Genomic DNA, 115,343 nt, shown 5'->3' on the forward strand with positions numbered 1-115,343 from the left:
CGGCGCGATAATCCGGCCTTCACTTGGAATGGTACGAACTAGATGATGGAACTGCTTTTGAATTGCGGCTAGATCATCGAAGATATCGGCATGGTCAAATTCCAGGTTATTTAAAATTGCGGTTTTTGGATGGTAATGCACGAACTTGGAACGCTTGTCGAAGAAAGCAGAATCGTATTCATCGGCTTCGACACAGAAATATTTCCCACCACCGAGACGCGCACTTTCCGAAAAGCCCAATGGCACACCGCCAATCAGAAAACCTGGCTCCAGACCGGCTTGATCCAGTACCCAAGCCAGCATCGTGGTGGTCGTGGTTTTACCATGTGTTCCGGCGACACCCAGCACGTGTTTACCTTGCAGAACATGATCAGCCAGGAACTGCGGACCTGAAATATAAGGCAGACCTGCATTCAGCATATATTCGACTGCATCAATACCACGCTTCATGGCATTGCCGACGATCACCAGATCCGGATGAGGCTGTAAATGACTGCGGTCATAACCCTGCATTAAAGTGATGCCCGCATTTTCAAGTTGGGTCGACATGGGTGGATACACATTCAGGTCTGAACCTGTTACCTGGTGGCCCAGATCGCGTGCAAGTAGCGCTAACGAGCCCATAAAGGTGCCACAAATACCCAAAATATGCAGATGCATCTACTTTACTCCGTTCCTGTCTGACCCATCACTTTATATTGGTGCTGTTGTCATGATTTATTCAATTTGCAAGCAACGATAGCAAGGCTTTAGCTGAAAAGATAGTGAAAATTCTGGCCTTGTTGTGGGATTTTTTAAATCCTGTTTCACGGATAAATTCAAAGAAAATTTCAAAGCGATGCAATATCTTTTCGCCAAATAAACCGTAAAATAAGTTCGACTTTTTTGCAGAGTGCATGCAAATGCTGCCGGCTTTATTTCTTCTGGTAATTGCCAACTGTTTTATGACCCTGGCCTGGTATGGGCATTTAAAATTTTTGCCGCATGATGCACCGCTCTGGCAAGCGATTTTGTTCAGCTGGGCCATTGCCCTGTTTGAATATAGTCTGATGATTCCAGCGACCAAATTACTGGCGCAGCAAGGCCTGGCAGTCGGTCAAATGAAAATCACCCAGGAAGTCGTGACCTTACTAGTCTTTGTTCCTTTTATGATTTTTATGTTTAAACAGCCCTTTAAACTGGATTATCTCTGGGCTGCTTTATGTCTGTGTGGATGTGTCTATTTTGTATTCCGCAGTTCTTAAATAGTTGTAACTGCAGATACTCCCCTATTTTTATTACAGTTTTTGAAAATTCGATAAAAAAACAAGAAAAATCGAGCCTTGCTTTGACCGTTAAATTTTATGAAGCTGAATTTTCAGTCTATAATACGCACTCCTATTCAAGCTTGGCTCTCTCGTCGAGATTTATCTTTATCTCACTTTAATCTCTGGAAAATTTGCAATGAATGCGGCTGCTGCACAAGATACTCCTCTCGTAGGTATTATCATGGGTTCTCAATCAGATTGGGCAACTCTCGAACACACTGCCAATATGCTCAAGCAGCTTGGTGTCCCATTTGAAGCCGAAGTTGTTTCTGCACACCGTACCCCAGACCGCCTGTTTGAATATGCCGAGCAAGCGCGTGATCGTGGTATTCATGTAATTATTGCCGGTGCAGGTGGCGCAGCGCATTTACCGGGTATGTGTGCAGCGAAAACTGATCTTCCAGTTTTGGGTGTACCGGTGAAATCTTCGATTTTAAACGGTGTTGATTCATTGCTGTCTATTGTGCAAATGCCAGCCGGTATTGCGGTGGGTACCTTGGCCATCGGTCCTGCCGGTGCCACCAATGCTGCCATTATGGCCGCGCAAATTCTGGGTTTGACCCGTCCAGAAATCGCAAAAAATGTTGCAGATTTCCGTGCAGCGCAAACAGATAAAGTGGCAAGTAACAATATTCCAGGCCAAGCTTAAGTCGAGACACAGATTATGGATAAAACCATCGGTATTTTTGGTGGCGGTCAGCTGGGTCGTATGATGGCGCAAGCGGCACTTCCATTAAATATTCAATGTACATTTTTTGAAGCCAGCACAGACTGTCCTTCTGCTGCTTTGGGTCCGGTGATTTCGAGCCAGGCTGAAAATGGTCTGCAAGACTTTATTAATAGTGCAGATGTATTTAGCCTTGAGTTTGAAAATACGCCACTTACAGATGTTGATGTACTGACGCAAAGCAAGCAACTGCATCCGCCGCGTCAGGCTTTGGCGATTGCCCAGCATCGTCTGTCTGAAAAAGCCTTGTTTGATGAACTGGCTATTCCGGTTGCACCGTACAAAGCGGTCACTTCACTGGAAAGCTTAGAGGCTGCTGTAGCTGAACTGGGCTTGCCGATCGTACTGAAAACCTCGCGTGGCGGTTATGATGGTAAAGGCCAATTCGTTTTACGTTCGACCGATCAGATGGATCAGGCCTGGGCAGAATTGGGCCCTGCAGGTGAGCTGATTGCAGAAAGCTTTGTCACCTTCTCGCGTGAAGTTTCAATCATTGCAGTACGCGGCCAAGATGGTGATGTTAAAACCTGGCCATTGGCGGAAAATCATCATCATGACGGCATTCTGTCGCACTCGATTGTGCCAGCACCGGACAGTACTGACTTGCAGCCGGTAGCACAAGAATACATCACTCGCCTGCTGAATCATCTGAACTATGTCGGTGTGCTGACCCTTGAGTTGTTTGTGACAGACAATGGCCTATATGCCAACGAGATGGCACCACGTGTGCATAACTCGGGTCACTGGTCGATTGAAGGTGCAGTATGTTCGCAGTTTGAAAACCATGTGCGTGCCGTGGCAGGTTTACCTTTAGGTTCAACTGAAGTGATCCGCCCAACTGTCTTGGTGAACATCATTGGTCAGCATCCGAAATCTGCAGATGTACTTGCTCTGGAAGGTGCACATTTGCATCTTTACAATAAGTCAGAGCGCGAAGGCCGCAAGATTGGTCACATTACCCTGATGCCAAATGACAGCGCGCAATTGTCTGTACTTTGCCGCCAACTGGCGAAAATTTTACCGAATCCATTGGCATTGAGCGAAGATATGACCATCTAGGCTTTAACTTGCTGATAAAAAAAGCGATCACTTCGGTGATCGCTTTTTTATTTGTCTGCTTTCAGGCATGATTGCGCCTCTTCAAAAATACCTGCCATTGGTCGGATCAGTTTTTAAATCAATTGCTTATAAACTGATCAATTGAGTATAAATATACCAATTCAATAAAATCTTATTTACCGCTGAATTTTGTCATATTCATTTGTGGATAAGCCTAAAATCAAAGTTTGAATTTAAAACTGGAAAGTGGTTTTGAATTTAAATTCATAAAAACAAATTCGAATTTAAATCGGACTTTGAATTTAAACTTGCGCTTTTAAATTCAAAAAAATATGAATTCAAATTTAAAACTGGATAAATAAATTCAAAGTTTTGAATTTAAAAATATTAGCCCATTATTTAAATGAATTTAAAAGAAAAACTAGTGTAATTAGAGCATGTTGATGATCGAGAGTCGCTTTTCCTGAAACAAGTTATCCCCAGTAATTTTTAAATTTAAAACTGATTGCAAGTGTTTTGAATTTGAATTTAAAAATCCCGCTGATTTGAATTTAAATCAGGCTTGTGGATAACTCATGTTTAAATTTAAAGATTACAAAATGAATTTAAAAGTGTAGGAATTATGGATTTAAATTTACGCATTGGCGCTTTAATTTTCATCATGAGCTGCTAAGGTAGAAACATAATTCAAAATCTAAATACTCAAGGGTCTTATGCAACGGCTTGCACTTTTTATTGGTTCTGTGGTCTTGGCTGCTTCACAGGCACAGGCTGAACTTATTATTAATGGTCAACGTGTCACGCCGACTGATTTGACCTCTAGTTCAAATATCCCGAATTATGCCTCCCAAAATAATTTTCAAAACTGTCTCGCCAATTTGCGCAGTCAAGCTGTTGCTAGAGGTGTAAGCGGCAGTACCTATGATCGTTATACCCAAAACTTAAGCCCTGATTATTCAGTGATTGAACGCCTGAATTACCAGCCTGAATTTTCTACCCCAATTTGGGATTATCTGTCTGGTTTGGTGGATGAAGAACGGGTTCAGCTCGGCCGGCAAAAATTACAGCAACATCGTGAGGTGCTCAATCGTGTTGCTGCCACCTATGGTATACCTGCAGAAACGGTAGTTGCGGTATGGGGTGTCGAAAGTAATTTTGGTGATATTTCGGGGAAATATCCTTTATTACAGGCTTTAGGAACTTTGAGCTGTGAAGGTCGTCGCCAGAGTTATTTCCGTGGTGAGTTTTTTACCACTATGAAACTGTTACAGCGTGGCGATGTGCGTGAAGAACAATTAAAGGGTTCCTGGGCAGGCGCATTTGGTCATACCCAGTTTATGCCATCGACTTATGATGAGCTTGCAGTTGATTTTGATGGTGATGGCCGACGTGATCTAGTTTCGAGCATTCCGGATGCACTCGCATCAACTGCCAACTTTTTAAGCAAGCGCGGCTGGCAGAGCGGACAACCTTGGGGTTTTGAAGTCAAGATCCCTCAAGGCATGTCGGTTTCCGATGAAGGCCGAAGAAATAAAAAATCCTTGAGGAGTTGGATTAATCAAGGTGTAGTTCGTGCCGATGGTTCGGCATTGGTTCAAGGAAATTTATCGCAATCTTCTCAGGCCGGATTGCTTGCACCTGCAGGCCCGAGTGGTCCAGTATTTTTGGTATTTAAAAACTTTGATGCCATTTATAGCTATAACGCGGCAGAAAGTTATGCCTTGGCGATTGCGCATTTATCCGATCGCCTGCAAGGTAAAGGTAGCTTTACGGCCACATGGCCTACTGATGATCCGGGAACTTCTCGTGCAGAACGTCGTGAGATCCAGCAATTTTTATTGAATCGAGGTTATGACATTGGTGCGGTGGATGGCCTGATTGGAGATAAAACCCGGCAGGCGATTCGTCAGGAACAGCAGCGTTTAGGCTTAAGTCCGACAGGTCGTGCCGGTCAGCAGATTTTGCGGGCCTTTAGAAATGAAAATGCCAAACGCATGATGCAATAAAGAATATTGAAAACGGAAAAAGGTCTGCATGAATGCAAACCTTTTTTTGATGACTGTTTTTGAGTAGCTATATAGTTATGCAAGATAATAGTAATTCGCTGAACTTAAACAGCAGTAATGGTGCCGAGGACGCGATAGCCAGCAGCACCAGTGACTGCAGGTAGGTTGCCATTCAGTTGATTCATAAAACGCATGGCCAGCCAGGCAAAGGCGGTGGCTTCTACCCAGGTTGGACTGAGGCCCAGATCGGCGGTAGTCTGTACACTCCATTCATGTTTACGTAAACGCCAGCGCAACTGCTCCAGTAAATGTGAGTTATAGGCACCACCACCGCAAACAAAAACCTGTCCGGTATCCATGCCAGAACGGTAAATGGCTTTTTTAATGGCACGGGTGGTGAGCTTTAATAAAGTCGCCTGTACATTTTCCGGAGTATCTTCCAGTTCATCGTATTGCAAGTCATTGCGCCAGTCGGCAATCTGTTCATCCAGCCACTCTAGGTTGAAATCTTCACGACCGGTACTTTTGGGAGGCTCTTTGGAGAAGAATTCGTGTGACTGCAAGCGATCAAGCAAACTGCGAATCGGGGTGCCATAGGCTGCCCAGTTACCATTTTCATCAAAAGGCTGACCGGTATAACGGGAACACCAAGCATCCATCAAGATATTGGCCGGTCCGGTATCAAAACCATATACCTCTTCAGGCTTGCCGGCAGGCAGCAGGCTGACATTGGCAATGCCACCTAGGTTTAAAATTACCCGGTGAATGCTGTCATGCTGGAAAATATCCTGATGAAATGCCGGAACTAAAGGTGCTCCCTGACCACCTGCCGCCAGATCACGACGACGGAAATCTGAAATCACCGGAATCTGGGTAATTTCAGTAATGATGTTCGGGTCACCAATTTGCAGGGTGAAGCCATGTTCAGGACGATGCCGGATAGTCTGGCCATGCGAGCCAATCGCCTTAATTCTGGATTTATCCAGGTTATTTTTTTCAATCAACGTATTAATACCATGACCAATCATTTGTGCCAGTGCAACATCAGCCTTGCCCATGCGGTCAATTTCATTGTCATCCGGCAAGGTCAGTGCCATCAGCTCATCCCGAAGGTCAGGATCAAATGCCAAAGTGAGTGTGGCATGAAGCTGGAGTGGATCAAAAGAAGCAGCAACAATATCGACACCATCCATGCTCGTGCCGGTCATTACCCCAATATAGATCGCTGTCATGGTTATTCTTAAGCCTGCAATATGCTGAAAAAGTGTTAGTATATCGCACAAATTGAGTAACTGATGTATTGGATTTTGTGATGTCAAATTTCCTGCCGGCTGAAGAACAACTTGCCCTCATTCAACGAGGCACCCACGAAATTATTTCTGAAGAAGACCTTCTCAAGAAATTAAAATTGAATCGTCCATTAAAAATTAAAGCGGGTTTTGACCCGACTGCACCTGATTTGCACTTGGGCCACACGGTTCTCATTAATAAGTTAAAAGTATTCCAGGATTTGGGTCATGAAGTATTGTTTCTGATCGGTGATTATACTGCGATGATCGGTGACCCGACCGGCAAGAGCGCAACACGTCCACCATTGTCACGTGAACAGGTTTTAGAGAACGCTAAAACATATCAAGAACAAGTATTTAAAATTCTTGATCCCAACAAAACCAAAGTGGTGTTTAACTCGGAGTGGTTTGCGCAAAAAACTGCGGCTGATTTAATTCAATTGGCATCACAGCAAACGGTTGCGCGTATGTTGGAGCGTGATGATTTCACCAAGCGTTATAACAATCAACAACCGATCGCGATTCATGAATTTTTGTACCCATTGGTACAAGGCTATGACTCTGTTGCGCTGGAAGCAGATGTTGAATTGGGTGGTACAGACCAAACCTTTAACCTGTTGATGGGTCGTACCTTACAAGGTCGTTATAACCAAGAAGCACAAGTCTGTATCACAGTGCCAATCCTTGAGGGTTTAGATGGCGTCAACAAGATGTCTAAATCTTTAGGTAACTATATTGGTGTATTTGATGCACCGGGCGCGATATACCAGAAAGTGCTTTCAATGCCGGATGCATTGATTGAGCGTTATTTTGATCTGCTCAGCTTTAAAACCATTGAAGAAATTCAACAGTTATTAAAAGAAGTGGCAGAAGGCCGTAATCCTCAAGAAGTGAAAAAGATTCTTGCACTGGAGCTGGTTGAGCGTTTCCATGGTGCAGAGGCGGCTGCCAATGCGCATAAAGGCGCGGGCAATATCATTACTGAAGGTGAATTACCCGAAGGTACGCCAGAAGTAACTATTTCACGTGGCGAGTTTGGTGGGGAAATCTTTATTACCTCGATTTTACGTGAAGCCGGCTTAACCAAAAATGCAGCCCAGGCTAAGGATGCATTAGGCCGTGGTGCAGTGAAAGTGGATTGGCAGACTGTAGATACGACCTATTCTGTGAAAGAGAACGTAACTTTGATTGTTCAGGCCAGTAAAAAAGCAATCGCTAAAGTCACTTTTGTTGACTAAAAAACGGATAAGTTATTGAAATAAAAGCAGGCTTCGGTCTGCTTTTTTTGTTGATGTTCTATATTTAAAAATCAAATAAGTAAAGTCAAAAAAAACCCTATGAAAACAAGAGTTAATTTTTCCCAAATCACTTGCTTTTCATCTTTATTATGTATAGGATTTATTCATCTAGAGAATTCGTTTAGAGCATCTAGAGGGTAGTAAAAATAATAGTACTCCACAACTGAGAAGTCTCTTTTCCAAGAGGCTCTTTTTAAAAGCTTTAAAGCGAATAACTATAATAATGACATAATGGATCGGGTAAAGATTCAATTCTAAGGAGGAGATTTTGGGAGAGATCTCTTCCTTTTTTATTTATTCTGATTGCGTAATCAAAATATAAATCTGCATGCCTACTCTTCTTGTTGAACAACTAAACTTAAAATTAATCAGCAAATCGAACTTAGGTGAATGACCTCTAAGGGTGAGTTCATTTCAATTGACTCCAAAAGAAAAGTGCAAAACATAAAAAATTAAAGCAGAGGTGATTGAATGTATCGCTTTCCAACAGAAGATATTTTTGATGAACAGATCGATTGCATATTACGGTTCTTATTTGAATACCAGCCGGTCGAACAAAAACAGCAACTCTATGGATCTGTCTATACTTTATTTATGCAGCTTGATCTGGCCGCGCATTACTTTTTATTTTCCCTGATTGAAGAGCAGTTACCGCGACGCGCGAAATTATTCTTTATTGCCGAGGATTATCAGGGTAAGAAAGACATGACTGTAGAGGTCATGCAACATTGGCGTGGACAGCAACAGCAGGAAAAAGTCGCTTAATGCAAAATAACAGACTTTATCTTCTATATATAAGTGATCTACGCATGGTCTTGGGATTCGAAAAACTAAAAATGAATACCTCTGCTATATAGCAGCCTAAAAATAGGCTTTTATAAAAGCCTTGTACGTAAAAAATAACTCATCAATTGAGGAGTCTAGGATTTAGATCAGTTTATTGGACGAGATAGAATAATTTTGGTTTTCTTTTGATGAGCTAATTTAAATAAAAGATAAGATTTGAATGTCAAAAGGCTAAAAATACTGTTTTAAATATTATTGTGATAGTTTTTAGGTCTAAATGAATTTTCAGTTATAAAAATAAAATGACGTGTTTAGTGGGTTTATTGCATAAAAACGCTTAAAAATTAGATAAAAAAGCGATTTTTCAGTAATTTTTGTAGAAAAAAAAGACATACGTGAAAAATATAGTGAATTGGGGGTTGCAATGATTCTGAAATCCTCTAGAATGCACCCATACCGACGAGATAGACGGAAACGAACGAAGCAGAATGGCGGAGTTGTTGAGTTTATCGAAGTCCAGCTTCTGGCACTGACGAGGTGTTAGAAAGATCATTAAGAGATTATGAAGAACAACTTGTGTGGATTTTTACTGGTTGATTGATCGAAATTATTTTCATTGATTGATGGTAGAAATTACTCGAAGTTTATTTGAGAAATATTTGTCAGAAAATTGATGAGCCAAGATTGGTGTCCTTTAAGGCACTACATAGTATTAAACTGAAGAGTTTGATCATGGCTCAGATTGAACGCTGGCGGCAGGCTTAACACATGCAAGTCGAGCGGGGAAAGGTAGCTTGCTACCTGACCTAGCGGCGGACGGGTGAGTAATGCTTAGGAATCTGCCTATTAGTGGGGGACAACATCTCGAAAGGGATGCTAATACCGCATACGTCCTACGGGAGAAAGCAGGGGACCTTCGGGCCTTGCGCTAATAGATGAGCCTAAGTCGGATTAGCTAGTTGGTGGGGTAAAGGCCTACCAAGGCGACGATCTGTAGCGGGTCTGAGAGGATGATCCGCCACACTGGGACTGAGACACGGCCCAGACTCCTACGGGAGGCAGCAGTGGGGAATATTGGACAATGGGGGGAACCCTGATCCAGCCATGCCGCGTGTGTGAAGAAGGCCTTTTGGTTGTAAAGCACTTTAAGCGAGGAGGAGGCTACCGAGATTAATACTCTTGGATAGTGGACGTTACTCGCAGAATAAGCACCGGCTAACTCTGTGCCAGCAGCCGCGGTAATACAGAGGGTGCAAGCGTTAATCGGATTTACTGGGCGTAAAGCGCGCGTAGGTGGCCAATTAAGTCAAATGTGAAATCCCCGAGCTTAACTTGGGAATTGCATTCGATACTGGTTGGCTAGAGTATGGGAGAGGATGGTAGAATTCCAGGTGTAGCGGTGAAATGCGTAGAGATCTGGAGGAATACCGATGGCGAAGGCAGCCATCTGGCCTAATACTGACACTGAGGTGCGAAAGCATGGGGAGCAAACAGGATTAGATACCCTGGTAGTCCATGCCGTAAACGATGTCTACTAGCCGTTGGGGCCTTTGAGGCTTTAGTGGCGCAGCTAACGCGATAAGTAGACCGCCTGGGGAGTACGGTCGCAAGACTAAAACTCAAATGAATTGACGGGGGCCCGCACAAGCGGTGGAGCATGTGGTTTAATTCGATGCAACGCGAAGAACCTTACCTGGTCTTGACATAGTAAGAACTTTCCAGAGATGGATTGGTGCCTTCGGGAACTTACATACAGGTGCTGCATGGCTGTCGTCAGCTCGTGTCGTGAGATGTTGGGTTAAGTCCCGCAACGAGCGCAACCCTTTTCCTTATTTGCCAGCGGGTTAAGCCGGGAACTTTAAGGATACTGCCAGTGACAAACTGGAGGAAGGCGGGGACGACGTCAAGTCATCATGGCCCTTACGACCAGGGCTACACACGTGCTACAATGGTCGGTACAAAGGGTTGCTACCTCGCGAGAGGATGCTAATCTCAAAAAGCCGATCGTAGTCCGGATTGGAGTCTGCAACTCGACTCCATGAAGTCGGAATCGCTAGTAATCGCGGATCAGAATGCCGCGGTGAATACGTTCCCGGGCCTTGTACACACCGCCCGTCACACCATGGGAGTTTGTTGCACCAGAAGTAGGTAGTCTAACCTTAGGGGGGACGCTTACCACGGTGTGGCAGATGACTGGGGTGAAGTCGTAACAAGGTAGCCGTAGGGGAACCTGCGGCTGGATCACCTCCTTAACGAAAGATTGACGATTGGTAAGAATCCACAACAAGTTGTTCTTCATACGATGTATCTGAGGGTCTGTAGCTCAGTTGGTTAGAGCACACGCTTGATAAGCGTGGGGTCACAAGTTCAAGTCTTGTCAGACCCACCACTATCTGACTACAGAAGAAAAGATACATTGACTTATTGATAAGCTGGGGACTTAGCTTAGTTGGTAGAGCGCCTGCTTTGCACGCAGGAGGTCAGGAGTTCGACTCTCCTAGTCTCCACCATACATTCCTACGGAATGTATAAAGACAAAAGCTAATAAATAGACAATCAGTTGATTGTTAGTTTAGTCCTTAAGCGATCAAGTGATGAGATCCTAGAGATTAACAAGTACAAGCGTTATGATACGCGCACTTGATAATCTCTGTGATTTATCACAGTTTCCTGACCTGACGAAGGCTGGAAAAATCATTAACAGAATATATTTGAGTTGAAATAATTTGTTCAAACTCGTTTTTAAGATCAACACTAACAGTGATTTATTACTGTGATGTGAAGATTAAGGAAATGAGTTCTAGCGAAATTAACTGAATCAAGCGTTTTGGTATATGAATCTAATTGAAGCTGTACGGTGCTTAAGTGCACAAACGCCAACTGTATGAGCGTGATGAGAAATCATCACAATCTGTTGCTTATCCCACTTGTAAGGATAAACGACTGTTTGGGGTTGTATAGTCAAGTAATTAAGTGCATGTGGTGGATGCCTTGGCAGTCAGAGGCGAAGAAAGACGTGATAGCCTGCGAAAAGCTCCGGGGAGGCGGCAAATATCCTGTGATCCGGAGATGTCTGAATGGGGAAACCCACTTACCATAAGGTAGGTATTGCAACATGAATACATAGTGTTGCAAGGCGAACGAGGGGAAGTGAAACATCTCAGTACCCTTAGGAAAAGAAATCAATTGAGATTCCCTCAGTAGCGGCGAGCGAAAGGGGAAGAGCCCATTAAGTCATATAAGTTCTAGTGGAACGCTCTGGGAAGTGCGACCGTAGACGGTGATAGTCCTGTACACGAAAGGGCTTATATGATGATGTCGAGTAGGGCGAGGCACGTGAAACCTTGTCTGAATATGGGGGGACCATCCTCCAAGGCTAAATACTCCTGACTGACCGATAGTGAACCAGTACCGTGAGGGAAAGGCGAAAAGAACCCCTGTGAGGGGAGTGAAATAGATCCTGAAACCGCATGCATACAAGCAGTGGGAGCCGACTTGTTCGGTGACTGCGTACCTTTTGTATAATGGGTCAGCGACTTATATTCAGTAGCAAGGTTAACCGCATAGGGGAGCCGTAGGGAAACCGAGTCTTAATAGGGCGCATTAGTTGCTGGGTATAGACCCGAAACCAGGTGATCTATCCATGAGCAGGTTGAAGGTTGGGTAACACTAACTGGAGGACCGAACCCACTGTCGTTGAAAAGCCAGGGGATGACTTGTGGATAGGGGTGAAAGGCTAATCAAACTTGGTGATAGCTGGTTCTCCCCGAAAGCTATTTAGGTAGCGCCTCGGACGAATACCATTGGGGGTAGAGCACTGTTTCGGCTAGGGGGTCATCCCGACTTACCAAACCGATGCAAACTCCGAATACCAATGAGTACTATCCGGGAGACAGACTGCGGGTGCTAACGTCCGTAGTCAAGAGGAAAACAATCCAGACCGCCAGCTAAGGCCCCAAAATTATAGTTAAGTGGGAAACGATGTGGGAAGGCATAGACAGCTAGGAGGTTGGCTTAGAAGCAGCCACCCTTTAAAGAAAGCGTAATAGCTCACTAGTCGAGTCGGCCTGCGCGGAAGATGTAACGGGGCTAAAACTATATGCCGAAGCTGCGGATGCATAATTTATTATGCGTGGTAGGGGAGCGTTCTGTAAGCCGATGAAGGTGGATTGAGAAGTCTGCTGGAGGTATCAGAAGTGCGAATGCTGACGTGAGTAACGACAATGCGAGTGAAAAACTCGCACGCTGAAAGACCAAGGGTTCCAGTCCAACGTTAATCGGGGCTGGGTGAGTCGACCCCTAAGGCGAGGCCGAGAGGCGTAGTCGATGGGAAATTGGTTAATATTCCAATACTTCTGTGTAATGCGATGAGAGGACGGAGAAGGTTAAGTCAGCCTGGCGTTGGTTGTCCAGGTGGAAGGTTGTAGGCATGTATCTTAGGCAAATCCGGGGTACTCTATGCTGAGAACTGATAGCAAGCTGTACTTGTACAGTGAAGTGGCTGATACCATGCTTCCAGGAAAAGTCTCTAAGCTTCAGTTACACAGGAATCGTACCCGAAACCGACACAGGTGGTCAGGTCGAGTAGACCAAAGCGCTTGAGAGAACTCTGCTGAAGGAACTAGGCAAAATGGTACCGTAACTTCGGGAGAAGGTACGCTGTTGTCTGTGATAGGACTTGCTCCTTGAGCGGCCGACAGCCTCAGAAACCAGGCCCCTGCAACTGTTTATTAAAAACATAGCACTCTGCAAACACGAAAGTGGACGTATAGGGTGTGATGCCTGCCCGGTGCTGGAAGGTTAATTGATGGGGTTAGCGTAAGCGAAGCTCTTGATCGAAGCCCCAGTAAACGGCGGCCGTAACTATAACGGTCCTAAGGTAGCGAAATTCCTTGTCGGGTAAGTTCCGACCTGCACGAATGGCATAATGATGGGGGCGCTGTCTCCAGCAGAGACTCAGTGAAATCGAATTCGCCGTGAAGATGCGGTGTACCCGCGGCTAGACGGAAAGACCCCGTGAACCTTTACTGCAGCTTGACATTGAACTTTGATCTTACTTGTGTAGGATAGGTGGGAGGCTTTGAAGTCGCGACGCTAGTTGCGATGGAGCCGTCCTTGAAATACCACCCTGGTAATATTGAGGTTCTAACTCTGTCCCGTTATCCGGGACGAGGACCATGTCTGGTGGGTAGTTTGACTGGGGCGGTCTCCTCCTAAAGAGTAACGGAGGAGTACGAAGGTGCGCTCAGCGTGGTCGGAAATCACGCGTAGAGTATAAAGGCAAAAGCGCGCTTAACTGCGAGACCCACAAGTCGAGCAGGTACGAAAGTAGGTCTTAGTGATCCGGTGGTTCTGTATGGAAGGGCCATCGCTCAACGGATAAAAGGTACTCTGGGGATAACAGGCTGATACCGCCCAAGAGTTCATATCGACGGCGGTGTTTGGCACCTCGATGTCGGCTCATCTCATCCTGGGGCTGAAGCAGGTCCCAAGGGTATGGCTGTTCGCCATTTAAAGAGGTACGCGAGCTGGGTTTAGAACGTCGTGAGACAGTTCGGTCCCTATCTACCGTGGGCGTTGGAAATTTGAGAGGATCTGCTCCTAGTACGAGAGGACCAGAGTGGACGAACCTCTGGTGTACCGGTTGTCACGCCAGTGGCATCGCCGGGTAGCTATGTTCGGAAGGGATAACCGCTGAAAGCATCTAAGCGGGAAGCCTACCTCAAGATAAGATTTCCCCGAGACTTTATGTCTCCTAAAGAGCCGTTGAAGACTACGACGTTGATAGGTTGGATGTGGAAGCATAGTGATATGTGAAGCTGACCAATACTAATTGCTCGTGAGGCTTGACTATACAACACCCAAACAGTTGTTGTACGAAGCTCGATTGATTCGATATTAAGCAAAGTGACTTGATTTAGTTACGCTAAACGAACAAACTACTGCAACTCAGATATACCTGTTAATAACTCATTTGACGAAAGCTAGGCTAGCGAAGTGAAAACAACGCCCATAAGACCCAAGCAAATAGTCATAAACAGTTGTGCTGGCGACCATAGCAAGAGTGAACCACCTGATCCCTTCCCGAACTCAGAAGTGAAACCTCTTAGCGCTGATGGTAGTGTGGGGTTACCCATGTGAGAGTAAGTCATCGCCAGCTCATTATTCGAAAATCCTCCTCCGCATACGCAGAGGGGGATTTTTTTATGTGCAAAAATTATAAATAAAACTTCAAAATTAACTTGTTTTATAGTTGGCGGATTCAAGCGGCAAGTGCAACAGTATAAAAACCAGCCATAACTTCACTCGGTGTATACCAACCTAGTGTTTTTCTAGGACGATGGTTGAGTGCAAATTCTATCTGCTCTATTTGTTCGTTTGACACGCCATCAAACGATGATGATTTTGGCAGATATTGACGGATTAAACCATTCGTATTTTCATTTCTAGCTCGCTGAATAGACTTGTAAGGATCAGCAAAATACGTCTCTATGCCAGCATCAGTAATTCTTTTGTGTTCGGAAAATTCTTTGCCATTATCAAATGTCACACTATAAGCATGGCTCATTTGTAAACGATCTAATGCACAAGTAATCGTTTGAGAGGATGCTCTTGTTGGCCCTAAATGAACAATATGTACATACAGGCTCTTTCGATCAACGAGAGTCAATAAAGCACCTTTATGATGTTTACCAATCACCGTGTCACCTTCGAAATCTCCTAAACGTTGTCGTTGATCAATGACCTGGTGTCGGCAGTGAATACTTGTTTTATCAATGATTTGACCCCTACGATCCGTGTTTTTGTAACCGCGTTTTCGATATTTCTTCTGATGCCTTAAATGTAGATGAAGTTTACCGCCTTTTGATTTATCTTGATAAATGTACTGGTAAATCCACTCATGTGAAGGTACATCCAGCCAACCGCGTTGTGTTAAAGCACCTGAAATTTGTTCGGGTGACCAGTCCAAACCAATCAAATAATCAATATAAGCGAAGGCAAATGCTGTCATTGATGATGAAGGACGGTAGCGTCTTTGACTTGCAAATTTAGCTGCCTGTTGAGCTCTATATCCACGTTGCCCAGTATTTCTTTTTAATTCACGGTAGATGGTTGATCGTGAACGTCCTAATTCCCGAGCAAGGGTAGCGATTGAACTTTTACTTTTCAAAGTAGCATAAATTTCGTATCTTTCATCTTGAGAAAGTTGGGTGTATTTCTTCATTGTGTGCTTTCCAATTGCGAGTTGAAAAAGTCTAATGATTCTATGAATACACCTAACTTTTTCAACTAACTACAAATGTGTTGCACTTGGGATTTGAATCTGCGGTTTTTAAAATGTATCTATTTACCTTTCTCTGCTGAATTTACATTATAAATTCTGTATCTTGATGTTAATTTGAACAATAAATCAGTATGGAGAAGATAATGTTGTCGCAATTTAAAATAAAAATTCTACTCAGTTGTTGTGCTTTAGCATTTACTGCCTGTCATGCAGAGAATTCATCTTCTAGAAGTAGTCAAGAGGTATCTACATCAACTGCCAAATCGGATGCAGTCTCTTCTAACTTGCAAAAATATAAGGTTGAACAGGTTGCTCAATTTAATGAGCCGTGGGCGATTACTACTTTAAAGGATGGCCGACTATTAATTACTGAGCGCAAAGGAAAATTGCAGCTCTTTGATCCAAAAACCAAGAAAAAAATTGAAGTTAAAGGCATACCTCAAGTCGCATATGGAGGCCAGGGTGGCTTAGGGGAAGTAGCCTTGCATCCAGATTTTGCAAAGAATCGGTGGGTATATCTGAGCTATGCCGAACAAGGCCAAGGCGGATATGGTGCAGTGGTGATTCGTGGCAAACTGGACCTAAATCAAGCCACTCCTCAACTCACACAAATTGAACGGATCTGGACGCAAGTTCCGAAATTTTCAGGCCAGGGACATTATGCCCATCGGATTATATTCGGGTCGGATGGTAAGTTATGGATCAGTTCAGGAGAGCGTCAGCAATTTGATCCTGCACAGGACATGCAATCTAATGCCGGTAAAATTATTCGCCTGAATGATGATGGCTCAATCCCTGCCGATAATCCGTTTATGACTCAGGGTAAAATTTCCCAGCAGGTCTGGAGTCTCGGACATCGTAATCCTCTAGGCATGGCTTTTGATCCGAAAGGGCAGCTTTGGATGATCGAAATGGGACCGAAAGGCGGCGATGAACTGAACAAGATTGTCAAAGCTAAAAATTATGGTTATCCGTTAGTGTCTAATGGCAATCATTATGATGGCAAGCCGATTCCTGATCACAGTACCCGACCTGAATTTGAAGCCCCGGCACTGGATTGGACTCCGGTAATTTCTCCTTCAGATTTAATATTTTATACGGCTAATGTCTTCCCGCAATGGAAAAATAAGGCGATTGCGACCGGTCTGTCTTCCAAGGCGATTGTGATTGTGGATACGAACCAGACCCCAGTGAAAGAAGTTCAGCGTCTGGATATGAAAGAGCGGATTCGCGGGGTTGCTCAGGCACAGGATGGTTCACTGTGGGTGATTCAAGATGGTCCGCAAGCAGCTCTGTTAAAAATGACAGCACCTTAATCCTCTGCTTTTAGGATGCTTATCTAAATATGAAATATTGAATAAGCTGACCATCTGAATAAAAATCTTTTTAAGCTGATGCTGGCATGAAAGAAAAAGGCCTCTACATCCTGTGAAGGCCTTTTCATATTCTGTTAAAGGTATAATGTCTGCTATACCGATCAGCATCCTGCTACGTGAATTTTTTTATTTTTCTTACAAGACTTCCTGTCTTGGTATGATCTGAATATAGCCTGAAGCGATACAACGCAATAGGGCAGTTTAACTGCATGGATTGTAGGTCAAAGCCGACAGCCGAATTTTAAAAGATAATTTTAAAAATACTGTTTCAAAATGATCATCTGACCAAATCATAAACTGCGGTGATGATTTTGCTGTATGTTAGCGAGAGAATACTCTTTTGATATGCATCAACTGATATAAATAAAAATGTCGATAAAATAATAAAAAGGAAACTCCTATGCCTACGATTTAAATTGAAGTTCGCCAACAATATCCTCAAGCAGTTGAGGAACAATTGCTTAACAGCGTATTTCATTGTGTGAAAACTGCCTTTCAGCTACCTGAATATGATCGTAATATTCGTCTGGTCGTGCATGAAGCGCATCGTTTTCAGTATATGAGTCATTTAGCTCAGCCTGAATATTTTACCTTGATCAGTATTGACTGTTTTGCTGGACGCTGTCTGGAGACCAAGCGCAATTTGTATCAGCAGATGGTCAAAAGTCTCGGGGAAATCGGTATTCCTGCAGATCATATTTTGATTCATCTGAGAGAAAGTGCATTGGAAAATTGGGGGATTCGAGGAGGACAAGCCGCCTGTGATGTTGATCTCGGGTTTAAGGTTGATGTCTGATGCATCCAGATCAGTAGTCACGTTAAATCTAAAGTTTAAACAGAAAAGCCTCAACATCCTGTAGAGGCTTTTCTGGATTTGCTTCTCAGATCTGACTCCTGTCTAATCTGTCAACGTCCTGTTGATTAGCGCTTTTTATTGTTGTCGTATCGCTGAGCAGACTTCCTGTCTGTCTATGTACTGACTATAGCCTCGCATAAAACGACCGCATAGCGGCCAAACTCTGCGCTGCATGTAGGCTAAAACGTACAGGACTGTCGTCCAGTCATTAAGCACTGACATATTGAATCAGTCTATCCACCACAGCTTTTAAGTTTTTATTATCAAATTCATTGCCTTGGAAGGAATAATCTTTGTTGCGTGCAAAGATGTCACGGATTTCGATCACGGCATTGGTATCCACCAGTCCAAGTTGAGTGCCGACTTGACGAATCTGGTCAATCGAACGTGAGCCATTGGTCGCGCCATAACCAATATAAGCTGCCGGCTTGCCTTGCCATTCCTTGCCGAGATAATCCAGGGCATTTTTCAGGGCAGGGCTATAGCCATGATTGTATTCAGGCGTGACAAAAATAAAGGCATCGCCGAGCGCAATTTTATCTGCCCAGTCTTGTTGTTTGGGCTGATCATAAATCCCGGTCAATGGCGGATGGGCACCAGAAAATAGCGGAAGATCCCATTCTTTTAGATCGACAATTTCAGTTTCTAAAGTGCTAAAGGCATAACTTTTAATTTCCTGCAGTACCCAGTGCGCCACTTTAATCGCGGTACGTCCCTCACGCACACTCCCAACCACAATATAAATTTTCATGTTTCATCCTTTCTTCGGGTCTGATCATCAAATTAAATTAATCAGATTTCAGGAAGGTGACTAGAGATGATTTGTATCCGGAATATAAAAAAGCTCCCGAAGGAGCTTTTTTAAAATCAGTTAATTAGCTGATGTCTTACATCAGTTTAATGCCTTGCTGACCCGCAGGTGTCACTTTAAAGATTTCCACTTCAAAAGTGATGTTTTTGCCTGCCAATGGATGGTTAAAGTCTACTTCAGTGATGTCATCATTCACCGATCTCACCACACCATACAAGGTGGCTTTGGCTTTATCTTCAAACTCGATCATGTGACCTTCGATCGGACGTTCTCCGAACTTCACCGTATCAAATTTCTGGATGTTTTCTGGATTCCATGGACCAAAAGCATCTTCTGGCGGCAGGCTCACCGTACGACGGTCACCGGCACGTAAACCAAACAGTGCTTTTTCAAAACCAGGCAGTAAATTGCCATCACCAATCACCAGGCTGACCGGTTCTTCACGGCTACGGGTATTGTCAATTTCCACGCCATTTTCGATTGCGACAGAAAAGTGCAGCTCGACTTTAGAACCGTCTGCAACCCGGGTTTCTTCGTTAGGATGAATAAAATCAGTCATGTTGTGCTTGCGCCCGTTGAATTCGATGTTTTTCTAAGAAAAAGGTATCAATCAGCATCAGAATAGTGCCTACAGTAATAGCACTATCTGCGATATTGAACGCAGGGAAGTGGCTGTTCTGGTAATACACATGAATAAAATCGACTACATAGCCGAGGCTGACCCGGTCGATTAAATTACCGATGGCACCACCCAGAATCAGGGCAATCGCCAATGGTAAAATTTTCATGTCTTTTGGCATGCGCATCAGCCAAAACACAAAGATTACAGACACTAAACCTGCCAGTGAAGTAAAGAAATAGCGTTGCCAACCACCGGCATCGGACAGGAAACTAAAGGCAGCGCCATAGTTATGTAGCAGTGTCCAATTTAAAAAGGGCAGCACAGGAACAGGCTCTGCATAGTTCAGATTTGTCACTGCAATCCATTTGGTCCATTGATCCAGAATGATCGCCAGAATGGCCAGTCCAACCCACCATAAATTATGTGGATAGAACTGGAATAAGCCCTTTTTGGTGTGGGTATTAGGCATATTTTCTCTCTTCGCCTTGGCCTGTAGGAAGGTTGATGATACAACGACCGCATAGACCAGGATGTGCAGAATGTGTATTTACATCTGGTAATACATGCCAGCAACGTACGCATTTTTCGCCATCAGCTGCTGAAACTTTCACATTCAAGCCTTCAAGATCAGATGCTTCACCTTGTGCTGCATCAAACTCATTGACGATCACTTGTGATGTGATCAGTACGAAACGAAGCTCATCACTTAACTTATCTAGCACTGCTTTTAATTCGGCATTTGCCCAAAGTTCAACTTTGGCAGACAAGTTAGAACCGACAGTTTTCGCGGTACGTGCAGTTTCAATGAATTTGTTTACTGCAGATTTCACGGCAATGAGCGTTTGCCATTCAGCTTCAGATACTACATTTGCAGTTGAAGCCACAGGAATATCATACCATTCAGCCGTGAACACGTATTTCTCTGATTGCTCAGGAATTAACGGCCAAGCTTCTTGTGCAGTGAAGCTCAGGATTGGTGACATCCAACGCACGAATGCTTGTACCAAGTGATACAACGCAGTTTGTGCAGAATGACGTGCTTGCGAATCCGCTTTCGTGGTGTATTGACGGTCTTTGATGATGTCTAAGTAGAAACCACCCAAGTCATTGATACAGAAATTAGTCAGAGCAGTCGTTACGATATGGAAGTTCATATCTTCGTATGCTTTCTTAATGGTTTCTTGCACTTCAGATGCACGTTGCAGAATGTATTGATCCAGCGCGATCAATTGATCTACAGGAAGCGCATCTGTTGATGGTTTGAAGCCATTCAGGTTAGCAAGCAAGAAACGAAGCGTGTTACGGATACGACGATAACCGTCAGAGGCACGGCTAAAGATTTCTTTACCAGCGGTCATTTCATAACGGTAATCCGCAGAGGCGATCCAGAAACGTAAACCATCCGCACCCATATCTTTAATGATGTCTTGCGGCGTGATCACGTTACCGATCGACTTGGACATCTTGCGGCCTTTTTCATCCACGACGAAACCGTGAGTCAATAGACCTTTATATGGCGCACGTTCGTTAATCGCAATCGAGGTCAATAACGACGACTGGAACCAGCCACGGTGCTGGTCTGAACCTTCAAGGTACAAATCAGCAGGATCAGTCAGTTCTTCACGTTCACGCAGTACCGCATAGTGCGTTGTACCAGAGTCAAACCAGACATCTAAGGTGTCACGAACTGCATTATATTGCTCAGCATCCGCACCGATAAACTCAGATGCATCACGGTTGTACCAGCCATCAATGCCTTCTTGTTCAATCAGTTTGGCAACTTCTTCGATCAGTTCAGGCGTACGCGGATGCAATTCATTGGTGTCTTTGTGTACGAAGAACGGAATTGGCACACCCCAAGTACGTTGACGTGAAATACACCAGTCCGGACGACCTTCAATCATCGCCTGGATACGGTTTTTACCCCAGTCCGGTACAAAGCTGATCTCGTTTTCAATCGCATTCAGTGCATTTTGACGCAGACCTTTGGCATCCATGCTGATGAACCATTGTGGGGTCGCACGGAAGATAATCGGGGTTTTATGGCGCCAGCAATGCGGGTAGCTATGCTTGATCACCACGTGTGCCCAAAGCTTGGTCGCTTCAGTCAATGCTGCAATGATTTTTGGATTGGCTTTGTAGATGTGCTCGCCCGGGAAGATTGGCGAAGTCGGTAAATACACACCATTACCGCCGACTGGGTTTTCTACTTTTAAGTTGTACTGTAAACCAACTTTATAGTCGTCCACACCGTGGCCCGGTGCGGTATGTACTGCACCTGTACCGCTAGCATCGGTGACGTGTTCACCCAAGATCACTGGCACTTGGCGTTCAGCAATTAAAGGATGTTGAAGAACTAAATTCTCAAGTTTTGCACCTGTGAATTCAGCAAGCACTTCAAATGCAGTAAAGCCATAACGCTGAGTCGCAGACTCAACCAATGATTTCGCCAAGATAAAGTTTTGTGCAGCTTTATCTTCCGCTGTTGCTTTAACCAATTGGTATTCAAGTTCAGCGTGTAATGCAACCGCTTGGTTGGCAGGCATGGTCCAAGGCGTTGTTGTCCAAATCACGATATCCGTACGATCAGCGATTTCTACGCCGACACGTGCAGATAAATCAGCAAGGTCTACAACCGTGAAACCGACGTCAATTGCGTCAGATTTTTTATCTTCGTATTCAACTTCAGCTTCAGCGAGTGATGAACCACAGTCTAAACACCAGTTGACTGGTTTAAGACCTGGCTCGATATGACCTGCTTTCGCGATTGCACCCAATGAACGTACGACGTCAGCTTCTTGTTTGAAGTTCATCGTTAAGTAAGGATTGTCCCAATCCCCGAATACGCCCATACGTACGAAGTCTTTCTTTTGAAGCTCAACTTGGGTGTAGGCATATTCACGGCAGGCTTTACGGAAGGTAGATGCATCCACTTTTACGCCGACTTTACCGACTTTTTCTTCGACTTTGAGTTCGATTGGCAAACCGTGACAGTCCCAGCCCGGTACATACGGTGCATCAAAGCCATCCATGACACGGCTTTTGATAATGATGTCTTTGAGTACTTTGTTGACCGCATGACCCAAATGAATTTGACCATTGGCATAAGGAGGGCCGTCATGAAGCACGTATTTTTTCTTGCCAATACGCGATTCACGAATCTGCTGATAAATGTTGTCGGCATACCACTCTTCTAACCATTTCGCTTCACGTACTGCCAAATTTGCTTTCATTGCAAAGTCAGTACCTGGGAGGTTTAGCGTGGCTTTATAGTCCACTGCATTTTCAGGAGTTTGCTTATCGCTCATGCAAGTCGTCTTCCAATCTAATCAGTTATGTCACTGACACGTTTTACAATAAAAATATGGGATATTAAAAGGGAAATGTGGGGTGATTTCGACGAAACTCAAGCAGTTTCTCGACATCATCATCAATTCCGGCTTTTAGCGCTTCAAGCGAAGGATAGTCCTTTTCGCCATGTAAATAGTTTAAGAACGTCACCCGCATCAACAGGCCATACAGATTAGCAGAAACATCTGGAAAATGTACTTCTAATCGCCACTCTGGATGTGCTTGTTTGATGGCTGGACGTGTGCCGACATGACCTGCCCCAAACAGAGCAGTGGGGTCATAACCTGCAATGCCTGTTTGCGCTGCAGAATCGGCTTTTACCTTGTCTTTTAAGGATAGGGTTTCGCAAATGACTTCAACCCCATAAATTCCCTTGAGGCAGGGCTTATGACGGTTAAGCCGTACATTAATGGTCGGGAAATCAATAGTTCGACCAATCTGATCACCATATTGCACTCGTCCGGTAATGCTATAAGGACGACCCAGCAATTGCGCGGCCAAGGCTAAATCACCGGCTTGCAAGGTCTGGCGAATCCGGGTGGAACTGACCCGTTCACCATCCAGAGCAATAGTATTTAAATTGGTCACTTCAAAGCCGTAATTGCGCAGGAATTCGCTGTTGCCCTGACGGTTTTTACCAAAGTGAAAATCATCGCCTAAGACCAGATGTTGTGCATTGAGTTTTTCTTTTAAAATGTCGGCAAAGGCTTCTGCAGTCAGGCTGCGAAAAGTATGGTCAAATTTCGCCACCGCGATATAGTCCACACCCAATTCAGTTAGATATTCAACTTTTTCACGCAACGATGAAATACGGGGTGGGGCATCATAACCCTGAAAGTATTCAAGTGGTTGCGGTTCGAAAATCATCACCACAGATTTTAAACCCTGTGCTTCAGCCACGTGTTGCAGCTGACGGATCATCGCCTGATGACCTAAATGCACGCCGTCAAAATTACCGATGGTCACGGCAGTTTTGGGTAATTCAGAATGAGAGGCTAAAGCATTTAGACGGAGCAGCTGCATGGGCAAATCAAGTGCTTAGAAATATCGAGAGGCTATATATTGCCATAATCTCGCGCTTTCGTCTTGCTGTTGTGTTTTTATGCAATATTTTTCTTGAAAATTCATCTTCCTTAGAATTGAGCAGTTTTGTTTTTGTACACATTGATCATGTCTGATCAGAGCACTGGTGCTTTTCATTCAGCCGGTTTTGTTTTCTAATGTCAGGGTTTTTCTTGATATCAGGTGTTTCGAATGTCCGATCTGGCGCTCATCATGGCTCTATCCAATGAATCCAAAGGCTTGTTTGAAGCAGAAGGCGTTCAGGTGCATTACAGCGGGATTGGCAAAGTCAACGCGGCCTTTAAAGCCTTTGAGGTAATTCAGAACACCGGTTGCAGCACCTTGCTGAATTTGGGTAGCGCGGGGAGTTCGCATTTCAATGCGCATGAACTGGTCGAAGTCACGCAATTTGTACAGCGTGATATGGATGTGTCGCCCCTCGGCTTTGAGGTCGGCATGACTCCGATGGATCAACATTTCCCGGGTGCGATTGAGTTGGATTCTTTCTTTGACCATTTACCGAAAGGGATTTGTGGCACAGGCGACAGCTTTGAAACCGGTATTTCAAAAGTGACGTGTAATTTGGTCGATATGGAAGGCTATGCCTTGGCCAAAGTCTGTAAAAAGCTGGGCGTTCGGCTGATTTCAGTGAAATACATTAGTGATGGAGCCAATGAGACTGCGCATCTGGATTGGGAAGAAAATCTGTTATTGGGTGCGAAAAAATTATTAGATTTATATCAAATGGTAAAATAAATAGGAAAGTTAAGTTTGCTCGGCGACCATAGCAGCTATGGTCGTGTGCCAATCAGAAGCGCTTGCTTATTTATCCGTGCGTGGAATCACGCCGTATAACATCATATGTACCGTATGCTGGATAATGCGTTGCTGCATGCTGCGGTTACGCAAGGTTTTACCCGTGACCATTTCCATTTGGGTCGCAAAGTCTGCATAGTTCTGGGTAATCGCCCAAATATTCAGAATCAGTAACTCAGGATCAATATCTGCAGAAATCTTGCCTTGCTCCTGCCAGTTGGAAATCACTTTGGCTTTACGCTTGACCAGTTTTTTTAGCGGACCTTTTAAAATTTCCAGAATATGCGGTGCACCTTGAATCACCTCCAAAGCAAATAAACGGGATGCTTTAGGCTGGGTACGCGACACTTCAATTTTTTGCATCAAATAATTGGTGATCGCTTCTTCAGGCTCAAGTTCAGCTTCAAGGGTTTGTAAAGGCGCCAACCATTTTTGTAGAACGGTGGTTAATACCTCGACATACAGGGCTTCTTTATTTTCATAATAATAGAAAATATTCGACTTATGCATTTCTGCAATTTGTGCGATTTCATCCAGACTTGCCCCATTAAAACCATATAGGGAAAATACGTCTAGTGCAGCATTTAGCAGCTGATTGCGTTTTTGAGTACTCTTTTTTTGTTCCATTAGCAAATATAAAAAACAATGAAAAAGGGAATCCTCAATTGTACGGCAAATCATCAGATTTGTGCACACAGTCACAGGCTAATTTTTTGAATAATGATGATTTATTCTCTAGATCAATATTTAAAACAGGCTAAATGCATCTACACCGGGAGAAAAATTCAAGTTTCTGAAAATACTTCATTTATTCATCTTTTTTCTTCATCAATGGAGGAGAAGAATAATGTTGAAATGAAAGTGATGAAAATGTCTTCTCATTGAGATAAAAGTATTTTTTATAAGAATAAGACCCAAAACCATGTGCGATTTTGGGTGGGAGTGGGTATTCAGGTCGCTAAAACTGCCTGCAAGACCTGCTGTTCCAGTTCTGCAAATGTCACACTTTTTTGCCGGGGACGTGGCAAATTGACTCTAAACTCTTTGGCAATATGGCCTTTGTCCAGCAAGATAATCCGGTCTGCCAGTTGCACGGCTTCACTGACATCATGCGTGACCAGAATGGCGGTAAAGCCTTGTTCGGTCCAGAGGTGCTCAATCAGGTTTTGCATTTCCAGACGTGTTAGGGCATCCAGAGCACCGAGCGGTTCGTCCAGCAGTAGAATACGCGGTTGATGCGACAATGCCCGCGCCAAGGCAGTACGTTGCCTTTGACCCCCGGAAAGTTGTGAAGGCCAGAGTCCAGCTTTTTCTTTGAGCCCGACCTTTTCCAGCATTTGCGAAGCTTTGGCATGCTGCTCCTTCGGTAAACCGAGTTGCACATTCTGTTCGATGCTGCGCCAGGGCAACAGGCGAGGGTCCTGAAACATCACCCGGATATCATCTGCAGTAATGCCTTCACGGATATGCCGGGCAGACTTAAATTTGATTTCGCCGTAGCTTTGCTGTTCCAGATCGGCAATCAGGCGCAATAAGGTACTTTTACCACAACCGCTGCGACCAACAATTGCCAGAAATTCACCCGGCTGGATATGCAGGTCCAGATCTTCCAGAACCTTGACCGAACCGTAAAACTTGTGCAGCTGTTCAATGATAATTTCGGCACCGATCACTGCAGCAGGATTGATCTCTGCCGCAGGTTGGTCCAGTGGCACAATCGGGTCATTGGCATGACGCCCTAAACTGAGATCAGTCATCACATGCTCCTCATTTATTCTTTATTTTTGATAGCCGGCATGCCAGCGCAGCAGGAATCGCTCTAAGGCCACGGCCAGAACATCGGCCAGTTTGCCGAGCAGGGCATACAATAAAATACCTACCAGAACCACGTCAGTTTGCAAAAATTCACGTGCATTCATGGTCATATAACCGATGCCGGACTGGGCAGAAATCGTTTCCGCCACAATCAGCAGTACCCACACCAGACCGAGTGAAAAACGCAGACCGACCAGAATTGAAGGCATTGCCCCTGGCAGGATAATTTCTTTATAAAGCTGCCAGCGGGTCAGGCCATAGCTTTTTCCCATCTCGATTAGCTGGGGATCGACTGAACGAATCCCATGATAGGTATTGATATAGATTGGGAAGAACACACCAATCGCGACCAGAAACAGCTTGGCTGATTCATCAATCCCGAACCATAAGATGACTAGGGGAATGAGTGCCAGTGCAGGAATATTGCGGATCATTTGCAAGGTGGTATCCAGCAGGGTAGAGGCAGTTTTGGATGAACCATTCAGTAGACCCAAAACCAACCCTAGACCACCACCTACTAACAAACCACTTAAGGCACGACCAGCACTGACTTTGACATGCGTCCACAACTCACCGCTAATCAGCAAATTCCAGAACGCGATGACTACGGCACTCGGTGCAGGCAGAATCCGGCTTTCCAGCAGGCCTGTGCTAGAGGCAATTTGCCAAACTGCAATCAAGAAAATTGGAACCAGCCAGGGCAGCAGATGCTGCCCCAGAATTGTTCCACGTGAAACCTGCTTTGGGGTCAGGGTTTCAACGGAAACGACTTTTGACATTAAGCAGACTCCTTAATTTTCTCAGCCTGCTTGTTCTCGTCCGGTGTGTAGTTGTTCGCCACGATTTCACCAAATGGACCGGTCAAGTTTGGTTGAGTGAGTTTTTGCTGGGTTTCCAGTGGAAGTAAAGGGAATACCAGTTCTGCAAAACGGATGGATTCTTCCAGATGTGGATAGCCTGAGAAAATAAAGGTGCTGATCCCCAGATCGGCATATTCCTGGATACGTGCAGCGACAGTTTCCGGATCGCCGACCAGTGCCGTACCTGCACCACCACGAACCAGACCCACACCTGCCCAGAGGTTTGGAGAAACTTCGAGTTTGCTGCGATCGCCATTGTGCAGTTCTGCCATACGGCGCTGACCGACCGAGTCCATGGATTTGAACTTGGCTTGGGCTGCAGCGATAGTGACATCATCCACATATTGAATCAGTTCTTCAGCCGCCGCCCAGGCCTGCTCATTGGTTTCGCGTACGATCACGTGTAAACGGATCCCGTAATTCAGTTCACGACCTTTAGCTGCAGCCTTGGCTTTTACCACTGCAATTTTTTCTTTGACTGCTGCCGGTGGCTCGCCCCAGGTCAAGTAAGTATCGACCTGATCCGTGGCCAGCTCAATGGCATCATCCGATGAGCCACCAAACCATAAAGGCGGATGCGGCTGCTGAATGGGTGGATACAGCAATTTTGCATCATCGACACTTAAGCGTTCGCCATGGAAACTAAAGCTTTCACCGGTATGTGAGCGTTTTAAAATTTCACGCCAGATGGTGGTGTATTCGGTCGCCGTTTTATAACGGGTTGTGTGATCTTCATAGACGCCATCACCTTTTAGCTCCTGCTCGTCACCGCCAGTCACCAGATTCAGCAGTACCCGGCCATTAGACAAGCGGTCAAAGGTCGCGGCCATACGTGCAGCCAGTGCCGGCGTGGTCACGCCTGGACGCAATGCCACCAGGAATTTTAATTTTTTGGTCGCATCAATCAGGCTGGCTGCAGTTAACCATGGATCTTCACAAGAACGGCCAGTCGGAATCAGGACACCTTCATAACCAAGATTATCCACGGCAACGGCAATCTGCTTCATGTAGGCATGATCTACAACACGTGCGCCCTTGCTGGTGCCTAAGTAACGACTGTCGCCATGAGTGGGGATAAACCAGAAAATTTTCATGTAATATTCCTTAAATTAAATGATCTTGTTTGCTCATCAATGTGTGGCCGCTGGCGACCAGATCTGTTGCTGGACGCTGATGGTTTTGGGAATCAGTTGAACCTGCTGGAAGAGATCGGCAATATTCTGTTGAGCTTTGATCACTTCCGTCGTTAATGGTTGTACCGGCGAAGGTTTAAGACGACGCTCAAATGCAATCTTCGCTACATCCGGTTTCAGACCGGTACTTTTCTGATAAATATCTAGAGCTACAGCCTGGTTTTTAAGAATCCACTGGTCAGATGCATTTAAAGCCTGGATAAACTTCCCGGGGCTATCCGGATGCTTCTGAATAAATTCGGGATTGCCGATATAAAAGGAGTAGGTTTGTGGAAAGTTACTAGATTCAATCAGCACCTTAACCTTGCTGTCGAACTCGGCTGCACCCAGGAAGGGATCCCAGATTGCCCAGGCATCAATGGCTTTTTTGTCAAAAGCAGCACGTGCATCCGCAGGGGGAAGCCAGACGGCTTGAATCTCTGACCAGCTTAATCCGGCTTTTTCCAGGGTTTTGGCCAGAAGTTCATGGGCACTTGAACCTTTCTGCACCGCGATCCGTTTTCCTTTCAATTGTTGAATATTTTGAATGGCACTGTCTTTCGGCACGACCACGGCCAAAGAGTTTCCAGCCACTTTTTCAAAGGCCACGTAACTCAGGGCTTTATCTGCAGCCTGTGCAAAAATGGGTGGGGTATTCCCTACATAGCCATAATCCACTGCCCCGACTGCCAGTGCTTCCAGCATTTGTGGGCCTGCCGGAAACTCTTTCCATTCAATTTTGGCATTGGGAAATTGTTGTTCTAATAGCTTTTCATCGCGTGCCACCAGCAGATTCAAGGCTGATTTCTGAAAGCCAATCGCAATGGTTTTAACTTGTTGTGCTGACGTGGTTTCTGCGGCAGCCGTTTGCTGTGGTTCCTGTTTCTGGCAGCCAGTCAGACTAAAGCTCAATAGCGCTAAGCTGATATAAGAAACTGTTTTTATATGACTCATCTTTATTCTCGAATTATTCTGCTGTTATTTAATAATTGCTGCATCAATATTCAGCTTTTGTGGAATCAGCTGCTGCGCATAAAATGCATCGGCGACTTGTTGCTGTTTTTGAATCACGTCAGTGCTGAGAGGTTTAACGCCAAAGCCCATGCGTGAAATAGAGGTTTTCAAGACATCGACGGCCAGACCTGTCGGTTTTTGCAGGAGCTGAGCGGCAGCGTCCTGATTTTTTGCCACCCAGTCCGTGGTCAGATTCAGTTCGTTGACCACCGCCTGTACCACCTGAGGATGGCTTTCTGCGAACTTGCGATCTGCCAGATAGAACTGATGATTGCTCACCACATTTTCACCGCTGGCAATGACACGCGCACCAATTTGATGTTCAGCAGCTGCAAAGAACGGATCCCAGATCACCCAAGCATCGACTGCACCACGTTCAAATGCAGCACGTGCATCGGAAGGTGGTAAATAGATCACTTCGATATCATCAAGGCCAAGCTGGTTGGCTTCCAGAACTTTTAATAGTAAGTAATGCACGTTTGAACCTTTGTTCAGGGCTACCCGTTTGCCTTTCAGATCTTGAATAGACTGAATCGGCGAATCTTTCGGTACAATTAAGGCTTCTGCCTTAGGCGCTTGCGGCTGATTGGCCACATAGACCAGATTTGAGTTGGCCGCCTGGGCAAAAATTGGCGGTGCTTCACCGGCTTCACCAAAAGAGACGCTGCCAACATTCAGGCCCTCAAGCAATTGCGGGCCAGCCGGAAATTCTACCCATTTCACATTGATCCCTTGCTGTTTTAGGGTGGTTTCCAGCGTGCCACGTTCTTTTAAAATTGGTAATACGCCGTATTTTTGGAAACCGATATTCACGGTGATGGTCTCTTCTTTTTTCGAGCAGCCTGAAAGCATCATGACACCCGCCATCGCAGTACCAAGTACTGCAGTCTTTGTTAAAAACTGAACATGAGATTGGCGCATGAATCAAAACTCCCGAAAGTGAAAAGCTAGTGAATGAAAACTTAGACACACGCTAATCGTTTTTGTTTTTCTAAAAAAATAACTATTCAGGAATTTCTAATGAAGAAAAAAGATAAATGAAAAAGCGCAAAACTTATGCAGAAAAGTGATTTATATAAAAATGAAGATTTAATAATTAAATTAATCAAACTTATGAAATTTATAGTTATTTTTTTAAATCTGATCTGTTGATATGTTTAGCTAAAAACCAGTAATAGAATTTTAAAATTTAAATCGAGATTGCCAGATATCTTTATCTAAAATTAAGCTAAAGCACTGAAAGAAAAAGCCACTTTAAAGTGACTTTTTGCAAACAATTGAATTACGTTGATAATTATAAAAAGCCTGACGGGCGTCCGGCAGATCATCGACTGAAGCCGGTTCAAAGCCCTGTTCCAGAAACCAGTGCGCGGTGCGGGTGGTTAGAATAAACAGCTGCTGAATCTGCATGCTTTTGGCTTTTTCTTCAAGATAATGCAGAATCTGGCTACCCCGATTAGACTTGCGATAACTTGGATGTACCGCAACACAGGCAATTTCTGCAGAACGCAACTCATCACCAGTGGTCGGAATCGGATAGAGGGCGGCACAGGCCAGGATCATGCCGTCCCGTTCGATTACGGCAAACTGGTTGATTTCATTTTCCAGACGTTCACGCGAACGATAGACCAGAATGCCTTCTTCTTCCAGTGGACGCAGCAAACCGATCAGACCCCCTACATCCTGAATATCGGCCATCCGCACTTCTTCATAATGTGCATCGGTGACCAGAGTGCCGGAACCATCGCGGGTGAACAGTTCTTCCAGCAGGGCACCATCATAGGCATAAGAAATCAGATGCACCCGATGTACGCCGTTCATTGAGGCTTCTTGTGCAGCTTTCAATTGTAGTCCTCTTTCCAGTGCATCTTGTTCTATCGGAATAAAATCATCCAGCTGTTGTGGGGTCACTTCACGTTTGAGCTGGCCATTACTGTCCATCAGGCCATGCTGCTTACCGAGAAAAATTAGTTTATCTGCCTTGAGGCGAATCGCAGTTTTGGTCGCGACTTCTTCAGCCAGCAGATTAAAGACTTCTCCGGTAGTGGAATAACCGGTCGGGCCAAGCACCACAATATTATGATTGTCCAGATGGCGCTGAATCGCGTCAGTATCAACTGCACGCACTTCACCGGTCAGCTGAAAATCGATACCGTCGCGGATGCCATACGGCTTGGCGGTGACAAAATTCCCTGAAACAGTATCAATCCGGGCGCCATACATCGGCGAGTTGGCCAGTCCCATAGACAGCAGTGCTTCGATTTGCAGACGGATCGAACCCACGGCATTCATCACACAGCTTAAAGATTCACGCGTAGTCACCCGGCGCTGCTGGTAAAAAGGCGTCGTAATCTGGCTTTGAGCCAGATTCTGGTTAATTTGCGGACGTGCACCATGTACCAGAATCAGCCGAATGCCCAAAGAATGTAATAAGGCAATATCGTGAATAATATGCTGAAAGTTATCATTTAAGACGGCTTCGCCATCAAACATGATTACAAAGGTTTTGTTGCGGTGCGCATTGATATAAGGCGCAGAATGGCGAAACCAGTGCACATATTGCAAGGTTGTGCTTTGTGACGTTTCTGCTGAAGTCATGCTGTGCCCATTTCAATGATTGAAGATCCAGCTTTGATTCTAATGAAAAAAAACGCAAGTGGAAGTGCAGATATAAAAAAACACCTGAAGGGGACTTCAGGTGTCTGCAAGACGAGCAGTAATGGAGAAAGCTTAGTTAATGATTCGTACAATTTTGTTGGTACGCTCATTGACCAGAACGTAGTCATTGTTGACCTTGTACCATTGCTGGAAACGACCGGTATTTGGTAAACGGCGTGCTTCGCGATCACTGACTTCAAAACGGTTGTTGTCATATTGACGTGGTAGAGTTTGGCCTACGCGCCAGTCACGGCTTGGGTTGACCATACGGTTGTTATGACGGCGGTCATCATTCCAGCGACGGTCGTCATTCCATTTCTTGCTATCTTTGGCATTCCAGTGTGGCGCCGGTTTATGCGGATTATGATCATAACGCGAGTCATGCTGTGGTGCTGCCATTGCAGAAGTAGCTAACAAAGCACTTATAGATAACGCGATTGTAGTTAAGACTTTTTTCATGGCTCTCACCTTAAAATGTATATCTAATTTCGATGAGACTAAATTAGCGAACAAGTACATAGAAAGCGTGAGGGCTATTTAGTTAAATTGTTAAATTCATGAAGAAATTTAGTAGATGAATTACGTAGTCTCAAAACTGGAAAAGCAGCGAGATTTGCGAATAAAAAATTTTCAGCCAGTGAAATAAAAAAGCCCAAACATCGTTGGGCCTTAAAGAAGATTAAATTTGAATGCACTTATGAACTAGTCACCCACGATCCGGATAATACTGTTGTTTTCAGAATCCACCAGAATATAGTCATTATTGACTTTGTACCATTGCTGCTTGCGGTCAGGTCGAGGCAGGCGATGGTCTTTATATTCAACTTTATAGCCATTGCCACGATAATGCTGCGGCATCACATAACCCGGCTGCCAGCGTAACTGTTGCAGGCGTTTCACCCCGCGTTCTTCACGCATACGGCGGTTATCCTGCTGATCTTCCTCTCGGAACTCACGGGCTTTCTTCTTGTCATGACCATGACGTGAATCCATACGGGATTCATCATTGGAATGAGGGGCAGCGATGACGACATTGCTCAGCATGAATGTACTGCAAGAAATTGCCAGTGCCACCAAAACCTTTTTCATGTTGAACCCTCATTAAATTGTTCATCTTCTACAGCACCTAATGTACGGAAAAATTGCAGAGAAACTGTGAAGAACAGGCACAATTTTTATAACAAATGCAGAGATATTATGATGATGTCATGTTTTTACATGACTATATGCGACGGCATCACTTCTATAAAGTAGCCTACCGAGCTATGTCCTTATCTCATCAAAGCAAGGGCCAATATGCAAGCGAAAATCGATGACTTAGCTCAAAAAAACAGCATTGAATCAGCAAGAAAAAAGTTCATGATTTACTGAAACGGCAAAGAATTTTGCCAGTTTAGTTCGAGATTAATTCCATTGTTCTGCCAAACCTTGTAAGGACTGAATCGCGTCAGCCACGGATTCAGCTTGTAGGGCGTCATCGAGTGCCACAATCAATGCTTCAGATAACTGCAACTGTTCAATCCGGTGAATTGTTTCAATTTTACGTTTTTGGTCAGCCATGCTGCGCTCCTGATTTGATCTATCTGTGATTCAAGAAAGCATAGTCCAATCAGTTTAATTTGGAAAACCGTATAATTTTATATATTTAATATGTAAATCCGATTTATTGTTATTTTTTGCAGGATTTTAAGAAAAAAAGGGCACTTTATCGAAAAGTGCCCAAGATTATTCAATGACCCGACTTTTAATAAGCGTAGTTCAGGTCAGTATAATCGTTGAGTGATTTCTGCACATGCGCCTGAATAAAGGCACGTACATCCTCGGCCGTCATGGCTTTGCCCTGATTGCTGATGACATGTTCGATTTCTGGCTGACCTTCAATTTTAATGCGATAAACAAAATGCTTGGCCAGACGATAACTGTCGTCTAATTTTTCAATGCCAGTCACATAATAATAGGCATGTTCAAAATTCAGATCCTGATGTGAAAATACAAATTGCTCGAACAATTTGAGTTTCTGAGCATTTTCGAGTGCTTTGATGTCATCCACGATACTGGCTTCAAACTTGGTGCCGTATTTCTCTGAAATAGGCTGTTGATCAATCAGCAGCGACACCATGCCATCGTCTAAATGGGTCACCGTAATATTGTTTAATTCAGTCATGATGCACTCGAGTGAAATATAGTGGGGCTTAGTATGCTGTTATTTTAATGAAACTCAATGCGAGCGGGGTGAACTTACTTAAGATTTATGCGCTGAATATGACTAAAAATGAAATAAAAAGGGAGCGATTGCTCCCTGAATGACAGACAGAATTACTTAATCCTGTGCATCAATACTCTGGCCATTCATATGCAGACTGTCGTTACCCATCAAATATAGATAAGCCGGCATGATTGAATCGGGGGTAGGCAGGGTTTTCGGATCTTCGTTCGGATAGGCCTTGGCGCGCATGGCAGTCCGCGTTGCTCCGGGATTGATGCAGTTATAACGGATATTTGGATGTACCTGCTCTTTGGCAAATAACTGGCTTACCGCTTCAATAGCAATTTTAGAAACCGAATAGGCACCCCAGCGTTCGCGGGCTTCGCGGCCTACACCTGAGCTGGCAAAAACCACAGAAGCATGTTCGGATTTGGATAATAACGGTAACAGCGCTTGGGTCATGACAAAGGGTGCACGCAGATTGACCGCCATCACATCATCCCAGACATTGACCGGATAATCCGCCAAGGGAACCCGTTCGCCTAAAATGCCGGCATTGTGCAGAATGCCGTCCAGACGACCAAACTGACGGTCTAGCGTATCGAGCAAAAGCTCATAATCACGTTCTGACGCACTCGATAGTTGTAGCGGCAAGATGGCAGGTTGCGGCGCACCCAAACTTTCAATTTCATCATAAATGACTTCGAGCTTGTTTAAGGTACGCCCATGCAGCACCACAGTTGCGCCATGCAAGGCATAACTGATTGCTGCTGCACGTCCAATGCCATCGCCCGCACCTGTGATTAGGATGATACGATCCTTGAGCAGATCGGGGCGAGGTTGATATGCTGAATATTTCATTATCTACCTCCTCACTTCTTATTATTTAGTGTTAAGCGTTCAAGATACCGCAGTATGCTGCTTCAGTACTAGTGTCTGAATCAATTGATGTAATTCTGGCACAGTATGCACGATATGGTCGGCCTGCCAGGCGTTTAAATCGTCTTTGTATTGCAACGGCAAATAACCATAAGCAGCCAGAATGGTCAGCATCTGGGCATGACGGCCGGCATCAATATCTCGTGGATGATCTCCGACATAGATACAGTCTTCCGCGGCAAGATTCAGTTGCTTGGCTGCCAGATACATTGGTTCAGGATCAGGTTTGGTCCGAGTGACATCTTCTGGACATACCAACACCGCACAGCGTTCACTCAAGTTCAGTGCTTGCAGTAAAGCCTCACTGAGCCAGCGCGGTTTATTGGTCACGATCCCCCAAGGAATGTCATTTTCCTCTAGCTGTTCCAACAAAGGATACATGCCGTCAAACAGATCGGTATCGACCGCAATATCTGCGCCGTACATGTCCAGAAAGCGCTGACGGTGTTGCAGAAAGACCGGATCTTCTAGTTGCAGTTCCGGATAAACCAGTTTCACCATAGCGCGAGCGCCTTCGGAGACCTGGGTACGAATCAGCTCGGGTGCAACCTGTGGGCGGCCTCCTTCACGGCACATCTGCTGGATAATTCGGATAAAATCGGCAGCGGTATCAATCAGGGTTCCATCTAGGTCAAATAAAACGGCTTTCATGCTGTGGTCTCTGCTGCGCTATCTTTCACGGTATAAACCATGTAGTTCACATCAACATTCGGTGCCAGCCAATAACGCTTGGTCAGCGGATTATAGTGCAGACCGGTCATGTCTTTGAGCTTTAAACCAGCGTTACGAATATCATGTGCCAGTTCAGACGGCTTGATAAATTTGCTGTAATCATGGGTGCCTTTGGCCAGCATGCGCAAGACATATTCTGCCCCGATAATCGCAAATAAATAGGACTTTGGATTACGGTTAATGGTCGAGAAGAATACATGACCACCTGGCTTGACCAGCTTGTGACAGGCCTGAATAATCGATGCCGGATCTGGCACATGCTCTAGCATTTCCATGCAGGTCACGATGTCATATTGGCCAGCCTGTTCCTCTGCCAGTTGCTCAACCGGCACCTGACGATATTCAATATTGTTCACACCTTCCTGTTCGGCATGGATGCGTGCCACATTTAAAGGGGCTGCGCCCATATCAATCCCGAGTACATCGGCACCGCGTCGCGCCATGCTTTCGGCCAGAATACCGCCACCACAGCCGACATCCAGCACTTTTTTGCCGCTCAGGCCTCCGGCATGTTCATCAATCCAGTTTAAACGCAGTGGATTAATCATGTGCAAGGGGCGGAACTCGGAATGCTGATCCCACCATATAGCTGCAAATGCTTCAAACTTGGCAATTTCTTGTGGATCAACATTCAATTGCGACATCGGTGTCACCTCAATCAGTCATGATTAGCTAAAAATATATATGTGGCGAATGGCCAGAGAAACTGATTTAAAACCTTGAAAATCAGTTCGATGGTTTAGTGTAGCGATTCTGGCAGAAAAAGCGATAAAAGCAGCAAAAAAGTTCACAGAATGAAAACGAAACCGGCATAATTGATTTATAGTGAACACATAAACTAAGCATAATGATTTAGAGGACGATAATCCGAATGAAAAAATTCCTTTTAGGCGCTGTTGCCGCATCTGTTTTGGCCTTTTCAGGCAATGCTATGGCCAATTTTGTGGCAGGTCAGGACTATCAGGTGGTTGCAAAACCAGTCAAAGTCGAAAAACCGGGCAGAATTGAGGTACGTGAATTCTTCTGGTACGGCTGTGGTCACTGTTTCGCGCTTGAACCACATATGCAGGGCTGGTTGAAAAAATTACCAAAAGATGTACGTTTTGTACGTACGCCGGCTGCAATGAATCCACTCTGGGAGCAGGCAGCGCGTGCTTATTATGTGTCTGAAGCATTGGGTGTGCGTCAAAAAGCACATTTACAATTATTCCATGATATTCATGACAAGCAACGTCCAATTTTAGAACAGGCGCAATTGGCCAAGTTCTATACCCGCTATGGTATTCCTGAAGCGAAATTTAACAGCACTTATAAATCTTTCCCGATCACTTCGAAAATTGCCCAAGCCAAAAATCTGGCTGCTCAGTATCAGTTAAGTGGTGTTCCGGCAGTGACCGTGAATGGTAAATATATTGTGCAGGGTAATGATGCCAAAGTCATTCAGGTGGTGAATTACTTGATCGAAAAAGAGCGTAAAGCCAAATAAGTCTGAACTGACGATCAGTAAAAAAAACCTGCATCATGATGCAGGTTTTTTTATTTAGGCAGGGGGAATGACCGCTTCATTGAGCACAGGGCCTGCTGTTTCGACTGTTTCGGCAGGTCGCCGGTACCAGTGCAAAATGCCATGCAGCAACAGTTGCATCTGCAATATGCTTTGGGTTTTAAAGGCAGTGGATTGTGTGCGGCGCAGCTCTGGATCAGCTTGATGCTGCAGATGAATCCAGCCCATGGCCCAGTTCAGGGACAGTTCAATCAGCATCTGTGCCAGAGCCTGCAAGTCCTGTGGCGCCTGAATATGTCGGGTCGATTGCATCTTGGCCAGTTCATGCATCACATCTTCAGCCAGAAAACGAATTTCCCGTTCAATACCGGCACGGAGCACGTCCGAACCGCCCCAACGCTCTGCAACAAAAAAAATCCAGGGTTCAGGATGATATTCGACCGCCTGAAAAAACAGTTCAAGTCCGGTGTAGGTTCGGGTATTTGGCTGATACAGATAAGCCTGTCCCAGTTGATTGAGTACTCCTTTGATGTGAATCGCAACCTGATCCAGCAACTCCAGACCCAGCTGGTTCATATCCTGAAAATGCCGATAAAATGCCGTCGGTACCAGTCCAACTGCATTCGTAACTTCACGCAGGCTGATCGTGCTGAAAGCACGGCCCTGACTGCTGAATGCCAGAGTGGCATCGAGTAACGCCTGATGACTTTGCTGCTTGCGATCTTCACGTAAGGACATAAATGGGTTTCCTATCACCGGCTTCCCTCAAGGGGAGTTTTAGTCTAGCAAAAATTAAATCAAATCGTAGTGCTACAGATCGGCAGAATTTCGACATTTCGCAGTGGCCTGATGCATTGATTTTGTAAATGAATCACCCGGCTGCCTAATCTTGGCAAAGGCTTCTGCTATACTGAGCCGCAATTATTTTTAACCTCTACAGGACTTATTTATGCGTATCGACCAACGAGCATTAGATCAATTACGTGAAGTGAAAATTACCCGTAACTATACACGTTATGCGGAAGGCTCTGTATTGGTTGAATTTGGTCATACCAAAGTACTCTGTACCGCCAGTGTGGATAGTTCTGTACCACGCTTCCTGAAAGGTCAGGGCCAGGGCTGGGTCACGGCTGAATATGGCATGTTGCCACGTTCAACCCATACCCGTAGTGACCGTGAAGCGGCACGTGGCAAACAGAGTGGCCGTACCCAGGAAATTCAGCGTCTGATTGGTCGTAGCCTGCGCTCAATGGTCGATCTGAAAAAACTCGGTGAAAATACCATTACTATCGATTGTGATGTGATTCAGGCTGATGGCGGCACCCGTACTGCCGCAATTACCGGTGCTGCGGTGGCTCTGGTCGATGCCATGAACGTCTTGCTGGAAAGAAAAAAAATCAAACATGATCCATTAAAAGGTTTGGTGGCTGCGGTTTCTGTCGGTATTTTCAAAGATGAAGTGTTACTGGATCTTTGCTATGAAGAAGATTCAAACTGTCAAACTGATTTGAACGTGGTGATGACTCAGGCCGGTGAATTTATTGAAATTCAAGGTACTGCAGAAGACAAACCATTTACCCGCGCACAATCGGATGCCATGCTGGAAATGGCCGAAAAAGGTATTCAGGAACTGGTGAAGAAACAGCAAGAAGCTTTAGGCTGGTAATTCATCCCATGCTGATAAACGCATCTCCGGATGCGTTTTTTTATGCTTAAAATTTCACTCTGCACCTGTATTCAAAAACTGCACCACAAAGCTTCATCACAAAAAGCCGACATGAATTGGCTATATCTGCACCGGTTTTGCATCGATATTGGATCAGATGAGAACACAATGAGGAATGCGACATGAAACAGTGGCTTTGTGCAATTTCATTGCTGGGCGTGTTTGGATTAACTGCCTGTGACTGGGGCAATAATCGTGAAGATGACGAGCGTTCAGTGTTAAATCAGGATCGTGATGAGGATAACGGAAGATATAACGACCGTGATGGTGACGATGATGACCGCGATCGCCGAGGTAATCGGGATGACGATGATGATTAAGGTCTAAAATAGAAAATTGAGCAAAATATACGCAAAAAAAATTTCTAAAAATAAAAAAAGGGTGCTTCGCACCCTCTACGGTCATCTATCCCATCTAGACTTAAGCATTGAAACGCATCGACAGATCAATGGCTTTGAGATCTTTGGTCAGCACGCCCATGGAAATATAATCTACGCCGGTACTCGCGACTTCACGTAAATTATCAATGGTGATATTACCTGAGGCTTCCAGTTTGCAGCGACCGGCCACATGTTGCACCGCGTCGATCATCTGCTGCTGACTGAAATTATCCAGCATCACAATATCAGCATGGGCTTCGAGTGCCTGATTCAGCTCATCCCAGGTTTCGACTTCAACTTCGACAGGCTTACCCGGTGCAATTTGATGGGCCTTGGCAATCGCCTGCGCAATCCCACCCGCTGCCATAATATGATTTTCTTTAATCAAGAAGGCATCAAACAGGCCCAAACGGTGATTCTGGCCACCGCCAATGGCCACGGCATATTTTTGTGCGATACGCAGACCCGGAAGCGTTTTACGAGTATCTAATAATTTGGTGTTTAAACCTTGCAACTGTTTGACATAGTGGGCGGTTTTAGTCGCAACCGCAGACAGCGTCTGGACAAAGTTTAGCGCAGGGCGCTCCACGGTGAGTAAGCTACGTGCAGATCCGGCCAGTTTTAAAAATGCTTGATTGGCTTGAACATGATCGCCATCATTTTTCAGCCAGATCACTTCAATACTTGGATCATAGGCCTGAATCAAAGCATTTACCCAAGGCTGGCCGGCCAAAACCATGTCTTCACGGCTAATGATAGTGGCAGTGGCCTGTTCATCTTCAGGAGTCAGCAGGGCGGTAATATCGCCTTCACCGATATCTTCTGAAAGTGCTTGTTGAATATTGATCTGAATGGACTGGTCTAGCAAAGCTTGAGATATGCGCATGAGTATTTCCGTATCTTTTTTAAGCCGTGAAAATTGCGCCTTATCTTAGCACCGTTACATAAAAGATGAGCGATTTTTCATCCAGTTTGCTGGGATGAATTGAGATTTCTCCTTGAAAGTTTTAGCATGAAGCCGGCTGCAATGCTGATCTTGCAGATTTTATTTTTGGGGAGAACGGTTTTATGCAACAGGCAGCTGAGTTTCAGGTCAAGGACGGGCAACTAATCGGTGCACGTCAAATCCCGTCTCCCAATTTTAATCAGCGGCCAGAACAGACCGAGATTCAATTGCTGGTGATTCACAATATCAGCCTGCCACCTTCCCAGTTTGGCGGCGGTTATATTGAACAGTTTTTTCAGAACCAGCTGGATTGGTCAGTACATCCCTATTTTCAAACCATTGAAGGGATGCAGGTGTCGACCCATCTGCTAATTTTAAGAACGGGAGAAGTACTGCAATTTGTTAATTTCAATGACCGTGCCTGGCATGCCGGCCGCTCGACCTATTTGGGCAAAAAAGAATGTAATGATTATTCGATCGGGATCGAGCTGGAAGGCAGTGACGATTTGCCTTTTGCAACCGCACAGTATGAAGCCCTGGTCAAAGTGGCTGCCTGTTTGCAAGATTATTATCCTAAAATTCAGCAGCATATTGCCGGACATTCGGATATTGCACCGGGCCGCAAGACCGATCCGGGACCATATTTTAACTGGGCTGATTTTCGTACACAGCTACAGCATTATAAAAACACCTCAAGCTCGCTTGAGCGATGAAATTAAGCAATGAACTTCTGATAAAAGTTTCATTACAATAGCCACAAATTTATACATTAGGTGAATAGGATGGCGCTTTGGCGTTCGACCGTCATTGTCAGTGCGATGACCATGTTGTCACGCGTACTGGGATTGGTTCGAGATATTGTTTTACTGAATGTCTTTGGTGCTGGTAAAGACTTCGATACCTTCGTAGTCGCATTTCGTATTCCAAACTTTTTCAGGCGTTTATTTGCCGAAGGCGCATTTTCACAGGCGTTTATTCCGGTACTGACCGAATATAAAACCAGTCGCACGCATACCGAAGTCCAGATCCTGATCAGCCGGGTGTTTGGCTGTCTGGCCACGGTGATGACCACGCTGACCATGGTCGCGATCATTGCTGCGCCATTGATTATGTATATCTATGCGCCCGGTTTCCATAGCGACCCTGAAAAATTCGCTCTGGCGACTGACATGTTCCGCCTGACCATTCCTTATTTGTTGTTCATGTCACTGACGGCTTTTGCCAGCAGTATTCTGAACAGTTATGGCTCTTTCAGTACCCCGGCATTTGCACCGGTCTTGCTGAATGCGGCGATGATTGCCGGAGCGCTCTGGCTTACGCCTTATATGGCCGAGCCGATTATGGCGCTGGGCTGGGCTGTGATCATTGCCGGTATTTTACAGCTGGCGATCCAGATTCCTGAATTGTGGCGTAAAAACCTGCTGATTCCACCGAAAATTGATTTCAAGCATGAAGGCGTAGATCGCATCATGAAGTTGATGCTACCGGCATTATTTGGTGTATCTGTCACGCAAATTAATCTATTGTTAAATACCATTTGGGCTTCATTCATGCAGGATGGTTCGGTGTCCTGGCTGTATAGTGCCGAGCGTATGACCGAATTGCCGCTGGGTCTGATCGGTGTTGCGATTGGAACCGTGATTCTGCCGTCGTTATCTGCACGGCATACCGAGCAAAATCCGGAAAAATTCCGTGGCATGATGGACTGGGCAGCTAAAGTCATTGTGATGGCAGGCCTACCCGCCAGTATTGCACTGTTTATGCTGTCGACCCCGATCATTCAGGCCCTGTTTGAACGTGGCCAGTTCACCTTTGAAGATACCCAGATGACAGCTTTGGCGTTGCAATGTATGAGCGGTGGTGTGATTGCCTTTATGTTGATTAAAGTCTTTGCACCCGGTTTTTATGCAAAGCAGGATACCAGAACCCCGGTGCGTGTCGGTCTGATGGCTGTGGCGGCCAATGCGATTCTGAACGTGATCTTTATCGGTTTCTTCAAGCTGATTGACTGGGAAGCGGAGCATATGGCTCTTGCGCTGGCATCGACAGGTTCAGCGATGGTCAATGCTGGTTTGCTTTATTATTATCTGCATAAGCGTGATATTTTCCGTTTTGGTTCGCACTGGAAAAAAATCTTCCTGCAATTCATGTTTGCCAATGTGGTAATGATTGCGGCCTTAGCCTATGCCCTGAGCTGGTATAATGCCGATGTATCGCAATGGATGCGTGTGGTAGAAGTATTGATCTTATGTGTCGTGGGTGTGGTAGCGTATGTTGCAGCCTTGCTGGTGGCAGGTTTTAGACCACGTCATTTAAAGCCTTAAGCTTATATTGAAAAAATTATTGTAGATCAAAACAGATCATTAAAATACCCATAAAAAAACAAGAGCCAGAAGGCTCTTGTTTTTTTTGAAAGCTAACACTTGCTTTGAAAAGGTCTAGCGTAAATCTAGACCTTGCCGCGCGAAAGAAAACCAACGATCGCAAGAATCACCGCAATTACCAACAAGATAATTGCAAAATCCTTAGACAAGCCTGCGACGCCACCGAAACCAAGTAGACTCGCAATTAATGCAATAACAGCAAAAATAATAGCCCAGCGAAACATATATATTCTCCATGTGTTTTTATTTTCAAGTTTAGTATAGAAATAAACGATTCCAGCGACTGTTAGTGTTGTGTTGATGAACTGTCTCTGATTTAACAATAGTTTACGTGATAACAATAAAAATTTGAGACGGTAGGTCTGCAGGGTTCTGGCTGTTATAATCAGCTGATTTTTGAATGTTCCGGCCCGATCATGAGCGATACTTTACGTCCCGAATTCTGGAAAAACTATTCACTTGCTGAACTGACGCAAGTCGAGTGGGAGGCCTTATGTGATGGTTGTGGGTTGTGTTGTCTGATTAAACTGGAAGATGAAGAAACACAGGAAGTCGCCTATACCAAAGTGGCCTGCAAGCTGCTGGATTGTAGCACTGCACGTTGCTCCAATTATCCGGATCGCCTGCAATATGTGCCGGACTGTATTCAGCTCACGCCAGAGAAGCTGGAAACGATTCACTGGTTGCCTTCGAGTTGTGCCTATCGCCGTGTAGAGCAAGGCAAAAGCCTGCCATCCTGGCATTATCTGATCAGCGGTTCACGGGAAAGTGTGATTCAGGCACGCAAGTCGGCAGCAGGGCGCTGCCTGAGTGAAAGTGACATTCATGAAGATGACATCGAAGACTATATCGTACGCTGGGTGCGTTAAATCTGGCTTTGTGATTCGTTTATTGATCTGCCGGATGGAGTAGGGCCTGGGCCGAAGCACCGGCCATCGGACGATAGAAATAGAAGCCCTGTCCAATCTGACAGTCACAATGGATCAGGGTATCCAGCTGTTCTGTATTCTCGATTCCTTCCACCAGAACATCCATTGCAATACTGGAGCCAATCTGGGTAATGGCTTTGACAATGGCCAGGGCAGATGGATCACTGTTCATACGCTCTACAAAGTTGCGGTCAATCTTGATGCAATCGACCGGATAGTCCTGCAAACGGGTCAGCGAAGAATGTCCGGTGCCAAAATCATCCAGTGAGATCTGGATTCCGGCCTGTTTCAGCAGGTTCAGGGCACGGACCACATAATTGGCACCATGCTCGGACAGGCTCTGTTCGGTAATTTCCAGTTCAACTTTGTGGGCAGGAACATCAAAGTTGGATAGGCGTGCCAACAGTTTTTCGGCATAATCATCGCGCAGGAATTCGACCGGTGCAGCATTGATTGAAATCGGTAACAGATCCAGACCTTGTGCCTGCCAACGACTCATATCTGCAAAGACTTTCAGTTGCATGGTTTCACTAATGCGTGAGGCGAGTTCATAGTCCTGAAAGGCACCAAAAATTTCGGAAGGTAACTGAATGTTCTGATTCTGATCCTGCCAGCGTAATAGTGCTTCGAAACCAATCACTGCACCATCAGAAAGACGTACTTTAGGTTGGTAATAGGGAATGATCTGATCGGCCAGAATAATCTTGCGAGCCAGAGTCAGCTGCTTGGTTATATTTTCCAGTGACCCACACATTTCCTGATTAAACATGCGGATGCCACCACGACCACTATTTTTCAGGTCATTTAAGGCGATATCAGCACATTTCAGCAGATTAGAGGTATTCAATGCATCACGTGGATAGATGGCACAGCCAATACTCATGGCACTGCTGATGCTATTGCCGACATAATTGATGGGCTGATCCAGCTGGGCATAGGCCATTTGCGCCGTTGCCAGCAGCTGCTCTTCACTTTCCAGATTTTTGACCAGTACGGCAAATTCATCGCCACCCAAACGGGCGATGATGGTATTTGGCCCGAAGCAGGTCTGGAAACGTTTGCCCAAGACATGTAGCAGATGATCGCCGGCAATATGGCCCAAGGTGTCATTAATATGCCGGAAATAGTCCAGATCAATCAGCAGTAAACCCGCCATGGTCTGCTGTTGTTTGGCCTTTAAAAGCACCTGCTTAAAGGTTTTATAGAAGGTACTACGATTATACAGGCCGGTGAGTTCATCCCGTTTAATTACTTCTTTTAAACGCGTTTCTGCAATTTTTTGCTGACTGATATTACGTGATACACAGAGGATATTTTGAGTAATATTCTGCTGATCCAGAATCGGGGTGAGCAGATGATCCCAATATTGGATCGATTGATCTTTGATCTGGATTTTGCTGGAGAAACGGCTGTTTAAGCCTTGGGCTGCCTGTTTCAAAGCACGTTGCCCGGATTTTCGGGCTTCAGGGGTTAAGCGATTTAACCAGCACAATGAACGGTCCTGATCTTGTTCTGCGGTCTCATTTGCTTGTGCGAGACAGCCAGCTTGGTTGCTATGCTGAATCTCGCCTTCAGGACTGATAATGTTGATGCAGTCTGCGCTGGCATCCAACATGTTTTCCTGGGTTGAAACAATCTGAGAAAGTTGCTGTTGGATTTCAAAATAATCATGCACATCAGTCAGGGAAACGGCCCATTGCAGCAAATGTTCAGGTTCATGATGAAATTTTACCGCTAGGGTACACATGCGATAATGGGTATCACTGCGTTTAATCCGGCACTGGGTTTCAAAGTTCTGATGCTGATCCAGCGCAGCATGCCACTGCGCTAAAAACAGCTGCAAGTCTTCTGCATGAATAAAGCTCTGCCATTGCGGATGACCCTGTTCATTCAGGTTCACGCCAAGATAATCAGTCAAGGCATCGTTAAAATATTGCAGATGTTTTTTGTTGCTGACCCACAAGGGTTGCGGTAAGGCATCGATCAGATTTTTTAACAAAACCGATTCAGACAAGTGAACGTGGGGTGCAATCAGTGATGATGACGTCAGTGGCTTAGACCGACTCACAGCTCCCTGTTCAAATTTATCATGCTTCATGCATTCACCACTACAACCCAAAAGTGCCCAAGGGGCGAGATAAGTTTCTTTTAATTAGAATAAACAATATGAAAATTACACTGTAATTAATTCACAATTAATCATGTTCAAATTATTCGCTTTTATAGAGATTAATTCATTCAGAATTAAAAAAATAGAGGATATCTACATAAATTAATTTTTTATGCTTGATGTTTGCATTCTTGGAATCAAAACTGCTGATGTTAGAATGAGATCAGAATTTAGTTTGAGCCAATAATAACATGTCAGATAGTCATATCCCGCTTCCAGAACGCTTACGGCCACGCGACCTTACACAGATTATCGGGCAGGAACATTTGCTGGGAGAACATGCGCCCTTACGCCAGATGATTGATCAGGGGCATCTGCCTTCGATCATTTTTTGGGGACCTCCCGGGGTCGGCAAAACTACCATTGCCTTATTATTGGCTCAAGCGGTAGACCGGCCTTTTATCAGTCTGTCTGCCCTGAATACCGGCGTGAAAGAGCTACGTGAAATCATTGCCGAAGGTGGCGATTTGCTGACGCCAGTGGTGTTTATTGACGAAATTCACCGTTTTAATAAATCCCAGCAGGATGCATTATTAAATGCGGTCGAGAAAGGCAAAATTACCCTGATTGGCGCCACCACCGAAAACCCGTCTTTCGAAGTGAATAGTGCTTTGTTATCACGTTGTCAGGTGTATAGCCTGAATGCATTGAGTGCTGAATCGATTCAGACTTTGTTGACGCAAGCCTTGCAAAATGACTCTTTCTTACAGGAAAGACATATCCTGATTGAAGAATTTGATGCCCTGATCCAGTTCGCGGCAGGAGATGCCCGCAAGGCGCTGAATTTACTGGATCTGATTGCCAGTACCTTTGAAGCGGATATGGAAAATATCATTACCAATGCGGTGGTGGTGAAAGTGGCACAGCAAAATATTGCCCGCTATGACAAGTCTGGTGAGCAGCACTATGATTTAGTTTCGGCCTTTATTAAATCAATTCGCGGCAGTGACCCAGATGCGGCCCTGTACTGGATGGCACGCATGCTCAAAGGCGGTGAAGATCCGGTATTCATTGCACGGCGCATGTTGATTGCCGCATCCGAAGATATCGGCAACTCCAATCCAAATGCTTTGCTATTGGCTGGTGAATGTTTCCGTTCTGTGCAAGCCGTAGGCATGCCGGAATGCAGGATTATTTTGGGACAATGTGCGGTTTATCTAGCGACCAGTGCCAAAAGTAATAGTACCTATCTGGCGATTAACAAGGCGATGGAACTCGCAGATAAAACCTCAAATCTGCCAGTGCCTTTGCACTTAAGGAATGCACCGACCAAACTGATGAAAGAACAGGGCTATGGCGTGGATTATCTGTATCCGCATAATTATCCTGAGCATTTTGTGCTGCAAGAATATATGCCGCCAGAATTGAAAAATACCAAACTGTATGAATCAGCACGTAATAAACGTGAAGTTGAAGGGGAGCGTTTACAGCAACGCCGTTGGCAACAGCAACAACAGTAGCAATAAAGCTGGGTATCTCAACTAATTGAACAGAGTAAAAAAAGCCCAATTCAAGGTGAATTGGGCTGAAAGTAGGATGTTTTTTGAGGGAGATAACATCCTAGAGGGTAGAGGAAAAATCTGGTCGGCAAATATGGAGCTAAGTGCATCAATTCACTGATTTGCCTGGTATGAGATAATATTAATGCAGATAGTTTTTGATGTAAAAACGATCATTTTAATAATAAAAATTTATTTTTCCGATTAAAAACCGGAAATAAAAAAACCGAGCTAAAAAGCTCGGTTTTTTCGAATCTGCGCATTTCCAGATTAGATGTTGTCCAGGTTGATACCTAAACGGCCAGCCACTTCTTCATAGGCTTCAACCACGCCGCCTAAACCTTGACGGAAACGGTCTTTATCCAGTTTTTTCTTGGTGTCTTTGTCCCATAGACGGCAACCGTCTGGAGAGAATTCATCACCAAGTACGATACGGTCGTGGAACACACCAAATTCAAGTTTGAAATCGACCAGAATCATGTTACCTGCGTCAAACAATGCTTTAAGCACGTCGTTCACTTGGTAAGTCAATTCTTTCATTTTCGCCAATTGTTCAGCAGTTGCCCAACCTAAAGCAATGGCTTGTGATTCATTGACCATTGGATCGCCAAGCGCATCATCTTTAAAGAACAATTCAAATGTTGGAGGAGTCAGTTCCTTGCCTTCTTCCACACCCAGGCGGCGGCATAAAGAACCTGCTGCATAGTTACGGATCACACATTCAACCGGGATCATATCCAGTTTTTTCACCAGCACTTCATTTGGAGTCAGTAGCTTTTCAAAGTGGGTCTCAATTCCCGCTTCTGCCAGTTTTTCCATGATGAAGGCGTTAAAACGGTTGTTCACCTTGCCTTTACGATCTAGTTGCTCAATTTTTTCGCCATTGAATGCTGAGGCATCATCGCGAAAGACTAAAATCAGATGGTCTGAACTGTCTGTGGTGTAGACAGATTTCGCTTTACCAGTATAGAGCAAGGTTTGTTTTAACATGAGGGAACCTTTTACAAAAAAAAATGCCTAGAAATGTCTAGGCTGGCCAATTTTGGTAAATCTGGTTGAGCAGTTCTGCAGCTTTTTCACGGTCGGCAAAACTGTTATCGGCATTGAACACAGCAAGGTTATTACTCGAACCGACAGAAGATAATCTTAATACATAGGTCTGCTGGTCGACCTTAATCGTGACTTCGTAACGATTTTTGCTCTGCGCAACGATGCTATGATTCAGACTGCTGAGGGTGGCAAGTGTATATTGCCAAATTGTAGCAGAATTTCCCTCAATTTTAAGCAGCGGATTAAGATTTCCGTCAGTGACCAACTGTGGTTGACCCACTGTATTGGTTTCGGTTAGATCAGCTGTATTTGAGTTTTCAGTCTGGGCTTGTGGGCGTGGCAAGGCAAAACGGTTGCCACGCTGGTTTTCAAGCTTCGGTGCATGTTCAATTGCAAGCGGATCAACTGTTGGAGCAGGATACAATGGCGTTGCAGGACGAACCATGGCGCCTTCAGGATATTGTAAAGCTTCCAGGGTAGTAGTCTCTTTATAGTCTAAAGTGCCGTTATTAAAGGCCATTGAACTACAACCTGCCAAACTGAATACTGAAAGTGTAAGGCTAAGTCCTAAACGTAATTGCATAATCTTGTGCTCTTTTATTTAATAACGCCCGCTTCGACCAGTGCTTCATGAAGCGGAGCGCGATATTGTTCTGCAAGTGGTGTTAATGGAAGGCGAATACCCGTACCAATTAAGCCCATGTCATGGAGTGCCCATTTCACAGGAATTGGGTTCGATTCGCAAAATAAAATATTGTGTAAATTTGCAACCTGAGCATTTAACTGTTCAGCTGTGGTTGCATCACCGGCAATGGCGGCAGCACACACTTCGCTCATAGCTTTCGGAGCCACATTCGCTGTGACCGAGATATTACCTTTGGCACCATGACCGATCAGCTGATATGCAGTGGCATCATCACCCGAATAAACAGTCATGTCTTTGCCTACAAGACCTTGTAGCAGTTCAGCACCGCGCGGTACATCGCCAGTCGCATCTTTAATACCGATAATTTGTGGAATATCCGCCAGGCGAATCACGGTTTCATTGGCCATATCCACACCGGTACGGCCTGGAACATTATAAAGAATCTGTGGCAGGTCAACAGCTTCAGCAATAGCTTTATAATGCTGATACAAGCCTTCCTGAGTCGGTTTGTTATAATATGGCGTTACCAGTAAAGCGGCATCTGCCCCTAGCTCTTTGGCTTCGCGGGTCAGTTCGATCGCTTCACGGGTCGAGTTCGCACCTGTGCCGGCAATAATAGGAATACGTTTGTTGGCCACACGAATGATTTCTTTGATCACCTGGGTGTGTTCACTCATACTGAGAGTAGAGGCTTCGCCTGTTGTTCCAACGGCGACAATACTGTTGGTGCCCTCTGCAATGTGCCATTCAACCAGCTTCTCGAGACCCTTCCAATCTACGCTGCCATCTTCAAACATAGGGGTGACGATTGCGACTATGGAACCTTGAATGGTCTGTGCTTGCTGAGTCATTTTAAAAAACTATCCTATTTGTCCATCCGAAAGGAATGAGAAAACATAAATTGGGATGGATTTGTATTTTGATTTATAGCAAATTCAATAGATTTGCATTGAATTGAATATTGCTTATGCAAATTATGACTGATCAAACGCATAAGAACAATATGCTTTAGTAAAAGCTACTGAATTCTTTATACAAAGCCTTTTGGAAACAATCAAGTAATAAATAAGATGATTTATAAAGCAAAATCCTGAGACCAAAGTTATGTCTCCAGTCTAGACAATGGAGGAGATTACCCCAAATGAACCCAATAATGATAAGGCTTGTGCAAAAAGATCAGCTGAAAACTGCCATTTTTATGCCTTTTAATTTTTGATTAATAGTTATATTGGATAAATTGAGACCTCGTACATCTTGATCGTACTCTCGTACCAAAACAAATAAAGCCAAAAACGACTAAGACTAATCTTTTTTAAATATCAATAAATTGAGAATTTTTTTTCTTATCGGTTAATTTTTTAACTTGATGTATAAGCTTTAAACTCTAAGTCTTGAACTTTATGATGTTCTGATTAAGTGTTTTTGCGACTTTATCAGTCAGCATCTTCAATTCATCTACTTCAGCTCCTTATGGAATATCCAAGCAAAACGTTCAACTTATTGATAGTTATTTCTGCAATCAGGCTCATAGATGATGGCTGTCTTTTGTAACGCTGATTGAACAAGGATAATCCAATGGAAAAATCAGACAATAAGCATGCTATCGTCACGGTCGCGATCTGTTTTCTGATTGCGGTGATTGAAGGCTTAGATATTCAGGCAGCCGGAATTGCTGCTGCAGGTATTCGTGAGCATTTTGGTCTCGATAGTTCCCAGTTGGGTGTGTTTTTTAGTGCAGGGATTCTGGGTTTATTACCGGGTGCACTGGTTGGTGGTCGATTTGCGGACCGCATTGGCCGTAAGAAAGTCTTGATCTGGTCAACAGCAATATTTGCTGTATTTACCTTATGTACGGTTTGGGTCAATAGCTTTAACAGCTTGCTGGCAATGCGTTTCCTGGCTGGAGCAGGTCTGGGCGGCGCGATGCCAATTCTGATCACGCTTGCTTCTGAAGCAGTCTCTCCACAAAACCGTGGCCGTGCAGTGGGCTTGATGTACTGCGGCATGCCAGTCGGCGCAGCGATTTTGTCTTTGATTGCGGCGACTGAATTTGGTGCCAACTGGAAAAATGTTTTCTATCTCGGTGGTCTGTTACCGATTTTTGCCATTCCGCTGATGATGCTATTTTTGCCTGAATCGCAGGAATACCTGAAAGCACAGAACAAAACGGCTGCAGAACTTGCCGTTACACCGAAGGGTTCATTTAAGGATCTGTTTAATTCGGACAACCTGTTGCGTACGCTGTGTATCTGGGTGAGCTACTTCTTTACCTTGATGGTGGTTTACATCATGTTGAGCTGGTTGCCATCATTGTTTATGGAACTTGGCTTTACCCGTAAAGATGGTTCAACTGCACAATTCTACTTCATGGTTACAGCGACGATTGGTACGATTATTTTGGGTATGCTGACCGACCGCTGGAAGAAAGCCTATGTGATCCTGTTGATGTACGGCGGTATTCTGGCAGGTCTACTGGCGCTGAATGGTGCAAGCTCGCTGAACCAGATGTATATGGCAGCAGCATTGGCCGGTGCCTTCGTGATTGGCTGTCAGGGTGTACTGTATGCCTTCGGTAGTATCGTTTATCCGACAGAAGTGCGTGGTACTGGTGTTGGTGTTGCATCTGCAGTTGGCCGTATCGGTGCCATGCTGGGGCCAGTCATTGCCGGTCAGTTATTGACAGCAGGTTTCGGTGCTGCGGGGGTCATTACTGCTGCGATCCCATGTATCATCATCTCTGCATTATGTATGCTGTTCCTGGTGAACCGCACTAAAGTGTAAGGTTCAACGATTTAAAAAAGCCTGCTCTTGCAGGCTTTTTTATTTTCTGAATTTAAGAATTAAATACACTGTTTTATTATTAAAAAGACTCATCACTTTATCTTAAAACTTATTTTTTTTGCAGAGATCTAGCTTGATACAAGCCCGGAACTCATCTCATATTTGTCAAAAACAATGAATCTATTGATCTGCTCATATACACATGCCGAGAATACACAGTCATGCCATTTTTAACCGTAGAGCTAAAAATCCTGAGGTATTTTGCGCTATGCTTGGGCATAAATCGAGATTTCAATGGATGAAAACAGATGCAGAATAATGTTGCTTTACTGGTCGTAGACGTACAAAGAGGATTTACCCCGGGAGGCAATCTGGCTGTAGCCAATGCTGACCAGATTATTCCAAATATTAATCTATTGGGGCAGCATTTTAAGCATATTATCCTGACCCAAGACTGGCATCCGGACAACCATATTTCCTTTGTAGACAACCATCCCGGCAAAGTAGCCTATGACAGTATTCAGCTGGATTATGGTACTCAGGTTTTATGGCCAAAGCATTGTGTGCAAGGGACACTCGATGCCGAACTGCATCCGGATTTAAATTTACCGCAAGCACAACTCATCATTCGCAAGGGTTTTCATTCCCAGATCGACAGTTACTCGGCCTTTATGGAAGCTGACCAGAAAACCACGACGGGTCTTGCTGGCTATCTGCGTGAACGTGGGATTGATACCGTATTTGTGGTCGGGATTGCTACGGACTTTTGTGTGGCCTGGACTGCAATCGATGCCTGCAAACTGGGCTTTAAAACCTATGTGATTGCCGATGCCACCAAGGGCATTGACCTGAATGGTTCCTTGCAACATGCCTGGCAGGATATGCTGTCGCATGGCGTGAAACGTATCTATGTGAAAGATATTGTTCAAGCAGCTTAACACTGGATAGGGATAGAACTTAATATCCCTTTGATCTTATTTATATTTGAATATAAAAATTCAGGCATCAACGGGTGCCTGTTTTATCTTGCTTTTTCTCCCTTAATGTCACCTGGATGAAACCCATGTCAGCCTTGCTCCAGTTTAGCCAATTTGTCCAAAAAACCTTTGCTTTATGGGTGCTGCTTTTTTCCGGCATTGCCTTGATGATCCCTGAAACTTTTGTCTGGTTACGGGCTTATATTCCGTGGATGTTGGGCATCATTATGTTTGGCATGGGTATGACCATGACGGTAGGCGATTTTAAAAGTGTCCTGCAAAGTCCGAAAGCAGTAGCGATTGGCGTGGTGGCCCAGTTTGTGGTGATGCCAGGTTTGGCTTTTCTACTGTGCAAGCTGTTTCAGCTGCCACCAGAGATTGCCATCGGGGTAATCTTGGTGGGTTGCTGTCCGGGTGGAACCGCATCCAATGTGATTACCTATATGGCCAAGGGCAATACCGCCTTGTCTGTTGCCTGTACCTCGGTTTCGACTTTACTGGCGCCCATTTTAACTCCGGCCATTTTCTATGTGTTGGCCAGTCAGTGGATCGAGATCAATGCCTGGTCGATGCTGGTGTCGATCTTACAGGTGGTGTTATTCCCAATTATTCTGGGCTTAATCGTACGGGCGCTACTCAAGCAAAAAGTCACGGCCTATATTCAGGTGATGCCGTTGATTTCTGTAATAGCGATTGTGGCAATTGTCGCGGCGATTATTGCCGGCAGCAAAACCCAGATTCTGGAATCCGGTTTAATGATTTTAGGAATCGTGGCCTTACACAATGGTATGGGCTATTTACTGGGTTATTGGACCAGTCGTATATTTCACTTGGCAGAAATAGACTGTCGTGCAGTATCCATTGAAGTCGGGATGCAGAATTCTGGTCTGGGTGTGGCCTTGGCGGCAACCCATTTTGCCGCATCACCACTTACCGCTTTACCAAGTGCCATTTTCAGTCTGTGGCATAATATTTCAGGGCCAGCTTTAGCCACTTATTGGGCTGCCAGACAAACTGAAAAAACAGACACCTAATTGCAGTTTGATGACAGCGCACAACAAGCCAGAGCATGATGTTTTATAATTTTAAAAATTAAAATATTAATTTATATCGATTTATCGGGCTTTGTAACATAAGTGTCATGAAGTCTGCCTAAGATCGCCCCTCAATGATGTGAAACAACAGACTGTAATCAGCAGCATTGAGAGGGCATGGAACAATTTCAGCATTCGTCAGCGACCTATTTTAATCGGGAACTTTCCTTATTTGAATTTCAGCGTCGTGTCTTGGCACAAGCACTCGATCCGAATTTACCGATTTTAGAGCGCTTAAACTTCCTGATTATTTTTTCCCGTAACCTGGATGAGTTCTTTGAAATCAGGATTGCCGGGCTGATGAAACAGCAAGACCTGAATGCGACTACCCGGACGCCTGATGCTGTACCCACCGAGCTGATTCTACAAGAACTGTCCCAGTCCATTCATGCCACAGTTAACAAGCAGTATGAGGTGCTGAATCATGCGATTTTGCCTGAACTTCAGGCGCAGGGTATCCAGTTTCTTCAATATCAGGATCTTCTGGAAAAACACAAGGCGTGGATTGCAGCCTTTTTTGCCAAAGAAGTACAACCGGTACTGACCCCGATCAGCCTGGATCCTTCACATCCTTTTCCACGTTTGGTGAATAAAAGTCTGAACTTTATTATCAGCCTAGAAGGTAAAGATGCCTTTGGCCGTGAAATCGAGATGGCAATTGTGCCGGCACCACGTTCCTTACCCTGCCTGATTAAAATTCCGGAAGATGTCACCGGAAACAATACCACCCAGATCTTTCTGACTGCGATCATCCAGCAGCATATCAGTGATTTGTTCCCGGGCATGAAAGCGACCGGCTGTTATGCCTTTCGGGTCACCCGCAATGCCGATCTGGTACTATCGGAAGATGTCGATGATCTGGCGGTGGCTTTAAAAGACGAACTATGTTCGCGCCGCTTTGGTCGTGCAGTACGTCTGGAAATTGAAAATGACTCTCCACAGAACATCATCGACTATTTGCTAGATGAATTTGATCTGACGGAACAGGAACTGTACCGGATTGATGGACCGATCAATTTGTCCCGCCTGAGTACCAGTTTTGAGCGTCCGGAATTAAAGTATCCGCATTTTAGTCCGGTCATTCCGAAAATTTTCCGTAAACAGAAAAGCATTTTTGAAATTTTGAAGGCGCAGGATGTGCTGCTGCATCATCCTTTTGATTCATTCCAGCCGGTGATTACTTTACTGCGGGAAGCGGCCAAGGACCCGGCGGTGCTGGCGATCAAGCAGACGCTGTATCGTAGTGGTCCGGACTCGGAAATAGTCCAGGTGCTGGCAGAAGCCGCACGGAATGGCAAAGAAGTCACGGCCGTGATTGAACTGCGGGCGCGTTTCGATGAGGAATCTAACATCATGGTGGCCAATATCCTGCAAGAAGCCGGCGCGGTCGTGGTCTATGGCATTGTCGGTTATAAAACCCATGCCAAAATGATTCTGATTGTCCGGCGTGAAAATCAGGAATTACTGCGTTATGCGCATCTGGGTACCGGAAACTATCATGCCGGTAATGCCCGCATGTACACCGATTATGGCCTGATGACCACACAGCCGGATATCTGTGAAGATGTGCACCGCATGTTCCAGGAACTGACTGGTATGGGGAAAATGGCCAAACTGAAAGCCTTGCTGCATGCACCGTTTACCCTGCATAGCGAATTGCTGAAACTGATTGAACAGGAAAAGGCATTTGCCCTGGCCGGCAGAGCCGCGCATATCATCATCAAAATGAATGCACTTACCGAACCGCAATTGATTGCTGCCCTGTATCAGGCTTCGCAGGCTGGGGTAAAAATTGACCTGATTGTGCGTTCAATCTGCTGTCTGATTCCACAAGTTACCGGTATGTCTGAAAATATCCAGGTCCGTTCAATCGTAGGACGTTTCCTGGAACATACCCGGGTTTATTATTTTGAACATGGCGGTGCCAAGAAACTGTATTGTGCCAGTGCCGACTGGATGGGCCGTAACCTGTTTTCCCGGGTGGAAACCTGTTTCCCGGTGCTGGATCCAGAGCTGAAAAAACGGATTTATAAAGATGGCCTGATCAGCTATTTAAAAGATTGTCACAATGCATGGGAGTTAGATGCCGAGGGTCAGTGGCATAAAGTCCCCTGTCAGGATCCGGCCCAGCCTTATAATGCCCAGCAATATCTGCTGGAACAAAAACAGTTAAAAATTTAAGAGATAGGCCAAGACACACTGGCGTATTTGTTTTGTACCCATAAAAAAGCCGGATGTTGGATCCGGCTTTTTTAATTAAAACATTCAAGGATATTTATGAGGCTTTGGACTGTTTGGATTTTAGAATTTCAGTTCTAAAAGTCTGTGCCAGCTCGGCGCTTTCAGCATCCATCCCATTCACCACAAAAGCGTGACGGGTCAGGACATTGGTTGGATTCGGCATGCTGACCAGCTGGAAGTGATCACTCACATCTTTCAGCAAGGTGTTCGGTACATGTAAGGCACTTTCTTTCGCGACCAGATGCTGAGTCAGGCGCTCAGCGGCCTGTACCGAGCTGAGCTGCATCTCCTCGACTTTAGAGGCAATCGCGCTACGGGTTTGTAGCACAAAACGTTTTTCTTCACGATAGCGTTTATACAGCACTTCCGAAAGCAGCTGGAACACGGCACTGATCATGGTCAGGCAGGCCAGGGCATTCGGTTTGTCTGCCGCGATACTAATGGTGGCACCTTTTTCATCAAATTTATGTACGGTACAAATATCAGAACTATTCAATTTATAGCGTTGCACACAGAGTTCGGTGGCTTTATTCAGGAAAATCTGGCAGAGATTGAAATAAGGCACTGAAACGGTTTTATTCACGCTATCCAGTAATTGTTTTGGATCGTAGAACTGGATGTTTAAGCTCAGGCTATCGCTCTCCAGTACCGCCGGCTTATGTTCTTTTTCTTTGGCTTTATTTTTCACTGCCTGTTGGGCTTGGGCAATCGCCAGTGCCGCATTATGCTTTTCCTGTTCCAATGCCTGGGTCAGGGTCTGAATCTCGAATTTCAGCCGCGATTCGTTATTGATGCGCGCCAGATATTCAGTCCGGCTTGGACGGGCAATGGCACGGTAAGCCACCCAGATTAACGCGTGAATAATGAACGAGAACAGAATCGCCAGCCATTGCGTGCGCAGAATTTCACCAATACTTGGTTCAATCAGGGTGATTTCAATCACACCGACTTTTTTCTCGTTTTGCAGCGCATCACGGACAAAAACTTCACCCTCGCGAGTTTTGGTCAATCCACCAGTGGCTAAAACCTGAGCTTTCGCATCCAGAATTCGAATGGAAGCTACACTTGGATTGGTGGCATAACGATTTGCCAGCAAAGCCAGAGAAACGCGGTTGGGCGGTTCAAGCTCAGACAGGCTGTCTGTCACCAGTTGACTGGTGATCAGCTGTCCCTGATTGGCACGGTTTTCATTCAGTTGGTGAGTGGTTGCCAATACCAGTAAAAAGGTATGCAGAGCAAAACTTACAATCAATAGGCTAGCAAATAGCCCTTGTCTAGGCGCATTCAACGTAAACTTCCAAGGCAATTCTGTTCAATTTCGATTATGATTCTAACAATAGTTGTAGCTCAGACCCGAGTCAATTCATGCGAGAAATCATTCTTATATCATTCTTAGGACCTGACCAGCCTAATCAATTTACACGATTAATGCAGGTTTTGTCCGCTCATTCCCTACAGATTTTAGATGTAGGGCAAGCGGTTATTCATAATCAGCTAACCTTAGGTATTGTTGTTGCCTCTGAAGACCAGACTGCAACCGCATTAGCCATGAAGGAGATCCTGATTCTAGCACATGATATCGGGTTAACCGTGCGCTTTAAACCGATCTCTGCAACTGAATATGAGCAGTGGGTCAAAGAGGGTGGACGCACACGTTATATCGTAACGGCATTGGCCCCTGAATTAAATGCCTCTCATCTGCAAGCCGTGACCCAGATTGTCTCGGGCCAGGGTTTTAATATTGAAACCGTGACCCGTCTGTCTGGTCGCCCCGTTTTAGATGGTCAGAGTGCCGGTCCAAAACGTGCCTGTGTCCAGTTTGGCCTCAGTGGACAAATGCTGGATGCAGCTGCCATGCGTGCGGCCTGTCTCAGCCTGTCGAATGAACTGAATGTCGATGTCGCGGTTCAGGAAGACAATGCCTATCGCCGTAACCGCCGTCTGGTCTGCTTTGATATGGACTCGACCCTGATCGAGCAGGAAGTGATTGACGAATTGGCAATTGAAGCCGGTGTTGGTGAGCAGGTTGCAGAAATTACCGAACGTGCCATGCAAGGCGAGCTAGACTTCCAGCAAAGCTTCCGTGCCCGTGTTGCCTTGTTAAAAGGTATGGACGCATCGGTACTGCCGAAAATTGCCGAGCGCCTGACCATTACTGAAGGGGCTGAACGCCTGATTTCGACTTTGAAAGCATTGGGTTACCGTACTGCAATTCTTTCTGGAGGTTTTCAGTATTTTGCGGAATATCTGCAAACTAAACTGGATATTGATGAAGTACATGCCAATGCGCTTGATGTGCAGGATGGTGTGGTTACCGGTGAAGTCAAAGGCCATATTGTCGATGGCGCGCGTAAAGCCTTCTTGCTCGGTGAAATCGCCCAGGAGATGGGAATTTCCCTGGAACAAACCATTGCAGTCGGTGATGGCGCCAATGACTTGCCTATGTTATCCATTGCAGGACTGGGGGTGGCTTTCCGTGCCAAACCTCTGGTACGCCAAAATGCCAATCAGGCGATTTCTAGCGTCGGTCTGGACGGTGTGCTGTATCTGCTCGGCGTACATGATAAAGACCTGAACCGTGCATAAGTACAGGCTTTGCTTGATTTTAAACGCGACCTTTGGGTCGCGTTTTTTTATCAAATGGAGCGTAAAACTCTGTTCTTCAGGTCAGAGATATAAGCGACACGACATGAAATGTCGTTTATTTTTTAAGAATCAATAATTTTAATTCAACATGAGCTAATATAAGCCCATGAAAACACTTAAATTACGCATAAAAGACAAACATTGCAAGGTGCTAGACCAATTAGCATCTGAGGTGAACTTTGTTTGGAATTATGTCAATGATTTAAGTTTCAAACACCTAAAAAGAACAGGTGATTTTTTCTCAGCATTCGATATGGCTAAATACACAAAAGGGACTTCAAAATTGTGTGGTCTGCATAGCCAAACGGTGGATGCAATTAGGGAAGAATATGCTGCTAAAAGAAAACAGTTTAGAAAAGCAAAATTAAAATGGCGTGTAAGTAACAAGAAGTCAGCAAGAAGATCGCTTGGTTGGATACCATTCAAAAAATCAGGACTGAAATATGCTGAGGGATGGGTTGAGTATGGAAAAACCAAATTTGGCTTATGGGATAGCTACGGTTTAAACAAATATGCCGTTAGAACAGGCTCATTTGTTGAGGACAGTCGTGGGCGTTGGTATGTGTGCCTGGTCGTGGATTCACCTAAGTTAGATAAACCAACTGCAACTAAAGCTATTGGCATTGATCTAGGCTTAAAAGATATAGCCACCTGTTCTGATGGTACTGTGATTTCAAATCCAAAGTTCTATCGAAAATATGAACAAAAACTAGGTACTGCTCAACGAGCGAAGAATAAAAAGCGTGTTCGTGCATTACACGCCAAGATTGCAAATTGTCGTAAAGATCATTTGCACAAAGCAAGCACCATGCTTGTAAAAGAAAATGCACTGATTATTGTTGGCAACCTGAGTGCTAAAAAACTTGTGAAAACTAAAATGGCTAAATCGGTTTTAGATACAGGATTTTCAGAACTCAAAACAATGCTCAAGTATAAATGCGAGAACGCAAGTGTATTGTTTGAGGAAGTCAACGAAAGTTTCACAACCCAAATCTGCTCGTGCTGTGGTGAGATCACCGCAAGCAGTCCGAAAGGTAGAGCAGATTTGCGAATAAGAGTATGGGAATGTGAAAACTGCTCAAGTGTCCTGGATCGGGATTTGAACAGTGCTAAGAACATACTTGCGCTTGGGCATAAGCGTCTAGCAGTAGGAATCACCCTCCTTTCAGGTGGGTGAGGATGTCAATGCTTATGATGTGAGTTATATAAGGAAGAGTTGAAATATGGCTACAAAAACATCGATCATCTTAAACGGAAAAATAATTTTTTCACTTAAAAAAACTACTGATAATTTTGTAATGACACGCCAACATTGGCGCAGTCATTGATCCACAAAAATGTGAAAAGCAAAAAATGTAATGACAATATAATATCGCGACAAAGTATGTCGTTAGGCTGGATGACAGGACTTTTTTTATGCAAAAAACTCAGCATAATGCAGGCATAGAGATACAAATCAACAGATTCCATTTTATTGATTTAACGAAATTCAATAGATAGAAGCGTTGCAATATCAAGCGGAAACTATCTATCTGGATGGAGGGGGTTATATGGTAACAGCGAATTTAGCAACGATTGTGGGCTTCAGTTTAGTCGCTGTAGCTGTGCTTGCTGTGTTCTTCTCGCCTTATCGTCGCTGGTTAAGCTTTATGGCGGCCGGGATGCTGGTATGGGGCCTGATCGAGGTGATTCGTGTAGGAACTCAAACTTGGTTTGAGCTACCAATGACGTATAGTTATCTGAGTGCGTTAACTGCGGTCATGATGGTCGTGACTGGCCTGTTGTTGCGTGAAGATCGTCGTGCTGAGCGTGCTTTGGCAAAACGCCGTTGCATCGAACATACGCCAGTGTATGAAGACGACCAGCAGCAGCTTTCAAGCCGTTAATTCTACAAGTTGCAATGAAAAAAATGCACCCACGGGTGCATTTTTCAGTTTGGAAATATGATACAAACTGCATAATCCACCTAGCTCAGAACTATGCTAGGATATTTGTCAATTTTCGTACAATTAGAATAGGCATCCTCCATGAAACTGTCGTCCATTCCTGTGTTAAAACTTCCTCTTATTGATATGAGTACAGATCCGCTGGACTTACTGGTCGCAGGTTTAGCTTTACGTATGAAGCAGTTGGCACGTACCAGCCCAAAATTCATTGAACTGGTACATGGACGTCAATTCCGTATCCAGATTGGTACGGATGAAGGCATGGCACGTCAGATTATTGTGGATAACGGTCATATCGATACGGTTTCGGGTGATGCTGAAAAAGCTGATTTTGTGTTGCAGTTTGCCGACAGTGAGCAGGGCGTGAAGACCTTGGTCAAAGGTGACCCGACGGCATTTATGACCGGGATGCAAAGCGGCACGATTAAGATGGAAGGCGACTTTGGCCTGCTGGTCTGGTTTAACCAGGTGGCAAAAATGATTCCACCAAAACTGCCAAAGCCAGTCAAAGAAAAAGTGAAAATGGTACGTCAGTTTATTAAAGAGAAAACTGGTAAGTAGTCTAAAGACTTATTGAATAATCATTTTTCTATTGTAAAGTACCCCCTTTATTTTGAGGGGGTATTTTTTATGAAAAAATTAATTACAGCAAGTTTAATCGCTGCATCAGTAACGATGACAGGATGTGCCAGTATTATTTCAGGATCAACACAAACACTGACATTTAAATCAGTTCCTGAGCAAGCATCTATTTCTATTACAAATAAAGCTGGCGAAAAAGTACATACTGGAGTTACGCCTGCAACAGTGACTCTTAAGCGTGGTAATGGATTTTTTCAACCCGCTGCTTATGATGTAACTTTTAAAAAAGAAGGTTTTCAAACCAAAACAGTTCAAGTAACTGGTACTGTTAATGGTTGGTATGTGGCAAATATCATTTTTGGCGGTCTAATTGGTTTGCTTATCGTTGATCCTGCTACTGGAGCAATGTATACATTAAACCCTAGTGATATCAATGCTGTATTGGATGAAAATCAAACTGCATCACAAAAAGGTCAACAATCACTCACTGTAATGTTGGTTCAAGATATTCCTGAAAACCTTATGAGCCGTGCAAAATATATTACAACGCTCTAAGTTCAAAAATAAGAAGCCCTCAATTCGAGGGCTTTTTTACTGAATCATTCAACTTCTAAATTAAACGTCACCGGTCCATCATTGACCAGATGCACTTTCATGTCAGCGGCAAAAATACCGGTTTGCACATGTTCAAACTGGCTTTGGGCATATTTTACCAGCTGCTCATAAAGTGCTTTAGCCTCGGCAGGCGGCATAGCTGGGCCAAAGTCTGGACGTAAACCTTTTTGGGTTTGCGCCATCAGGGTAAATTGTGAAACCAGCAATAAACCACCGCCGGCCTGGGCAACGTTCCAGCCCATTTTGCCCTGTTCATCATCAAAGAAGCGGTATTTCAATATCTTATCAATCAGCTTTTTGCCTTTTTCCAGATTGTCATCTTTACCTAAACCTAGAAAAACCAGAATTCCTTTTTCAATTTCCCCGGTGGTTTCACCCTCGACCACAACTTTAGCTTCTAAAACTCTTTGTAATAAGGCACGCATTTTACATATGGACTGCTAACAATAGATGGGGGTGATTGTAGCAAGAATAAAATCTGGAGCAGTATGAGATGCTGTTTTTATGAACTTTAAATATCTGAAAATCAATTGCTTAATTTTTATAAATTCATTAAAGCGATTGAATTTATAAAAATAATCTGTTTTATCTATTTATTGTGTTGGCGTATCTTAGCCCATGCAGGAAAGGTAATAAATTGAGAGATTTAGCAATGTTTAAGCGTTCATTACTGGTTGCAATGCTTGCAACTGTCACAGCTGCACAAGCTGCTCCTTTAACGAAAGACAATGGCGCACCAGTCGGTGATAACCAGAACTCGATCACTGCGGGTCCAAATGGTTCTGTACTCCTTCAGGACGTTCAACTGGTACAAAAATTACAACGTTTTGGTCGTGAGCGTATTCCTGAGCGTGTCGTACATGCGCGTGGTACTGGGGCATATGGTGAATTCGTTGCAACCAAAGATCTATCTGATCTTACCCTCGCTTCATTGTTCAAAGCGGGGACTAAAACTCCAGTTTTCCTACGTTTCTCTACCGTAATTCATGGTAAAGGTTCACCAGAAACTCTACGTGACCCACACGGCTTTGCATTGAAATTCTACACTAAAGAAGGTAACTGGGACTTGGTCGGTAACCAGACACCGGTATTCTTCATCCGTGATGCAATCAAGTTCCCGGACTTCATTCATGCCATGAAGCCAAGCCCAGTGACAAATGTTCAAGATGCCAACCGTGTGTTTGACTTCCTGTCGAGCCAGCCATGGGCAACCAACATGCTGACTTATGTGTATGGCAAGCAAGGTGTTCCAACCAGCTACCGCGAACAGGACGGTTTCGGAGTACATGCCTACAAGCTGTATAACGACAAGGGCGAATACAAATACGTGAAATTCAACTTCCGCTCTAAACAAGGCGTGAAGGGCTTGAACGTGAAAGAAGCGGCTGAGCAGCAAGGTAAAGATTTCAACCACTTGACCAATGATCTGTATAACAACATCTATGCGGGTAATTTCCCGAAATGGGATCTGTATATTCAGGTGCTTGATCCTAAAGATCTAAACAGCTTTGATTTTGATCCGTTAGATCCAACCAAAATCTGGCCAACCGAGCTGGTTCCAGAAACCAAAGTGGGTACTTTGACCCTGAACCGTATGCCGAAGAATTTCTTCAACGAGACTGAACAGTCGGCATTTGCGCCAGGTAACCTGGTTCCAGGTATCGAGCCATCAGAAGACCGTCTGCTACAAGGCCGTATCTTTTCTTATTCGGATACCCAAATGTACCGTTTAGGCGCGAATCACCAGCAAATTCCGGTGAACCGTCCCGTAGTGAATGTGAACAACAATAATCAGGATGGCTACATGAATATCTCTGAGCGTGACTCGGATGTGAACTATGAGCCAAGCCGTAAAGAGCCAAAAGCTGCAACTGAAAAAGCGCGTGCGGTACAAACGCCATTATCTGGTCATGTACAGCAAATTGGCGTGAAAGAGCAGAACTTCAAGCAGGCAGGTGAGCTGTACCGTTCATACACAGCTAAAGAGAAAGATGACCTGATCATGAACCTTGCTGCTGACTTAGGTGCAGTGAAAGATTCAGAAACCAAGCACATCATGTTGTCTTATTTCTACAAGGCAGATGCAGACTACGGTACGCGTATGACCAAAGCGGTCAATGGGAACCTGGCGACTGTTAAAGCCAAAGCTGCAAAATTAAAAGACTAATCCCGATTGGTCTTGAGGAACTGGTGACTAGGGCATAGCGCATCACCTCCAAAAAGTCCTGTAATACTCCAAACCTTTCCTGCACCCTAGGGGGAGTCTTACAGGCACTCCGTTTTTCATCTCATCTCAGGATAATTCAGTCTTTCAAGACTTAAATTCCCCTTCGATTTCTGCTGGAGTTCATCATGAAAGTTATGTCATCTGTGTTTTTAGCCAGTATTCTCACGATAGGTTCCGCATTCGCAAACGCGACTGTCGCGAAGGATATCTCCCCCGCTAAAAGCGTGGACAATGTTCAGATGAACTCACAAGAGGAATTGGCCGACCTGTTCTTTGCTGCGGCTAAAATTGGCAATAGCGAAGTCATTCATGAATTTTTAAAACACGGCTTTCCGGTCGATGTACGCAATAAAGACGGTTATACACCACTGATGATGGCGACTTATTATGGCCATCAGGATATTGTCGCCAGCTTGCTTAAACATGGTGCCGACCGCTGTGCTCGAGATAATCGAGGCAATACAGCCTTGATGGGGGCTTTATTCAAGATGGAATTTGCGATTGCCAAGCAGCTGCGTCAGGTGGATTGTGATGCCCAGGCGCAAAAAAACGGACAAAAGACCACAGCCGAATTTGCCAAGGTGATTGGTCAGGAAAAACAGTTGCAGAAACTGATTCAGGAACAGGAAAAAGCTCAGGTCAAATCACAGAAATAAACCGGGTTATGCTTCTGATACTTTTGTCGCAAATACAGCCAGCTGTACGTAAATCCTGCATTATTGCATGACTTTTTATGCTTTAATGCAGAGATAAGCACAGCGATATTCCCTTAGTTATGGCTCCAATTATCCATTCTCTGTTAGATACTGACTTGTACAAATTCACCATGTTACAAGTGGTCTTACACAAGTTTCCGCAAACGCATAGTGTCTACCATTTCCGTTGTCGTAATCTGGAAGATACAGTCTATCCACTGACGGATATTCTGGATGACCTGAATCATCAACTGGACCTGCTGTGTCAGCTAAAATTCAAAGAAGATGAACTGCAATATTTAAGAAGCTTACGTTTTATCAAAAGCGACTTTGTCGATTATCTGGAACTGTTCCAGCTCAAGCGCCGTTTCATAAAGGCCAGTATCGACAGTCAAGGCCGTCTGGATATTGTGGTGGAAGGCCCGATGGTTCAGGCGATGATGTTTGAGATATTCGTTCTCGCTATTGTCAATGAACTGTATTTCAGCCGCATTCGCACGCCTGAAGTATTGGCAGAAGGCGAGCGCCGTTTAAAAGCCAAAATCGAGCTGTTAAAACAGTATGACGCTGCGCAAAACCCCAATGATCCACCATTCTTGGTGTCAGATTTTGGTACGCGTCGCCGTTACAGTTTCGATTGGCAAAAGCATGTGGTCGAAGAATTTCACAAAGCCGCACCGCATGTGTTCCGTGGGACCAGTAATGTACTGTTAGCCAAAGAGCTGGGCATTACCCCGATTGGTACCATGGCGCATGAATTCCTGCAAGCTTTTCAGGCGCTGGACGTACGTTTACGTAATTTCCAGAAATCTGCACTGGAAAGCTGGGTACAGGAATATCGTGGTGACCTGGGCATTGCTCTGACCGATGTGGTCGGGATGGATGCATTCTTGCGTGACTTTGACCTGTACTTTGCCAAGCTGTTTGATGGCTTGCGTCATGACAGTGGCGATCCCTATGAATGGGGTGACAAGGCCTATGTACACTACAAAAAGCTGAAAATAGACAGCAAAACCAAGATGCTGACTTTTAGTGATGGCTTGAATCTGGAAAAAGCTTGGAAACTGCATCAATACTTTAAAGACCGCTTTCAGGTCAGTTTCGGGATCGGCACCAATTTGACCAATGATATGGGGCAAACCCCACTCAATATTGTGCTGAAACTGGTGGAATGTAACCGTCAGTCAGTGGCCAAAATCTCGGATAGCCCGGGCAAGACCATGACCGATAATGATACGTTCTTGGCCTATTTACGTCAGGTTTTTGAGATCAATGAACCTGCTTAAGTCAGTTTGAACAATTCATAATTTTTAAGAACCGTTTCCATACAGAGACGGTTTTTTTATGTAAGGCGCTTTTAGATCAGGGTTTAGCTAAAATCTTGCTAATCATCTGCAAAGAAAGCGCATCAGTGTAAAAACGAGCTGTGCTAAGATCAACAGGATTTGACCAATAATAGCCATGATAACGATGACCGCTGCAGCTTTTAATTTTGGCCTGCTGATTGAGGCAGAAGATTTAGTTCCCTATTTGGGCCATGAAAAACTTCGTATTGTCGACCTGAGCCGTGCCTCTGTGTATGAGCAGCTGCATATTCCGCATGCCTTGCATTTAAAGCCTAAACTTCTGGTGCGTCAGGAAGAAACGGCAATGGGATTGTTGCCGGACGCGGAAGGCTTGCAGGCTCTCATTGATTATCTGAATATTTCTCCTGAGCATCATGTGGTGGCTTATGATGATGAGGGCGGGGCATGGGCAGGGCGTTTGCTCTGGAATCTACATTGTTTGGGTTTTGAAAATACCAGCTTATTGAATGGCGGGATTCATGCCTGGCTCGGTGCTAGCTTACCGACTTCTTCCAGTCAGGAGCAGTTTGTGCCAGTGCAGGATATATTGCAGGTCAATCTTGACCATCAAGCGAATTTTCAGATTGGCTATGATGAACTGCGCCAACAGGTTGAAAATCAACAGGTTCAAATTTGGGATTGCCGCACGCAAGATGAATATACTGGCCTACGTTTAGCGGCTCGACGCGGCGGTCACATTCCGGGAGCACGTCATTTTGAATGGAGTACTGCCCTTAATCGCGAAAATCATTTAAAATTACAGCCTTTACCACGTACTCAGCAGCGTCTGGAACAACTGGGCTTTGATTTGAATCAACCCGTTGTGGTGTACTGCCAGTCCCATCACCGCTCAGGTTTGGCCTATATTCTGGGTCGTTTACTGGGCTGGAAAATTCGAGCCTATGATGGTGCGTGGAGTGAATGGGGCAACCGCCTCGATAGTCCAATCGCTACAGGGGAGCTGCCATCTTGAGCATCACGTCACGTTTAAAACAACAGTTTTTTATTAAAGCTCAACGATTAGTACCGCAACATCGCTTGTCTCGTTTGGTGGGCAAAATTGCCGCCAGCGAAAACCCGATTATTAAAACTGCTGCAATTACTGCCTTTAAGGCGCAGTATGGCATTGATATGTCGATTGCTGAACAGGCCAATGCCCTGAAATTCAAGTCATTTAATGAATTTTTTACCCGTGCTCTAAAAGAAGGTATCCGTGCAGTTGATCCAGATACCAGCAGTATTGTTTCGCCTGCAGATGGTGCGATTTCCCAGCTGGGTAAAATTGAAAATGGCGATGTGTTTCAGGCCAAAGGCCAGAAATTTACCGTTGAAGCCCTGATTGCTGATCCGCAACTGGCCGAGCCATTCAAGAATGGTGAATTCGCGACTGTATATTTGTCGCCACGTGATTATCATCGGGTGCATATGCCATTTGCTGGCACCTTGACTGAAACGTTATATGTACCGGGCGAGCTGTTCTCGGTCAATCAGGTGACCGCAGAAAATATTCCGGGCCTGTTTGCACGTAATGAACGTATGGTCTGCCTGTTTGATACTGAAATCGGTCGTATGGCGGTGGTATTGGTCGGTGCGATGATTGTAGCGGGTATTGAAACCGTGGCAACCGGCAAAGTGAAGCCTTCAGGACGAATCGAACTTAATCAGCATGATCTGTTCCTGGAAAAAGGGGCAGAACTGGGGCGTTTCTACCTCGGTTCAACGGCAGTGATTTTATTTGAAGAAAATAAAATGCAATGGGATGCCGCGTTCAAGGCCAATTCTTTGGTGAATATGGGTGAAGCGCTGGGGCATACAGTTTAAAGATTTTAGCCTCCCTTTATTAAAGGGAGGTTGGAGGGATTAAATATTTTCTCGTTTAGAATAAATAAAAATCCCCCTCAGTCCCCCTTTAAAAAAGGGGGATTTCCTCCACTGCTGTCCCATAGTTTGATTTAAATAAAAAACCTGAGTCCAAATCGTTAAAATATGAGTGCAAACAAACACTTTAACGACCAGGATTCAGGTTTTGTCACATCAGAATACCGTATTTCATCAGCTTATTAAACCCGTCGTGCGACAGGATTTTGAGCAACTTGCTAAAGTACACCATGTTGGACAGAAATTTAGAGCGGCTTCAAGATGGGATCAGTTTATTGCCATCTTGATGTCTCAACTTTCCTGCAGGCAAAGTCTGAGAGATATTCAATCCAATCTGGAGTGCCAACAGGACAAACTGAGTCATTTCGGAGCAAAGTCTATTCCCCGAAGTACACTGGCACGAATCAATGAGCAGCAGCCTGCTGCCTTGTATCAACAGCTCTTTTACAAGTTGCTTAAATACTATGAACACTCAAAAGTAGCCCATAAATTTCGCTTTAAGAATCCATTATATTCCCTGGATGCCAGTCATATTGACCTGTCGCTTTCCTTATGTGAATGGGCCAAAGTTCACGACTCAAAAGCCAGCATGAAACTCAGCATAGGATTGAATCACAGCAATGATATTCCTGAGTTTATTGCAGTTGAAAATGGTAAAGAAAATGACATGTTACAAGGCCGAAAATTCCAGTTTCCCGCTGGCAGCATTGTGGTCTTTGATAAAGGCTATGTCGATTATCAATGGTATGCGAATCTAAGCGCTCAAAACGTTAGCTTTGTGACACGTTTTAGGCCTAAATCTGTGTATCAGGTGATCCAGCAACATCCAGTGCTTGAATCCAAAGGTATTCTAAAAGATGAAACCATTCAGCTAAATAGCGCACATGCCCTAAAAAGAAAAGCCCCCGTATTAAGAAGAATTGAATATAGAGATCAGCAAAGTGGCAAGCACTTTAGCTTTCTCAGCAATAACTTTCATCTAGCTGCCTCTACCATTGCAGCGATTTACAAAGACCGCTGGAAAGTTGAATTGTTCTTTAAAGCGATTAAACAGAACCTGAAATTAAAAGCCTTTTTAGGCCGAAGCAAGAACGCCATTCAGACGCAAATCTGGATTGCGATGATCGCCTATTTACTGGTAAGTTTCGCTCAACATTTAGGGAAAAAAGGCTGGACAGTTCAGCGCTTACTCAGAATAATTCAAGTGAATTTATTTGAAATAAAAACCTTAAAAGCGTTATTTTCACCCGATAAAGTCCCCATCAAACAAGAGGAAGCTTAAATGAGCTTCCTCTTGTAAAAATTGTGGGACAGCAGTGGGATTTCCTCTCCTATTAAGGAGACGGTTAGAGAGATCCAAATAAAAAAAGCACCATCAGGCGCTTTTTTTCATTTCTAGAAATTTATCGTTTCACGACGATGGAATCGATACCGCTATTCTGCAAGGTTTGCTGCGCGATAATTGCGGCTTCTGCAGAATCATAAGGGCCTGAAACCACGCGATACCAGACTTTGCCATTTTCTACACTGCGTACCACATCGGCAGATAAACCATTGAGAATAATTTCGGCACGGCGGGCATCGGCTTGATCTGGATCATCAAAGCTGCGAACTTGCAGAATATAACTGGCCGGAGCGGCAACAGGTGCTTCGCTGGCTTCTAAGCCAGGCTCAGTTGTGGTCGCCTCAGGTGTAGCCACTTCAGGTCGAGGTGCTTCTACAATCACTACCGTATCCTGATTTTTGTTTTCAGGGACGGCCTGTTCAGGAATTGGCGTCACTTGTTGCTGTGGCAAGAGATCATAAAAACGGTAATCTTTATTGGTATCTTCTTCTTGGACAGATTCAGCACTTGTTTGAGTTTTCGGTTTAACTGGTTCCCATGGCTTCCAGAGCATCAGTGCCATCAAAAAACTTAACACGATTAAAATGATCACGAGTGTGCCGAGCCAGGTTGGAATAAGTGGCTTTTTAGGCTTATTCGGTCTTTCAGATACACCGCGTTGCGTTTTTCCAAACACTTGGGATTTTCCTCTTATTAATCGGGACATATAGAAAAGGCATAACAGCAGTTATGCCCCTACTATCACTTCATCCTATGTGATCAGGATACAAAAGTCATCCTCTAGATCACAAATCACACAGAATTTTAATTTATCTGTATCTTCAAGCACATAGCTAAAGTTACAAAATGTCTGCTCAGCAGATAAACGGCAATGTTTTGCTTACATGCTCACTTCGAGCATAGCTCTTGTCTTGCATCAATGTAAAAGCAGTGCTTTGACTATTTACCTTCTTGCATCAATGTAAAAGCAGTGCTTTACATTTCTGCTTCGAGCCTAGCTCTCGCCTTGCGAGCATGCAAAACAGTGTTTTGCTTACATGCTCTCAGGAGCTGATACGCCAAGCAGTTCCAGACCGTTACGCAGTACCTGACGCACGTTCACTGATAACAATAAGCGTGCTTGGGTCAATTCAGCATCATCACCGAGTACTTTATTGTCGTTGTACCAGCCGTGGAATAATGCTGCCAGTTCTTTTAGGTAGTTACCGATTTGATGCGGCTCATAGCTGTTTGCAGCACGGACCAGAATTTCTGGATAGGCCGCCAGCTTGGCCAGGATTTCAGTTTCAGCATCAAGCTCCAGCTTAGCCGCTAAATTACGTGCCGCTGTAGCATCAAAGTTAACATTGGTAGAAGCTGCTTTTTCTAACATACGACAGATACGGGCGTGTGCATACTGGATGTAATACACGGCGTTGTCCTTGCTTTGTGACACAGCAAGATCCAGGTCAAAATCAATGTGCTGTTCAGACTTGCGCATCACGTAGTAAAAACGAGCGGCATCATTGCCGACTTCTTTACGCAAATCACGCAAGGTCACGAACTGACCTGAACGAGATGACATTTGTACCATCTCGCCGCCACGCCATAGGCTCACGAACTGAACCAGAAGAACCGTTAATTTTTTCGAGTCATAGCCCAACGCATCAATGGCCGCTTTTACACGTGCGATATAACCGTGGTGATCCGAACCCCAGATATCGATGATATCAGTATAGCCACGTTGTAACTTGTTCAGGTGGTAAGCGATGTCAGACGCGAAGTAAGTGGTCTGACCATTACGACGTTTCACAACACGGTCTTTTTCATCACCGAATGCAGTGGATTTGAACCAGATGTTGCCATCCAGTTCATACAGGAAACCACGCTGATCTAAGGTCTGTAAGGCTTCTTCAATTTTGTCTGTCAATGATTCTTCGCTGAACCATTGATTGAAGGTTACACCAAATTCGCCCAGGTCATCTTTAATATCATCTAAGATAGCTTTAAGCGCGGCTTGCAAGAATACGCGGTAGCCTGTGCCAATTAACGCTTGTGAATTAAAGATCAAACCATCAATGTGTTTTTCTTTATCACCAGACAATACGACTTTATTGCCATCAGCATCTAATTCGGCTGCAAACTGTACATCTTCAGGCACATCTTTATACACGTCGGCCACAGGACGGACATAAGCATCGCCATCCTGGTCAATAATGCTTTGTGCAATTTCTTTTACGTAGTCACCCTGGTAGGCATTTTTCGGGAACACCAGTTCCTGACCCGTTAATTCTAAGTAGCGCAGATAAGTCGAAGTCGCCAGAATGTCCATTTGACGGCCAGCATCATTGACATAGTATTCGCGGTCGACTTTGGCACCAGTCGCTTCAAGCAAATTCGCAACCGTCATACCATACGCGGCACCACGACCATGACCTACGTGCAGGCTAGAGGTCGGGTTGGCAGACACGAATTCAACCTGGATACGTTTATCCGCATTGACCTGGGTACGACCATAAGTCGCCTGTTGTGCCTGAATTTGATCAAGGACTGCAAAGCGCTGGTCAGCATTCAGGAAGAAGTTAATAAAACCAGGACCGGCAATTTCTGCCTTGCTGATATCCGCCACTTCAGGCAGGGCAGCAAGAATTTTTTCCGCTAAATCACGTGGCTTCATACCCGCAGCTTTCGACGCGATCATGGCAATATTCGACGCAAAGTCACCATGGCTTCGGTCTTTGGTACGCGTCAAATTACTTGTATTGTTCCAGTCAGATGGGAGTACGCCTTGTGCCTGTAAAGTGTGCACTGCATGATCGAGAGCTGCTTGTATTGCCGTATTCATAATCAGTCGAAAATAGAGATCGCAGAAAAACAGCAAATATAGCAAATTTCAGGCTGTTTAGGTAAAAGCATTTCTAGGGAATAAAAAGTAGAAGATCACTTCACCAGAAATTTTGAACTAGAGAAAGGGGTAATAACCGGATTAATCCCGTGAAAATAAAACCAGTTTTTAGCTCAACATTTCAGATGAAAAAAACAATGCTTCACCGTACAGAATTTGGCTTATATTAGTCATCTGAAAACAGTAAAAAGAGCATGTCGTGGCTGCATCACAACGTCCGACCATTATCGGTCATATTCCTAAACTTCCTGCAAAATGGGCATTGATTATTGTGCCTTTTATCCTGTCCTGCCTGATGAGTGGCATTATTTCCATGATCAATATGCTGCGTAATCTCGGCTGGATTGATGGATTTATAGCACTCTGGTTTCATAACTGGATGATTTCCTGGGCGATTGCCTTTCCGATTGTGGTGACCTTATTGCCTTTCGTGCGCAAATTCACTGGGTTATTGGTGGATATGTCCGGCCCCCAGCCACCAAAGTGATCAATCTTTAAATTTGATCTGGCCGGAGTCAATTCTTGGGCATTTTAAAAGTGGGGCTGTATGGGGCGAATAGCATCATTTTTAAATTAAATGCTCCACCGCCGCCCGGATGATCCCGAGCACCAGACCGATACATGCTCCAACTACCACGCCATTGACCCGGATCATATGCAGGTCGCCGCCGACTTCGTTTTCAATCTTATCGATCATCTCGCTTGAATCCCATTCGTGAATGCGCTCGCTGATAAAACGAATGACTTTTTCACTATACTGGTCACTCAGGTCAACTGCGATCCCGCTGAGACGTTTATTCAGCAGCTCACGAACCGAGGCATTCGAGATGATATTTTCACCGACCTGCTGAATGGCAATTCTGAGATTTTCGGCAATACCCGAATCAGGTTTTTGCAAGTCAGCCTTGATCGCATCACATAAAATCACCACAGCACCACTGATAAAATTCAGCACTTGTGGACTATCCAGTAAGGCATCTTTGGTTTCATTCAGACGCTGGCTGGCTTCACTGTCATTATCCGCCAGCTGTAACATCCAGCTATGTCCCATGTTCTCAATTTTAAGTCGCCATGGATGATCTGGATCGGCCAGCATGGCTTCAACGCGCCCGATCACGGAATCAATACTGCGTTGCTGCACGTCAATCCCGATCCAGCTGGCGCCTTTGGCCAGCTTCCACACGCCCATTTCCTTAAACAGGTTACGGGTCAGCTCACGGGTTTGTTCCGGATGCGAAGTCATCCAGGCATGTACCACATCCAGTCCGCGCTGTAGTACATCCTGATGGAAATCATTGTCCAGAATGGCATGCAGCATTTCGCTGGCCAGAGTATTGATCTGGGTATTTTTGACCCATTGCACGCTGTTGCTCTGGATAAATCCGGCAATCTGTTCCTGTCCCACAAATTCAAAGATTTTAGGAACCGTTTGTTGAATGACCTGAGTCACTTGGGCATTGTTTTGCCGATTGGCCAGCCAGCGTCCTGCAGCCAGACTCAGGTCGGTGCTGTCCAGACTGCGCTGTACAATTTGCGGAGAAAGAAAATTTTCCTGTACAAAACGGCCCATTGACTCTGCAATACGAGCCTTGTTACGTGGAATGATTTCGGTATGGTCACGTAAAAACTTGGGAATGGGCAATCTGCCAAAAGGGTTACGAAACAGCACGGTAATCGCATACCAGTCCGCCAGACCACCGACCACCCCCGCTTCTGCCGAGAGCATCAGAATATGAATGAGCCAGACATATTCGGGTAGCAGTTTGGCTGCAACCATCAATGCCAACCAGATCAGTACGGCGACCACCAAGGCGATGGTCGCGAAACGTTTACTGCGTTGTAAGCTCGGGGAGATACTCTCTGTCTGCATAGATCATCCTGTCAGGAGGGATTGGCCGGTTGCGGTTGCAGCACTGCACCGGATGGACTTAAACCATATTTAGCCCCAAGTGACTGTAAAATCAAGCGGGCATCAAAGGCATCTTGAGGCGCCTGATTGGCCTTGAAGCATTCAATGGTATAGGCCACCTGGGCAGGATCCAGAGTCACGGTATAAGGACGGTCATAGAATGGGTCTGGCCAGAATCCCGGATATCGGCGGTAATACCCGTACGGATAAAAGCTTGGTGCCGGATAGACGATGGCCTGCCGTGGAGGTTGCTGGGTACGGTTACTTGGATCATTCAGTACTCTGAAGAACTGAAAGCCATTTTGTACGGTAGTCTGTGCGGCTTTGAGCAGGGTAATTTCTTCAGCTTTGCCAAAGCTCATATTGGGACGGGCCTGAAAGCTGATACGGTAAGTGTTGCTATTGAGGGGAGTGGTACTGTAGCGACCTAACTGATCAAATGTTAAGGGCTTTGAGGGTGTGGTTGCACAGCCAGTCAGGCTGATGGCAGCAATCATACTCAATCCCAGTAGCATGTTTTTCATGTTCGATCTCCTGATGCAATGATCCAGTCCAAACAGCCGGTCTTAAAAAAATCTTAAAAATTGCTATCGGGCTGGGTCAGGAAAGTAAGTTCTTCATTGGTCGATTCACGACCCAGGATTTGGTTCCGATGCGGGTAACGTCCAAAGCGGTCAATAATGACTTTATGCTTTTTCTCGAATTCCAGATTGGTCGGATTGCCCAGACGCTGAAACAGTTTTAAGGCGAATTCATGAATCAGTTTGGATTCGCTGTGCATGAAAGGCATATATAAAAAAGCACGCTGTTCCGGACTGAGCTGTTGATCCAGGTTCAGGCTGATGGCTTCCTGAGCCAAGGCCAGCGCCAGACTGTCTTGGGCAAAAGCTTGGGGAGAATCACGGAATAAATTTCGTGAAAATTGATCTAGCACAATAATTTCAGCCAGACGGCCTTCTGCGGTTTTACGCCAGCCCCACAGTTCAGCTCGGGCTGCCTGCTGATGGGTGCTCATGAACTGCTGCGAAATACTTTGGTCGAATTCAGGGCTTTGGCTAAACCATAGAGGCTGGCTGTCCGCATGAAACCAGAAGTCTAAAATATCTTGATAATTCATAATATTTACAATTCATTAGCATCTCTTTGTTAATAAAATCACAAATTTTCCATGTCTTATAGAGGAAGTTTGTGTTAAAAATTTGCCAAATTAAAAATCAATGGTTTGCCTGAAAACTAGGCAGCCTGTCATGTGCCGGCATGAAATCACGTTATACTGATTAAACCGATGATTTTAATTTAATAATTTAGCCCCCTTAAGCGAGATTGTAATGAGTCAACCTGAATCGACTTCCCAAAATGTATTACCGTCCTGGGTCGAGTCGTCACTCATCAAAGGCATGTTGCGTGGTATCGAGCGTGAAAGTTTGCGTATGCAAAGTGACGGGTTCCTGTCACAGGCAGCGCATCCTCGTGCCTTGGGTTCAGCCTTGACTCATCCACATATCACCACGGACTATTCTGAAGCATTGATGGAGTTTATTACTCCGCCCCAAGACAGTATTAAAAAAGCGCTGGATTATCTCAGCGATATTCATGCGATTGTACATCGCCATCTGGAAAATGATGAAAAGCTCTGGCCGTTGTCGATGCCGTGTATGCTCGACAGCCGCGATGACAGTATTCCACTGGCACAGTATGGCAGCTCGAATATTGGTCTGTTTAAAACTCTGTATCGTCATGGTTTGGGTGTACGTTATGGCCGCCGTATGCAGACCATTTCAGGCGTGCATTATAACCTGTCTTTCCCGGATCATCTGTTCGAGGCCTTGCAACAGCAGGAACAGGACGAGGCGCTGAAAGCGCTGAGCTTGCAGGATTATCGCAGTCATCGCTATATGGGCCTGATCCGTAACTTTATTCGTTTGACCCCACTGGTGATGTTCCTGATCGGGGCTAGTCCGGCGGTTTGCCAGTGCTTTATGACTGGCCGTGATCATTTCTTGCTGCCATTGGTCAAAGGCACCTTGTATTCGCCTTATGCAACTGCGCTACGTATGGGACGCTTTGGCTATCAAAACTCTGCGCAGAAACAGCTCGGTATTCATTACAATAATTTGCAGGACTATCTGGACGGACTGCAAAAAGCCGTTAAAACGCCGTATAAACCGTTTAGTCGTCTGGGCCTGGATGATGCCAATGGCCAGCCGATCCAGATCAATGATCATGTGCTGCAAATCGAAAATGAATATTACAGCCTGGTGCGTCCGAAACAGGTGCCGCTTGCAGGTGAAACGCCGTCACAGGCACTGGAAAATCGTGGGATTGCCTATGTCGAGCTGCGTGCAGTCGATGTTAATCCCTATAGCCCGATTGGCATTAATGAAGATACGGCCGGCTTCCTCGAAGTCGTAGCTTTGTACTGTTTATTGCAGGACAGTCCGGCGCTCCTCAGCGATGAGCAGGATATTATTGAACAGAATCAGGCCGAAGTGGTGAACCGTGGCCGTGCGCCAAATGCCGCAATTATGGAAAATGGCCAGTCTTATCCGATTGAGGACTGGTGTGCTATGCATTTGCAGCGCATGCATCCCTTAGCCAAGCTGTTAAATTCGGCCTATGACACCACTCTCTATACCGATGCTTTAAAAACCATGATGATCCGGGTTGATGAAGTCGATGCCACCTTGTCTGCCTTGGTGGTAGGTGATACACGTGAACAGGGCGGGATGTGGCATTTTGGCCAACATCTGGCACAGCAACATAGCAGTGTCTATGAAGAACATCAGCTCAGTCCGGAAACACTGGCTTATTTTGAAGAAATGTCACAAAAGTCATTGCAGCAGCAACAGCAACTCGAGCAAGATAGCAGCATCAGTTTTGCTGATTATTTAGCCCAATATCGATAAAAAAATAAGAGGATTCACCATGCAATGGGGTTATCGCTTCGTGAGTGGTATGTTGTTTCTGGCTGCTGTCATCGGCATGGCATTTGCCTTATATCTTGAGCATGTACAGGGTCTGGCGCCTTGTCCGCTCTGTGTGTTCCAGCGGGTCGGATTAATCGGACTGGGGATCATCTCACTGATCGCATTCCTGCATAATCCTGCATCTAATCTCATGAAGCGGCTGTATGCCTTGCTGGGTTCGCTCAGTATTTTGTGGTCTGTGGGCGTGGCTGCGCGTCATGTCTGGTTACAGAACCTGCCACCGGATCAGGTGCCGAGCTGTGGTCCCGGTCTGGAATACTGGCTGGAAACCCTGCCGATGCAGTCTGTACTGCAACAGGTCTTAAATGGTTCAGGGGAATGTGCCGCGATTGACTGGACCTTCTTGGGTCAATCCTTACCTGTATGGTCTTTGATCTTCTTTAGTATTTTACTGCTGATCAGTTTATGGCAACTGTTGCGTAAATATAAAAAGGCACCGGTTAAACGACTCAGAGATAAATATTAATTCCGTATTTAATTAAAAGCCCTCGATTGAGTAATGCCAGTCAGTTAAGAAATTGACTGGCATTTTCTTGGGTATTTCTGTGGTTTTCCTTTCACAACTCGTGGGCAACTTCTAACCCTCCTCTCAGGCAACACATACCTCTTAGATTTCTCCAGTAAACTTTCTAGATGTTTGGGTAAATTCCCTGCGGAGTCTAAAGAGTCAAATCTTAATATATTCAGGATACCGATAGATGCAATATGAAAGCTGATTCTCAAAGGACTGACTTTTGCTCGTTGAGCCATATGTTTCATTTGTCTTCTTAGAATATTATAGGCAATGAAGACCCCCCATAATTCTTGATAAATTAAATCAGGTTGCTTGCTCCTCAAATGCTTGCCTTCCTGTAAATCACTTTTGATTTCTCGGTAACACATTTCTATTTCCCAGCGCTGGGCATAAAGCTTCGCCAAGCCTATCAGTGGATATGCCTTTGAATCCATTAATGAAGTGATATAACGTCTAATTTTCCCTGCCTGCTCAACTTCAATCAAACGCGCTTCCCAATATTCTCCTAATGATGGATTTAGCTTCCTGGCTCTAGCTGAAAGAGGCATTTTGATTTGAAAGTCATGCGGGGAATTACGTTTAATGATCTCATAGCGTAAATTATCTTTTGCTCTCATTAACCAATGACTGGCTTCTACTCGTGTTTGCCAGTCAATCAAGAAATCAGCAGAGAAATAGGCTCGATCAAACAAGGTAATACTATGCGATGGAGGACATAATCGATTTGCCAGTGTAAGTTCACCCTGATCCATGCTACCTATTTGGGCATCAATGATTTCATGGGTGCTGGTATTTACCAGGCAGGTTGCTCTCACTTGTGGATAAGGGGCTGCAGCGGTTTTACCCTTAGATGAGCCAAAGTGTTCAAAATTCTCGTCTGTATAAGGCATAGACCAAACCACCCCGTCAACAGCACATACACTAAGGCCATGAAAGTTTGAGTATTGCTGTTGGGATTCTTCAAACCAGGCTTGGCTGAGTAGAGAAAACAAGGTATTCAAGGGCTCTCGTCCTAAACGTTGTCGTGCTTGCACTGCTGCACTGGGGACACAATATTCTGTTGTACCAAACACAAGTTTTAGTTGCTCTACGACATACCCGATCGGTTGATCTCGAAATAGGGCAAGCCCAATTACCAGCCATACCACATGTTCGGCAGGTAATTTTCTTCTCCTGATAGAAGCCTTACCTGTTTGATGTAGGCTTTCTTTAATCCAGTTTAAATCAATGAGTTCACTGAAATGGCTGAGTGAAGGCAAAGAATGTTGAAGGGTGCAATCTAAATTTTCAGATAAAGTCATAAAAAAAATGAGCGTATTGGCATACACTCATTTTTACTACATTTTTCTAATGTCTGCTTAACTGACTGGCATTACTCGATTGAGGGCTTTTTTATTTTGCTGAAGTTTAGGTCAGGGCAATGCCTTCCAGACTGTCCAGATCCATCACATATTCATGAATCTGATCAAAGGCTTCATCTTCTACACTTGGATAGAACCAGCGCGCCACCTGCTCGGCCACTAGCGGATGATACTGAATTTCAAAATGGTTCAGGCCGTAAAAAATCGCCTTGTTTGCATCGGGGACTTTGAGCTGGAAACGCGGATTGGGATGCTCGCCCAAAGCACTTTTAATACTGACCAGATAATCACCAATTACATGTAAGGTCTTGTTTTTTCGGTTTTCAAACTCGATGGTACCGGCGACCAGATAGGTATCGATATGCGAGGGAATTGGGGCAGGTTTACGGTGATCATCCATAAAGCCGATCCGAAGTGGATTATGCTCCCAGTCATCATCCCGGACGCTGCCATGGCGCAAATCCAGAATACCGTTACTGCGAATATTGACCAGATGGCCAAGCAGCCGGATCAGTGGAAAATGTCCAAGTTTGTCCTGCAAGCTAAAGCCAAAACGTTCCAGTACTGCACCATGATGCGGTGAACCCAGACAGACCAGATTTTCCACCATATTGACCCAGCTATAGACATTCTGCTTGCCATAAAACAGCGCACTACGAGAGACCAGACCACCCATGCTATGCCCGATCAGGTCAATACTGGTAATTCTCGGATTGCGAGCAATCAGATCCTGTAAGGTATTCGCCAGACTTCGACCATTGGCAGAAATCCGGCGTCCAGTATTGTAATTCAGATAGAGCATGGTATTGCGGTCACGCTGCGCCAGTAATTTTGCCCCAATGCCCTCATATTTGCGATTTGACCAGTCTAAATGGTTCATGCATAAGCCATGTACAAACAAAGTAATACGACCGCTTAGCTCACCTTTTTGCAGCGAGCCATAATAGTCATAGATCACCATCGGCAAGGCCAGAGGATTCTGATATTTCAGCAGATAATCCCCGATAATGCCATTTAAGACACTGACCAGGAAATGCAAGGAAGGTGTCAGCGGTTTATTATGCAGTTTAGGAAAGCGTTCAATAATCTGGCGCAAAGCAGGGGCAATCAGGATATTGCCGTAATGAAACAGCATGTCATAAGACATTTGATAGAGCCGCACGATTGAAGGAATATTCTGAATTTTTTCTGAATTATTTTCACTTAAACCGAAAATACTCATTAAAATTTCGCGTTGAATACTCTTGATTAGCTCCTGGATCACATCGTTAAAGCGCATCGTCACCAGCTGCGCCAGACCTTCCAGTACATCGGCCTGACTCGGCGGGGTTCGGTCCCATCGACAATAGGTTTCATGTAACGGTGTCAAACTTGGCATCTGATCCTGTCCTTTCAATGAGCCGCATGTGGTGTCATCTTTCTTTTTAAAGAACTTCGCGGTATAAATTCTTTTTCTTGTTGAGTTTCCTGATTTTGAGGGCCTCAGCTTAAAATAACGAGAATGAGAAAAGATTTTGGGCTTTTTTGTCAGACAATTTAAGCAATTAACTGGTCTTATAACGTAGTGTACTTTACATTATTTAAATTAAATTTTGATGATTGATGGGTTTTTTGTTGGTAGTTCATGAATATCATTTATTTGCATGGTTTTAAGAGTAATTCGAACTCGATCAAGGGGAAATTGCTGCAACATTACTGTGCAAAGTATCCTGAAATTCAGGTACATTTACCCGATTTAAACATGTCACCGAAGGCTGCCATTGCGTATGTTTCTGGCCTGATTGAATCGATGCATGATGTGGCATTACTGGGCAGCAGTCTCGGCGGATTTTATGCGACACATCTGGTCGCACAGCATGCTGTGCCTGCTGTACTGATCAATCCGGCAATGCGACCATGGCAACTGTTTCGTGAACTGTTTGACGAGCAACTGCCTTATCAGGTTCATCCGAAATGGTGTCTGGATGAAGCAGATCTGGTACAACTCCAGCAATTGGCCCTGCCTGTTGCACAAGATGCAGACAAAATACTGGTTCTGCTGCAACAAGGCGATGAAGTTTTGGATTATCGTGAAGCGCATCGTTATTATAGTGCTGCGCATCCCCCTGCAATACTGATGACTGAAGCGCATGGCAGTCACGGGATGGATGATTTTGCGGAAAAAATTCCGTTCGTCTTACAGTTTTTATTGGACTGCATAAAAAAGGAAACCGAATAACGTGTCTCAATATACGGCTCAATCTCTTGAAGTTTTATCTGGTCTGGATCCGGTCCGTCGTCGTCCGGGCATGTATACCGATACTTCTCGTCCCAACCATTTGGCACAGGAAGTGATTGATAATGCTGTCGATGAGGCACTGGCAGGACATGCCAACAAGATTACCGTCACGGTCTATAAAGATGGTTCTTTATCAGTCGAAGACAATGGCCGTGGGATGCCGGTGGATATTCACCCTGAATACGGCCAGAGCGGTATTGAAATTATCATGACCAAACTGCATGCCGGCGGTAAGTTCAGCACCGATAACTACCAGTTTTCCGGTGGTTTGCATGGCGTCGGGATTTCAGTGGTCAATGCGCTTTCGACCCGGGTAGAGGTTGAAGTTCAGCGTCAGGGCAATCTGTATAAAATGGCCTTTGAAAATGGCGAACCGGTTGCACCGCTTGAAGTGCTGGCAGGTAAGGCACCGAAACGGGTATCAGGAACTACGGTACAATTCTGGCCTGAAGCCAAATATTTTGATTCGCCTAAATTTGCCCTCAAAGCGTTAAAACATAATCTCAAAGCCAAAGCTGTTTTGGCGGCGGGTTTACAGATCAATTATGTTGATCAGATCAATGATGAAAAGATTACCTGGCAGTTTGAAAATGGTCTGGTCGACTATTTGATGGACGAGCTGGAAGACCGTGAAATTATTCCGGCACCGGCTTTTGTCGCCACAGGTGACGCAGAGCGCGCCAGCGCAGAATTTGCGATTTGCTGGAATGTCGAAGGCGGAGAAAGCGTCCAGGAATCTTATGTCAACCTGATTCCGACCGCACAGGGCGGAACCCATGTGAACGGTCTGCGTTCAGGCGTGACTGATGCGATGCGTGAGTTCTGTGAACTGCGGAATTTGCTGCCACGGAATATGAAACTCTCTGTCGAAGATGTCTGGGACGGCGTCAACTATATCCTATCATTGAAATTTCAGGAGCCGCAGTTCTCGGGTCAGACTAAAGAACGTCTGTCGAGCCGTGAAGCAGCAGGGATTGTGCAGAATATTGCCAAAGATGCCTTTGCACTGTGGTTGAACCAGAATTCTGACATCGCCATGCAACTGGCAGAAATGGCCATTTCCAAAGCCGGTCGCCGTTTAAAAGCTGCGAAAAAAGTGGAACGTAAAAAGATTGTGGCAGGTCCAACCTTGCCGGGTAAATTGTCTGACTGTGTCGGCCATGATCTGGATCAGTCAGAACTGTTTATTGTGGAAGGGGATTCTGCGGGTGGTTCGGCCAAGCAGGCGCGTGATAAGAACTTCCAGGCGATTATGCCAATTCGTGGCAAGATCCTGAATACTTGGGAAGTCTCTTCTGATGAAGTATTAGCATCTCAGGAAGTACACAACATCGCGATTGCGATTGGCGTTGATCCGGGTTCGGATGATTTATCGGAGCTGCGTTATGGCAAGATCTGTATTCTGGCTGATGCCGACTCGGATGGTCTGCATATTGCCACTTTGCTGTGTGCCTTGTTTGTAAAACATTTTCCTACACTGGTCGAGGAAGGGCATTTATTTGTAGCGATGCCGCCATTATTCCGTATTGATGACAATAAAGATGTGCACTACGCTTTGGATGAAGATGAGCTGAATAGCATCCTGAAAAAATGCAAAACCAAGAATCCGCAAATCACCCGATTCAAGGGTCTGGGCGAGATGAATGCCAGTCAGTTACGTGAAACCACGCTTGATCCAAACACGCGTCGTCTGGTGCAACTGGATCTGGATGATGCTCATCATACCGCAGGGTTACTGGATAAACTTTTGGCGAAAAAGCGTGCCAGTGACCGCAAAGACTGGTTGGAGCAAAAAGGTAATCTGGCAGATTTGGTGGTTTAAACTATCGAATTTAAGCAGTAAAAAATCCCGCAAGCGCGGGATTTTTTGTTTTAAAACAGTGCAAAAAATATTCAAGGTGCTGCACTTTATTTGTACATCATCTTCTATCTTAGTTTTGGCATATTTTGATTGGTCTTTATGCAACTTATTTAAAGTTGAGTCTGAGTTCTACATTGCAATAGGGCTTTAAGTCTTTTTAGTATGACTAAATACATGATTCATAATACAAATAATGAGATCAGTTAAAGTGAATTTTTTTATTTTTTGAAGCCTTGGCACAGAAATTGAATCACTCCATCCAGATGTACAACAAGACAAGCATGAAAAATGCACCATTATAAAGTTTGGAGAAAAATCTGATGTTCCAACGCAATTTATTTTCAAAAAGTATTTTAGCCGCAACCATGGCAGGGGCTGTTGCATTAACGGGGTGTTCAAAATCTGCTGAAAAAGCAGAAGCCCCGGGCGCAGAAAGCAAAGTCGCAGACAGCGGCGACAAGATTAAAGTCGGGATCCTGCATTCATTGTCAGGCACGATGGCAATTTCTGAGACCTCACTGAAAGATACGGCCTTAATGGCGATTAAGGAAATCAATGATAATGGTGGGGTACTGGGTAAAAAACTGGAACCTGTGGTGGTCGATCCAGCATCTGACTGGCCACTGTTTGCAGAGCAAGCACGTCAGCTGATTACCCAAGACAAAGTCGCGGTAATTTTCGGTGCATGGACGTCGGTGTCACGTAAATCTGTCTTACCAGTGGTTGAAGAGCTGAATGGCTTATTGTTCTATCCCGTACAGTACGAAGGCCAGGAACAATCCAAAAATATTTTTTATACCGGTGCTGCGCCTAACCAGCAAGCCATTCCAGCCGTGGAATACTTGATGAGTGAAGAGGGCGGTAAAGCGGAGCGTTTTGTTCTGCTCGGTACAGACTATGTTTACCCACGTACCACCAACCAGATTTTACGTGCTTTTTTAAAGTCTAAAGGCGTGGCTGATGCGGACATCATGGAAGAGTACACGCCATTTGGTCATAGCAACTATCAAACCATTGTCGGCAATGTGAAAAAATTCGCAGCTGGTAAAAAGACTGCGGTGATCTCGACCATCAATGGCGACTCGAATGTGCCGTTCTATCGTGAATTGGGTAATCAGGGCATTAAAGCCTCTGATATTCCCGTCATGGCGTTCTCGGTGGGTGAAGAAGAACTGCGTGGTATTGACACCAAGCCATTGGTCGGTCATTTGGCGTCATGGAACTATTTCATGTCAGTGAAGAATCCGGTCAATACAGAATTTACCAACAAAATGAAGCAGTATGCGGTGGAATTCAAACTGCCGAATGCAGACAAGCTCGTGACCAATGACCCAATGGAAGCAACTTATGTCGGGATTAACATGTGGAAGCAAGCCGTTGAAAAAGCAGGTTCTACAGAGGTCGATAAAGTCCGTGAAGCGATGGCAGGTCAGGAATTCAAAGCCCCATCCGGCTATACCTTAAAAATGGATGCGACGAATCACCACTTACACAAGCCAGTCATGATTGGTCAGATTCGTGGCGATGGACAGTTTGATGTGGTCTATAAAACGCCACAAGCCATCCAGGCACAGCCTTGGAGCCCGTACATTCCGAAATAACAGCTATCTTTTGCCTGCCACAGCCGTGGCAGGTGTCCTCTGATTTTTTTCTTACTCTCCACGGAAAATTTCCAATGGAATAGGGGTGAATATAATGAATATTCGCGTGAATATCGCCGCTATTTTTCTGGTATTTGTACAGGTTATTTGTGTGCAACTGGTATCAGCAGAACAATCCTCAAATAGCACTGCATTGACTGCAGCAATACAACAAGATGCAATCCAGCAATTTGTGCAAGGTGATTTTGCCCAGCGCCGTGCTTTACTGAAGCAATGGCCGGGCAGTATTGAGCAGTTAGATCAGCTTGCAGAATATGTTGAAAACGAGCAGCTTTATAGTGGGGCTAATGGTCAAACCTATATTTTAGAATCGGACGAAAAATTACTCAGCTATCCGAGTCTAGGCATCGTTGCAGATTGGCCGAGTGACTTATCACAAGTGACTTTGGTGAATACCTTGCGTAAAGCGCTCAACTTTGGTTTGGCACAAAGAAAACTCAAATCTGAAGATGCTTCCGAGCGTTTAGAAGCGATTGATATTTATGAAAGCAACTTGGCAGAGCTGAATGTTGCTCACATCAATGCCCTGTATTTGAACGAACAAAATAACAAAGTCAAAGCCCGTTTGGCCCAGCTTAAAGCGCGTCTGGATTATCAAGATGCAGATGTCTTAGTTAAAATTCAAGCGGCGAAAGCCTTGCAAGACTCCAATCGTCCCGATGTCTTGGCGATGGTGGAAAATGAGCTAACACAGCCGAATTTACATCCAGAGCTGAAAGCGGCTTTGCTTGAAGCGAAAAGCAGTATTAAAACCCGTATTCAAGCCAGCGAATGGACAGGACATTTATTTTCAGGTTTAAGTACTGCGAGTATTCTACTGCTTGCTGCACTGGGTCTTGCGATTACTTATGGTTTGCTCGGTGTGATTAATATGGCGCATGGCGAGCTGATTATGATTGGTGCCTATACCACTTATGTGGTGCAAAGCCTGTTTAAAAGTTATTTGGGTAGCTATGTCGATTGGTACTTAATCGCCGCGATTCCTGCGGCATTCTTGGTGAGTGGACTGATCGGCATGTTGATTGAACGTACCGTGATTCGTCCGCTATATGGTCGCCAGTTGGAAACCTTGCTTGCCACTTTTGGTGTCAGCCTGATTCTGATGCAATTGGTACGCATGACTTTTGGTGCGCAAAATGTCGAAGTTTCTAACATTTCCTGGCTGTCAGGCGGGATCTCGATTACTCCAAGCTTGATGCTGCCCTATAACCGTATTGCGATTATTGTCTTTACCATTGCAGTGCTTTTGTTGTTGGTTTACCTACTGAATAAAACCCGTTTTGGCTTGTTTGTACGTGCGGTGACGCAAAACCGTCAAATGGCGCGAGCAGTCGGTATTCGTTCAAGCCGTATCGACATGATGGCCTTTGGTTTAGGTTCAGGTCTTGCAGGACTAGCCGGATGTGCTTTGGCACAAGTCGGTAACGTCGGGCCGGATTTAGGGCAAAACTATATTATTGATGCCTTCTTGGTTGTAGTAGTCGGTGGTGTAGGTCAGGTGTGGGGTGCAGTCCTTGCAGCGCTTGGTCTGGGTATTAGCGGTACCGCCTTGGAAATTGGCATTGGTGCAGTACTGGCAAAAATTGTTCTCTTGGTGCTTGTGATTTTGTTTATTCAAAAACGTCCACAAGGTTTGTTTGCCATCAAAGGCCGTTTTGTGGAGTAAGCACATGAAGATTACACAATTATTATCCGACAAACCGCATAGTGGCATTGCGATTGCCGTATGCTTTGCCATTTTATTGGCATTGCCATGGTTACACCTGTTACCTGCCGATTCAACCCTGCATTTATCTGCGTATTGGGTCACCTTGATTGGCAAAATCATGTGTTTGGCTCTGGTCGCTTTGGCACTGGATTTAGTTTGGGGCTATGCCGGAATTTTAAGTTTAGGACATGGTTTGTACTTTGCCCTTGGCGGTTATGCCTTTGGGATGTACTTAATGCGCCAGTCTGCAGGGGATGGCATTCCTGACTTTATGCGCTTCCTTAGTTGGACGGAAGTGCCATGGTTTTGGGTCGGTACGGAATACTTCCTTTGGTCATTGGTATTGGTGGTATTAGTGCCGGGCATCATCGCCTTTATTTTCGGCTTCTTTGCCTTCCGTTCCAAAATTAAAGGCGTGTATTTCTCGATTATTACCCAAGCTATGACTTTTGCCGCTGCATTACTTTTCTTCCGTAATGAAACCGGCTTTGGTGGCAACAACGGCTTTACCGGTTTTAAAACCATTTTAGGCCTGGACATTACCTCGGCATCGATGCGGGCAAGTTTGTGCTTTATCACCGCTTTGGTATTGTTGCTGTGCTTTATTGGTTTACGTCATTTAATGAATAAACCTTATGGCCGTGTACTCGGTGCAATTCGTGACAGCGAAAACCGTCTGCAATATTTGGGCTACCGTACCTTGTGGTACAAGCTCTCGGCATGGGTGCTATCTGCGGTGATTGCAGGCATTGCAGGGGCACTGTATGTGCCACAAGCCGGCATTATTAACCCAAGTGAAATGAACCCGGTGAACTCGATTGAAATGGCAGTCTGGGTGGCAGCGGGTGGACGTGGCACGCTGATTGGTCCATTGATTGGGGCAGGCTTAATCAATGGAGTAAAAACCTATTTTACTTCGGCTTATCCTGAAGCATGGCTGTTGATTTTGGGTACGTTATTTATTGTAGTGACCATCTTCCTGCCAAAAGGCATTATTGGTCTGTTTGACCGTTTTAAAAAGGAGCGTAGCGAATGAGCGAGATCCTGCAACCGCATGGTGGTCATGCTTCTGAAGGCTATGGTCGCCCAAAAGAACAAGGCGCGGACTTTACCCATGGCATTGCATTGTATCTGGAAAAAGTCAGTGTCTGGTTTGATGCCTTTCGTGCCCTAAATGATTTATCGCTGTATATCGAAGAAGGGGAATTACGCTGCATCATTGGACCGAACGGGGCGGGGAAAACCACCCTCATGGATGTGATTACCGGAAAAACCCGTCCAACTGAAGGCGCTGCATTTTTCGGGCAAAACTATGACCTAGCCAAAATGAGTACCGAGCAAATTGCTGAAGCAGGCATTGGACGTAAATTCCAAAAACCGACGGTGTTTGAAAATTTCAGCGTCATGGAAAATCTGCTTCTAGCAGCACCCAAAGACAAGCGCGTGAAAAAGAGTTTCTTTAGCAAACTCGATCCCGATGCCCAAAATGCCCTGGATGAATCACTTGCGCAAATTCGTCTGCAAGAGTTCATTAATAAACCTGCTGGCTTGCTGTCGCATGGTCAAAAGCAATGGTTAGAAATCGGCATGTTGTTGATGCAACGTCCAAAACTGATTTTACTGGATGAACCTGTAGCAGGCATGACCGATGCCGAAACCGAGCGCACGGCGGAGCTGTGTTTAGAACTCAAGAAAAATCACACCCTCGTTGTGGTTGAGCATGACATGAGCTTTATCGATACTATTAGTGAAAAAGTCACGGTACTGGCGCAAGGGGCAATTTTGGCAGAAGGCACATTGGCAGAAGTACAAGCCAATGAAGATGTCATTGAAAAGTATTTAGGGCGTTAAGGAGCTTGCGATGTTAGAAGTCAAAGACGTCAATCAATTTTATGGCGGCAGTCATATTTTACGTGATGTGTCGTTGACTGCACCTGTGGGTGAATGTTCGGTGGTGCTTGGACGCAATGGGGTGGGGAAAACCACGCTCCTTAAATGTCTGATGGGTATTTTACCGATTAAATCCGGACAGATTTTGCTGGATGGCAAGGACATTTCGAAACTCAGTCCTGAACAGCGTGTACGTGAAGGTTTGGCTTATGTGCCACAAGGTCGAGATATTTTTTCAACGCTGACGGTGGAGGAAAATATCCTCATTGGTATGGCGAAATATAAAGGAGCAAAGACACGCAAAGTGCCTGAGCATCTCTATGAAATTTTCCCTGTCTTGGACGAAATGAAGCATCGCCGTGGGGGAGATTTATCCGGTGGACAGCAGCAGCAGCTTGCCATTGCACGTGCACTTGCTTCTGAACCGCGTGTGCTGATTTTGGATGAACCGACTGAAGGCATTCAACCATCCATTATTAAAGACATTGGCCGGGTCATTCGTAAACTGGCGGATGGTGGTGAGATGGCGATTGTGCTGGTTGAGCAGTTTTATGACTTTGCTGAAGAACTTGCCGATGGTTATACCGTGATGGCACGTGGGCAGGTTGTGGTGCAAGGTGTGGGCAGTGAAATGCCGGAGAAGGGAATTCGGGAGTTGGTGGCGATTTAATTTCCCTCACCCTAACCCTCTCCCTATGGGCATAGGTATCTACACATCTATGAGATACCTAATGCCATTGTGGCTATCTCATTGAGTTCATCTATTGAATATTCCGAGAGCAGTTGAAGAGTGTTCAGTAAAATCGAAAGCCCTGCCAATAAGGCAGGTGCACTTTCCAACCTACCTCTTTTCTGCTGCCGACCTGAAAGACGGGTGAGAAATACACGAATTTTCTGATGGTGTTCATCTTCAGAACGCTGGATTCGCCAAGTTAAAACACAAGCCATACAGCTAATCAGTAACCGCCTTAAAATGGCTTCAGGTCTGGTCTGAAGCCATGCTTCAATATCATGACCTGCCTGCTTGAGCAGCTTGAAATAGCATTCAATTGTCCAGCGCCAGTAATACCAGGTCGTCATCTCTACCGTAGTAATCTCTGATGGAACATTGCTGATTAGTGACCATCTTGCGACGGTCTTATCCTGATCATCTTTCACTACGGCAACAATTAATCTGGCTTCAATCGCACTCCCTGGCTGGGGAGCAACCCGTTGGCCTGAATCGTCATTTCTCTTCGGTTTTGCTGCACGTGTTATCCGGATAGCAGTTTCTCCCACATGCAACATATGCCGGTTTCCTTTATAGGCAATCGGCTGGACCTGCTGCGTTTCTACTCGTTCTGCGGCTTCTGCAACTTTGCATGTTTTGCCCTGATGCTCAATTCGATGGCCTTCTTTCGCCCGAATCAGCCATTTAAAACCCTGGCTGCTCATTTCCCTTAGGTGGGCAATGGAGTCACCTTCACGATCAATGATATGAACACATGTTTTCTCAATGGGATATTGTTCAATCACTTTGATTTGTTCGGTAAGTGAATCTAGATGAGATTTGCGCCCAGCAGAGTGTTGACTGAATGTGGAATAGCAGCCTGAGGCATCTGATAGTGTCTGCGCCAGTGGCGCAATAGGTAGTCCCGAGGCTGCATCAACCAGCAGACTGCTTTGCAATTCATAGCCTGAATCATATTGATGGGTTCTTTGCAGGCGCTGAATTTTATGATGGTGTTTCACATACTGTAGCTGAGACCAGTCATGAACAATCAATGCATATTGATGCGGTGATGCCTTGATCTGTTCACATGCAAGATGTTCAATTGGCTGGTTTAACTGACTAAAAGAGATTTTGTCATTATTCAGGAATCGCCAGACCGCTTGTGTGGTTGCGAAACTCGACTTTTGGGCAGAAGCCAGGTCTTTGATTGCCGGAGCAAGTGAAGCAAGAGGGTTCATATTGAGCTTTACAAGGCTGTTATAGCGCTTGACAAGACGCTGATCCAGGCCAGAGATGTTAAATTGAAGAGCATGCTCTTCAATTTAACGCAAAGTTCAGGAATTGTGTAGATACCTATGCCCTATGGGAGAGGGAAACTCTCTTTAGATTTTTAATAGTTTTAATAAATACTCTTCAATCTGAAATTCTAACACTCGCTCTTTATCAAAGGCTTTATCTAACCATGATGTAGTCCAACCTTTTTCACTCATTTTGATTATATCGGGATGATCAAGTCCAATTAGTTCATCAGACTCAAAAAACATGTAAATTTCAGATATAGTTTCAATGTATTTTTCTGAAAGTGTATCAAAATATTCATCATTTTGGATTTTGCTTAAACGATTTAAAACCTTTTCCAAATTAACCATACTATGTCCTAATGACTCTAGTAAATTTTGATAGTTAGCAGGTATCGGATTCAAATAATATTCTGATATAAGTAGAAAATTATTATCTTTTTCTGTTTCATAATTGAATTTGTTAACGATTTTAAAATTCAATGCAGAGACTTCATGTACAGTATCTAATGCATCTAAAACAAAATCTCGTTGTAGGCTTTTATTAAATTGTTTTTTCCAAGAATGAAGTGCAAATACTGCAACAATCAATGTGCCTAAGCTAGTAATAAAACTACCTAATGTGAGTAAGTTGGAATCCAAATTTTTAGCTCTTAAAATTATTTTTAGTCATTTGAGTATATAACAAAAAATAATTAGGCTAGATATAACTTCTTCTGAAGTTTCAATAGTTTGATTGAATTGAAAAATTACAATGATATTCACTTCCAATCAGATCCACCATTGCAAAATCACCCAGAGTGTCTAAGCTCAAAAGCGCTACTCCACTTTTAAGTATGCACCCTCTGCCGAGACATTATGACCAAAACCACAAGACATCGGATTGCTGCTATTCACCACAATCTGTTGTCCAATTTGAGCGTTAAACTGAAATTTTAAATCAATTTTGCAATCTTCTACGCTGTAATTGGTCTGAGCTTTATTCAGTGGCATGCGGGTTGAAAATTCTCCCATATTTGGTCCATAAATCAGACTGCGCAAACCCATATAGAGTCCATTAAACTCAATTTGGTAGGCATTCGAAGCCCGTTTAACTTCCATCGTATTCCATTGACCAAAACCTGCATAACGAACATATTTTCCTGCAAGACTCTTTGATTTTTCTGGTGCAGGTAACTGTTTTAGATTGAACTGGCTGGCTTTAGCATTCGGGAAAACCGAGAACCAGGCGCGTGCCCATTGCGGCTTTCCAAGCTTGGCATAACTTAAGCCAACATTATTAAACGCCGTGGTGATATCACGCTCAGAAAAAGCTGTACCACCGTCTTCTACATTCATCGCACAAAAGGATGACCATGCGGCTTGTTGCTCAAATTGCGCTATGGCCTTTTGATATTGTTTTTGGTCGTAGAATTTTTTGCCATTATTTGCATAGCTTTGCACTTTGCTACAGCCTGAACGGAGCTCTTTTTCAAAGTCTGAATCAGCAAAAGTGAGCATACTTAAACTTAAAAGACCAATAGACAATAGAGATTTATACATGGTGTTATTCAGTATGATTTTGAGCTGAATAAAACATAGCCGCTCGTATAAGTAAATAGAACTTGTGCTTATTAAACTGGATAACAACAAAATATCGTGATGGCCAAGTATTAAAAAGCTGAAGAGTAGTGTCCAGAAAGCAGTTCTGGAATAGTTTTAAACTAAGAATGAATCAAGCTTGATCCAGATTGAGTTGTAAGAGTACCAAATCACGCCATTGCCCAAACTTCTGTCCGACTTGCGGCATATAGGCAGTTTGAACGAAACCCAGTTTTTCATGCAGACGAATCGATGAGGTGTTTTCTGAATCAATCGCTGCGACCATGATATGCAATTTCTGTACTTGAGCCTGTTCAATTAAATACTGTAATAATTTAGAACCCAAACCTTGCCCTGCATAATCTGGATTTAAAAAGATGGAATGTTCTACCGTCTGTTGAAAGCCCTGAATACTACGAAACTGATCATAACAAGCATAGCCAGCAACGACTTGATTTTGAATATCTTCAACCACAAAAACCGGGAAATTCTGATTTTTAAGCTGTTTAAACCAGATTTTGAAATAGTTCAAATCAAAGGCTGTTCTGTTCCAGGTCGCAGTACCATAGAGTACTTCCTGATTATAAATCTTGAGGATGGTTTCAAGATCATGTTCGGTCGCAGGTCGAATATCAAAATCAGGCATATTCTTGTTCTAGTAGAGGTGAGCTGAAATCACAGTTTAAAAAAAGCAGAACCGGAGTTCTGCTTTCGATCATACATCAATTAGAAATGATATTTCACAAGTGCGCTGACATTGTTTTCATCTTGATTTTTAAGACCAAACTTATTGTTCCACACTGAATGTTCAACACCGAGGTATAAACGGGTATCTGGAGAAATGTGTTTGCCCGCATTCCATTTCCACTGTGTAGTCCAGTTTAACTCGCTTGCTTGAGCGTCTTTTTCAGCAGTTGACCAATCAAGGAAGCCATCTACAAGAAAATCTTCAGCACCCAGTTTAAATGGCACACCATAGGTAAGCGTCATTTGATAATCGTCTTTATTGCCAAACACTTTTTCATTGTTTGCACGATAAAGATTTAAGCTTGCATATTGAAAGTATGGGATATCAAGGTCAAAGCCCACGCCATATAGGAAGTTATCAGCATTATCTGAACCTTCCCACGTTGTTGAAATAAGCACATCTTTCACTGGACCAAAGGCAAGTTTTTGGCCTGTAACTTCGCTTAAGCTTAAACGTGGTGATAACTCAAAGTACGTACTTTTAACATCATCGCCACCGCGCAGACGATCCATAAAGAAGAATACATCTGCATATTTAACTTTTGCAGCATATTCAACAGTTAAAGTAGTTTGCTGATCGTCTACAACTTCATAGTTTTCACCATAAAGACCTGTAACGCTAAAGTCCTGCCAAACTGGTTTTGCTTGAGCAAATGCTGCAGTTGAAGCCAATGCACAAAGTGCCGCAAGTTGTGTAAATTTCATTTAAATCTATCCCCCCGAGAAAGCAGAATAAGCATACAGATTAATAAGTAAAAATAAAGTTAAAAGTGATCGCTGACTTAAATATATTTCAGTCCTCATCAGTTGAATGCAGACGATCATCTTCCTCAGTTTTCATTGTCTTTCGCTGATGCTTTTCTAAAGCATTATTTTTTTAATAAAGTTGAATATGTAGTGCCTTAAAAGACTGAATGTATAACTAAAGATATAAAATCACTTTAATTTACGATGATTAACTTAGAAAATCAGTAAAAAATAGGTGGGGATATACAGATTGTTTAGTAATTAATTTGGGCCTGAGGCTGAACAGCTTTGTTCTGTTTGTGTAATGAGGTTAGTTTTAAAATCTCAAATGACGGTCGTTTTATAGGCCTATTTTCGGCATCGTAAAATAAGAGTGATCGGTCTTATATTTCAATTGAAAAACATTTTTGCAGTTTATTATTTTCGAATGACGAAAGAGTATTTTTCCCGGTTCTGCAAAAGCAACTAAACAATGATAAAGCATATGATCTCTTCAGGACTGTAAGGCTGACTAGGCGCTGATCTTATAAGAAAAATTATTAGATAAAAGTGAGCTAATTTTCATAAAAAAATACTTTTAATTTCTTTTTTTTTAGGTTTTCTGGTCGCGTGTTATTTAAGCGATTTATCGGTCTGGCCAAAAAACATTTCAAATTAAATCGTGTGAAGAGTTGCGCAATTGCCGTTTGAAAAATCCTGCATTTTTGAGCTGAGTAAGCAGTTGTCATAATCGATTATTCTTTTGCTAAAAAACCAAAATATCACTTGCATATTTCCCAGATACAGCCGATATTCAAGATATAAGAACACGATTCTGCAGACTCAAAAATGTGTTCATCATTCAAAATGGAGGGTGTTATTCCAATCATTTGAAGAAGTGAAATGCGATGCGAAACAGCAAGCTACAAACGTGCCAAGATAAAAAATTTTGCACTCAAAAGTTACAAAGATTGAGGATGGTAATATATGAATATTGAACTTCGTACCGATAACCACATTCAGAATAGTGATCGTTTAATTACTTATGTACGGGAAGAATTAAATCAAGAATTCCAGCGCCACAGCGAGCGTATTACCCATTTTTCAGTCCATCTCAGTGATGAAAATGGCGCCAAAGGCGGCGATGACGATATTCGCTGTATGATTGAAGCGCGTCCTGCAGGCTTGAAACCTGTCGTAGTCAATCATCGTGGCCATAATGTCGATACTGCGATCCATGGTGCAATTGACCGACTAAAACGTAGTCTGGAACATGTGATCGAGAAAAAAGACAATGTTCGTCCTGGTGCTCTCGAACTAGCAGACACAGATACTGCGGATATCGAAGAGTAAGCCGAACCGATTTGAAAAAGCCCTGCGGGGCTTTTTTCGTATTAAACAAAAATATAGTTATGAGAAGCACAACAAATCCTGCTTTATTCGGCATAATAGTCGAAAACGAATCAAAGTGAGCTCCATCATGTTAACTGCGCAACAACAGCTTTTTGTGCAAGCACTCGAAGAATTAAATCTGGATCAGGTCAAACAGCTGCTGGCAGATGGACTCAACCCGAATTTTATTGATCATGACAAAGGCCCGGTGATTTCGGTCTGGTCAGATGGCCTGTTTAAATGGTGGGAAGAGGTGTGTGAGCTGTATGAAACCGGTACACCACTTTCAGAAGATGAGAAACAGGCCCGTTTGGCGGTACATTTGCAGATTTTGGAAGAACTGATTCAGGCCAAGGTAAATCTGCATCTGTGGGATGCAGAAGAAATTTATGGCCCGCTCTGGGATGCCGCAAGTGCTGCATGCGCGCCTGCCGTACAGCGTTTACTGGATGAAAAAGTCGATCCAAATAGCAAAGATGAAGATGGCATGACTATTTTATCTTCAATTAGTGATCTATTCTTTGATTGTGATTTTGATGAAATCAACTGGTCAGAAGCTTTAGACGAAGAAAAACAGACGCTAGAGCTGCTTCGCAAGCATGGCGCAAAAATGACCAAAGAACTCAGTTAAATTTTAATAAAGAGCTCCAACATGACAACATTAAAAACCTTGGGTTTGATTGCACTGGCCGGTTGTAGTGCACAGCTTTTCGCAGCAGATTTTGAATTTGATCGACCAGGTGAAGGTCTGAGTACTGGAATTACTCCAGTCGGAAATGTCGCTTGGGAGCAAGGCTTGCCTACAGCGCGTTATAGCAAGTCGGGCGATCAGACCGCGACCACACTCAGTGCAGATATGTTGTTACGTACCGGACTCAGTGATGATCTGGAATTGCGTTTAGGTTGGGCTGGCCCGACTTGGACCCAAGTGAAATCCAATGGCCAGACCGAAGAAGATGATGGTCTGGGCGATGTTAGTATTGGTCTGAAAAAGGCCATTGATTTGGATGATGACAAACTCAGTATGGCTTTGCTGGCCGAAGCCATCATTGCAACAGGCAATGCCGGTTTCACTAATGAAGAAGATATTTACAGCTTGGGTTCTGTCGTGTCGTATCAATATAATGACTTGGTCAGTACCGCATTGACCATGCGTTATGAATGGCAGGACAGCAACTGGGCAGTGTCTGCGATTCCTTCTCTAGGCTACCGCATTACTGATCGCTGGTCAGGTTATTCTGAACTGATTTACCGTAAAGCTGAAAGTGTCGATAATCAATACGCGCTCGGTACCGGGGTTATGTATGCCTTAAACGACCGTGTCCAATTGGATGCGAATGTCGGTGTAGATCTGGATGGTGCAGATCGAAGTTACTTCTCAGGCCTAGGTTTCTCTGTGCTGTTCTAAGTTATTCAACTCACAGATGATGAAATACTCGCAGTTCCCGACCTGGGGGAAAATGCTTGCCCTGGTTATTTTGGGAAGCACCTTGTTCAGCAGTCCTGCTCAGGCGGAAACTGCATTGTTGTCTGCCGAGCAGGCTTTTCCTGTGAGCGTGATCTCCACCAGTCAGCAGCAGGCTGAACTGAGTTGGCAGATTCCAGACAACTATTATCTGTATCAGCATAAAATTGAAGTCCGGCAGGGCAACCAACCGGTGTCGTTTGAGTTGCCACCCGCTGAAGATTTATATGATGATAACTATGGACATACCCAGGTTTATTATCAGCAGTTAAAGTTTCAAATTCCGACTCAGGCGGGGCAATCCTATCAGGTCAGCTGGCAGGGCTGTGCCAAAGACCGGATCTGTTATCCGCCACAAACCATTCAGTTCAAGACCGATTTGTCTGGTCTGGTGCAATTTGAAGCTACCGGATCAGGAACAAAGCGTTTACTCGATCTGAATACTTCATCACTGCAACACAATACCCTATTTAATGCAGCGGACTCCTCAGAATCTACAGCAAATGAAATCTCTGCATCAGCCAACACACAAACTGAACCCTATGCAGCACAAGACCAGAAATGGTCAGCCCAACTGCTTGAACGCTCTTTGGGCTATGGGCTTTTGCTGTTCTTTGGCTTAGGCATTTTACTGGCTTTTACACCGTGTTCCTTGCCGATGTTGCCGATTCTGACCTCGCTGATTGTACGAGATAGTAAAGGCCTGAAAGCCTGGATGATTGCACTGACTTTTGTCAGCAGTATGGCCGCTGTCTATGCAGTACTTGGCCTAATTGCATCTTCGGCCGGCCTGAATTTTCAGCGCTGGTTGCAGCAACCGGGAACCCTGATCGCATTTAGCATCCTGTTTGTCCTATTTGCCCTGAATCTGTTTGGCCTGTTTGAAATCAAACTGCCGCAACGTCTGGTTCATCGTCTGGATCGGGCACAGGCCATGCAGCAGGGAGGCGGTCTGGTCAGTGCCGGTGTCATGGGCATGATTTCGGCGCTTCTGGTGGGGCCATGCATGACCGCACCGCTGGCAGGCGCATTATTGTTTATTTCCCAGACGCAAAGTCAGTGGCAGGGAGCTTTACTGCTGTTTACTTTAGGTTTTGGGATGGGCACGCCTTTATTGCTGGCCAGTATTCTGGGTGCACGGATTCTGCCTAAAGCCGGGCATTGGATGAATCAGATCAAAGTGCTCTTTGCCTTTATCATGCTGGCGCTGGCGCTGTATTTTATTCGCCCACTGATTTCAGAAGCCGCTTTACAATGGTTATCCCTAGCTTTGGGTATGACCTTCGTGGCTTATGTGCTGTTCCGGATTTTCTGGCATCGTACCGGTTTGAGATGGCTATATATCCTGTGTCTGGTACTGGCCGTCCCCTATATCGCTTATAGCCAATATCAGCACAGTCAGCGTTTTTTTGTGGAGCAGGCGAGCACAGAAGCCAAGTGGCATGTGGCACGTAGTGCAGCAGAATTTCAGCAGATTTTGGACAGGGCACCACAAGGGCAAAAGATTATTATTGATGTCTACGCCGACTGGTGTGTTGCCTGTCAGCCGATCGAACATCGTATTTTAAAATCTGCAGCGGTACAGCAGGCGCTTGCGCCATATTTCCTGATCAAGCTGGATTTAAGCCAATATAATGTCTCTCATCAAGCGCTGTTAAACCAATGGGAAATTCTCGGGCCGCCGACGTATTTATTCTTGAATGCGCAGCAGCAGGAAATTAGGGGTTTACGTTTAACCGGTGCTTTTAGCGAGGCAGAATTGCTGGCACAGCTGCAAGCACTGGCTCAAAGTGAAAATCCATAATTTAGTTCTTAAAAAAAGCTGAACCCGTTTAAGAAACCTGCATCTGTACTGGCACCGGTTCAGCATAAGCTTTGACCAGATTACGCCCACCGGCTTTGGCCTGATAAAGCGCCTGATCAGCCTGACTCAATAACTGCTGCGGGTGTAATTCCGCGCTAGAAATGGCAATCCCGAAACTGGCGGTCACCGGAATCAGCTCATCCTCATCACTGAAAATCTGCAATTGCTGAATGGCGATGCGGCAGCGTTCAGCCACTTGTTCGGCTTTTTCCAGACTGGTATTTTTAAGCACCAAAATAAATTCTTCCCCGCCAAAACGGCCGACTACATCACTTTCGCGCAATTGCTGATTCAGCACGGCACTCACTTCGACTAAGGTTTCATCACCCTTATGATGGCCATAGTGATCATTAATTTTCTTGAAATGATCCAGATCTAATAGCACTAAAGCATAATTGGGAGTGGCTGCGGCATTCAGTTTATCCAGACATTGGTTGATACTACGGCGGTTAAACAGATTGGTGAGCGGATCAATCTGGCTCAGCTGTTTGATCAGCTGCTCGCGATGACGCCATTGACTGAGCAGAATCTCGAATAACACCATGCAGACGGCCAGAATTGGCAAAATGAAATACAGCATCGATAACAGCCAGAAACCATTATAAAAAAGCTTGTCATCGATATTAAAGAGCGGTGAATAAGGTAATTGATGACTGAAACTTAAATAGGCACATCCGCCCAGAAAAATGGAGGCAGGAATCAGCATGCTATACACCAGCGTGCGATGAAACAGCACCAGACCGACCATAATTAAGCAGACGTAAGCGGTGGTAGCGACCGGACTGATCACGCCGACAATATAGGCATCCCGGCATAGCGAAACCACAAAGGTGCCGACTGCCAGATAGGGTAGATAACGTTCCACCAGACGGTTGCCCTGAAATTTATAACAAGGATAAATCAGTAAGGCTAAAATCAATAAAAAACTGCCGTTCAGCACGACTTGTGAATGAACCCGTTCAATCTGTACATATTGCCAATACTCAGGATTGAATAAAACAAAGAGATCCCAGCCGAGCCAGGTCAGATGTACACCGCATCCCAAAGTCAGCATCAGGATGCATTTCTTCAGGATACGCCAGTTCATCACGACTTCATCTTCGACCAGATATTTCTTGATTCTGTGTCTTAGCACTTTTTCTAATACAGGCGATATTCGCTTCATGGTCCCGGTCTGACTTTAATTGTTATGGCAGATTTTTTAAGACTTATTGGATATTTATAGCTTTATTTACACAAGATAACATAAGTTTGAATGCTTGATAAACAACAATATTTAAAACATTTTTGTGATTTAGTTGATATCTGATCTGCTCATTCTTTGCCTATAGCATAAGTGATCTAGGCTATACCAAAGGGTTCTAATCAAAATTAAAGAGGTTAAGAGGCATACAGTTTTGTTCTAAATTCAGGATGATGTGTTTTATTTGTGCTAATTATTTCAAGATAGTCAATCGTTAAAATGGCTGCATTGTTAGAAACAACCAAAGATAAAGAGCGAAGCCATGAAAGTTTTACAGATTGATTCCAGTATTTTAGGAGATGCTTCTATTTCGCGTCAGTTGACTCAGGCCGTGGTGGAACAATTGCAGCAAAAATATGCTGAGGCCATTGAAGTTGAGTACCTGGATCTGGCTGCACAGCCTATTCCCCATCTTACCGCCGAAATTTTAATGGGCCAGAATGCAGAACAAACGGCATTGGGCGAGGAAATTTTAGATCAATATTTACAGGCTGATGTCGTGGTGATTGGTGCAGCGATGTATAACTTCGGTTTGCCATCAACCCTAAAAGCCTGGATTGACCGGATCTGTGTCGCGGGACGTACTTTTAAATATACCGAACAAGGTCCTGTGGGTTTGGCGGGCAATAAGAAAGTGTATATTGCCAGCAGCCGTGGTGGTGTCTATGGCGAGCAAAGCCCGGCTGATTTTCAGGAGGCTTTCCTGAAAACCGTGTTTAACTTTACCGGTGTGAATGATATCGAAGTGATTCGTGCTGAAGGAGTGAACATGGGCGAAGCGGTTAAAGCCCAAGCATTGCAAACTGCATTGCAGCAAGTTCAGGCCATTTAAAACCTAAAACCTCTTTTCAAAGGGTCAGCTACGGCTGACCTTTTTTATATGCTAAATCATGCTTAATCTCGGTCCAGACGATGGGCAAATTCTGCAAGATCGGTCAGGGCCTGTTTGGCTTCATCGAACCAGGCACTGAACATCTGGAAGTTGTGCCACATGCCGGTATACAATTTAAATTCGACCTCGACACCTGCCTGTTCCGCTTTTTCTTTAAAACGACTAGCATCATCCAGCAGAATTTCCTTGGAACCTACCTGAATATGAGTCGGTGGCAAGCCAGTTAAATCGGCGAAAAAAGGAGAAACTTCCGGATCACCACGATCAATCGAACGCGGCACATAATATTCAATCCCGGTTTGAACTGTTTCCAGAGACAGTAGGGCATCATGCTTCTGGTTATAACGTAAAGATTCACTGGTCAACGTTAAATCCAGCAGTGGAGACAGCAGAATCAGACCGCTGACCTGTGGCAGACTTTCCTGCTGTATTTTGAGTGCCAGCGCCAAGGCCAGATTGGCCCCGCAAGAATCGCCGGACAGAATAATATCTTTGGCCTGAACACCTTGATCCAGCAGCAGATTATAGACATCAAACAAGGCTTCTAATGCTTCTGGATAGGCAGATTCGGGTGATAGCGGATAATCGACATGCAGCACCTGCATCTGGGTTCGAGCTGCAATTTGAGTCATAAAGGCACGATGGGTATTTAAAGAACCTAAGTAAAATGCGCCGCCATGAATATGAAAAATCAGCTGGGTCGATTCCTGCTGCGGCTTAATTTCTTCCGCGCGCAGTCCGGCCAATCGAAGCGAGCGAATCTGTACCGTTTTATCCTGAGGAAAAAGTTTGCACATCTGTTCCAGTGCAATGCGCATCGAACTCGGTGGAAGACTGAATCTGCTCGGGGCACGAATGGCCGTTTTTAAAAAGCTTTCTGTAATTAATTGTTTCGTTAGCGGGCTTATCTTCATCTTCCTTCCATCTTTTTGTGCTTTTATTGATCGTATAGATTATTTACCAACCATATTTACAAGGTTACACTAAATAGTCACACCTAAAAATTGAAAAATTGTTGTGACTTTTTAATACTACATGGGTCTATTTTCAGACTAAGGAAATGAAGAAAAATGAAAAAAATAGCGCTTACGTTAGGACTACTAGGCTTATCTGCATTGGCGAATGCCGCGGATCCTTTAAATGGCACGGTATGGAAAACCATTGATGATAAAACCAAGCAGCCTAAGGCCATGGTTAAATTCACTGAACAAAAGAACGGCACTTTGTCAGCCAGTATTCAGTCTGTGTTAACTCCAGGTGAAGAAAATGCCTGCAAGAAATGTGAAGGTCCATATCACAACAAATCTCTGAAAGGCCTGACCATTGTTAAAGGTCTAAAAAATGCTGGCGGGACTAGCTATGACAGCGGTTCGATCCTGGATCCGCAATCCGGTAAAACCTATAAGTTGAAAGGCCAGCTGGCAGACGGTGGCAAGAAACTTGAGCTACGTGGTTTCATCGGTGTAGCGGCATTGGGTCGTAACCAGACTTGGATTCGTGCCAACTAATTTATTTTAAGCAGATATACAAAAGCCTGACCAATGTCAGGCTTTTTTATGAGTGTTATTCAATACAAGATATTAGTGGGCTAAGCTACGATAAGCTGTTTCATCAAAACCGGCAATAAATCCTGTAGAGGTTGCCAAGATTGGACGTTTGATTAAACTGGTATGGGTGGTTAATGCATTAATTAAGGCATTTTCACTTGACAGGGTGGCCTGTTGCTCTTCTTCACTGAGTTTACGCCAGGTAGTGCCTTTCTTGTTCAGAACCACGTCCTGACCCAAGGCATCCAGCCAGGTTTTGACGGTTTCAGCATCGATGCCCTGTTTTTTATAATCATGAAATTCATAACTCAGACCTTGCTCCGTCAGCAGATCAAAGGCTTTTTTCATCGAACTACAATTTTTAATTCCGTAAATTTTTAACATAGCTGCCATCTAAAAAATTTGGTGGTGTATCAAAAAGTATGCTAAAAAAAGCAGGTTGAATTTTGATAAAATAGAGAAATGCAAATAACTCTAGAAATCAAATGTCCAACCTGCCTCAGTGACAGTATAAAGAAAAATGGCATCAAAGTAGATGGGAAACAAAACTACCAATGCAAAGACTGCAAACGTCAGTTTATTGGTGACCATGCTCTGAGCTATCTAGGATGTAATTCTGGCATTACTCGTAAAATATTACAGTTAATGGTCAGAGGCAGCGGTATACGAGATATCGCTGAAGTTGAGCGCATTAGTATCGGTAAAGTCTTACGGACTTTAACTGAATCGGCCTATCAAATTCAGCCTAAACAAAGTCATTATGAATCTCTCGAAGTAGATGAATTCTGGACTTTTGTTGGAAATAAAAATAATAAACAATGGCTTATTTACGCCTACCATCGAGAAACAGGTGAGATTGTTGCTTATGTTTGGGGTAAGAGAGATTTAGCTACAGTCCAAAGGTTGAAGACAAAGCTTAAACAATTAGGTATTCACTACACCCGAATTGCAAGTGATCATTGGGATAGTTTCATCACTGCTTTTAAAAACTGCAAGCAAAGTATTGGTAAGTTTTTTACTGTAGGAATTGAAGGTAATAATTGCAAAATAAGGCATCGAATAAGGCGTGGTTTTAGAAGAAGTTGTAATTTCTCCAAAAAGCTTGAAAACCATTTTAAAGCCTTCGACTTAACCTTCTTTTACATCAATAATGGCTTCATTTAATGTCAGCATACTTTTTAAAACACCACCAAAAATTTAAATCATGAACTAGCTTAACCAAATTGGCAGCAGCAAACCATGCAAAAGCAAATGAAAAAAAAGAAAAAATTTTAAATACCAGAAAAGTCATGTCATCAAAATGACATCAAGCAGCTTTAACATAAGCAGCAAGAAAAAGAACAATCTAAATAATAAGAAAAATAAAAATTTGGGAATAATAGAAATAGAAAACCCGCATTTAATCATCCTGATCATGCGGGTCTCAATCCAACGTCCAATGTCACATCCATGCAAAACAAGCTAAATCTATAGTCTGTTTTATTTTCGTCCTACGGCGTCCTGTCCTTATGTTGTCGTCCTGACATGTCCTTGTGCCGTAACGCTATAATGCTATGTTATTACATTAAGATAAACCCAAAAAATACGTCATGTCATGTAAGAGATAAGCCTTAATTGAGTGAACGTATGTTCACTCAATTAAATAATGAAGATTATAGTTTGTAGTCGATGATCACGGGGGCATGGTCGCTAAACCATTGTTCTTTATAGACCCAGGCATTAACGGTACGCTCTTTCCAGTCCGGAGAGCAGGCATGATAATCAATCCGCCAACCAACATTCTTGGCACGCGCCTGTCCACGGTTTGACCACCAGGAGTATAATTCGGCTTCTTTGCGGACTTCACGGAAAGTATCGACATAACCAAGCTCATCGTAGATATGATCTAGCCAGGCACGTTCGTGCGGTAAACAGCCCGAGGCTTTCTGGTTACCCGACCAGTTTTTAATATCGATACGTTTATGCACGATATTGTAGTCACCGCAGACAATCACCGATTTATTTTCATCGCGCCACTGTTTCAGGATTTTTGCGTATTCTTCCAGAAAGTGATCTTTACGCGCTTGTGCTTCATCGCCTGATGAACCCGAAGGCAGATACAGGGAACAGATCTGTACAGTTTGTTCTAGACCCAAGTTAAATTCAGCGGCAATAAAACGGCCTTGTGAATCGGCCAGTTCAAAACCCAAGCCATCGGTCAGAGACACAAAAGGCAGACGGCTATAAATGGCAGTACCGGCATAACCCGGACGCTCGGCAGGAAACAGGTGCGTGTACCAGCCTTCCGGCTTGAATTTATCGGTCCACTGCGCATGCGTGATCCGGCTTTCCTGCATGCAAATCACGTCGGCATCCGACTGTTCCATCCATTCTAATAGACCTTTGGTGACAGATGAGCGTAAGCCGTTGACATTAATTGAAACGACGCGAAGAATTTTTTGATCACCTGGATAGCTACTCTTTGGTATCATGCGCAAGTCTTACCTTAATTAATGGATTTAGGAGCACCTCATGTCAACGCCAGCTCAGTTTAACCCACAAGCTTTTATCGAACTCGCATTATCACGCGGTGTGCTTAAATTTGGTGAGTTTACTTTAAAATCGGGACGTGTGAGTCCCTATTTTTTTAATGCGGGTCTGTTGAATGATGGTGAAGCCTTGACACTGCTGGCTTCTGGCTATGCTGAAAAACTGACTGAATGTGACCATGTTGAAGTGATTTTTGGCCCTGCATATAAAGGCATTCCTTTTGTGGCAGCAACTGCTGTGGCTCTGTCGCAAAATCATGGGGTAAGTGTGCCGTGGGGTTTTAACCGCAAGGAAGCCAAAGACCATGGCGAGGGTGGCGTATTGGTCGGTGCTTCTGTAGCAGGTAAAAAAGTCTGGATCATTGATGACGTAATTACCGCAGGCACAGCGATTCGTGAAGTCGTCACCATCCTGAAAAATGCCGGTGCCCAAATTGCCGGTGTACTCGTGGCGCTTGATCGTCAGGAAAAAGGTCAGGGTGATTTATCTGCGATTCAGGAAGTACAGCAAGAGCTTGAGATTCCTGTACATGCCTTAATTACCATGAAAGATTTAATGGATTATCTGGAAGCGAAAGGCGACCTAGAAGCTTTGGAAAAAATGGAAGATTACCGTGTTAAATACGGGATCTAAGCCTAGATTGGCATAGAAAAGGAAGCTTGAGCTTCCTTTTTTTGTAGATGTTCAATTTGCTAAACATTTGAAATTTATTATCTCTGTCTATTCTTGTAAGCATTGGCTTACATCAATTCCAGCACTTTGCGGCTGTTTTGAATAGTGGAAATTTCCTATGATAGCTTTAACAGGAACAGGAGGTTCCACACAAGAATAACAATAGATAAATACAAGGAAAGTAAGGTACGACAGGAGTTATACCAAGCGAACCCATACGGAAAGCCCCTGGCAGGATGCTAGGGGTTTTTCATTTTTATCTTTTATAAAGTCCCACTGAGCAGCAGTGATTCAGAAACATGATTCTTAAAAAATCATTGTTAATGAGCTAAATAGAGGAGCAGAAAACCTTTCACCAAAATTATGAATCTTCAGAGCTAAAAAAAGCACCTGAAGGTGCTTTTTCTTATTGCTGGGCTAAATTATAGCGCAACGATATTGATCGCATTTGGACCTTTTTGACCATCAACCACGCTAAAAGAAACGCGTTGACCTTCAAACAAAGTTTTGAAACCAGAACTGCTGATTTCTTTGAAATGAGCAAAAACGTCAGGACCTGATTCTTGTTGAATAAAACCAAAACCTTTAGTTTCGTTAAACCATTTTACTGTACCGGTAACTGTAGTAGACATAATATAACCTGTTAAATTTTAATAATTTTAGTCATAGAAATGACTATGGATAACTTGGAAAAACAATAAGAATTGAAATAAAGATCTGAAAAAACTGAGGATTATAAATAATACTGCGGCACTTAAAGAAGCTTAACTAAACAACGCTTTTTTCTAGTTAAACACAGCATAGCCTAAATCAGAAAATATTCAAGTTTTTTATATTTATTATTTATTTTTCTTATAAAAGTGGCTCAGTTCTTCTTTTTTTTAAAATTTCAAGCTGGTTTTGCCTTGAGCTTTATCGGTTGAATTTGAGCTCTAACGAAGCTAAACAATGAAATACACGTTGTGTTTGTGTTACTTTATGTTAATCAGAATCGTTCAGTACTCAGCAAGATTTTACTAAGTCAGTGTATTTTATAACTTTGGGTAAATTAATATCTGTAGCTTTAAGATAGTTATCGTCATTGCTCATGTATAAAAATCCACCTATATTAAAATTCAATTGGAAAAATTAACTATAAGAATTTCTTGATTTTAATTTAAAACCAAATACGAGTGAGTCTCATGGATTACTGGAACAGTGTGTTACTTATATCCATCATCACCATGGTTGGACTGGCCATGATCATCCTGTTCGTCGGATGTAAAATGTGGAAGAACTTGGTGGTCACTTTACTGATTGCCACCTTGATTGGTTTTCTGATTGTATGTGCAATCAATTTTGTTTTTGGCGATCGTCTTCAATTTCTATGGGGTGCCCCTGAGACTGGTGATAGTAATTTTATGCTGGAAATGGGGCTGCTGAGCCTGTTAATTGGCGGTGTAAGTACCTTTATCATTATGTTAGGCACTTTGGTTGCTAAAAGTAACAGTGGAAATCAAGGCGATGAAGACTAGTTTTTCGCAAAATAACAAGTGTCTTAATGAGCGGGAAAGTACAGAAAAGCATTGCATGTACAGTTCATAGGCTTAAAAAATCTTTCTCAGTCAAATGTATAGTGCCATAGCGCTACGGGACATGAATGGCGTTTCACATCCCGTAGCTGCATAATTTTCTGTATCAAAAATTTAGAACATCATTCTTAGACCTGCACCATAGATCCAGCCTTTTTCTGAATCAGAACTTTGCTGCCAGGCTGTCTGTTGGTTGCCTTTACTATATTCATAACCCACTTCCAAATAAGGCATGAGCTTTTTGCTCAGTTCATAGCGTGTTTCCAGGCCCAAGGTGGCATGACTAAGGCCGGTTTTTTTCGCATTAGCTGCCTGATCATTCAGGATGACATCCAGTTCGACAAAGGGTTGCATAATCAGTTTCTGAGTCAGTAACAGGTCACGCTCTGTTTTCAGTTTTAATCCGACAAAGTCATCTTCACCAACATAGACATGAGCATCCGTTTCGAAAAAGTAGGGAGCCAGGCCATGTAACCCAAATACTGCATCGAAGCGCTCGTTCTGCTGGTTTATAGAAGGCTCGGCTAAATTTTCCTGTCGATAGCGCACCCCGGTCTGCACATCCCAGAAATCAGAAATATTTCGGCTATACAACACTTTGGCATCATATTCGGCCTGACGGGATTCATGTTTGTCGGCTTCTAGCTTGAGGAAAATTTTATTTTCATCCGTGCCGACTCTGGCCTGGTTCTTGGACTTGAATGCTCCATTTCCCTCTGAACTATGCTGCCATTTCTGGTCCAGAATAATCTGGCTATAAATCTGTGCGCCATGTTCTTTACGATGATCATGTTCGCTGGCAGAACTGACTGAATTTTGTGGTGTGTTCAGCGCCTGCTGTTGATGCAATAACTTTGGTGGCGGTTGATGAGAAACGGCATTTGCTGTTTCAGTATGCTGTGCGTGGTCATCAGCCATGTTTTGCATGGCATGATATCCGCTATGATGCTGATGTTCATTATGACCCGTATGCTCGCTAGAAGCTGCCGCAAAAATACTCAGACTGCTTAGGGTAAGCGCACTGCTAAGCACTGACTTTACAAAAAGATTAGTGATGTGCATGGCTTTCTCCTTGGGCAGCTGCTGGCTTTGACGGCGTTTTTTGTGAAGAAGGGTGAGATGCTTGATCTTCGTCAACCTGTGCCACAATCAGCTTGTTCATCATGCCGGCACTCATGTGATAGAGCAGATGGCAGTGAATCGCCCATTCTCCCAGTTCATCTGCTGTGAGCAGGGTGGTCACCGTTTTCCCGGGCGGCACAATCACGGTGTGTTTATTTGGCATATTTGCAGCAGACTGACCATTTTCCAGCTGCATAAACATGCCATGCAAATGCATCGGATGGGCCATCATGCTGTCATTGATAAATTTCAGCCGGATCCGCTCGCCATATTTCACCTGAAGTGGCTCGGCATCACTGAATTTTTTACCATTCATGGTCCAGATATAGCGCTCCATAGTTCCACCCAGACGAATCACCAGTTCACGTTCTGCTGCGCGGGTATCAGGTTGCGGTGTCAGGGCTTTGAGGTCTTGATATTGCAAGGCTTTGTGCCCTGCAGGCGTAGACATATTGGCCCAGCCCTGAACAGGCTGATTGGTTCCGGACATGGCACTATGACTTGCATGCATGTCGTGCTGGGCATGCTGATCATGTTCACTTGTGACAGTCTGCGTGGTCTGACTGCTGTGTGCGTCATGCGACATGTCATGCTGTTCGCCATGTCCCATATCTTCCATGGTCAATAAGGCACGAGGGCGCGGTGTCGGTAATTGAACCGGGGCCGGGGTTTTGCTTGAATCAGTTGCCTGATGCAAACTGCCAATGGCAAAGCCTGAGCGGTCGATCGATTCTGCTTCAATCTGGTAATGCGCTGCAGTGGGTTCCACAATCACATCATAGGTTTCAGCGGTTCCGATACGGAATTCATCTACATTGACCGGCTGCACCGGTTGTCCATCGGCACTGACCACGGTCATTTTCAGCTGGGGAATACGCACATCGAAAAACGACATGGCAGAAGCATTGATGAAACGCAGGCGGACTTTTTCATTGGGCTGGAAATGGCCACTCCAGTTTTGTTGCGGCGTTTTTCCATTGACCAGAAAGGTATAACCGGTAACATCGGACAGGTCGGTTTTCAGCATACGCATCTGGCTCCACATCTTGCGATCTGACCAGGTGGCCTTGAGACCGTCACGTTTCACCTGCTTAAATACATCGCCCACGGTTTCGCGCTGGTTCTGATAATATTCGGCCGATTTTTTTAAATTGTTCTGAATCTGCTGGCTGCCCTGTTCGTGAAAATCCGACAGCATCACCACATAATCCCGCTCGGTTTGTTCATGTGGAGGTAGTAATGTCTGTGCTTTGGGGCGAATCACCAATGCGCCATAGAGGCCATCCTGTTCCTGACCTTTGGAATGTGCGTGATACCAATAGGTGCCGTTTTGACGAACCTTGAAGCGATAAGTAAAAGACTGTTTCGGTTTGATCCCCTGAAAACCGTTAAATCCGGGGACACCATCCATCAGCCCGGGCAGGAGGAGGCCATGCCAGTGCAGCGAGGTATCCTGATTGTTCAGGTTGTTTTGTACATGAATGACTGCATCATCACCTTCTTCAAATTCCAGCAAGGGTGCAGGGAATTTTCCGTTTACAGTGATACGCTTGACCGTCTTTCCGGTGAGATTGATCGGGCTTTCATCAATGACCAGATGATATTCTTTTACGGCTGCAAACAAGGCAGACGACGAGATGAGACCGAAGCCCAGACACAGGCTTTGACTGATTTTAAGCAACATAACTTAATCCTTAATGAATAAAAAAATTTAAAAATTCAGGATCAAGCTTTGGGTGGGCGCAGGATTTCTTGCCAGTAACCGGCAAGGTGCTGGGCATGGTAAGCAGGGAGGAGGGTTTTTTCCGGATAACCGTGATCAGGCACGCTTAACTCGGGCGTTGTAATGGGCAGGCTGGTGACCAAGTTCTGGCAGGCCATAGTGCCACAATCCAGACAATCTGATGACTGCTGGGTGCTGTCACTGACACAGTCCGGCTGAATCAGTTCCTGATCTTGATGATGATCAGTCTTATGCAGCGAGTGAGAAGCAGAGGGTTTTGTCATTTCCAGACAATGAGGATTCGTTTTTTCAGACGGCATAACCAGATGCATGGTGTTTGCAGATGCGACAGACACACTGCTCCAGCCTATGGCAAAAACCACAAGCATCACCAACCAGATCTGTTTGACGAGCCGTATGAGCAAAAGTACACCCTGAAAAAATGCGCTGCATGTTTGAGCAATAAAAGCATAAACGCAGTAATTCAAATTAGCAAATTCTGGACAAGATTATTTTTTAGGTCACCTACATACTACTTTTTTCATAGGTTCAGGTTTCAGTTTCGCACTTTTCGCATTTTTTACAGTCTAGCAGCATCCCGAGTTTTTCTTTACGTCCTTGCTCGGTCATCACCCATGGGCGATTTTGCCAGGGCGGGGTATGCCGCACATGCTGGCCATGTCCGCAGGCCAGCTCTGCAACCCAATGCTGTTCCTCATCCAGGTGAAAACCGATAATGGCCTGTTGCATGGCAAACCTCCTGTGGGCTCAATCTGTCTCAGTACCTATATAAAATAAGTCATGCAAAATCACCATAAACAAAAGAATCGACACAAGCTATACTCCTTGCCAAGTCATTTTTTGAAAAAGAGCAGAGACACATGCGCGTACTTGTTGTGATGGATCCCATTGAAAATGTAAACCTGAAGAAAGACTCAACCATGGCCATGCTATGGGCAGCCACACGTCGTGGGCATGAACTCGGTTATGCATTGCAGCAAGATTTATATATCGATCAAGGCAAGGCCTTTGGTCTGATCGCGCCGTTACAGGTATTTGAAGACTACGACCATTATTATGAACTTGGCGAAAAACAAAAAGAGTCGATCGCTGCTTATGACGTTGTCTTGATGCGTAAAGATCCGCCTTTTGATATGAACTTCGTCTATACCACTTATATTCTGGAGCAGGCAGAGCGCGAAGGGGCATGGATTATCAACAAGCCGCAAAGCCTGCGTGACTGTAATGAAAAACTGTTCGCGACCCAGTTCCCGCATCTGCAAGTTCCGACCTTGGTGACTTCGCAGCAAAGCCTGATTCGTGAATTTCTCAAAGAACAGGTCGATGTGATTGTAAAACCGCTGGATGGCATGGGCGGCACCGGGATTTTCCGCCTGTATCAGGATGGCATCAACATCGGTTCAACCATTGAAATGCTGACCAATAATGGTACCCAGCCGATCATGGCGCAGCGTTATATTCCGGAAATTGTCGAAGGCGATAAACGCATCCTGATGATTAATGGCGAGCCAGTGCCGTATTGTCTGGCCCGTATTCCGCAAAATGGTGAAGTGCGCGGTAATCTGGCCGCGGGTGGTCTGGGCGAGGCGCGCCCACTGACTGAAACTGATAAGGCCATTGCAGCAAAAGTAGGGCCGTATCTCAGAGAAAAAGGTCTGGTCTTTGTAGGGCTGGATGTGATCGGAAATTATGTCACTGAAATTAATGTAACCAGTCCAACCTGTATCCGTGAAATTGATGCCCAGTTTGGTACTTCGATTGCGGATGATCTGTTTGCTGTGCTGGAAGCAGGTCAGGCCAATCAGGTTTAAAGGCAGCATTAGGTGAAAGAAGAGTCTGCTTGCAGGCTCTTTTTATCTTTTTATTTAGGGTAACGCTTAAATAAAAATGCCGTCATTACCATGCCCAGCATCGAAAGGCAGACAGTGATAATGGCAAGATTGGCCCAGTATTGGGTGGCAGATATCAGCGCAGCGCTCAGGGTCGGTATAAAAAACTGTGCGCAGGCTGAAATTTGTAAAACCACACCCACACTGGCTGCTGCTGCATAGGCACGTGGTGCATAGTGCAGGGTAATCGCAAAAAACAGTGGTTGGGATCATCCCGCCAATCAGTGAAAACAGCAAGGCACTGACAACCTGCAATTCAAATGAGAGCCAGGCATTTGCAGCAAACACCAGACCACTGCTGCAGAGCATTGCTACAAATCCGGTACTCCATAAGGTGTGCGGTCTATAACCCTGTTGCAGCAACATGCCTGCGCCAAAAGTGCCCCCCAGATTGGCCAGCACGACTATCGAGACCAGCATCCCTGCGCGTTTTAAGTCCAGCCCCTGTTCGACATACAGCGTAGGCAGGAAGCCCGTGACAGTAATCCATTGACTGGTATAACAGGCAAAAATAATCGCCAGACAAATAATGGGAGGATGGGTCAGGGTAATTTGAACAATCTGCCAGAATGAGGTGTTTTCCGTAGCTGCCTGGAAAGAATCTAGCTGTGTTACCAGGACAGGTTCAATATTTAAATATTGTTTGATCATGCCAGCAATAACCAGGCACAGGCAGCCCAAAATGGCCCAGATCGTTTGCCAGTCCAGATATTCAAGCAGGAGAGGAATCGTTAATACGGCCAGACTGACACCGATGCCCATATAGGAACTCCAGAGTCCCATCTTGAAATTCAGTGTTTCAGCGCGGCTGGTACGTTTTAAAATGGCTGGCGCACACAAGGAGATGGTTAAAAATCCGATTCCTTCCATAAAACGCAATACATATAAAGTGGCAGGCTGCGTAATCCAAAGCCCGGCAAGACTGCTTAGCCCTAAAATGATTAAGGCCATGATCAGGCAGCGCTTTAATCCCATTTTTTCCGAGAAGGCGCCAATGCATAGCGCAAACAGCGTTCCGGCAGCCTGCACCAATGCTAATGAAAAACCAGCCTGAGTAAAACTCAGGTTTAAATCCTGCTGCAACACAGGAATCACGGCCGAAGGTTTGCCGACATGGATCGCAGCCAGATAACCGGCCAAGATAATCCATACATCACGACATGAGATTTTTGACATCTATCCGAACTGAGTCCATTTAAAGCATCTGCTTGTACATCAAGCATCATTCATATATAGATATGAATAGCATGAAACTTTTATAAAATTGATAGGATTTAAGCCTAAGATTATCGGCCAATGATAAGAGAGGAGGTGAACGGGAGAAAACGGAAGACCGCTGTAAATAAAGCGCTCTTCGTGGCAAAGTTATTGATAATATAATGAGAAAACTATTTAAAATTGATATGATATGTCACTTAAGTCGAAGGAAAAGTGCAGACCTTATAAATAAAACGAGTCTAAACTTGAAGTTTGCGTGAAAAAAACAATTAAAGCCTTGTTGAAATAAAGTAAATAAACTTTCATGGCCTGAGGTTTGTGATTACAATTGATTACTTAAATCAGATTTCCTGCTCCATTTTTTGAATTGAAGAATTAAACCGTGACCGAAGCTCAGCAAAAACAGCCTAAACATGTCATGATGATGGCCGCAGGTACAGGTGGACATGTGTTTCCAGCGTTAGCTGTTGCCAAAGATTTACAACAAAAAGGTATACAGGTTTCATGGTTGGCCACGCCCGTAGGCATGGAAAACCGCCTGTTAAAAAACCAGAATATTCCCATTTATCAGATCGATATTCAAGGTGTGCGTGGCAATGGTTTTGTGCGTAAAGCCTTGGCGCCTTTTAAAATTATGAAAGCCACCTTAAGTGCCATGAAATTCATGAAACAGCTTCAGGTCGATGCCGTGGCAGGCTTTGGTGGTTATGTGGCAGGCCCGGGTGGTTTGGCTGCGCGTATCTTAGGTATTCCGGTGCTGATCCATGAACAGAATGCAGTTGCCGGTTTTACCAATACCCAATTGTCGCGTGTGGCAAAGACGGTGTGCCAGGCTTTTCCAAATACCTTTCCGGCCCAAGATAAAGTCGTGACTACGGGTAATCCGGTACGACAGGAAATTAGCGAAATTTTAAATCCATCCTGGCGTTATCAGGAGCGTGACAAGGCAGGATTGCCCTTACGTATTCTGATCGTTGGTGGGTCTTTGGGGGCGCAAGCCTTAAATGAACGGGTTCCGGAAGCTTTAAAGCAACTCAATGTGCGATTAAGCGTCTATCATCAGTGTGGGCAAAACCATGCCGAGGCGACCCGGGCACGTTATGAAAATGCACCGGCCAGTCTACAAGTTGAAGTACAGCCTTTTATTGAGGATATGGCCAAAGCCTATTCTGATGCCGATCTGGTGATTTGCCGTGCCGGGGCTTTGACCGTCACTGAAATTGCCACTGCCGGGGTGGCTGCGATTTTTGTGCCGCTTCCAAGCGCAGTGGATGATCACCAGACGGCCAATGCCGGTTTCCTGGCCAATATCAATGCGGCAAAGATTTGCCCGCAGGCCACGATGACCCCGGAAAGTTTAACAACATTATTAGAGCCGATGCTGAATCGCCAGCTGTTAATGGAAATGGCCGTGAAAGCACGCCGACAGGCTCAACCCGATGCGACTCAACATGTGGTCCGTTTAATTCAAGAATTGTAATCCGAGTAAACTATGTCTCCAACAACCCCAGCTGAACAAGCGAAAAAGTTAATCAAAGTGCCGGAAATGCGCCGTATCAAACACATTCATTTTGTGGGGATCGGTGGCGCAGGCATGTGTGGTATTGCGGAAGTGCTGAAAAACCAGGGCTATAAAGTTTCCGGTTCAGATATCAAGGCATCCAATACCACCGCACAGCTGGAAGCGAATGGCATTAAAGTCTATATCGGACATACTGCAAATAATATTAAGGGCGCCAACGTGATCGTGGTCTCTACCGCGATTGATAAAGAAAATCCGGAAATTAAAACCGCGATTGAAAACCGTATTCCTGTGGTTCGCCGTGCGGAAATGCTGGGTGAACTGATGCGTTACCGTCATGGAATTGCCGTTGCCGGCACGCATGGCAAAACCACGACCACCAGTCTGATCACCTGTATGCTGGCTGAAGAAAACATGGATCCAACCTATGTGATCGGTGGTTTGCTGAACCGTACCGGTATGAACGCAGCCTTGGGCGCCAGCCGCTATATCGTGGCCGAAGCCGATGAGTCAGATGCTTCTTTCCTGCACCTGGAACCGATGGCTGCTGTGGTAACCAATATTGATGCCGATCATATGGATACCTATGGCGGTAGCTTCGATGTCCTGAAAGATACTTTTATCCAGTTCCTGCAAAAACTGCCATTTTACGGCTTGGCTGTAGTCTGTGGTGATGATGCCAATATCCGTGAAATCATGCCGCGGATTGCACGTCCGTTACTGACTTATGGCTTCAATGAGGACAATGACATCCGCGCAGTAGATGTTGATCAGGATGGCATGCAAACCCACTTTACCGTATTGCGTAAAGAGCGTGAGCCATTGCGTGTAACGGTCAACCAGCCAGGTTTGCATAATGTGCTGAATGCCTTGGCCGCGATTGGTATAGCAACCGATGAAGG

105 protein-coding genes, 2 tRNA genes, 3 rRNA genes and 1 pseudogene (2 of these 111 running past the window's edge) are annotated in these 115,343 nt (G+C 44.6%); 58 read left to right on the forward strand and 53 right to left on the reverse strand.

The features are described 5' to 3' along the window. Window positions 1-660 carry the beginning of a UDP-N-acetylmuramate:L-alanyl-gamma-D-glutamyl-meso-diaminopimelate ligase gene (mpl, locus tag I6L24_RS04025; RefSeq protein WP_004281908.1) on the reverse strand. Its footprint begins 705 nt before the window's first position, so only the first 660 of its 1,365 coding nucleotides appear in the window; its start codon is at window positions 658-660; the stop codon falls past the left edge of the window. Window positions 661-902: 242 nt separating this feature from the next. On the opposite strand from mpl, the gene I6L24_RS04030 reads away from it, so the two are divergent. From I6L24_RS04030 to I6L24_RS04045, 4 genes are all read left to right on the forward strand, one after another. Beyond that, window positions 903-1,244, forward strand: a complete 342-nt coding sequence (locus I6L24_RS04030) for a DMT family protein (protein WP_004647146.1) — start codon at window positions 903-905, stop codon at window positions 1,242-1,244. Between the two features lie 199 nt (window positions 1,245-1,443). Continuing rightward, complete coding sequence (purE, locus tag I6L24_RS04035; protein ID WP_005094870.1) at window positions 1,444-1,956, forward strand: 5-(carboxyamino)imidazole ribonucleotide mutase; 513 nt, start codon at window positions 1,444-1,446, stop codon at window positions 1,954-1,956. Between the two features lie 15 nt (window positions 1,957-1,971). After that, window positions 1,972-3,093 (forward strand): 5-(carboxyamino)imidazole ribonucleotide synthase, encoded by a 1,122-nt coding sequence (locus I6L24_RS04040; RefSeq protein WP_005094872.1) that lies wholly within the window; start codon window positions 1,972-1,974, stop codon window positions 3,091-3,093. A 713-nt stretch (window positions 3,094-3,806) separates the two neighbouring features. After that, the gene (locus tag I6L24_RS04045) at window positions 3,807-5,099 is read left to right on the forward strand and encodes a lytic murein transglycosylase (protein WP_216986458.1); all 1,293 of its coding nucleotides are present in this window, start codon (window positions 3,807-3,809) and stop codon (window positions 5,097-5,099) included. A 104-nt stretch (window positions 5,100-5,203) separates the two neighbouring features. On the opposite strand, the gene I6L24_RS04050 is transcribed toward I6L24_RS04045, so the two are convergent. After that, window positions 5,204-6,331, reverse strand: a complete 1,128-nt coding sequence (locus tag I6L24_RS04050; protein ID WP_216986459.1) for an anhydro-N-acetylmuramic acid kinase — start codon at window positions 6,329-6,331, stop codon at window positions 5,204-5,206. 80 nt (window positions 6,332-6,411) lie between these two features. Between I6L24_RS04050 and tyrS the strand changes: the two genes are divergently transcribed. From tyrS to rrf, 7 genes are all read left to right on the forward strand, one after another. Next, window positions 6,412-7,626 (forward strand): tyrosine--tRNA ligase, encoded by a 1,215-nt coding sequence (gene tyrS, locus I6L24_RS04055; RefSeq protein ID WP_216986460.1) that lies wholly within the window; start codon window positions 6,412-6,414, stop codon window positions 7,624-7,626. Window positions 7,627-8,157: 531 nt separating this feature from the next. Beyond that, entirely contained in the window at window positions 8,158-8,451 is a 294-nt protein-coding gene (locus I6L24_RS04060; RefSeq protein ID WP_216986461.1) for a hypothetical protein, read from the forward strand. 735 nt (window positions 8,452-9,186) lie between these two features. Next, a 16S ribosomal RNA gene (locus I6L24_RS04065) occupies window positions 9,187-10,724 on the forward strand. A 60-nt stretch (window positions 10,725-10,784) separates the two neighbouring features. Then, a tRNA-Ile gene (locus I6L24_RS04070) sits at window positions 10,785-10,861 on the forward strand. Window positions 10,862-10,906: 45 nt separating this feature from the next. After that, window positions 10,907-10,982: transfer RNA gene (locus tag I6L24_RS04075), tRNA-Ala, on the forward strand. A gap of 449 nt (window positions 10,983-11,431) precedes the next feature. Continuing rightward, window positions 11,432-14,326: ribosomal RNA gene (locus I6L24_RS04080) — 23S ribosomal RNA — on the forward strand. 191 nt (window positions 14,327-14,517) lie between these two features. After that, window positions 14,518-14,632 (forward strand): 5S ribosomal RNA (gene rrf, locus I6L24_RS04085). The 16S, 23S and 5S rRNA genes sit together here with 2 tRNA genes alongside, the layout of an rRNA operon. Window positions 14,633-14,734: 102 nt before the next feature. On the opposite strand, the gene I6L24_RS04090 is transcribed toward rrf, so the two are convergent. Then, window positions 14,735-15,697 carry an IS30-like element IS18 family transposase gene (locus tag I6L24_RS04090; RefSeq protein WP_004691346.1) on the reverse strand — a complete coding sequence of 321 codons (963 nt, stop codon included), beginning with the start codon at window positions 15,695-15,697 and terminating at the stop codon, window positions 14,735-14,737. A 203-nt stretch (window positions 15,698-15,900) separates the two neighbouring features. Between I6L24_RS04090 and I6L24_RS04095 the strand changes: the two genes are divergently transcribed. Next, window positions 15,901-17,073 carry a PQQ-dependent sugar dehydrogenase gene (locus tag I6L24_RS04095; RefSeq protein WP_216986462.1) on the forward strand — a complete coding sequence of 391 codons (1,173 nt, stop codon included), beginning with the start codon at window positions 15,901-15,903 and terminating at the stop codon, window positions 17,071-17,073. A gap of 517 nt (window positions 17,074-17,590) precedes the next feature. Next, window positions 17,591-17,929, forward strand: a complete 339-nt coding sequence (locus I6L24_RS04100) for a tautomerase family protein (RefSeq protein ID WP_005094882.1) — start codon at window positions 17,591-17,593, stop codon at window positions 17,927-17,929. Window positions 17,930-18,197: 268 nt separating this feature from the next. On the opposite strand, the gene I6L24_RS04105 is transcribed toward I6L24_RS04100, so the two are convergent. From I6L24_RS04105 to ribF, 5 genes are all read right to left on the reverse strand, one after another. Continuing rightward, window positions 18,198-18,740, reverse strand: a complete 543-nt coding sequence (locus I6L24_RS04105; RefSeq protein WP_004281216.1) for an NADPH-dependent FMN reductase — start codon at window positions 18,738-18,740, stop codon at window positions 18,198-18,200. Between the two features lie 136 nt (window positions 18,741-18,876). Continuing rightward, on the reverse strand, window positions 18,877-19,359 hold the full coding sequence (locus I6L24_RS04110) for an FKBP-type peptidyl-prolyl cis-trans isomerase (RefSeq protein WP_004281217.1): 483 nt from the start codon (window positions 19,357-19,359) through the stop codon (window positions 18,877-18,879). Next, window positions 19,352-19,891: a signal peptidase II gene (gene lspA, locus I6L24_RS04115; protein WP_216986463.1), complete on the reverse strand. Its 540-nt coding sequence runs from the start codon at window positions 19,889-19,891 to the stop codon at window positions 19,352-19,354. Before lspA ends, I6L24_RS04110 begins: the two co-directional genes overlap by 8 nt. Beyond that, window positions 19,884-22,730: an isoleucine--tRNA ligase gene (gene ileS / locus I6L24_RS04120; RefSeq protein ID WP_216986464.1), complete on the reverse strand. Its 2,847-nt coding sequence runs from the start codon at window positions 22,728-22,730 to the stop codon at window positions 19,884-19,886. The genes lspA and ileS overlap by 8 nt, the downstream gene beginning before the upstream one ends. A gap of 64 nt (window positions 22,731-22,794) precedes the next feature. Beyond that, window positions 22,795-23,796: a bifunctional riboflavin kinase/FAD synthetase gene (ribF, locus tag I6L24_RS04125; protein ID WP_005094887.1), complete on the reverse strand. Its 1,002-nt coding sequence runs from the start codon at window positions 23,794-23,796 to the stop codon at window positions 22,795-22,797. Between the two features lie 231 nt (window positions 23,797-24,027). On the opposite strand from ribF, the gene I6L24_RS04130 reads away from it, so the two are divergent. Continuing rightward, window positions 24,028-24,591: a 5'-methylthioadenosine/S-adenosylhomocysteine nucleosidase family protein gene (locus I6L24_RS04130; RefSeq protein WP_005094889.1), complete on the forward strand. Its 564-nt coding sequence runs from the start codon at window positions 24,028-24,030 to the stop codon at window positions 24,589-24,591. A 66-nt stretch (window positions 24,592-24,657) separates the two neighbouring features. Here I6L24_RS04130 and I6L24_RS04135 read toward each other — a convergent pair whose 3' ends face one another. The 14 genes from I6L24_RS04135 to ubiG form a co-directional block, all read right to left on the reverse strand. Beyond that, window positions 24,658-25,278 carry a TetR family transcriptional regulator C-terminal domain-containing protein gene (locus I6L24_RS04135; RefSeq protein ID WP_004281222.1) on the reverse strand — a complete coding sequence of 207 codons (621 nt, stop codon included), beginning with the start codon at window positions 25,276-25,278 and terminating at the stop codon, window positions 24,658-24,660. A 323-nt stretch (window positions 25,279-25,601) separates the two neighbouring features. After that, the gene (locus tag I6L24_RS04140; protein ID WP_004729039.1) at window positions 25,602-26,408 is read right to left on the reverse strand and encodes an ABC transporter ATP-binding protein; all 807 of its coding nucleotides are present in this window, start codon (window positions 26,406-26,408) and stop codon (window positions 25,602-25,604) included. A gap of 21 nt (window positions 26,409-26,429) precedes the next feature. Continuing rightward, on the reverse strand, window positions 26,430-27,245 hold the full coding sequence (gene ssuC / locus I6L24_RS04145) for an aliphatic sulfonate ABC transporter permease SsuC (RefSeq protein WP_005094892.1): 816 nt from the start codon (window positions 27,243-27,245) through the stop codon (window positions 26,430-26,432). Further along, the gene (ssuD, locus tag I6L24_RS04150) at window positions 27,245-28,420 is read right to left on the reverse strand and encodes an FMNH2-dependent alkanesulfonate monooxygenase (RefSeq protein WP_216986465.1); all 1,176 of its coding nucleotides are present in this window, start codon (window positions 28,418-28,420) and stop codon (window positions 27,245-27,247) included. The genes ssuC and ssuD overlap by 1 nt, the downstream gene beginning before the upstream one ends. Window positions 28,421-28,456: 36 nt before the next feature. Next, window positions 28,457-29,452 carry an aliphatic sulfonate ABC transporter substrate-binding protein gene (locus I6L24_RS04155; RefSeq protein ID WP_216986466.1) on the reverse strand — a complete coding sequence of 332 codons (996 nt, stop codon included), beginning with the start codon at window positions 29,450-29,452 and terminating at the stop codon, window positions 28,457-28,459. A 24-nt stretch (window positions 29,453-29,476) separates the two neighbouring features. Further along, window positions 29,477-30,433, reverse strand: a complete 957-nt coding sequence (locus I6L24_RS04160) for a sulfonate ABC transporter substrate-binding protein (RefSeq protein ID WP_216986467.1) — start codon at window positions 30,431-30,433, stop codon at window positions 29,477-29,479. 333 nt (window positions 30,434-30,766) lie between these two features. Beyond that, window positions 30,767-32,110, reverse strand: a complete 1,344-nt coding sequence (gene argA, locus I6L24_RS04165) for an amino-acid N-acetyltransferase (RefSeq protein ID WP_168386693.1) — start codon at window positions 32,108-32,110, stop codon at window positions 30,767-30,769. 132 nt (window positions 32,111-32,242) lie between these two features. After that, window positions 32,243-32,629, reverse strand: a complete 387-nt coding sequence (locus tag I6L24_RS04170; protein WP_005094900.1) for an RcnB family protein — start codon at window positions 32,627-32,629, stop codon at window positions 32,243-32,245. A gap of 243 nt (window positions 32,630-32,872) precedes the next feature. Next, window positions 32,873-33,259, reverse strand: coding sequence for an RcnB family protein (locus I6L24_RS04175; RefSeq protein WP_168386694.1), 387 nt, complete (start codon window positions 33,257-33,259; stop codon window positions 32,873-32,875). Window positions 33,260-33,574: 315 nt separating this feature from the next. Then, window positions 33,575-33,730, reverse strand: coding sequence for a hypothetical protein (locus I6L24_RS04180; protein WP_004281231.1), 156 nt, complete (start codon window positions 33,728-33,730; stop codon window positions 33,575-33,577). 184 nt (window positions 33,731-33,914) lie between these two features. Then, the gene (locus tag I6L24_RS04185) at window positions 33,915-34,334 is read right to left on the reverse strand and encodes a hypothetical protein (RefSeq protein ID WP_004281232.1); all 420 of its coding nucleotides are present in this window, start codon (window positions 34,332-34,334) and stop codon (window positions 33,915-33,917) included. Window positions 34,335-34,490: 156 nt separating this feature from the next. Next, window positions 34,491-35,237, reverse strand: coding sequence for a YciK family oxidoreductase (locus tag I6L24_RS04190; protein ID WP_005094903.1), 747 nt, complete (start codon window positions 35,235-35,237; stop codon window positions 34,491-34,493). Window positions 35,238-35,276: 39 nt separating this feature from the next. Then, window positions 35,277-35,966, reverse strand: coding sequence for an HAD family hydrolase (locus I6L24_RS04195; RefSeq protein ID WP_153566737.1), 690 nt, complete (start codon window positions 35,964-35,966; stop codon window positions 35,277-35,279). Continuing rightward, entirely contained in the window at window positions 35,963-36,691 is a 729-nt protein-coding gene (gene ubiG, locus I6L24_RS04200) for a bifunctional 2-polyprenyl-6-hydroxyphenol methylase/3-demethylubiquinol 3-O-methyltransferase UbiG (RefSeq protein WP_004729050.1), read from the reverse strand. The genes I6L24_RS04195 and ubiG overlap by 4 nt, the downstream gene beginning before the upstream one ends. A 227-nt stretch (window positions 36,692-36,918) precedes the next feature. On the opposite strand from ubiG, the gene I6L24_RS04205 reads away from it, so the two are divergent. Continuing rightward, window positions 36,919-37,533 (forward strand): thiol:disulfide interchange protein DsbA/DsbL, encoded by a 615-nt coding sequence (locus I6L24_RS04205; RefSeq protein ID WP_004281236.1) that lies wholly within the window; start codon window positions 36,919-36,921, stop codon window positions 37,531-37,533. Window positions 37,534-37,587: 54 nt separating this feature from the next. On the opposite strand, the gene I6L24_RS04210 is transcribed toward I6L24_RS04205, so the two are convergent. Further along, entirely contained in the window at window positions 37,588-38,289 is a 702-nt protein-coding gene (locus tag I6L24_RS04210; protein ID WP_216986468.1) for a TetR family transcriptional regulator, read from the reverse strand. A 211-nt stretch (window positions 38,290-38,500) separates the two neighbouring features. Between I6L24_RS04210 and rph the strand changes: the two genes are divergently transcribed. Together rph and I6L24_RS04220 are read left to right on the forward strand one after the other, a co-directional pair. Continuing rightward, window positions 38,501-39,217 (forward strand): ribonuclease PH, encoded by a 717-nt coding sequence (gene rph, locus I6L24_RS04215; RefSeq protein WP_005261502.1) that lies wholly within the window; start codon window positions 38,501-38,503, stop codon window positions 39,215-39,217. Between the two features lie 182 nt (window positions 39,218-39,399). Beyond that, window positions 39,400-39,597 (forward strand): hypothetical protein, encoded by a 198-nt coding sequence (locus tag I6L24_RS04220; RefSeq protein ID WP_004281239.1) that lies wholly within the window; start codon window positions 39,400-39,402, stop codon window positions 39,595-39,597. Window positions 39,598-39,697: 100 nt separating this feature from the next. Here I6L24_RS04220 and nadC read toward each other — a convergent pair whose 3' ends face one another. After that, window positions 39,698-40,543: a carboxylating nicotinate-nucleotide diphosphorylase gene (gene nadC / locus I6L24_RS04225; protein WP_004281240.1), complete on the reverse strand. Its 846-nt coding sequence runs from the start codon at window positions 40,541-40,543 to the stop codon at window positions 39,698-39,700. 182 nt (window positions 40,544-40,725) lie between these two features. Between nadC and ampD the strand changes: the two genes are divergently transcribed. Next, window positions 40,726-41,316, forward strand: coding sequence for a 1,6-anhydro-N-acetylmuramyl-L-alanine amidase AmpD (ampD, locus tag I6L24_RS04230; protein WP_004281241.1), 591 nt, complete (start codon window positions 40,726-40,728; stop codon window positions 41,314-41,316). A 60-nt stretch (window positions 41,317-41,376) separates the two neighbouring features. Continuing rightward, window positions 41,377-42,927 (forward strand): murein biosynthesis integral membrane protein MurJ, encoded by a 1,551-nt coding sequence (gene murJ / locus I6L24_RS04235; protein WP_216986469.1) that lies wholly within the window; start codon window positions 41,377-41,379, stop codon window positions 42,925-42,927. Window positions 42,928-43,052: 125 nt separating this feature from the next. On the opposite strand, the gene I6L24_RS04240 is transcribed toward murJ, so the two are convergent. Further along, window positions 43,053-43,211 (reverse strand): DUF1328 domain-containing protein, encoded by a 159-nt coding sequence (locus I6L24_RS04240; RefSeq protein WP_004647174.1) that lies wholly within the window; start codon window positions 43,209-43,211, stop codon window positions 43,053-43,055. 192 nt (window positions 43,212-43,403) lie between these two features. On the opposite strand from I6L24_RS04240, the gene I6L24_RS04245 reads away from it, so the two are divergent. Beyond that, the gene (locus tag I6L24_RS04245) at window positions 43,404-43,856 is read left to right on the forward strand and encodes a YcgN family cysteine cluster protein (protein ID WP_216986470.1); all 453 of its coding nucleotides are present in this window, start codon (window positions 43,404-43,406) and stop codon (window positions 43,854-43,856) included. Between the two features lie 19 nt (window positions 43,857-43,875). Here I6L24_RS04245 and I6L24_RS04250 read toward each other — a convergent pair whose 3' ends face one another. After that, window positions 43,876-46,014, reverse strand: coding sequence for a putative bifunctional diguanylate cyclase/phosphodiesterase (locus tag I6L24_RS04250; protein ID WP_216986471.1), 2,139 nt, complete (start codon window positions 46,012-46,014; stop codon window positions 43,876-43,878). Between the two features lie 263 nt (window positions 46,015-46,277). Between I6L24_RS04250 and I6L24_RS04255 the strand changes: the two genes are divergently transcribed. Then, complete coding sequence (locus I6L24_RS04255; protein WP_005261508.1) at window positions 46,278-47,546, forward strand: replication-associated recombination protein A; 1,269 nt, start codon at window positions 46,278-46,280, stop codon at window positions 47,544-47,546. A gap of 309 nt (window positions 47,547-47,855) precedes the next feature. Here I6L24_RS04255 and purC read toward each other — a convergent pair whose 3' ends face one another. Genes purC through dapA form a run of 3 tightly spaced genes read right to left on the reverse strand, consistent with a single transcriptional unit; the run spans window position 47,856 to window position 50,132 of the window. After that, a complete protein-coding gene (purC, locus tag I6L24_RS04260) occupies window positions 47,856-48,575 on the reverse strand; it encodes a phosphoribosylaminoimidazolesuccinocarboxamide synthase (protein WP_004281247.1) in 720 nt (239 codons plus the stop codon). A gap of 37 nt (window positions 48,576-48,612) precedes the next feature. After that, on the reverse strand, window positions 48,613-49,218 hold the full coding sequence (locus I6L24_RS04265; RefSeq protein ID WP_004647178.1) for a hypothetical protein: 606 nt from the start codon (window positions 49,216-49,218) through the stop codon (window positions 48,613-48,615). A 14-nt stretch (window positions 49,219-49,232) separates the two neighbouring features. Next, entirely contained in the window at window positions 49,233-50,132 is a 900-nt protein-coding gene (dapA, locus tag I6L24_RS04270; RefSeq protein ID WP_004647179.1) for a 4-hydroxy-tetrahydrodipicolinate synthase, read from the reverse strand. Between the two features lie 724 nt (window positions 50,133-50,856). Here dapA and mhpT point away from each other — a divergent pair. The 4 genes from mhpT (at window position 50,857) to ppk1 (ending at window position 56,314) form a co-directional block, all read left to right on the forward strand. Next, entirely contained in the window at window positions 50,857-52,062 is a 1,206-nt protein-coding gene (gene mhpT, locus I6L24_RS04275; protein ID WP_004647180.1) for a 3-(3-hydroxy-phenyl)propionate transporter MhpT, read from the forward strand. A gap of 308 nt (window positions 52,063-52,370) precedes the next feature. After that, window positions 52,371-53,000 (forward strand): bifunctional nicotinamidase/pyrazinamidase, encoded by a 630-nt coding sequence (gene pncA, locus I6L24_RS04280; RefSeq protein ID WP_004647181.1) that lies wholly within the window; start codon window positions 52,371-52,373, stop codon window positions 52,998-53,000. A gap of 125 nt (window positions 53,001-53,125) precedes the next feature. Then, on the forward strand, window positions 53,126-54,073 hold the full coding sequence (locus I6L24_RS04285) for a bile acid:sodium symporter family protein (RefSeq protein ID WP_004647183.1): 948 nt from the start codon (window positions 53,126-53,128) through the stop codon (window positions 54,071-54,073). 177 nt (window positions 54,074-54,250) lie between these two features. Further along, on the forward strand, window positions 54,251-56,314 hold the full coding sequence (gene ppk1, locus I6L24_RS04290) for a polyphosphate kinase 1 (protein WP_004647184.1): 2,064 nt from the start codon (window positions 54,251-54,253) through the stop codon (window positions 56,312-56,314). A 94-nt stretch (window positions 56,315-56,408) separates the two neighbouring features. Here ppk1 and I6L24_RS04295 read toward each other — a convergent pair whose 3' ends face one another. Further along, entirely contained in the window at window positions 56,409-57,662 is a 1,254-nt protein-coding gene (locus I6L24_RS04295) for a hypothetical protein (protein WP_004647185.1), read from the reverse strand. A gap of 77 nt (window positions 57,663-57,739) precedes the next feature. Here I6L24_RS04295 and serB point away from each other — a divergent pair, with 77 nt between their 5' ends. From serB to I6L24_RS04320, 5 genes are all read left to right on the forward strand, one after another. Then, window positions 57,740-58,960 carry a phosphoserine phosphatase SerB gene (gene serB, locus I6L24_RS04300; RefSeq protein ID WP_004647186.1) on the forward strand — a complete coding sequence of 407 codons (1,221 nt, stop codon included), beginning with the start codon at window positions 57,740-57,742 and terminating at the stop codon, window positions 58,958-58,960. 166 nt (window positions 58,961-59,126) lie between these two features. Beyond that, a complete protein-coding gene (locus I6L24_RS04305; protein ID WP_004647187.1) occupies window positions 59,127-60,197 on the forward strand; it encodes an RNA-guided endonuclease InsQ/TnpB family protein in 1,071 nt (356 codons plus the stop codon). Window positions 60,198-60,570: 373 nt separating this feature from the next. Further along, the gene (gene aciT / locus I6L24_RS04310) at window positions 60,571-60,906 is read left to right on the forward strand and encodes a ciprofloxacin tolerance protein AciT (RefSeq protein ID WP_004647188.1); all 336 of its coding nucleotides are present in this window, start codon (window positions 60,571-60,573) and stop codon (window positions 60,904-60,906) included. Window positions 60,907-61,047: 141 nt separating this feature from the next. Beyond that, window positions 61,048-61,527 (forward strand): SCP2 sterol-binding domain-containing protein, encoded by a 480-nt coding sequence (locus I6L24_RS04315; protein ID WP_004647189.1) that lies wholly within the window; start codon window positions 61,048-61,050, stop codon window positions 61,525-61,527. Window positions 61,528-61,596: 69 nt separating this feature from the next. Next, entirely contained in the window at window positions 61,597-62,103 is a 507-nt protein-coding gene (locus tag I6L24_RS04320; protein ID WP_004647191.1) for a hypothetical protein, read from the forward strand. Window positions 62,104-62,147: 44 nt separating this feature from the next. On the opposite strand, the gene dtd is transcribed toward I6L24_RS04320, so the two are convergent. Further along, complete coding sequence (gene dtd / locus I6L24_RS04325) at window positions 62,148-62,588, reverse strand: D-aminoacyl-tRNA deacylase (protein ID WP_004647192.1); 441 nt, start codon at window positions 62,586-62,588, stop codon at window positions 62,148-62,150. 227 nt (window positions 62,589-62,815) lie between these two features. Between dtd and I6L24_RS04330 the strand changes: the two genes are divergently transcribed. The 6 genes from I6L24_RS04330 (at window position 62,816) to I6L24_RS04355 (ending at window position 69,591) form a co-directional block, all read left to right on the forward strand. After that, window positions 62,816-64,330, forward strand: coding sequence for a catalase (locus I6L24_RS04330; protein ID WP_004647193.1), 1,515 nt, complete (start codon window positions 62,816-62,818; stop codon window positions 64,328-64,330). A 185-nt stretch (window positions 64,331-64,515) separates the two neighbouring features. Beyond that, window positions 64,516-65,046, forward strand: a complete 531-nt coding sequence (locus I6L24_RS04335; RefSeq protein WP_004647194.1) for an ankyrin repeat domain-containing protein — start codon at window positions 64,516-64,518, stop codon at window positions 65,044-65,046. A gap of 119 nt (window positions 65,047-65,165) precedes the next feature. Further along, window positions 65,166-66,371, forward strand: a complete 1,206-nt coding sequence (gene pncB / locus I6L24_RS04340; protein ID WP_216986472.1) for a nicotinate phosphoribosyltransferase — start codon at window positions 65,166-65,168, stop codon at window positions 66,369-66,371. A gap of 184 nt (window positions 66,372-66,555) precedes the next feature. Next, window positions 66,556-67,404 carry a sulfurtransferase gene (locus I6L24_RS04345; protein WP_216986473.1) on the forward strand — a complete coding sequence of 283 codons (849 nt, stop codon included), beginning with the start codon at window positions 66,556-66,558 and terminating at the stop codon, window positions 67,402-67,404. Continuing rightward, on the forward strand, window positions 67,401-68,252 hold the full coding sequence (gene asd / locus I6L24_RS04350) for an archaetidylserine decarboxylase (protein WP_216986474.1): 852 nt from the start codon (window positions 67,401-67,403) through the stop codon (window positions 68,250-68,252). Before I6L24_RS04345 ends, asd begins: the two co-directional genes overlap by 4 nt. Before the next feature lie 205 nt (window positions 68,253-68,457). Beyond that, window positions 68,458-69,591, forward strand: coding sequence for an IS4 family transposase (locus tag I6L24_RS04355; protein ID WP_004647387.1), 1,134 nt, complete (start codon window positions 68,458-68,460; stop codon window positions 69,589-69,591). Window positions 69,592-69,712: 121 nt separating this feature from the next. Here the strand turns inward: I6L24_RS04355 and I6L24_RS04360 are convergent, their stop codons facing one another. Beyond that, complete coding sequence (locus tag I6L24_RS04360) at window positions 69,713-70,330, reverse strand: SPOR domain-containing protein (RefSeq protein WP_005245641.1); 618 nt, start codon at window positions 70,328-70,330, stop codon at window positions 69,713-69,715. A 357-nt stretch (window positions 70,331-70,687) separates the two neighbouring features. Continuing rightward, entirely contained in the window at window positions 70,688-72,478 is a 1,791-nt protein-coding gene (gene argS / locus I6L24_RS04365) for an arginine--tRNA ligase (protein ID WP_004281266.1), read from the reverse strand. A 259-nt stretch (window positions 72,479-72,737) separates the two neighbouring features. Here argS and I6L24_RS04370 point away from each other — a divergent pair, with 259 nt between their 5' ends. Further along, window positions 72,738-73,025: a DUF2798 domain-containing protein gene (locus I6L24_RS04370; RefSeq protein ID WP_004281267.1), complete on the forward strand. Its 288-nt coding sequence runs from the start codon at window positions 72,738-72,740 to the stop codon at window positions 73,023-73,025. An 81-nt stretch (window positions 73,026-73,106) separates the two neighbouring features. Here the strand turns inward: I6L24_RS04370 and I6L24_RS04375 are convergent, their stop codons facing one another. From I6L24_RS04375 to I6L24_RS04385, 3 genes are read right to left on the reverse strand one after another with little or no spacing between them, the layout of a single operon-like run. Further along, window positions 73,107-74,408: a DUF445 domain-containing protein gene (locus I6L24_RS04375; RefSeq protein ID WP_216986475.1), complete on the reverse strand. Its 1,302-nt coding sequence runs from the start codon at window positions 74,406-74,408 to the stop codon at window positions 73,107-73,109. Between the two features lie 11 nt (window positions 74,409-74,419). Further along, complete coding sequence (locus I6L24_RS04380; RefSeq protein WP_216986476.1) at window positions 74,420-74,971, reverse strand: CC0125/CC1285 family lipoprotein; 552 nt, start codon at window positions 74,969-74,971, stop codon at window positions 74,420-74,422. Window positions 74,972-75,024: 53 nt separating this feature from the next. Continuing rightward, complete coding sequence (locus tag I6L24_RS04385; RefSeq protein WP_216986477.1) at window positions 75,025-75,564, reverse strand: DUF924 family protein; 540 nt, start codon at window positions 75,562-75,564, stop codon at window positions 75,025-75,027. Window positions 75,565-75,775: 211 nt separating this feature from the next. On the opposite strand from I6L24_RS04385, the gene gshA reads away from it, so the two are divergent. Both gshA and I6L24_RS04395 read left to right on the forward strand, forming a co-directional pair. Next, window positions 75,776-77,353 (forward strand): glutamate--cysteine ligase, encoded by a 1,578-nt coding sequence (gene gshA / locus I6L24_RS04390; protein ID WP_216986478.1) that lies wholly within the window; start codon window positions 75,776-75,778, stop codon window positions 77,351-77,353. Window positions 77,354-77,372: 19 nt separating this feature from the next. Next, window positions 77,373-77,900 carry a disulfide bond formation protein B gene (locus I6L24_RS04395; protein ID WP_004281272.1) on the forward strand — a complete coding sequence of 176 codons (528 nt, stop codon included), beginning with the start codon at window positions 77,373-77,375 and terminating at the stop codon, window positions 77,898-77,900. A gap of 44 nt (window positions 77,901-77,944) precedes the next feature. Here the strand turns inward: I6L24_RS04395 and I6L24_RS04400 are convergent, their stop codons facing one another. Next, the gene (locus I6L24_RS04400; RefSeq protein WP_004729329.1) at window positions 77,945-79,249 is read right to left on the reverse strand and encodes an IS4 family transposase; all 1,305 of its coding nucleotides are present in this window, start codon (window positions 79,247-79,249) and stop codon (window positions 77,945-77,947) included. A 106-nt stretch (window positions 79,250-79,355) separates the two neighbouring features. Then, window positions 79,356-80,687 carry a GPI inositol-deacylase gene (locus I6L24_RS04405; RefSeq protein WP_216986479.1) on the reverse strand — a complete coding sequence of 444 codons (1,332 nt, stop codon included), beginning with the start codon at window positions 80,685-80,687 and terminating at the stop codon, window positions 79,356-79,358. 246 nt (window positions 80,688-80,933) lie between these two features. On the opposite strand from I6L24_RS04405, the gene I6L24_RS04410 reads away from it, so the two are divergent. From I6L24_RS04410 to urtE, 7 genes are all read left to right on the forward strand, one after another. Beyond that, the gene (locus tag I6L24_RS04410) at window positions 80,934-81,527 is read left to right on the forward strand and encodes a YqiA/YcfP family alpha/beta fold hydrolase (RefSeq protein WP_005105323.1); all 594 of its coding nucleotides are present in this window, start codon (window positions 80,934-80,936) and stop codon (window positions 81,525-81,527) included. Window position 81,528: 1 nt separating this feature from the next. Beyond that, window positions 81,529-83,409: a DNA topoisomerase IV subunit B gene (parE, locus tag I6L24_RS04415; RefSeq protein WP_213686573.1), complete on the forward strand. Its 1,881-nt coding sequence runs from the start codon at window positions 81,529-81,531 to the stop codon at window positions 83,407-83,409. A 359-nt stretch (window positions 83,410-83,768) separates the two neighbouring features. After that, entirely contained in the window at window positions 83,769-85,049 is a 1,281-nt protein-coding gene (urtA, locus tag I6L24_RS04420) for an urea ABC transporter substrate-binding protein (RefSeq protein ID WP_213686572.1), read from the forward strand. Window positions 85,050-85,143: 94 nt separating this feature from the next. Further along, window positions 85,144-86,775 (forward strand): urea ABC transporter permease subunit UrtB, encoded by a 1,632-nt coding sequence (gene urtB, locus I6L24_RS04425; RefSeq protein ID WP_164543170.1) that lies wholly within the window; start codon window positions 85,144-85,146, stop codon window positions 86,773-86,775. A gap of 4 nt (window positions 86,776-86,779) precedes the next feature. Further along, window positions 86,780-87,853, forward strand: a complete 1,074-nt coding sequence (urtC, locus tag I6L24_RS04430; RefSeq protein WP_005245654.1) for an urea ABC transporter permease subunit UrtC — start codon at window positions 86,780-86,782, stop codon at window positions 87,851-87,853. Next, complete coding sequence (gene urtD, locus I6L24_RS04435; RefSeq protein ID WP_004281279.1) at window positions 87,850-88,668, forward strand: urea ABC transporter ATP-binding protein UrtD; 819 nt, start codon at window positions 87,850-87,852, stop codon at window positions 88,666-88,668. Before urtC ends, urtD begins: the two co-directional genes overlap by 4 nt. 10 nt (window positions 88,669-88,678) lie before the next feature. Further along, window positions 88,679-89,377, forward strand: coding sequence for an urea ABC transporter ATP-binding subunit UrtE (urtE, locus tag I6L24_RS04440; protein ID WP_216986480.1), 699 nt, complete (start codon window positions 88,679-88,681; stop codon window positions 89,375-89,377). 47 nt (window positions 89,378-89,424) lie between these two features. On the opposite strand, the gene I6L24_RS04445 is transcribed toward urtE, so the two are convergent. The 5 genes from I6L24_RS04445 to I6L24_RS04465 form a co-directional block, all read right to left on the reverse strand. Beyond that, window positions 89,425-90,657 (reverse strand): transposase, encoded by a 1,233-nt coding sequence (locus I6L24_RS04445; protein WP_004730312.1) that lies wholly within the window; start codon window positions 90,655-90,657, stop codon window positions 89,425-89,427. Window positions 90,658-90,801: 144 nt separating this feature from the next. After that, entirely contained in the window at window positions 90,802-91,359 is a 558-nt protein-coding gene (locus I6L24_RS04450) for a hypothetical protein (protein WP_005250272.1), read from the reverse strand. 177 nt (window positions 91,360-91,536) lie between these two features. After that, a complete protein-coding gene (locus I6L24_RS04455) occupies window positions 91,537-92,259 on the reverse strand; it encodes a hypothetical protein (protein ID WP_216986481.1) in 723 nt (240 codons plus the stop codon). Window positions 92,260-92,431: 172 nt separating this feature from the next. Next, window positions 92,432-92,944: a GNAT family N-acetyltransferase gene (locus I6L24_RS04460; RefSeq protein WP_004729124.1), complete on the reverse strand. Its 513-nt coding sequence runs from the start codon at window positions 92,942-92,944 to the stop codon at window positions 92,432-92,434. An 80-nt stretch (window positions 92,945-93,024) separates the two neighbouring features. Beyond that, window positions 93,025-93,750 (reverse strand): outer membrane protein OmpK, encoded by a 726-nt coding sequence (locus I6L24_RS04465; RefSeq protein WP_005105335.1) that lies wholly within the window; start codon window positions 93,748-93,750, stop codon window positions 93,025-93,027. 1,008 nt (window positions 93,751-94,758) lie between these two features. On the opposite strand from I6L24_RS04465, the gene I6L24_RS04470 reads away from it, so the two are divergent. The 4 genes from I6L24_RS04470 (at window position 94,759) to dsbD (ending at window position 98,432) form a co-directional block, all read left to right on the forward strand. Continuing rightward, window positions 94,759-95,124 carry an HPF/RaiA family ribosome-associated protein gene (locus I6L24_RS04470; RefSeq protein ID WP_004281285.1) on the forward strand — a complete coding sequence of 122 codons (366 nt, stop codon included), beginning with the start codon at window positions 94,759-94,761 and terminating at the stop codon, window positions 95,122-95,124. A 127-nt stretch (window positions 95,125-95,251) separates the two neighbouring features. Next, window positions 95,252-95,794 (forward strand): hypothetical protein, encoded by a 543-nt coding sequence (locus I6L24_RS04475; RefSeq protein WP_005105338.1) that lies wholly within the window; start codon window positions 95,252-95,254, stop codon window positions 95,792-95,794. Window positions 95,795-95,815: 21 nt separating this feature from the next. Beyond that, window positions 95,816-96,571, forward strand: a complete 756-nt coding sequence (locus tag I6L24_RS04480; RefSeq protein ID WP_004281287.1) for a transporter — start codon at window positions 95,816-95,818, stop codon at window positions 96,569-96,571. A gap of 19 nt (window positions 96,572-96,590) precedes the next feature. Further along, window positions 96,591-98,432 carry a protein-disulfide reductase DsbD gene (gene dsbD, locus I6L24_RS04485; protein ID WP_005105339.1) on the forward strand — a complete coding sequence of 614 codons (1,842 nt, stop codon included), beginning with the start codon at window positions 96,591-96,593 and terminating at the stop codon, window positions 98,430-98,432. Between the two features lie 28 nt (window positions 98,433-98,460). Here dsbD and I6L24_RS04490 read toward each other — a convergent pair whose 3' ends face one another. After that, the gene (locus I6L24_RS04490; protein WP_005105340.1) at window positions 98,461-99,657 is read right to left on the reverse strand and encodes a GGDEF domain-containing protein; all 1,197 of its coding nucleotides are present in this window, start codon (window positions 99,655-99,657) and stop codon (window positions 98,461-98,463) included. A gap of 340 nt (window positions 99,658-99,997) precedes the next feature. Here I6L24_RS04490 and I6L24_RS04495 point away from each other — a divergent pair, with 340 nt between their 5' ends. Beyond that, window positions 99,998-100,567 (forward strand): FMN-dependent NADH-azoreductase, encoded by a 570-nt coding sequence (locus I6L24_RS04495; RefSeq protein WP_004281290.1) that lies wholly within the window; start codon window positions 99,998-100,000, stop codon window positions 100,565-100,567. A gap of 62 nt (window positions 100,568-100,629) precedes the next feature. On the opposite strand, the gene I6L24_RS04500 is transcribed toward I6L24_RS04495, so the two are convergent. Beyond that, complete coding sequence (locus I6L24_RS04500; RefSeq protein WP_005105341.1) at window positions 100,630-101,541, reverse strand: alpha/beta hydrolase; 912 nt, start codon at window positions 101,539-101,541, stop codon at window positions 100,630-100,632. A gap of 156 nt (window positions 101,542-101,697) precedes the next feature. On the opposite strand from I6L24_RS04500, the gene I6L24_RS04505 reads away from it, so the two are divergent. Further along, window positions 101,698-102,135 carry a DUF2147 domain-containing protein gene (locus tag I6L24_RS04505; protein WP_005105342.1) on the forward strand — a complete coding sequence of 146 codons (438 nt, stop codon included), beginning with the start codon at window positions 101,698-101,700 and terminating at the stop codon, window positions 102,133-102,135. A gap of 72 nt (window positions 102,136-102,207) precedes the next feature. Here I6L24_RS04505 and I6L24_RS04510 read toward each other — a convergent pair whose 3' ends face one another. Next, window positions 102,208-102,558, reverse strand: a complete 351-nt coding sequence (locus I6L24_RS04510) for a Spx/MgsR family RNA polymerase-binding regulatory protein (protein ID WP_005105344.1) — start codon at window positions 102,556-102,558, stop codon at window positions 102,208-102,210. Window positions 102,559-102,636: 78 nt separating this feature from the next. Between I6L24_RS04510 and I6L24_RS04515 the strand changes: the two genes are divergently transcribed. Next, entirely contained in the window at window positions 102,637-103,338 is a 702-nt protein-coding gene (locus I6L24_RS04515) for an IS1 family transposase (RefSeq protein WP_004282344.1), read from the forward strand. A 488-nt stretch (window positions 103,339-103,826) separates the two neighbouring features. Here the strand turns inward: I6L24_RS04515 and I6L24_RS04520 are convergent, their stop codons facing one another. Next, on the reverse strand, window positions 103,827-104,645 hold the full coding sequence (locus tag I6L24_RS04520; RefSeq protein WP_005105345.1) for an exodeoxyribonuclease III: 819 nt from the start codon (window positions 104,643-104,645) through the stop codon (window positions 103,827-103,829). Between the two features lie 40 nt (window positions 104,646-104,685). Here I6L24_RS04520 and pyrE point away from each other — a divergent pair, with 40 nt between their 5' ends. Continuing rightward, on the forward strand, window positions 104,686-105,336 hold the full coding sequence (gene pyrE, locus I6L24_RS04525; protein WP_005261544.1) for an orotate phosphoribosyltransferase: 651 nt from the start codon (window positions 104,686-104,688) through the stop codon (window positions 105,334-105,336). Window positions 105,337-105,797: 461 nt separating this feature from the next. Here the strand turns inward: pyrE and I6L24_RS04530 are convergent, their stop codons facing one another. Continuing rightward, on the reverse strand, window positions 105,798-106,007 hold the full coding sequence (locus I6L24_RS04530; RefSeq protein ID WP_004281299.1) for a cold-shock protein: 210 nt from the start codon (window positions 106,005-106,007) through the stop codon (window positions 105,798-105,800). Window positions 106,008-106,556: 549 nt separating this feature from the next. Between I6L24_RS04530 and I6L24_RS04535 the strand changes: the two genes are divergently transcribed. After that, entirely contained in the window at window positions 106,557-106,889 is a 333-nt protein-coding gene (locus I6L24_RS04535; RefSeq protein WP_004729144.1) for a hypothetical protein, read from the forward strand. Window positions 106,890-107,060: 171 nt separating this feature from the next. On the opposite strand, the gene I6L24_RS04540 is transcribed toward I6L24_RS04535, so the two are convergent. From I6L24_RS04540 to I6L24_RS04555, 4 genes are all read right to left on the reverse strand, one after another. Then, the gene (locus I6L24_RS04540) at window positions 107,061-108,008 is read right to left on the reverse strand and encodes a copper resistance protein B (protein ID WP_004729146.1); all 948 of its coding nucleotides are present in this window, start codon (window positions 108,006-108,008) and stop codon (window positions 107,061-107,063) included. Continuing rightward, the gene (locus tag I6L24_RS04545; protein ID WP_086044234.1) at window positions 107,995-109,752 is read right to left on the reverse strand and encodes a copper resistance system multicopper oxidase; all 1,758 of its coding nucleotides are present in this window, start codon (window positions 109,750-109,752) and stop codon (window positions 107,995-107,997) included. Before I6L24_RS04545 ends, I6L24_RS04540 begins: the two co-directional genes overlap by 14 nt. Before the next feature lie 41 nt (window positions 109,753-109,793). Then, window positions 109,794-110,216: a hypothetical protein gene (locus tag I6L24_RS04550; protein ID WP_005267669.1), complete on the reverse strand. Its 423-nt coding sequence runs from the start codon at window positions 110,214-110,216 to the stop codon at window positions 109,794-109,796. 124 nt (window positions 110,217-110,340) lie between these two features. Then, complete coding sequence (locus tag I6L24_RS04555; protein ID WP_004281307.1) at window positions 110,341-110,541, reverse strand: DUF3565 domain-containing protein; 201 nt, start codon at window positions 110,539-110,541, stop codon at window positions 110,341-110,343. Window positions 110,542-110,672: 131 nt separating this feature from the next. Between I6L24_RS04555 and gshB the strand changes: the two genes are divergently transcribed. Then, complete coding sequence (gene gshB, locus I6L24_RS04560) at window positions 110,673-111,623, forward strand: glutathione synthase (RefSeq protein ID WP_086044233.1); 951 nt, start codon at window positions 110,673-110,675, stop codon at window positions 111,621-111,623. A gap of 50 nt (window positions 111,624-111,673) precedes the next feature. On the opposite strand, the pseudogene I6L24_RS04565 reads toward gshB, so the two are convergent. Then, a pseudogene (locus I6L24_RS04565) lies at window positions 111,674-112,877 on the reverse strand (MFS transporter). Between the two features lie 424 nt (window positions 112,878-113,301). Between I6L24_RS04565 and murG the strand changes: the two are divergent. After that, the gene (gene murG, locus I6L24_RS04570) at window positions 113,302-114,399 is read left to right on the forward strand and encodes an undecaprenyldiphospho-muramoylpentapeptide beta-N-acetylglucosaminyltransferase (protein WP_004647235.1); all 1,098 of its coding nucleotides are present in this window, start codon (window positions 113,302-113,304) and stop codon (window positions 114,397-114,399) included. Window positions 114,400-114,411: 12 nt separating this feature from the next. Then, window positions 114,412-115,343, forward strand: the 5' portion of a protein-coding gene (gene murC / locus I6L24_RS04575) for a UDP-N-acetylmuramate--L-alanine ligase (RefSeq protein WP_004647236.1). 517 nt of this gene lie beyond the right edge of the window; only the first 932 of its 1,449 coding nucleotides appear in the window; its start codon is at window positions 114,412-114,414; its stop codon lies off the right edge, out of view.

Source organism: Acinetobacter lwoffii, assembly GCF_019048525.1.
Lineage (GTDB): Bacteria > Pseudomonadota > Gammaproteobacteria > Pseudomonadales > Moraxellaceae > Acinetobacter > Acinetobacter lwoffii_K.

Coding starts and splice junctions, on each gene's coding strand:
- I6L24_RS04030 (WP_004647146.1), top strand. CDS start 903: ATGCTGCCGGCTTTATTTCTTCTGGTAATTGCCAACTGTTTTATGACC.
- purE (WP_005094870.1), top strand. CDS start 1,444: ATGAATGCGGCTGCTGCACAAGATACTCCTCTCGTAGGTATTATCATG.
- I6L24_RS04040 (WP_005094872.1), top strand. CDS start 1,972: ATGGATAAAACCATCGGTATTTTTGGTGGCGGTCAGCTGGGTCGTATG.
- I6L24_RS04045 (WP_216986458.1), top strand. CDS start 3,807: ATGCAACGGCTTGCACTTTTTATTGGTTCTGTGGTCTTGGCTGCTTCA.
- I6L24_RS04050 (WP_216986459.1), bottom strand. CDS start 6,331: ATGACAGCGATCTATATTGGGGTAATGACCGGCACGAGCATGGATGGT.
- tyrS (WP_216986460.1), top strand. CDS start 6,412: ATGTCAAATTTCCTGCCGGCTGAAGAACAACTTGCCCTCATTCAACGA.
- I6L24_RS04060 (WP_216986461.1), top strand. CDS start 8,158: ATGTATCGCTTTCCAACAGAAGATATTTTTGATGAACAGATCGATTGC.
- I6L24_RS04090 (WP_004691346.1), bottom strand. CDS start 15,697: ATGAAGAAATACACCCAACTTTCTCAAGATGAAAGATACGAAATTTAT.
- I6L24_RS04095 (WP_216986462.1), top strand. CDS start 15,901: ATGTTGTCGCAATTTAAAATAAAAATTCTACTCAGTTGTTGTGCTTTA.
- I6L24_RS04105 (WP_004281216.1), bottom strand. CDS start 18,740: ATGAAAATTTATATTGTGGTTGGGAGTGTGCGTGAGGGACGTACCGCG.
- I6L24_RS04110 (WP_004281217.1), bottom strand. CDS start 19,359: ATGACTGATTTTATTCATCCTAACGAAGAAACCCGGGTTGCAGACGGT.
- lspA (WP_216986463.1), bottom strand. CDS start 19,891: ATGCCTAATACCCACACCAAAAAGGGCTTATTCCAGTTCTATCCACAT.
- ileS (WP_216986464.1), bottom strand. CDS start 22,730: ATGAGCGATAAGCAAACTCCTGAAAATGCAGTGGACTATAAAGCCACG.
- ribF (WP_005094887.1), bottom strand. CDS start 23,796: ATGCAGCTGCTCCGTCTAAATGCTTTAGCCTCTCATTCTGAATTACCC.
- I6L24_RS04130 (WP_005094889.1), top strand. CDS start 24,028: ATGTCCGATCTGGCGCTCATCATGGCTCTATCCAATGAATCCAAAGGC.
- I6L24_RS04135 (WP_004281222.1), bottom strand. CDS start 25,278: ATGGAACAAAAAAAGAGTACTCAAAAACGCAATCAGCTGCTAAATGCT.
- I6L24_RS04140 (WP_004729039.1), bottom strand. CDS start 26,408: ATGACTGATCTCAGTTTAGGGCGTCATGCCAATGACCCGATTGTGCCA.
- ssuC (WP_005094892.1), bottom strand. CDS start 27,245: ATGTCAAAAGTCGTTTCCGTTGAAACCCTGACCCCAAAGCAGGTTTCA.
- ssuD (WP_216986465.1), bottom strand. CDS start 28,420: ATGAAAATTTTCTGGTTTATCCCCACTCATGGCGACAGTCGTTACTTA.
- I6L24_RS04155 (WP_216986466.1), bottom strand. CDS start 29,452: ATGAGTCATATAAAAACAGTTTCTTATATCAGCTTAGCGCTATTGAGC.
- I6L24_RS04160 (WP_216986467.1), bottom strand. CDS start 30,433: ATGCGCCAATCTCATGTTCAGTTTTTAACAAAGACTGCAGTACTTGGT.
- argA (WP_168386693.1), bottom strand. CDS start 32,110: ATGACTTCAGCAGAAACGTCACAAAGCACAACCTTGCAATATGTGCAC.
- I6L24_RS04170 (WP_005094900.1), bottom strand. CDS start 32,629: ATGAAAAAAGTCTTAACTACAATCGCGTTATCTATAAGTGCTTTGTTA.
- I6L24_RS04175 (WP_168386694.1), bottom strand. CDS start 33,259: ATGAAAAAGGTTTTGGTGGCACTGGCAATTTCTTGCAGTACATTCATG.
- I6L24_RS04180 (WP_004281231.1), bottom strand. CDS start 33,730: ATGGCTGACCAAAAACGTAAAATTGAAACAATTCACCGGATTGAACAG.
- I6L24_RS04185 (WP_004281232.1), bottom strand. CDS start 34,334: ATGACTGAATTAAACAATATTACGGTGACCCATTTAGACGATGGCATG.
- I6L24_RS04190 (WP_005094903.1), bottom strand. CDS start 35,237: ATGAAATATTCAGCATATCAACCTCGCCCCGATCTGCTCAAGGATCGT.
- I6L24_RS04195 (WP_153566737.1), bottom strand. CDS start 35,966: ATGAAAGCCGTTTTATTTGACCTAGATGGAACCCTGATTGATACCGCT.
- ubiG (WP_004729050.1), bottom strand. CDS start 36,691: ATGTCGCAATTGAATGTTGATCCACAAGAAATTGCCAAGTTTGAAGCA.
- I6L24_RS04205 (WP_004281236.1), top strand. CDS start 36,919: ATGAAAAAATTCCTTTTAGGCGCTGTTGCCGCATCTGTTTTGGCCTTT.
- I6L24_RS04210 (WP_216986468.1), bottom strand. CDS start 38,289: ATGTCCTTACGTGAAGATCGCAAGCAGCAAAGTCATCAGGCGTTACTC.
- rph (WP_005261502.1), top strand. CDS start 38,501: ATGCGTATCGACCAACGAGCATTAGATCAATTACGTGAAGTGAAAATT.
- I6L24_RS04220 (WP_004281239.1), top strand. CDS start 39,400: ATGAAACAGTGGCTTTGTGCAATTTCATTGCTGGGCGTGTTTGGATTA.
- nadC (WP_004281240.1), bottom strand. CDS start 40,543: ATGCGCATATCTCAAGCTTTGCTAGACCAGTCCATTCAGATCAATATT.
- ampD (WP_004281241.1), top strand. CDS start 40,726: ATGCAACAGGCAGCTGAGTTTCAGGTCAAGGACGGGCAACTAATCGGT.
- I6L24_RS04240 (WP_004647174.1), bottom strand. CDS start 43,211: ATGTTTCGCTGGGCTATTATTTTTGCTGTTATTGCATTAATTGCGAGT.
- I6L24_RS04245 (WP_216986470.1), top strand. CDS start 43,404: ATGAGCGATACTTTACGTCCCGAATTCTGGAAAAACTATTCACTTGCT.
- I6L24_RS04250 (WP_216986471.1), bottom strand. CDS start 46,014: ATGAAGCATGATAAATTTGAACAGGGAGCTGTGAGTCGGTCTAAGCCA.
- I6L24_RS04255 (WP_005261508.1), top strand. CDS start 46,278: ATGTCAGATAGTCATATCCCGCTTCCAGAACGCTTACGGCCACGCGAC.
- purC (WP_004281247.1), bottom strand. CDS start 48,575: ATGTTAAAACAAACCTTGCTCTATACTGGTAAAGCGAAATCTGTCTAC.
- I6L24_RS04265 (WP_004647178.1), bottom strand. CDS start 49,218: ATGCAATTACGTTTAGGACTTAGCCTTACACTTTCAGTATTCAGTTTG.
- dapA (WP_004647179.1), bottom strand. CDS start 50,132: ATGACTCAGCAAGCACAGACCATTCAAGGTTCCATAGTCGCAATCGTC.
- mhpT (WP_004647180.1), top strand. CDS start 50,857: ATGGAAAAATCAGACAATAAGCATGCTATCGTCACGGTCGCGATCTGT.
- pncA (WP_004647181.1), top strand. CDS start 52,371: ATGCAGAATAATGTTGCTTTACTGGTCGTAGACGTACAAAGAGGATTT.
- I6L24_RS04285 (WP_004647183.1), top strand. CDS start 53,126: ATGTCAGCCTTGCTCCAGTTTAGCCAATTTGTCCAAAAAACCTTTGCT.
- ppk1 (WP_004647184.1), top strand. CDS start 54,251: ATGGAACAATTTCAGCATTCGTCAGCGACCTATTTTAATCGGGAACTT.
- serB (WP_004647186.1), top strand. CDS start 57,740: ATGCGAGAAATCATTCTTATATCATTCTTAGGACCTGACCAGCCTAAT.
- I6L24_RS04305 (WP_004647187.1), top strand. CDS start 59,127: ATGAAAACACTTAAATTACGCATAAAAGACAAACATTGCAAGGTGCTA.
- aciT (WP_004647188.1), top strand. CDS start 60,571: ATGGTAACAGCGAATTTAGCAACGATTGTGGGCTTCAGTTTAGTCGCT.
- I6L24_RS04315 (WP_004647189.1), top strand. CDS start 61,048: ATGAAACTGTCGTCCATTCCTGTGTTAAAACTTCCTCTTATTGATATG.
- I6L24_RS04320 (WP_004647191.1), top strand. CDS start 61,597: ATGAAAAAATTAATTACAGCAAGTTTAATCGCTGCATCAGTAACGATG.
- dtd (WP_004647192.1), bottom strand. CDS start 62,588: ATGCGTGCCTTATTACAAAGAGTTTTAGAAGCTAAAGTTGTGGTCGAG.
- I6L24_RS04330 (WP_004647193.1), top strand. CDS start 62,816: ATGTTTAAGCGTTCATTACTGGTTGCAATGCTTGCAACTGTCACAGCT.
- I6L24_RS04335 (WP_004647194.1), top strand. CDS start 64,516: ATGAAAGTTATGTCATCTGTGTTTTTAGCCAGTATTCTCACGATAGGT.
- pncB (WP_216986472.1), top strand. CDS start 65,166: ATGGCTCCAATTATCCATTCTCTGTTAGATACTGACTTGTACAAATTC.
- I6L24_RS04345 (WP_216986473.1), top strand. CDS start 66,556: ATGACCGCTGCAGCTTTTAATTTTGGCCTGCTGATTGAGGCAGAAGAT.
- argS (WP_004281266.1), bottom strand. CDS start 72,478: ATGAATACGGCAATACAAGCAGCTCTCGATCATGCAGTGCACACTTTA.
- I6L24_RS04375 (WP_216986475.1), bottom strand. CDS start 74,408: ATGCAGACAGAGAGTATCTCCCCGAGCTTACAACGCAGTAAACGTTTC.
- I6L24_RS04380 (WP_216986476.1), bottom strand. CDS start 74,971: ATGAAAAACATGCTACTGGGATTGAGTATGATTGCTGCCATCAGCCTG.
- I6L24_RS04385 (WP_216986477.1), bottom strand. CDS start 75,564: ATGAATTATCAAGATATTTTAGACTTCTGGTTTCATGCGGACAGCCAG.
- gshA (WP_216986478.1), top strand. CDS start 75,776: ATGAGTCAACCTGAATCGACTTCCCAAAATGTATTACCGTCCTGGGTC.
- I6L24_RS04395 (WP_004281272.1), top strand. CDS start 77,373: ATGCAATGGGGTTATCGCTTCGTGAGTGGTATGTTGTTTCTGGCTGCT.
- I6L24_RS04400 (WP_004729329.1), bottom strand. CDS start 79,249: ATGACTTTATCTGAAAATTTAGATTGCACCCTTCAACATTCTTTGCCT.
- I6L24_RS04405 (WP_216986479.1), bottom strand. CDS start 80,687: ATGCCAAGTTTGACACCGTTACATGAAACCTATTGTCGATGGGACCGA.
- I6L24_RS04410 (WP_005105323.1), top strand. CDS start 80,934: ATGAATATCATTTATTTGCATGGTTTTAAGAGTAATTCGAACTCGATC.
- urtA (WP_213686572.1), top strand. CDS start 83,769: ATGTTCCAACGCAATTTATTTTCAAAAAGTATTTTAGCCGCAACCATG.
- urtB (WP_164543170.1), top strand. CDS start 85,144: ATGAATATTCGCGTGAATATCGCCGCTATTTTTCTGGTATTTGTACAG.
- urtC (WP_005245654.1), top strand. CDS start 86,780: ATGAAGATTACACAATTATTATCCGACAAACCGCATAGTGGCATTGCG.
- urtD (WP_004281279.1), top strand. CDS start 87,850: ATGAGCGAGATCCTGCAACCGCATGGTGGTCATGCTTCTGAAGGCTAT.
- urtE (WP_216986480.1), top strand. CDS start 88,679: ATGTTAGAAGTCAAAGACGTCAATCAATTTTATGGCGGCAGTCATATT.
- I6L24_RS04445 (WP_004730312.1), bottom strand. CDS start 90,657: ATGAACCCTCTTGCTTCACTTGCTCCGGCAATCAAAGACCTGGCTTCT.
- I6L24_RS04455 (WP_216986481.1), bottom strand. CDS start 92,259: ATGTATAAATCTCTATTGTCTATTGGTCTTTTAAGTTTAAGTATGCTC.
- I6L24_RS04460 (WP_004729124.1), bottom strand. CDS start 92,944: ATGCCTGATTTTGATATTCGACCTGCGACCGAACATGATCTTGAAACC.
- I6L24_RS04465 (WP_005105335.1), bottom strand. CDS start 93,750: ATGAAATTTACACAACTTGCGGCACTTTGTGCATTGGCTTCAACTGCA.
- I6L24_RS04470 (WP_004281285.1), top strand. CDS start 94,759: ATGAATATTGAACTTCGTACCGATAACCACATTCAGAATAGTGATCGT.
- I6L24_RS04475 (WP_005105338.1), top strand. CDS start 95,252: ATGTTAACTGCGCAACAACAGCTTTTTGTGCAAGCACTCGAAGAATTA.
- I6L24_RS04480 (WP_004281287.1), top strand. CDS start 95,816: ATGACAACATTAAAAACCTTGGGTTTGATTGCACTGGCCGGTTGTAGT.
- dsbD (WP_005105339.1), top strand. CDS start 96,591: ATGAAATACTCGCAGTTCCCGACCTGGGGGAAAATGCTTGCCCTGGTT.
- I6L24_RS04490 (WP_005105340.1), bottom strand. CDS start 99,657: ATGAAGCGAATATCGCCTGTATTAGAAAAAGTGCTAAGACACAGAATC.
- I6L24_RS04495 (WP_004281290.1), top strand. CDS start 99,998: ATGAAAGTTTTACAGATTGATTCCAGTATTTTAGGAGATGCTTCTATT.
- I6L24_RS04500 (WP_005105341.1), bottom strand. CDS start 101,541: ATGAAGATAAGCCCGCTAACGAAACAATTAATTACAGAAAGCTTTTTA.
- I6L24_RS04505 (WP_005105342.1), top strand. CDS start 101,698: ATGAAAAAAATAGCGCTTACGTTAGGACTACTAGGCTTATCTGCATTG.
- I6L24_RS04510 (WP_005105344.1), bottom strand. CDS start 102,558: ATGTTAAAAATTTACGGAATTAAAAATTGTAGTTCGATGAAAAAAGCC.
- I6L24_RS04515 (WP_004282344.1), top strand. CDS start 102,637: ATGCAAATAACTCTAGAAATCAAATGTCCAACCTGCCTCAGTGACAGT.
- I6L24_RS04520 (WP_005105345.1), bottom strand. CDS start 104,645: ATGATACCAAAGAGTAGCTATCCAGGTGATCAAAAAATTCTTCGCGTC.
- pyrE (WP_005261544.1), top strand. CDS start 104,686: ATGTCAACGCCAGCTCAGTTTAACCCACAAGCTTTTATCGAACTCGCA.
- I6L24_RS04530 (WP_004281299.1), bottom strand. CDS start 106,007: ATGTCTACTACAGTTACCGGTACAGTAAAATGGTTTAACGAAACTAAA.
- I6L24_RS04535 (WP_004729144.1), top strand. CDS start 106,557: ATGGATTACTGGAACAGTGTGTTACTTATATCCATCATCACCATGGTT.
- I6L24_RS04540 (WP_004729146.1), bottom strand. CDS start 108,008: ATGCACATCACTAATCTTTTTGTAAAGTCAGTGCTTAGCAGTGCGCTT.
- I6L24_RS04545 (WP_086044234.1), bottom strand. CDS start 109,752: ATGTTGCTTAAAATCAGTCAAAGCCTGTGTCTGGGCTTCGGTCTCATC.
- I6L24_RS04555 (WP_004281307.1), bottom strand. CDS start 110,541: ATGCAACAGGCCATTATCGGTTTTCACCTGGATGAGGAACAGCATTGG.
- gshB (WP_086044233.1), top strand. CDS start 110,673: ATGCGCGTACTTGTTGTGATGGATCCCATTGAAAATGTAAACCTGAAG.